Below are 114413 nucleotides of genomic sequence, written 5' to 3'. Positions count from 1 at the left end.
ATCAGCCATCGGATCACGTCGGGTCCGTCCATCACCATCTGCGCGACCAGCTCGGGCTCGCCGCAGAAGTGCCCGGCGCGCAAGGTGTCCTCAAAATGCAATTGGGGACTGTCGTCCTCGCCGATGGCCGCCTGGATCCCGCCTTCGGCCATCACGGTGTTGCTGTCACCGAGGCGCAGCTTGGTGGCGAGAATCACCTGCGCGCCTTGCCTGGCCGCGGTCAGCGCCGCCGCGCAGCCGCCACCGCCCCCGCCGATGATCAGCACATCGGTGGACACGAGTTGCGCCCCGGCAATATCGACGTCGTCGATCAGCGCATTGGCTTGCAGATAGCGCGCGAGATCCGGCTGACAAGGCTCGCCGCGGTTGACGCCGACGGCCAGCGCGACGCGCGCATTGGGCCCGTGGTCGGGGTGATAGGCCTTTAGCAGTGCTTCGACGGAGATGTCATCGCCGCGCACCGCCGGCGCCACACCTGGACGGTAGCGCTTGCGCGCCTCTTCGTAGGGGATGCCAGCTGGCATGATGGTTCGTCCCGTCAGCGCGGCGGCTGCGCGCCGGGTGCGTCAAAGTCGATCGTCATCGCGCCGTTCTCGATCTGCTGCAGGCGCAGCATGAGATTGGCCGGCCGCAGCGTCTGCGCCGCGATCATCCGCCGCACGAACAGGCCGAGATGGTTGGGCCGGATATGCTCTGGGCAGGCCAGCGTGCAGAGGTTGCACATGACGCATTCGTCGAACACCTGGCCCGAGGCGGTCAGCTTGCCCTCCACCGCGAACCTCACGCCCTCCTGAACATCGAGTCCCTTCGGACAGGCCCGGTCGCATCCGCTGCAGTGACGGCAATGCGCGGCCTCCGGGAATACTTCAGAGATTGTTTGCAAGGCGTCCCAGCTGTCGCCGATTTCCTCGATACGATAGACGTGCCGCTCCGACGCCGTGAAGTAATCCAGGAACGCGACCTGCATGCCATCTTCGACCAGCGTTTCGCAGGCGAGCGCGGTCTTGACATCCTGCTCGCCGTTGCGCCGCACCATGACGCGGCATGAGCCGCACACCCCCTGGCCCATGCAGCCGACGCCTTCGACAAGCGTTTCCCCCGCGTGCAGGAAGGCCTGCAGGATGGAGCAGTTTGCCGGTGCTTCGACCGAGCGTCCTTCGATGCTCAAGCGTACCAGTCCCATCGCGTCGCCTTTATTGCCCGGCGTCGTTAGCGCCACACTGGCATTTCCACAGAAAAGGTCATATAAACCTTAGCACAAGGGAGGTCATTGCGAAGGGGGCGCCGCATCCAGGCTTGCTGGACACCGCTCGCTTCGCTGCTTGCGGCAACCGGGATCGCGGCGTGATCTGCATCGCCGTATTCCTTATGACCGGCGTGCCGCTCTTGCTTTGAATCGGAGCCCTGAGGACCCATGCTGCACCGCACTTCCCACCGCCGCGATCAGGCCGCATGCGTGGATCCGCCTGCGTGCCCAAACGCGACCCGCAGCCCGGGGCTGACCATTTACGCCAGATGGCGCCTTACCATGCGACCAGCGTGCCGGCAAATCATGACGCTCAGGGACCGGGCCATGGCAAGACTGCCGAGATTTTCTTGCGGGCTCCTCGCCGCGCTGAGCTGCATCTGCCTGTTTGGTGCGACGCATGCCTTCGCGCGCCAGGTTTTCGACTCGCCGGATGCAGCCATGGCGGCCTTTGGCCAAGCGGTCCTCAATGACGACGAGACGGCCATGCGAGCCATGCTGGGCACCAACTTCCGCGACATCATCCCCCCGGTCGGCGCCGAAGCGCGGAACAAGTTCAACACGGCCTGGACACAAGCGCATCGCGTGCAGCAAAGGGGCAAGCACGCGTCCATCGTCGCGGGCGACGACGGATGGACCCTGCCCGTACCGCTGGTCAGGTCAGCCAAGGGCTGGCAGTTCGACACGCTGGCCGGCGCCCGGGAAATGCGCCTGCGCCGCATCGGGCGCAACGAACTCGCGGTGATCCAGACCATGCGGGCCATCTGCGATGCGCAGACCGAATACGCCCAGACGAGCCACGATGGCGGGAAACGGCTCGTCTACGCCGGCAGGCTGTCCAGTTCGCCGGGCAAGCACGACGGACTCTACTGGCCGAGCGGACCGGATGAACCACAGAGCCCGCTCGGGCCGGCTTTCCGTGACGCCGGCACGCGCAATGCAAGCAAGGAGGGCTACCACGGCTACCATTACAAGCTCCTCACCGCGCAAGGGTCGCACGGCGATGGCGGCAGCGTGAACTATGTCGTCGACGGCGAGCTGTTCGGCGGCTTCGCGGTCATGGCCTGGCCCGTGCGCTACGGCGACACCGGCGTGATGAGCTTCATCATCAGCCACAAGGGTCAGGTCTATGAGCGCGACCTCGGAACCAACAGTGCCGCCAAGGCAGCGGCAACGACATCCTTTGATCCAGCTCCCGGCTGGCGGAAGGTGTCGCCATGAACCCGCGCGCCCTGACCACCGCTTGCTGTGTCCTGCTTGCGCTCGGCGGGTGCCAAAGCGCCGCTCCGCCCGCAGCGGGTACGGCCACGCCGGCGATGTCCCGCGAGGGCACGATGCAGGCCCAGAAGGAACCCGCGCCTTACAAGGCGGAAGAAATCGAGGCGCTGGTGGCGCCGATCGCGCTCTATCCCGATCCGCTGCTGTCACAGGTGTTGATGGCCTCCACCTACCCACTGGAAGTCGCCCTCGCCGCGCGCTGGAGCAAGGCCCATCCGAACCTCAAGGGTGACGACGCAGTCAAGGCGGTGCAGAACGAGTCCTGGGACGTCAGCGTGAAATCGCTGGTGGCGTTTCCGCAGATCCTTGCGCCAATGGGCGACAAGCTGGACTGGACCCAGAAGCTGGGGGATGCATTCCTGGCCCAGCAGAAGGAGGTTTTCAATGCCGTGCAGCGCCTGCGTGTGCGCGCCCAGCAAGCCGGACACCTCAAGTCGGGGCCGCAGCAGACCGTGACCGTGGAAACCGCAACCTCCGGTGAAGCCGCGCAGCAGACCATCGTGCGCATCGAGCCGGCGGATCCCCAGGTGATCTATGTGCCGGTGTATGACCCGGCGATCGTCTACGGCGGCTGGGGCTATGCGGGCTACCCGTACTACTACTGGCCACCCTACGCGCCCTACTACCCCGGCGATGCCTTCGTCGGAGGCATCGCATGGGGCATCGGCCTGGCCGGGGCCATTGCCATATTTGGCGACTGCGACTGGAACAATGGCGGGGTACATGTGGAGCACCACAAGGCCCGGAACATCGACCGCAATTTCGACGCCAGCAAGTTCAAGGGAGGCCGCTGGCAGCACGACGCGCGGCACCGCCAGGGTGTTGCCTATCGCGATAATGCCACACGGGAGAGATACGGCCGGAGCATGGCCGATGCGGCGGGCCGCAACAACTTTCGCGGGCGCGATGCTTCGGGGGGCCGGGACAATGGCTTCCAGGGCGTGGGCAGTGGCGGCAGCGCCGTGCAGCGTGACGTCAATCGCGGAAGCGCGAGCCTGCATTCAGGCTCCGGCCGCGCCGGCGGTTTCGGCGGTGGCTTTGGCGGCGGACGAGGTGGCGGTGGACGACGTTAGGGAAGCAATGCCCGTCTCGGGCGGTGTAGGTCGCGTTCCTCTGGTCGGCGGTTGGGCTGCCCTGTCTGCATCCGGAACTCCATCAACTCTTCTGGGAAGGATCGCAAGATGCTCACCAAACTGAAAGCGGCGTTCCTCTACTTCAATAGCGTGGTCCCGTTCCGGCTGGGCCCCGCCCTGATCACGACGGTGGTGCTGATCACCTTGCTGCTGCTGCCTGTGCCAGAGGGGCTCACGCCCAAGGCTTGGGGCCTGGTTGCCATCTTCCTGACCACAATCGTTGCGATCATCCTGAAGGTCATGCCGATCGGGGTGATGGCGATGATGGCCATCGTGGTCCTCTCGTTGTCGCAGGTGACCTCGACCTCGTCCAAGGGGGCGATCGCCGATGCGCTGACCGCCTTCGACAGTCCGTTGATCTGGCTGATCGTGGTGGCCATCCTGATCTCCCGCGGCGTGAAGAAGACCGGCCTGGGCACCCGTATCGGCCTGATGTTCATCGCCCTGATGGGGAAACGAACGATAGGCATCGGCTATGGCCTAGCCACCTGCGAGTTGGTGCTGGCGCCCTTCACACCGAGCAATACCGCGCGCGGTGGCGGCATCGTGCATCCGATCATGAAGTCGATCGCCAATGCATTCGACTCGGACCCGGCCAAGGGCACGGAGGGCAAGGTCGGCACCTACCTGGCGTTGGTCAACTATCACGCCAATCCTATCTCCTCGGCGATGTTCGTGACCGCCACCGCCCCGAACCCGCTGGTGGTGGACTACATCGCCAAGGCGACCAACCAGAGTCTGCATCTGAGCTGGACGAGCTGGGCACTTTGCATGTTGGTGCCCGGCCTGCTATGCATGCTGGTGATGCCGCTGGTTATCTTTGTGTTGTCGCCGCCGCAGCTCAAGGCCACACCTAATGCGGTGGAGTATGCGCACGCCGAAATGGCGAAGATGGGTCCAGTGTCGCCGAAGGAAATGGTCATGATATTCACCTTCGCGCTGCTGCTGCTGCTATGGGCCAACGTTCCGGCGATGGTGTTCGGTCCTTCGCTCACGCTGGACCCGACGGTGGTCGCCTTGGTCGGCTTGTTCGTGCTGATCATCACTGGCACCCTCGACTGGGACGACGTGCTGTCCGAGAAGAGCGCCTGGGACACGCTGATATGGTTCGGTGCGCTGATCATGCTGGCCGAGCAACTGAACAAGCAGGGTGTGATCGGGTGGTTCTCGAAGGGCATGAGCGACGCGATTGTGGCCAGTGGCATCGGCTGGGGTGGCACGGCTGCGATCCTGGTGGCGGTCTTCGTGTTCTCGCACTACCTGTTCGCCAGCACGACCGCGCACATCAGTGCGATGATGCTCGCCTTCCTGACAGTCGGAGTCCATCTGATGCCGCCAGAGTATGTGGTGCCGTTCATGCTGCTTATGGCGGCCGGCTCGGCGATCATGATGACGCTGACCCACTATGCGACAGGCACCTCGCCGATCATCTTCGGCAGCGGTTTTGTCATGATGGGAACCTGGTGGCGCGTCGGCTTTGTGATGTGCGTGGTGGAGCTGCTGATCTTCGCCGTGGTCGGGAGCGTCTGGTGGAAGGTGCTTGGCTTCTGGTGAACACGCAGCCGGACGACGCCCGATGAACCGCTCGTGATCCCGCCAGGTCGACGCGTTCGGCCGCTTCTTCGCCTCGCTCTGAACCCGGAGACGCAAAATGCCATCCGTAACGTCCGACGGTGTTTCGATCCACTACGAGGTCAAGGGCCAGGGTTCGCCCGTGCTTCTCCTGGCGGGGCTTGCGGGAGTGGGCGCCTCCTGGGGGCCACAGATCGACCTGTTCGCCGGGCATCACCAGGTGATCGTGCCGGATCACCGCGGCACCGGTCAGTCCGAGCGCACCGCGCGCGGCATGACGATTGCGCAACACGCGCGGGACATGGCGCGGGTCATCGAGGCAGTCGGGTGTGGGCCGGTCCATGTGGTCGGGTCCTCGACCGGAGGCGCCATCGCGCAGCTGCTGGCGATCCATCACCGCGAACGATTGCGCAGCGCGACCATTGTCTCTTCGATTGCTCGCGCGGACGCCGTCTACCGTCGCCAGTTCGACATGCGGCGACGCATGCTGACCGATTCCGGCCTGCGCGCGTCCACCGAGGCGAACGCACTATTTCTGTTCGACCCGAAATTCAGCCGCGAGCACCCGGAGCAGGTGCAGGCGTGGGTGAATGCCGCATCGGCCGGCACGTTCGACCCGGAAATCGGCTTTGCCCGGATCGACATGATCGTAGGACACGACGCCTTCGATGATCTTCCATCGATCACGACACCGACGCTGGTACTGGTGGGCGAGCGCGACTTCTGCGCCCCGCCGTACTTCTCTGCGGAGCTTGCAGCGCGGATTCCGGGAGCGGAGTTTGCCACCCTGGACGGTGGCCACTTCATCTTCCTGGAGAAGCCCGTACTCCTGCACGACACTGTGGAAGCCTTCATTGCCAAGCACGAGCGATGATCGGTGCGAGGGCACGGCGCCATCATGCCATGTCATGGCTCACCGCCGCCCGCCTCTGCCTGCGCCGGGGCCGCCCCGTCCTCGCGCAGCCAGACAATGAACTCGGCGCCCTGTCCCACCGCGCTCTCCACGGTAATGCGGCCGCCGTAGCGCTCCACCAGCGCATAGCTGATCGATAGGCCGAGGCCCGTCCCCATCTGCTTTTTGGTCGTGAAGAACGGATTGAACAGGTTGGGCAGGTCTTCTTCCCGGATGCCGTGGCCGGTGTCGCGCACGTGCAGCGTCACGCCCTGCCCTTCCCAGTCGCGCGTGCCCAGAGTGAGCGTGCCGCCCTCGGGCATGGCGTGGATGGCATTGGTCAGCAGGTTGACCACGACCTGCTGCAACTCGCTGCGGCTGATGCGCACCTGCCGTGTGGCCAGGCAGTCCAGCTCGACCCGGATCGACGCGCCCTTCAGCATGTGCCGGACCAGGTCGACGCAGCCGGCCGCCACTTCACCCACGTCCAGGCGCTCCATATTGCCGGCGTAGGCCTCTGGCCGGACAAACTGCAGCAGCCGGTTGGTCAGCTGCTGGATGCGTCGGACCTGCTCGTCGATCAGCCGCAGCTCATGGCGGACCGGCTCCGCGGCCGGGCCCAGGATCTCGCGCGCCACGTCCAGGTTGCCCTGGATCACGGCAATCGGGTTGTTGACCTCATGGGCCACGCCGGCGGTGAGCTGTCCCGCCACGGCGAGCTTTTCCGACGTGATCAGCTGCTGCCGGGCCGCCCGCAGGACGGCGTTGGATTCTTCCAGCTCGCGGGTGCGTTCGGCCACCTTGCGATCGAGCGAGTCCGCCCAGTCCTTGAGCTGGGCGTTGCGCTGCTGCAGGTCAGACAGCAACTGGTCGAACTGGCCGGCAAGCTGGCCCAGCTCGTCTTCGCTGCCCACCGGGCCGACGCGTGCCCCGGTGTTGCCGGCCTTGAGCGCGCGCATGGTGCCGACCATCCGCGCCATCGGCGCAAACACGCGCCTAGCCCACAGCAGCGAAAAGAGCGCGCCGGCCACGCCCAGCAGCAAGAACAGGCCCACCAGCACGCCCAGCGCCAGGTCCTTGGCCTGGCTGATCGGCTTGGCCAGGTAACCCACGTACAGCATGCCGATGCGCTGGCCGCGGCTGTCCGCGATCGGCTCATAGGCGCTCATGTACCAGTCGTTGACCACGAAGGCCAGGTCCAGCCATTTCTCGCCGCGCAGCAGCACCTTGTCGCGTACCTGGCGCGAGACCCGCGTGCCCAGCGCGCGCTCGCCATGGAACAGCCGCACGTTGGTGGCGATGCGCGTGTCGTCCAGGAACAGGGTCGCCGTGCCCTGGCTGCCGCGGGGCAATGACTCGGGCTGGTAGACCAGCGCGTTGATGGTGTCGATAAAGCCGAGGTTGTTGTTCAGCAGGGTGCCGCCGTGCAGGATCGCCACCAGTGTGCCGGCTTCATCGAACACCGGCGCCGCCGCGTGCACCACCATGCCGCGGGTTTCCAGGGTCTTGTCGGTGGGCACCGCATTGGCGGTGGGCCGCAGCGCCACCTGCGCGCGCCGGGCAAGCTCGGCGGACACGGATGCCAGCTGGGCCGCGGACCAGGCGTCGGTGGCGGCCGCCGCGCGGCCGGCCGCGGCGCTGCTCACGATGCGCCAGGCGGCAGGGTCAGCCCCTGTGCCAGCGGGCGCAGCGGCAAGCAGCCGCCCTTGCGGATCCAGCAGTTGCAGGAAGTCCAGCCCGTGCGTGCGCCGCGCGTCGGCCAGGATGGCGGGCATGGCGTTGCCGCGGCCAAGCCCGGCCACCAGCGCATGTGAGCGCGCCTCCTGCAGGACCCGGTCTTCCACGCCGCCCACCATATGCTCGAAGTACTCGTGGGCGACCAGCAGGTCGCTGTTGACCTTGTAGGCCAGCAAGGCCTGGAACGCGCGATTACCCCACAACCCCATGATCAGCAGCAGCACCAGCAGCGCCACCAGCAGCGGCGCGACCACGATGGACACAAGCTTGGCCCGCAGCGAGGCGCGATAGCGGCGCAGCAGCGCGGCCGGGCTCAAGGACGCAGGCCCCACTGCAGGCATTTGCGGTCCAGCGTGCGGCGCGAGATGCCAAGCCGGCGCGCCGCTTCCACCCGGTTGCCGCCCTCGGCCGCCAGTACCTGCAGGATGTGCCTCCGCTCCACCGACTCCAGCAGCGTGCCGTCGTCGGCCGGCATGGCTGCGTCCTCGTGCTCCGCTTCCGGCAGGTTCGCTTGAGGCGAATCGGCCTGGTGCGCGAGCAGCTCGACCGGGTATTCGCCAAGGATCAGCGCCCGCTCCACGAGGTTGCGCAGCTCGCGCGCATTGCCTGGCCAGTCGTAGCCCTTGAGCACCCGGATCAATGAGGGCGAGAGCGGCACCGCGGGCAGTCCGAGCTGGGCCGACAGCTGCTCCGAGAAATGCTCGGCCAGCGGCACGATGTCTTCCGGCCGCGTGCGCAACGGCGGGATGGCGATGGACACAACGTCGAGCCGGTAGTACAGGTCCTGGCGGAAGCGCCCGGCGGCGACCTCGTTGGCCAGGTTGCGGTTGCAGGCCGCGACGATGCGCACGTCCACGGCAATTTCGCGCTCGGTGCCGAGCGGCCGGATGCGCCGGTCCTCGATCACTCGCAACAGCTTGGCCTGCATCCCCAGCGGCAGCTCCGAGATCTCGTCCAGGAACAGCGTGCCGCCGTCGGCATAGAGAAACAGGCCATGGCGCCCGCCGGCCGCGCCGGTGAAGGCACCCTTGGCGTGGCCGAACAATTCGCTTTCGATGATCTCGGGCGCCATCGCGCCGCAGTTCAGCGGCACGAACTGGCCCTGCCGTCCGCTCAGGTGATGCAGTTCGCGCGCCACCACTTCCTTGCCGGTGCCGGACTCGCCCGTCACCAGTACCGTCGATGGCATCGGTGCCACCCGTGCCACCAGCGCCATGACCTTCTTCATGGCCTCGGACTCGCCGATGAAGTGCTTGTGGATGGTGTACTTGTCCAGCTCGCGGCGCAGCAGGTAGTTCTCCCGCGCGAGCCGGGTCCGGTCAAAGCAGCGCCGGATCGCATTGAGCATCTGGTCGACACGGAACGGCTTGACGATGAAGTCCGCCGCGCCCGAGCGCAGCGCGGCAATCGCCGTGTCCATGTCGGCGAAGGCGGTCATCAGGATCACATCGGCGGGGTTGCCGGCCGCGCGCAGTGCCTTGAGCCACTCCACCCCGCTGATACCGGGCAGCGCCACGTCTAGCAGGATCAGGTCGAAATGCCGTTGCTCCAGCAGCGCGGCACCCGCTTCGGCGCTGTCGGCCGTCACCACGCTGCCCACCTTGCCTTCGAGCGCGCGCGACAGGAACGAACGCATGCCGGCCTCGTCGTCCACCACCAGGATCGTGCGGCGCTGCCAGTTGTCGGCATCGGCTGCGTTGCTTTGTCTTTCGTTCATCACTTTAGTAGTTGCGGGGGCAAGGGAAGAGTCTAGCGACAGTGCGCTATCCGCCTGTATTGGGGGTAAACCGAGCCAGCCCCGCAAACCGCGGCCACGGATGGACAGTTTGGCCCGCGCGCGGGGCCGCCGCCAGGACATTTTGTCCACGGCTGCGCCTGACGGCCCGGTCCGCGCGCGGCAAGCCATTGACGGCAAACGAAATCCGCCATGGGCATGGCTTTTGCTGAACCACGCACTCCAGCCCATCGCATCACGCGCAAGAAGAGGCTGCCACTTCCAGGTAGGAGACAACTTCATGTCATACCCCGCGCAAGCGCAAACGCCCTCGCAGAAGTCCCAACACGCGTCGCCGTCCCGGCCAACGTCACGCCCGTCGGCCTTCTCCAAGGAGGCCATCATCGCCCGCCCCGGCTTCAACCGCTGGATGGTTCCGCCCGCCGCGCTGGCGGTGCATCTGTGCATCGGCCAGGCCTATGCCTTCTCGGTCTTCAACGAACCGCTGACCCGGATCCTCGGCGTCACGCAGTCGGCGCCGGGCGACTGGCAACTGACCACGCTGGGCTGGGTGTTCTCGCTGGCGATCTTCTTCCTCGGCATCTCTGCCGCATTTGCCGGCAAGTGGCTGGAGAAGGTCGGGCCGCGGCGCACCATGTTCACGGCGGCGTGCTGCTTCGGCGGCGGCTTCCTGGTGTCGGCGCTCGGCATCTGGCTGCACCAGATCTGGCTGCTGTACCTGGGCTACGGCGTGCTGGGCGGGATCGGGCTGGGGCTGGGCTACGTGTCGCCGGTGTCCACGCTGATCCGCTGGTTCCCCGACCGCCGCGGCATGGCCACCGGCATGGCGATCATGGGCTTCGGCGGCGGCGCGATGATTGGCGCGCCGCTCTCGGTCGCGCTGATGAACACCTTCAAGAGCGCGACCAGCGCGGGCGTGGCACAGACCTTCCTGGTGATGGGCGTGGTCTACTTCATCTCGATGTCGATCGGCGCGCTGGCCATCCGCATCCCGCTCCCGGGCTGGGCGCCCCCGGGCTACGTTCCCACCACCAAGGCCCGCAAGATGGTCACGCACGCCCACGTGCACATCGACCAGGCGCTGAAGACGCCGCAATTCTACCTGCTGTGGGTGATCCTGTTCCTGAACATCACCGCCGGCATCGGCGTGCTGGGCCAGGCTGCGGTGATGATCCAGGAAACCTTCAAGGGCAGCATCACTGCGGCAGCCGCCGCCGGCTTCGTCGGCCTGCTCAGCATCGGCAACATGACGGGGCGCTTCCTGTGGAGCTCCGCCAGCGACTACTTCGGCCGCAAGATCACCTATGCCATCTTCTTCGCCTTTGGCGCCGCGCTGTACATGGCGGTGCCGGCCGTCGGCGCGTCCGGCAACGTGGCCCTGTTCGTGGCCTGCTACTTCTTGATCCTGACCATGTATGGCGGCGGCTTCAGCACCATTCCCGCCTACCTGGCTGACATGTTCGGCACCGCCTACGTCGGCGGCATCCACGGCCGCCTGCTGACCGCCTGGGCCGCCGCCGGCATTGCCGGCCCGGCGCTGGTCAACTACATCCGCGAGCACAAGCTGGCCATGGGCGTTCCCAGGTCAGAGGTCTATGTCGACACCCTGCACATCATGGCCGGCCTGCTGGTGGCGGGGTTCGTCTGCAACCTGCTGATCCGGCCGGTGCATGAGCGCCACCACCTGCGCGAAGCCACCAGCGCAGCCTGAGCGCCACCCCGGATTCCGATACCAATACACAGGAGACACCACCGTGCAAGACGACCGAACTTTCGGCAAGACGCTGCTGCTGCTCGCGTTCTGGGCCTATGTGCTGATCCCGCTGGGCGCGGGCATCTGGTCGACCCTCGGGAAGGCCATGAAGCTGTTCAGCTAAGCGCTCGCCCTGGCCGTCCGCTGCATCACGATCCGTCGATGCAGCGGGGTCCATCCATGACTGTGATCCCGCGCAATGGCGCTATCTGTATTTGCTTTGCGGCGCCTGGCGAGCGCTTCTTCCGGCTCTGCAAACTGAGCTTTAGCGGTTCTGCAAGAACTGTATCCTTCGCGGGCAGGCTGTACTCCTTACGCTTGTCCGTAGTGTCGCGCGACACGCCGTCGTGCCGGCGGCAACCCCACGGAGAGCACATCGATGCACGGACTCACAGCCCTGGAGCTCGCTCGAATCCAGTTCGGATTCACGGTTTCCTTTCATATCTTATTTCCCGCCATCACGATCGGGCTGGCATGTTTCCTGGCGTTCCTGGAAGCACGCTGGCTCTACACCAAGGACACGGTGTACAGGACCCTGTACCAGTTCTGGATCAAGATCTTCGCGTTGAACTTCGGCATGGGGGTCGTTTCCGGCCTGGTCATGGCCTATGAGTTCGGCACCAACTGGTCTGGCTTCTCGCAGTTTGCGGGGAGCGTCACCGGACCGCTGCTGACCTACGAGGTGCTGACCGCCTTCTTCCTGGAAGCGGGCTTCCTGGGCGTGATGCTGTTCGGCTGGAACCGCGTCGGGCCGGGGCTGCATTTCTTCTCGACGGTGATGGTGGCTCTCGGCACCATGATTTCCTCCACCTGGATCCTGGCGTCGAACAGCTGGATGCATACGCCGGCCGGCTACGTCGTCGTTGCCGGCAAGGTGGTGCCCACCGACTGGCTCGAGGTGATCTTCAACCCGTCGTTCCCCTACCGCCTCACGCACATGGTGATCGCCGCGCTGCTGTCCACGGCACTGTTCGTGGCGGCATCCTCGGCCTGGCATCTGCTGCATGACCGCGCCGTGCCCGCCGCCCGCAAGATGCTGTCGATGGCCCTGTGGATGGTACTGATCGCGGCGCCGATCCAGGCGGTGGTGGGCGACGCCCACGGCCTGAACACGCTGGAGCACCAGCCCGCCAAGATCGCGGCGATGGAGGGGCACTGGAACACCGCCGCCAGGGATGACAAGGGCGGCTTCCCGCTGATCGTCTTCGGCATCCCCGACATGGAACGCGAGGAAACCCGCTACGCCATCGAGATTCCGCGCCTGGGCAGCCTGATCCTCACGCACAGCCTTGACGGCCAGATCCGCGGCCTGAAGGACTTCCCCAGAGAAGACCGCCCCAATGCCACGGTGCTGTTCTTCACCTTCCGCGTCATGGTTGGGCTGGGCGTGGCGATGATCCTGTTCGGCCTGCTGGGTTGGGTGCTGCGCCGCAATGGCGCCTTGTACCGGTCCAAGGCCTTCCTGCGCCTCGCGGTGGTGATGGGCCCCGCCGGCCTGGTCGCGCTGCTGGCCGGCTGGATGACCACCGAGATCGGCCGCCAGCCGTGGGTGGTCTATGGACTGCTGCGTACCCATGATGCCGTTTCCGCGCATGCCGCCGGCCCGGTGGCGCTGTCGCTGGCGTTGTTCGTGGTGATCTACTTCGTCTGCTTCGGCGTGGGCATCCGCTACATGCTCAGGCTGGCCAGCGCCGGCCCCGCCCCCGACGCGCACCCGCACGATGAGCCGTCCTACGGCCCCGGCAGCGTCGTTCCCGCCGCCATCGCCGCGGCTTCCACACCCAACCCGATGGCCCCGCACGGCCAGCGCGAATCCTGAACAGGTGATCAACATGGGTATCAACCTTCCCGTTATCTGGGCCGCCCTGATCTTCTTCGGCGTGATGATGTACGTCATCATGGACGGATTCGATCTTGGCATCGGCATTCTCTTCCCCTTCGTCGGCGACCGTCATGACCGCGACGTCATGATGAACACGGTGGCGCCGGTCTGGGACGGCAACGAAACCTGGCTGGTGCTGGGCGGCGCGGCGCTGCTGGGCGCCTTCCCGCTGGCCTACTCGGTGCTGCTCAGCGCCTTCTACCTGCCGCTGATGTTCATGCTGATGGGGCTGATCTTCCGCGGCGTGGCCTTTGAATTCCGCTTCAAGGCCAGCGACCGCAGCCGCCCTTACTGGGATGCCGCGTTCACGTGGGGATCGGTGGTCGCCGCCTTCTTCCAGGGCGTGACGCTGGGCGCCTATATCGACGGCATCACCATGGAAGGCACCACCTTCACCGGCGGCGCGCTCGACTGGCTGGCGCCGTTCCCGATCTTCTGCGGCGTGGGCGTGGTGATTACCTATGCCTTCCTCGGGGTCACCTGGCTCATCATGAAGACCGAGGGCCGCCTGCAATGGACCATGCTGCGCGTGACCAACGTGCTGACCGGCGTGATGCTGGCAATGGTCGCCGCGGTGAGCGTGTGGACGCCGCTGACCCATCCGGAGATCGCGCAACGCTGGTTCGCGCTGCCCAACCTGTTCTTCTTCCTGCCGGTGCCGCTGCTGGTGTTGTTCTCCGCCTTCGGCATCTACCGGTCCCTGCGCAACCACCCGAACGTGTCGCCGTTCCTGTACGCGCTGCTGATGATCTTCATGGGTTATACGGGGCTTGCCATCAGCATCTGGCCCAATATCATCCCGCCGTCGATCTCGATCTTCGACGCGTCGTCGCCTCCGCAAAGCCAGGGCTTCGCGCTGGTCGGCACCCTGTTTATCGTGCCGATCATCCTGGCCTACACCTCCTGGTCCTATTACGTGTTTCGCGGCAAGGTCAAGCGCGGGGAGGGGTACCACTGATGGCCGGGATCCTGCATTCGCGGCTGGCGGCGCGCCTGGGCTGGCTGCTGGCCCTGTGGCTGGCAGGGGTCGGCACGGTCTTCGTCTGCGCCAGCCTGATGAAGCTGCTGATGCGCGCGGCTGGGCTTGCCAACTGAAGCCATGCCGTCCTCAAGTCCGCTCTCACGCCCCGCGCTGCCCGCGCGCACCGCCGGCGTGCTCGACACGCTCGCGGCAGCCTGGGCGCGACGCGCCGACCTTGCACCCTGGCTGCATTCGCTGAAGGTGTTCGGCGCGGCAATGCTGGCGCTCTACGTGGCGCTGGCGCTCGGGCTGCCGCGGCCCTACTGGGCCATGGCCACCGTCTACCTGGTGTCCAGCCCGCTGGCCGGCGCCACCTATGCCAAGGGCACCTACCGCGTCTTCGGCACGCTGCTGGGCGCCGTGTGCGCGGTGGCGCTGGTGCCCTGGCTGGTCGACGAGCCCATGCTGCTGATGGCCGCGATCGCGTGCTGGACCGGCACCATGCTCTACCTGTCCTTGCTGGAACCGGCGCCGCGCAACTACATCTGCCTGCTGGCCGCCTATACACTGCCGATCGTGGCGCTGCCGACGGTCACCAACCCGGCCACCGTCTTTGACGTGGCCCTCACCCGCATCGAGGAAATCATCATCGGCATCGTCTGCGCCAGCGTGGTCAGCGCTGTGGTCTTTCCCTCGCGCACCACGCCGGCGCTGGCCGCACGCGCGTCGGCGTGGCTGGACCATGCCTCGCGCTGGATCACCGACGTGCTGGCCGCCGGTGCCAGCGCAGGCCAGCGCCATGACAGCTTCAGCCTGCTGGCCGCCGATATCCTCGCAATGGAAACCCAGCTGGCCCAGCTGACCTATGAAGCCGACGGCGCCCTGACCCTGCGGCGCGCACGTGCCCTGCACCAGCGCATGACGGCCCTGCTGCCGCTGGTGCTCGCGCTGGCCTATGCCGCCAGCGCCTTGCGCCGGCATCCGGCGGGCATGCCTGACGCCGTCGCGCAGCGCATGCGCGCCACGCTGGCCTGGATCGCCGGCGACGCCGGTGCGTCCCGGCCCCCGCCTTCCTGGTACCCGGCAGGCAGCACGCCGGCCGCACCCGCGGACTGGCATGCACGGCTGGTCGCGGCGACCTGCACTTACCTGGATGAACTGGGCGATCTCTGGCAGGACTGCCGCCTGCTGCAGGCCAGCCTGCGCCAGGGCGGGAGCGAGCCCACCGCGCTGCGCTACCGCGTGGAACCCGCCGGGCAGGCCCGGCACCATGATCACGCGCAGCTGTTGTTCCGCGGCGCTACCGCCGGCTCGGCCACCTTCGTCGCGGGCCTGCTGTGGATGGTGTCGGGGTGGGTCGATGGTGCCGGCCCGGTCGGCCTGGCCGCGCTCGCCAGCTGCTTTATCGCCACCACCGCGGAGCCGCGGCTGATGGCCGGCCGGGTGATCGCGTGGAGCATCGGCTGTGCCTTGCTGTCCTGGTACTACCAGTTCGTGGTGCTGCAACTGGCCCATGACTTTGGCTCGCTTGCCGCCCTGCTGTGCGGCCCCTACCTGGTCATCGGCGCCATGACCACGCAGCCGCGCAACGCGCTGTTCGGCGTGTTGCTGGCGGTCACGGCGGCGTCGTTCCCGGGCCCGCAGCACCTGACCGCCGCCAGTTTCGCCGGCATCTTCAACAGCAGCCTGGCGAGCCTGGCGGCGCAGGTGTTCGCGGCCTTGTGGGCAGTCCTGATGCAGCCCTTCGGCCAGCAACTGGTGGCCTACCGGCTGGCCAGGGCCAACTGGAACGAGATCGCGCTGGCGGCGCACCCGCGCGCGCCGGTCAACAGCGCGCGGCTGCGCGGCCGCATGCTGGACCGGCTGCTGCGCCAGTGGCCGCCATTGACCCGCCGCAACAATGCCAGCGGCAGGCAGGCCGGCAGCGCCGTTGCCGACTTCCTGGTCGAATCAGCCGCGCTCGCGCTGCGGCGCGTCCCGGCTGGCGTGCCCGCGCCGCGCCGCCGGGCCGTGGAGCGCGTGCTGGCAGGGGTCGCACGCCACTACCGCCAATGCGCGCGCACCGGCCATGCTAGCCCGCCCGCGCCGGCGCTGGCCGCGCACATCGACGCGGCCTTCGCGGCGCTGACCACGACGGCCCATGGCAGCCCGCGCACCGCGCTGGCGGCACTGGCCACCCTGCGGCTTGCCCTGCATCCGCATGAAGGAGATCACCATGCACGCCACTGAGTTCGACCTGTACGGCGTGTTCGTGCCAGCCACCGTGGTGTGGATGCTGGCCGCCTTCGCCGTGACCGCCGGCGTGCGCGTCGTGCTCGCCCGGATCGGCTTCTACCGCATCATCTGGCACCGGTCCTTGTTCAATTTCTCGCTCTATATCCTCGTACTGGGCGCGATCGTCGCGCTCGTCTGGCAGGCCCCATCATGATTCGCAAACTTTCACTGCTCGGCCCCGTTGCGGTGACCTTGGCGGCCGTGGTCGCCGCGGCGCTGACCGCCTGGCATTTGTGGCAGTACTACACCGAGGCGCCCTGGACCCGCGACGGCCATGTGCGCGCAGAAGTGATCCAGGTCGCGCCGGATGTCTCCGGCCTGGTCACGGCCGTGCTCGTCGGCGACAACGCCCGGGTGCAACGCGGCCAGGTCCTGTTCGTGGTGGACCAGGACCGCTTCAGCCTGGCCCTGAAACAGGCGCAGGCCGAGGCCGCTTCGGCGCGCGCCGCGCTGGCACTGGGCCGGCGCCAGGCGTCGAACGCGGCCGGCGTTGCCGCCCTGGCCGCCGCGCAGGCGCGCATCGACGAAGCCGATGCCGCGGTGGACGTGGCCAGGCTGAACCTGGCCCGCTGCCGCGTGACCAGCCCGGTCGACGGCTATGTCAGCGACCGCCTGCCGCGCGCCGGCGACTTTGCCACCCGCGGCAAGCCAGCCCTGTCGGTGGTGGCCAGCGGCTCGCAGTACGTGGAGGGCTATTTCGAGGAAACCAAGCTGCCCGCGATCCGCGTCGGCAGCGCCGCCGAAGTGCACATCATGGGCCAGCGCACCCCCTTGCGCGGACATGTGCAGAGCATTGCGCCCGGCATCGAGGACCAGGACCGCGCCATCGGGCCGAACATGCTCCCCAGCGTCAACCCGACCTTCAACTGGGTGCGCCTGGCGCAGCGCATACCGGTGCGCATCGCGCTGGACCAGGTGCCGGCCGGGGCCCACCTGATCGCCGGCCAGACCGCGACGGTGCGCATCCGGGCGCCGCGCGAATGAGGCGCCCAATTCAGCCGCACCGGTCCCGCCGGAACTGTTCTGCTTCCGCTCCTGCCGATTTGTGCGCCTGCCGGGCGGCCATCGGTTCGTACCATGGATGGCATGGCATGCGCCATGCCCTACCCCATTGCCCCCGGGAGATTCGCCATGCAAGCAGCGCTTGTGCAAAAAATGCCCGCCGCCCGCAGTTTTGAGGCGCCCGAGCCGGACCACGCATCACCCGCCTGCCGGGACCAGCTGGGCCGTCCGCTGCGCGACCTGCGCCTCTCGGTGATCGACCAGTGCAACTTCCGCTGCACCTACTGCATGCCCAAGGAGCGCTTCGGGCGCGACTATCCGTTCCTGTCGCCTGAGCAGCGCCTGTCCGATGCCGAATTGCTGTGCATCGTGCGCGCCTTTGTCAGCCTGGGCGTTGAGAAGGTGCGCCTGACCGGCGGCGAGCCGCTGCTGCGCAAAGGCATCGAGTCTCTGGTCGAACGCATTGCGGCCATGCGTACCCTGGAGGGCCGGCAGGTGGAAGTGGCCATGACCACCAACGGCAGCCTGCTGGCCCGCAAGGCGCGTTCGCTGCGCGACGCGGGCCTGGGCCGGGTCACGGTCAGCCTGGACAGCCTCGACGACCAGATCTTCCGCGCCATAAACGATGTGGATTTCCCGGTCGGCCGCGTGCTGGAGGGCATCGACGCGGCCATCGCGGCGGGCTTGGCGCCAGTCAAGGTCAACTGCGTGGTCGAGCGCGGCACCAACGACGCGCAGGTGCTGCCGCTGGTCGAACACTTCCGCGGCAGCGACGTCACGCTGCGCTTTATCGAATATATGGATGTGGAAGGCCCGAGCGGCTGGTCACAGTCGCGCGTCGTCCCGTCCGACGAGATCCGCGGCATGGTCGAACGCGCGCATGCGCTGCTGCCGGTCACTCGGCGCGACGGCGAAACCGCCAGCAACTACCTGCTGGCCGACGGCAGCCTGAAGGTGGGCTTTATCTCCAGCGTTTCGCACCCATTCTGCGGCGATTGCACCCGCGCACGCGTTTCGGTCGACGGCCGGCTGCACCTGTGCCTGTTCGCCACCAGTTCCGTCGACCTGCGCCAGCACCTGGGCACCGCCCACCCGGATGAAGCCGTGGCGGACGCGGTCCGGCAAGCGTGGCAGGCCCGCGGCGACCGCTACTCTGAGCTGCGCGCTGACCGGCTGGCCAGCGGCAAGCGCCAGTACCCGACGGTGCGCATGTCGCTGGTCGGGGGCTGAGCCGCGGGCGCGGCTCCCGGTCACTCAGTCAGGATTCGGGAAGGCCTGCGCGGCAAGCTCCGCGCCGGCTGGTGTCAGGCTCGCGTGACCGCGGCCTTCCTCGTCGATCGCCACGTCCGCCAGTCCGGCGGCCTGCAGCTGCGTCAACACGCGCCGCAGCACGCTCATCGGCAGTTGTGCCCGCTTCGCGATCTTGGCGAGCGACCAGGGGCTGCCGCCACCCTCGCGCCCAGCCTGCCACAGGACCTGGAGCGCCGCGACCATGGCGGGATCGATGTCAGCGTCTTGCATGCTCTTCCTCTACGCGTTCCCGGCTGCGTGCCAGCAGGTGCTGTGCGATTTTGCCCAGCGTCTGCACGGCGGACTCGATGCCGGGCGTCCATTCCGAGCTGTAGTTCAGCCGGATGCAGTTGCCGTAAGTGGCCCCGGGCGCAAACATATGCCCCGGCGCAACGGTGATGCGGTGCTCCAGCGCGGCGTGGTACATCTCCATCGCATCGATGCCCTCCGGCAACTGCACCCACAGCACATAGCCCCCCGCGGGGCGCGACGTGGTGGTGCCGTCCGGGAAGAACCTGCGCACCGCGGCGGCCATGATGCTGGCCTGCTGCGCATAGGCCTTGCGCACCCGCCGCAGGTGGAAGTCGTAGCCGTCGTTCTTCAGGAACTCGGCAATCGCCAGTTGCGGAATCGCCGGCGTGGTCAGCGTGTTGAGGAACTTGAGTCGTTCCACGGCCTCGCGGTAGCGGCCCGGCAGCGCCCAGCCGATCCGGTAGGCATTGGTCAGCGTCTTGGAGAACGACGAGCAATGCAGCACGATGCCGGCCTTGTCAAACGCCTTCAATGAACTGGGATGGGCCTCGCCGTAATAGAGCTCGCCGTAGACGTCGTTCTCGATGACGGGGATGTCCTTCTCGGTCAGCATGGCCACCAGCGCGCGCTTCTTCTCATCGGGCATCTGGAAGCCGAGCGGGTTCTGGAAATTGGGCATCACCATGCAGGCAGCCACGCCCTTTTCATCGATCAGCCGCGCCAGCTCGCCGATGTCGATGCCCTCCGCCGGATCGGTCGCCACCTCGATGGCGCGCATGCCCAGCCGTTCGATGGCATGGAGCATGGCGTAGAAGGTCGGCGACTCCACCGCGATGGTATCGCCCGGCCTGGCCACCGCCTGCAGGCAGAGGTTGATGGCCTCGGTCGCGCCGATGGTGACGATCACCTCGTTCGGATCGATGGCGTAGCCGTTCTCCAGGTAGCGGCGCGAGATCTGCCGGATCAGCTCGGGGCTGCCGGGCGGCAGGTCGTCGAGCATGGTCCACTTGGCATAGCGGCGCGCGATGTTGTTGGCGTACTGGTTGATGCGCTGCCACGGAAACAGCGAAGGGTCCGGATAGGGCGAACCGAGCGGCACGGCATCATCGGAACGGATCGAGCGCAGCGTGGAAAGCACCAGCGCGCTGACGTCCACCGCCGAGGGCTTGGCACTGGGCCTGGACGGGCGCAGCTCGAACACCGGCTCGCCCGGCCGCGCGCGCACAAAGTAGCCGGACTGCGGCCGGCTTTCGATGATGCCGCGGCTCTCCAGCAAGACGTAGGCCCGGATCACCGTGGTGATGCTCATGCGGTGGTGCTGGCTGGTCTGCCGCACCGAGGGAATCCGCTCGCCGGGCAGCAGCACGCCCTGTTGCACCAATGCCTCGATGTCCGCAGCCAGTTTTTCATATAGTTTCACGCTGCGCTCCCCTTTCCCTTGCGCCCCGTCGGTGCCCGGACCGGCCACCTTGCCGGGCCGCCGTCAGCTGAGCCAACGATGGAGATCATAGTACGGCAGGGGCACATTTTGGAGCTGTCCGGCACATTGGGGTTCGACCCGCACAAAGCCGCTGGCCTGGCCGAGCGCCGACACCGAGGCGGCGCCCTGCTGTGCATTGACCTGCACGAAACTCTCGCGGCCGCCGAGGTTGCCGATTTCGCCCACGCGCCAGAAGGCATCGCCCCGGTGCGGGCGCGTGCCGGCCAGCGCCGCCCTGACCCGGCCTACCGGTGGGAACAGCTCGGCGCGCCCCTGCAGGCGGCGCAGCAGCGGCGTCACCAGCAGCGCGAAGGTGGCATAAGCTGCCGCCGGATTTCCCGGCAGGCACACCACGGGCTTGCCGCGCAGGCGCCCCACCGTGACCGGCTTGCCGGGCTTCATGTTGACGCCACGGCAAAGCAGCTCGCCGCCCGCCGAAGCCAGCGCCGCCGCGACCAGGTCGCGCTGGCCGACCGAGGCACCGCCGGTGACCAGCACCAGGTCGGCGTCGGCGGCAAGTTCCCGCAGCATGTCGTGCAAGGCGCGCTCGTCGTCCTGCACGTGGCGGTGGCAACTGACCACGGCGCCCATCGACTGCACCAGCGACTCGAGCATCGGGCCATTGACGTCATGCACCTGATACACGTCGCGCGGCTCGTCGTGCGCCGCCACCTCGTCGCCCGAGGTCAGGATAGCCACCTCCACCAGCCGGCAGACCGTGGCCTCTGTCAGTCCCTGCGACGCCAGCGCGGCAATATGCCCCGCATGCAGCAGGGTTCCTGCCGACAGCAACAGGTCGCCCCGGCGGGCGTCCTCGCCCTTGCGCCGGATATGCTGGCCCGCCACGGGTGCGCGCGCGCAGACCACACCGCGATAGGTCTCTTCGGCATCTTCCAGCGCGACCACGGCATTGGCGCCGGGCGGGATCACGCCGCCGGTGTAGATGCGGATGGCCTGGCCGGGCAACAGCGGCTGCGGCTGCGTGCCGGCGAAGACGACCTGCTGCAGCGGCAGGCAGGCGCCCTCGCGACAGTCTTCGCAGCGCACCGCATAGCCGTCCATGGCGCTGCGGTCCGCCGCGGGCGTATCCATGACCGCGGCCACGTCGCCGGCCAGCACGCGGCCAGTCAGCAAGCCCAGCCACACGGTTTCGGTCTGCCGCACGGGCTCCGCGCACATCGCGAAGACCGCCTGCGCCTCGTCAAAGTTCAGCATGCTGCGTCTCCGCGGCTGGCGTCCAATGCGGCGCCGGTATAGTCGACATAACCATCCTGGCGGCAGAAGCTGAGCAGGCGCAGGCCGGCCTGCTCGGCGATGCGGATCGCCAGCGAGGTCGGCGCCGAGATCGTCGCCAGCATCTGGATATTCATGCGCGCCACCTTGCGCACCAGTTCATAGCTGGCGCGGCTGGACAGCAGCACGAAGCCGTCGTCCATCGCCATGCGCTGCATCGCCAGGTGGCCGATCAGCTTGTCCAGGCCGTTGTGGCGGCCCACATCCTCGAACACATGCAGGATCTCGCCGCCCGCACCGCACCAGGCCGCGGCGTGGACGCCCCCGGTAGCCTGCATCAGCCGCTGGTGCGACGGCAGCGCCGCGACGGCGCGCTCGATCATCTCGCGCGACGGCGTCAGCCGGGTGGCCGGCTCGGGCATGCGCGCGGGCTCCAGGTCGAGCAGCTCGATGCTCTCGATGCCGCAGACGCCGCAGCCGGTGCGCCCCGCCAGCGCGCGCCGGCGGGCCCGCATGGTGGCAAAGGCGTGTTCGCTGATCTCCATCTGTACCTCGGCGCCGTGCGCGTGCACGCGCACTTCCAGGTCGTGGATCTCCGCATTGCGCCCGACGATGCCCTCGGTCAGCGAGAAGCCGACCGCGAATGCCTCCAGGTCCAGCGGCGTGGCCATCATCACGGCGTGCGAGATGCCGTTGTACACCAGCGCCACCGGGAGCTCTTCCGCCACGTTGTCCGTGGCCGGCTGCACCACGCAGTTCTTGTGCCGCACGATGCTGCGCGCTTCATAGCCTGAGTGTTCAACCAGTTCGGTGCATTGCATGGGGGTCTCGCCAAGATGGATGCCGCGCCGGCACAAGGCCGGCGCTGGTCGGGAGTGATCGGGTCTGTTGGGAATGATGGTAGGCGCGGACCGCCCCGTACGAGGCGTACAGTTGCGCCGATCGCCGGCATCTACAGATGCCGTCGCGCTTCGGGCTTCACTCGCCGGCGCCGGCTTCCCTGTCGTCGTTGCTGGGGAAGCGGTATTGCCCGTAGCGCAGGATCAGCACGCCGAAGGCCAGCATGACCACGCCCGCGCACAAGGCCAGCATGTGGAACTCGGTGGACTCGTTGAAGCGCAGGATCAGGTCGCGCGCCAGCGACACCATCGCGATGTACAAGGGGAAGCGCACGGGCAGCTGGCCCAGCCTCAGGTAGCGCACCACCATCGCCAGCACCTCCAGGTACAGGAACATCAGCAGCAGGTCGGTGATCGAGAAGACCCCCATGGCCGCGACCTTCCAGCCTTCCTGTGCCATGGCAAAGGTCGTGGCCAGGCCGATCACGACCAGGCCAGCCAGTTCCACCATGCCCAGGAAGGATTCCACCCGGGCGCGCACGCGGCTCTGGCCCGGCCGGGCGCCGGGGCTTTTGTCCATGTTCATGGCTGTGCTGGCGCGGTCAGGCCGCCGCCGCGGGCTGCCGACGGGACGGGGTCAGCAACACCGGCACCGACTTCGACGTGGGCGTGCCGCAGCCATCGCCAGTGCTTTCCAGCGGCACCAGCGGATTGGTCTCGGGGTAGTACGCCCCCAGGCAGCCTTGCGGGATGTCGTATTCGACCAGCACGAAGTCCTCGACCTGGCGCTGCACGCCGTCGTCCCAGACACTGGTGATGTCCACGTGCTGGCCCGCCTTCAGGCCAAGCCGCGCCAGGTCAGCGGGGCTGATGAAGACCACCCGGCGCAGGCCGAACACGCCGCGGTAGCGGTCGTCCAGGCCATAGATCGTGGTGTTGTACTGGTCGTGCGAGCGCGTGGTCATCATCACCATCAGCTTGTCGCCATACTTCTGGCGGGCCCGGCTGATGGGGGTGTCCTTTTCGATGCGGTTGACCAGGAACTGCGCCTTGCCCGACGGCGTATGCCAGACCCGGTTGCATGCCGCCGGCGTCAGGTGGAACCCGCCCGGCACCGCCACGCGCTCGTTGTAGCTCTCGAAACCGTCGATCACCTGCTCGATGGCGTCGCGGATGCGGGCATAGTCCTGCGCATACCAGAGCCAGTCGATCTTCTGCGAGCCCAGCGTGGCGGCCGCCATGTGCGCGACGATGGCAATCTCCGACAACAGGTGCGGCGACGCCGGCGCGTTCATGCCGAAGGAGATATGGACCATGCAGACCGAGTCCTCGACCGTCACGCCCTGCGCCACGCCGTCCTGCTGGTCGATCTCGGTGCGGCCCAGCGTCGGCAGGATCAGCGACTCCTTGCCGTGCACCAGGTGGCTGCGGTTGAGCTTGGTGGCGATATTTACGGTCAGGTCGCACTGGCGCAGGGCCTCGAAGGTGCGCGGCGTATCCGGCGTGGCGGTGGAGAAATTGCCGCCCAGGCCGACAAAGACCTTGACCTTGCCCTCGAGCATCGCCGAGATGGTGTGGACCACGTCATACCCGTGCTTGCGCGGCGGCTCGAAGCCGAAGGCGGCCTGCAGGCGGTCCAGGAATTCCTGCTCAGGCTTCTCTTCGATACCCACCGTGCGGTCGCCCTGCACGTTCGAATGCCCGCGCACCGGCAGCAGCCCCGCACCGGAGCGCCCGATGTTCCCGCGCATCATCATCAGGTTGGACAGGATCTGCACCGTCGGCACGGAGTGCTTATGCTGCGTCAGGCCCATGCCCCAGCAGGCGATCACGCGCTTGCCCCTGGCGTAGACCTGGGTCAGCGCATCGATATCTTCCTGCGACACGCCCGACTCGGCGACGATGTCGGCCCAGCTTTCCGCGCGCAGGTCTTCGATGAAGTCGCGGAAGCCGATGGTGTGCTCGCGCACGAAATCCACGTCGATCAGGCGCTCGCGGCCGTGCCGGATGGCCTCTTCGTCGAGTTCGTCCAGGCGCTTGGCCATGCCCTTGATCAACGCAAAGTCGCCGCCCAGCTTGGGCTGCACGAACATCGAGGCGATCTTGGTGCTGGAGCCGGTGAGCATCTCCACCGGGTGCTGCGGGCTGGTAAAGCGCTCCACCCCGCGTTCGCGCAGCGGGTTGATCGACACAATGGCGGCGCCGCGCCGCGCGCACTCGCGCAGCTCGCCCAGCATGCGCGGATGGTTGGTGGCCGCGTTGTGGCCGAACAGCAGGATGGTGTCGGCATGCTCGAAATCATCCAGCACCACGGTGGCCTTGCCCACGCCGATGGTCGGCGGCAGGCCCCGGCTGGTGGCCTCGTGGCACATGTTCGAGCAGTCGGGGAAGTTGTTGGTGCCATAGGCTCGCACGAACAGCTGGTAGAGGAAGGCGGCCTCGTTGCTGGCGCGCCCCGACGTATAGAATGCGGCCTGGTTCGGGTCCGGCAGCGCGCGCAGGTGGCGCCCGATCAGCGCAAAGGCCTCGTCCCAGGCGATCGCACGGTACTTGTCGGTCTGCGCGTCATAGACCATGGGGTGCGTCAGCCGCCCGTGCTGCTCCAGCTCATAATCGGTCTGCGCCATCAGCGACGTCACCGTGTGCTGCGCAAAGAACTCAGGGGTCACGCGCATGCTGGTGGATTCGGCGGCCACGGCCTTGACGCCGTTCTCGCAGAATTCAAAGGTGGAGGCGTGCTGCCGGTCCGGCCAGGCACAGCCGGGGCAGTCGAAGCCATCGGCCTGGTTCTGCTTGAACAGCATCTTGTACTTGCCTCCGGCAACCTTCTCCTTGATCAGGTTGATGGCAACGTACTTCAGCGCACCCCAGCCGGCAGCGGGGTGGGTGTAGGGGGCGATGTGGCCTTTTTCAGGGGTCGGGGAGCTCATTGGCGTGGTCCTGTAACGACGGGGGCGCTGTCCGGCGGGCTGCGCTGAATCGAAGGGGGCCGGATCGTTGCGGTGTCACCAGATTAGATTTCCCGGGTGCCCACGGGTACATACAAACAGGCGCTCCCCCGGGGAGCACAGTTGCTTCAGACCAGCGGGAACGCCTTCACCAGGTGCCGCAGCAAGCTGTCAGCCACCGGCGACAGGTGCCGGCCGGTCCGGGTGATGATGTGGATGCGGCTATTGTTCAGGATGGGATTGGCCAGCGGCAATGACACCAGCTGCCTGAACTGCGGCTCCTTCAGCGCCACCGAGCGTGCCGTCATGATGTAGCCCAGCCCCATCGCTGCATATTCCCACAGCACCTTGAACGAGTTGGTCACAAGCATCGGCTTCAGGGTGACGTGCTCGTCCAGCTCCGCCGCCTGGATATGCTTGCGCACACCGAACGATTCCGTCAGCGCCGCTCCCTGGTGCGGCGCCAGGTCCGCGAGCGTCAGCGCGCGGCGCCTGCGCGCCAACGGATGGTCCTTGTGCACATGCACGCGGATCGGCGACAGCCTTGAATAGTGCGAGCGCAGGCGCACATCGTCGGGCGGCTGAAAGACAAAGCCGATATGCGCCAGGTCCTCCAGGATATGCCGCACCGTTTCATCGGTGCCGGCCACCTGGATGCTGCAGCTCACGTCGGGATGCTTGCGCAGGAAGCCCTGCAGCACGGGCTCTAGCACCAGGTCGACGAAGCCTTCGCCAAAGACCAGCTCCACGTGGCCACGCCGGGCATTCTTCAGGTTGTTGACCTCGGCAAGGAAAGTATCGTTCAGGTCCTGCTGGCGCCGGGCAAACAGCGCCAGCAGGCGCCCGGCATCGGTGGCGACAACACCCCGCCCGCGCCGCTCAAGCAAAGTCAGCCCGGTATCCTGCTCCAGTTTCGCCACGGCGCGGCTCACCACCGACGGATCCAACTCAAGCACCTCGGCCGCGCCGCGCACAGTGCCGGTCTCGATGATCTGCAACAGGCACAGCGCGCGCTTGCGGTCCAGCACATCTTCCATGTCTTCCTCCTCTGGCTCGCGGCGCCGGCCCAGGACGGCAGCGCGCGGATTCTTCTAATGTTGCAAATTATGCAACGTTTCGCTCTTACCATTGTCATGGTTTCGGCAAGCGCATGCGTGGAGAATGCGGTGGACGACCACGCTCCGATACCGCCATGAACCAGGCCCCGCTTGCCGATCTGCACCAATCCATCCAGACCCTGTCGCCGGAGTTCGTTGAGATCCGCCGAAAGATCCATGCGCACCCCGAACTGGCCTTTGAAGAGCGCCGGACCAGCGACCTGGTCGCCGGGCGGCTGGCGGCATGGGGCTACGAAGTGCATCGTGGCATGGGCACCACCGGTGTCGTGGGCAGGCTCAGGAAGGGGCAAGGCAGCAAGGCGCTGGGCATCCGCGCCGACATGGACGCGCTGCCGATCCAGGAGAAGACCGGCCTGGACTACGCCAGCACCATCGCCGGCAAGATGCACGCCTGCGGCCATGACGGGCACACGGCGATCCTGCTGTGCGCCGCCAGGTACCTGGCCGAGTCCGCCGATTTCAATGGCACGCTGAACCTGATCTTCCAGCCGGCCGAAGAGAACGAAGGCGGTGCGCTGCGCATGTTGGAAGATGGGCTGTTCGAGCAATTCCCCTGCGACGAAATCTATGCGCTGCACAATTCCCCGGGCCTGCCGGTCGGCCAGATCGGGGTCATCGCCGGCCCTGCCATGGCCTCGTTCGACCGCGCCACGGTCACGCTGCGCGGCCGCGGCGCCCATGGCGCCATGCCCCATCATGGCATCGACGCCATGCAGTGCGCCGCCAGCATCGTGCTGGGCCTGCAATCGATCGTCAGCCGCGAGATCGATGCGCTCAAGTCGGCGGTCATTACCGTCGGCTCCATCCAGGCCGGCACCACCTACAACGTCGTGCCCGATAGCGCAACGATCAAGATCGGCGTGCGCACGCTGGACCCGCAGGTGCGCACGCTGGTCGAGGCGCGCATCAGCGAATTTGTCGCCGCCCAGGCCCAGAGCTTCCGGCTGCAATCCGAGGTCGTCTACGAACGCAAGTACCCGGTGCTGGTCAACCACGACGCGCAGACCGAGCGCGCGCGCCGGGCCGCGATCCGGCTGGTGGGCGCGGACAACGTGGTCGAGCGCCCGCCGGTGATGGGCAGCGAGGACTTCGCCTACATGCTGGAGCACCGGCCCGGTGCCTACATCCGGCTTGGCAACGGCCTGGGCGAAGATGGCGGTTGCATGGTCCACAACCCCCTGTACGACTTCAATGACAAGGCTCTGCCTGTCGGTGCCGCATTCTGGGCACACCTGACGCAAAGCTATCTGGTTTGAACAACAATTCCCCGGGGACATCCGCCATGGCTTCACTGAACCGCCGCCGCTTCCTTCAATACGCCGGTCTTTCCGCCGGCACCTCCGTGCTGGCCGGCCTGCCGGCCTTTGCCGCAGACAACTTTCCCGCCAAGTCGCTGTCCCTGGTGGTCCCCTACCCGGCCGGCGGTGCCAGCGACACCTCTGCCCGCATCTTCGGGGAATCCATCGGCAAGAGCGTCAGGCAGCAGGTGATCGTCGAGAACTACGGTGGCGGTACTGGGCTGATCGGCGCCAACAAGGTGCTGGGCGCACCGGCTGATGGCTACACCTTCTTCCACGGGTCGATCAACGAGGTCTTCCTGGCCCCCATGCTCAACCCGGCGGCGCGCTACAAGCCGCAGGACTTCCAGCTGGCCGCACCCATCAGCGACGCCAACATCGTGCTGCTCGTCAGGAACGGCATTGCCGTCGATACCCTGGACAAGTTCCTGGACTATGCGAAGCAAAGCAAGGGAAAACCGCTGACCTACGCCACGGTCGGCATCGACTCCATCTATCACCTCATGGGCGATGCCCTCGCTGCCCGGCTCGGCGTGCCCTTCCTGCACGTGCCGTACAAGGGCGGCGCACCGGCGCTGCAGGGCCTTGCCGGCGGTGAGGTCGACTTTGCCATCCTGCCTTACCAGTCCAGTTTCGACAGCATGCAGCAACAGGGCCGGCTGAAGGTGCTAAGCAGCTTCGCCAGGGCTCTGCCCCCGGCACTCAAGCATATTCCGCTGATCTCGCAAAGCCGGATGGTGCCCGACTTCGAGTACTCGATCGGCGGCGGCTACTTCGTCAGGCAGGGCACGCCCGCGAGCCGGGTGGCGGTACTGCGCAAGGCGATTGGCGAAGCCCTGGCCAAGCCCGAGATCCGGGCCAAGCTGGAAGCCGAGGGACGTACGGTCGCACAGCCGATCGACAGCCAGGAGCAGGCGAATCAGGTCTTCGACCAGTACCTGGGACGTGTCACACAACTGATCCGGAACGTGGGCCGCAAGACCAACGCGTCCTGAAGGCTTGTCGCAGCAGGCGCCTGAGCTGGCCGGTCAGGCTGCCTTGGGTGACACACCTGGGGCGAGCCGTTCGGCCAGGAAGGCCTGCATTGCCGCCCAGGACCGGCGGTCCGCCGCCGCATCATAGGCAATGCCACGTTCCGGAAGATTCGCCCCTCGAACGTGAATGCGTGCCGGGCATGGCCATAGGCATGTAGCTGCCAGTCCGCGCCGGCGCCGGTCAGTTCCCCTGCAATGCCGAGAACGTCGTTCGGCGGCGCGACCGGGTCTTCCCAACCATGCAGTAGCAGGATGCTGGAGGTGATGGGTGCTTGCGGGCCGATCCGCGGCGCGTGGAGCACCCCGTGAAAGCTGACGGTAGCCAGAAGGTTTGGCGGGGCCGCGCGCGCCAGATCCGGGGCGCACAGGGCGCCGAAGCAATACCCGAGCGCGGCCATCCGGTGCGCATCGACTCCGGGAAACCTGGTGGCCGCATCGAACCCGGCCAACAGGCGCCGGCGAAACAGGCGGCGATCGGCCATCATCGGGCCCATGAGATGCGCGTTGTCTCCCAGCTCGTCACCACGGACGCCCTTGCCGTACACGTCTGCGGCAAAGCCGATGTAGCCCAGTGCCGCGAGCTGGTCGGCGCAGCGGCGCATCGCGGCGTTGAGTCCACTCCATTCATGGGCCAGCAGCACGCACGGCGTGCGTTGCGCCAGCCCGGCGGGCCGCGCTACATACCCTTCGAAGACAGTCGTGCCATCCGTGTACTCGACCAACGATCGTTCCAGCGGCAGTTTCCCGGCGTCCATAGCATGCTTCTTTCGAGCCGCCAGCATGCGGCAGGCTGGGAGCGCTGTATTGAACGTTTGGGACGCCAGGTGCTTGCGTCGTCAGAGATAGAAGGCCGGGGCATCGTCTGGCAGGCGTCCGAAGTACTCGGCAAGCGGCGATGGCCCGTTGCGCGCATAGTCGCCCGGCGTCTGGGCCAGGCGCCGTCGCCAGCTCCGGATCTTATGCGGCTGATCGCTATAGCCCGACAGCGCGTCGCCCTCGCCGCGTTGCACGGCCTGGATGCTGAACTGCAATCGCTCCAGGTCCATCAACTGCTTGGGGCCAAGGCCAAGGTGCCGCTCGAACCAGCGGTTCAGCTGGCGCCGGTTGACGGCGGTCAGGCTGGCGACTTCCTGCACCTGCCGTCCCTGGCGCAGCAGCGCATGCGCCGCCCTGATCGTCGCCAGTTCCGCAGGCGGCCGGATAGCCGTCATGCGCTGCAGCAACCACGCGTCCAGCTGGCAGGCAATCCGCGCCGGCGTCCAGGCGGCGCTCAGGTCGGCGCTGAGCGCGTGGGCCGCGCCATCCCCAAGGTATCCGGCCAGGGCATTTAATAGCACTACCGGCACTAGTTGACGGTGTGGCCGCCGCGGCGCGCCTTGTGATAAAGGCACTCACAGATGAATTTGTAGAGATCGCTACATAGTTGATCAACACTCTACAAATACTTAGTATCGGCCCATGGAACCAGCTCCGGAACTGTGGACCCTCCTCGTCATCAGCCTGCCAACCAAGGGCGCTACTGCCCGGATGCGCATCTGGCGAGCCCTCAAGGCACTAGGCTGCGCTGCATTGCGCGACGGCGCCTATCTGTTGCCGACGGCAAGCGCGCAAAGCGCTCAACTGCGCGACCTGGCCGATGAAACCATCCAGGAAGGCGGCCAGGCCTGGCTGCTGAACGTGCGCGCGCAAGATCCGGCGGAGGCTCACGCCTACCGGACACTGTTTGACCGCACGGCCGACTACGCCGGCTGGCTGGCCGCCCTCTCCGAGGACCGCAAGGGCTTGTCCGGCCAGGATGAAGCCGGGATCGCCCGCCTGCTGCGCCGGCACGGCCGTGCCTTTGATGCCATCGCCGGGACCGACTTTTTCCCCAACGACGCCTCGGCCAACGCCGCCTTGCAATGGCGGGACTTCAACAGTGCGGTCGAAACCCTGCGCTCGCCAGGCGAGCCCCAGCCTGCAAGCGGCGGCATCCCGCGCCGGGATCCTGCCCAATACCAGGGGCGCGACTGGGCAACGCGGCGCCACCTGTGGGTGGACCGGGTTGCCTGCGCGTGGCTGATCCAGCGTTTTATTGACCCGCATGCGCGCTTCCTGTGGCTGGAGCATCCCGCGGACTGCCCGCATGACGCGCTGGGTTTCGACTTCGACGGCGCCGCCTTCACGCATGTGGGCGACAAGGTTTCATTTGAGGTGCTGCTGGCCAGCTTCGGGCTGGACGCCGACCGCGGACTGGCCCGCCTGGCCAGCATGGTCCACGCCCTGGATATCGGCGGGGCCCAGGTGCCCGAAGCCAGCGGCTTCGAAGCCGTACTTGCCGGCGCGCGCGAGCACCTGGCGGATGACGACGCACTGCTGGCCGAAATCGGCCGTACCCTGGATTCCCTTTATGTGCATTTTTCCGGAAAGCGATAGCACCATGCCCCTGAGGTCCACGACATGAGCAACGTCTCGCAGGCCCCAACCCCTCCGGCCGCACTCACGGAACGGCCGCACTACACCCTCTGGCAGCTGGTCGGCTACATGCTGCGCCTGGGTACGCTCGGCTTCGGCGGTCCGGTGGCGCTGGCCGGCTATATGCATCGCGACCTGGTAGACCGGCGCCAGTGGATCACCGACGCCGACTACAAGGAGGGGCTGGCCCTGGCACAGCTGGCACCTGGCCCGCTGGCCGCGCAACTGGCCATCTACCTGGGCTATGTCCATTACCGGATCGCGGGCGCGACGCTGGTCGGGATCGCGTTCGTGCTGCCGTCATTCCTGATGGTGCTGGCGCTGGGCTGGGCCTATGTGCGCTTTGGCGGCCTGACGTGGATGCAGTCCGTGTTCTACGGCGTCGGGGCCGCGGTGATCGGCATCATTGCGATCAGCGCGTACAAGCTCACCACCAAGAGCGTGGGCAAGGACCGCCTGCTGTGGGCGATCTACCTGGTACTTGCCGCGGTCACGGTGGTCACCGAATCCGAAATCGCGTGGATGTTCCTCGCGGCCGGGCTGCTGGTGTGGTTCTGGCGCGCCCCGCCCAAATGGCTGCGCCAGGGCGGCCTGCACGCGGCCGCGGCGACACAGCTGCCCCTGGCCGGCGGCGTGGCCGGCGCCATTGACTGGCCCCTGCTGGCGCAGATTGCCGTGTTCTTTGCCAAGGCGGGCGCATTTGTGTTCGGCTCGGGGCTGGCCATTGTGCCGTTCCTGTACGGCAGCGTGGTCACCGACTTCCATTGGCTCAATGACAAGCAGTTCGTGGATGCCGTGGCGGTGGCCATGATCACGCCCGGCCCCGTGGTGATCACCGTTGGCTTTATCGGCTACCTGGTGGCCGGCTTTCCGGGCGCGTCGGTTGCGGCGCTGGCCACCTTCCTGCCGTGCTACCTGTTCACCGTCCTGCCGGCCCCCTACTTCAAGAAATACGGCAAGCTGCCCGCCATCCTAGCCTTTGTCGATGGCGTGACCGCTGCCGCGGTGGGAGCCATCACCGGCGCGGTGATCGTGCTGGCCAGGCGTTCGATCGTGGATGTGCCAACGGTGCTGCTGGCGCTTTGCACGGTGGCGCTGCTGCTCAAATTCAAGAAGCTGCCCGAACCCGTGATCGTGGCCGGCGCCGCGCTGATCGGCCTGGTGGTCTATCCGCTCATGCATCATTGAGGGGGGTGCCGCGCCGAGTCTATGAGATCGCTTTGCGGTCTCGGGCGCGCAACCGGCCCACTGCCCTGGTGGCCGAAGCCACTTGCGATGGGCGGCTTTGGGGAATCTAATCCTACGGAGGAGGCGTCCCGATGCGGATCTGAGAACTCCGTGGGCGCCAACTTTTTTGCCGAACGCCATGCCAGCCTCCCGGTCAGGAACCACCGGCTTCCCCACGATCCTGTTTGGCGCTTTCGATCGCCACAACTTCGGTGACCTGCTGCTGCCGCATGTGGTGCGAAGCCTGATCGGGCAGGCCAACCCGTTCTACGGGGGCCTGGCCGAGCGCAACCTGAGAATCCATGGCGGCCATCGGGTCCACACCCTGGCGCGGCTGGCAGCCACCGTGGGCGACAGCGCCGTCGATGTCATCCATGTGGGTGGCGAAACCCTGACCTGCTCGCTCTGGGAGGCGGCCGTGATGCTGCAGCCTCCCGAGCAGGCCCGGGCGGTGGTGGCGCTGCTCGATGCCCGGCCGCACGAGCGGACGGTCTGGGCCCAGGCGCAGTTGGGCGTACGGGACCGGGTCCCCTACCTGTTGCCGGCCGGCATCTTTGCCAATGTCCGGCGTGTCATTGTCCACGCCGCCGGCGGCATTGAACTTGGATCGGTTGAGCCTGCCATGCGGGCCGAGGTGGTGGCCAAGCTCGGGGCCGCCACCAGCGTCGGGATACGAGACCATCAGACCCGGGCCATGCTCGCGGAGAACGGCATTGACTGCCGCCTGGAGCCTGATCCGGCCGTGCTGGTGGCCGAGCTGTTCGGCGACTGCATCCGCCGGCGCGCCCGCCAGGGCGAGTGCGCCCGCATCGTGTCAGGGTTCCCTGCCGGATACCTGGCCGTGCAGTTCAGCGCGGATTTTGGCGACGACGATACCCTTTCACAGCTGGCGGCCCAGCTCGAACGTATCGCCCGGACCAGGACCCTGGGCCTGGTGCTGTTTCGCGCCGGCGCCGCGCCCTGGCACGACGACCTGGCCTGCTACCAGCGCCTGGCGGCACGGCTGCGCGGCACGCCTGTGGTCCTGTTCGACTCGCTCAAACTGTGGGATATCTGTGCGCTGATTGCGCACAGCCAGGGTTTTGTCGGCAGCAGCCTGCACGGCGGCATTGTCGCCGGCGCATTTTTCCTGCCATGGCTTGGCCTGCTCCGGGCCGCACAACTCCCTGGGACCAGCAAGCAAATCGCCTTTGCCGCGGCCTGGGGCGCGGCCGGGGCGCCGGCCGCGGTCACCGTGCGGGATCTTGCGGCCGGCCTGGACGAAGCGATGGCGTCCCGGACCGCGCAGCGTAGGGAATTGGCTAGGGAATGGGCCAAGGCCTGCAGGACCGCATTCCAGTTGGTTCAGGAGAACTAGCACGATCGAGTCCCGCGGGGCATGACGACTGCTATCGGCACATCGCCATCAGCTGTACCCACGCCAGCGCAAAAGTCGGGTCGAGCCAAGATGTCAGTGCCACCATGCACAGGCCCGCCAGGCCGAGTACCGACAGCCATATGCCGAGCGCCGGTCCGCGGCGCAGACTCATGACCGCACAGGCGCGAGGCCGGTCCTGACAATCTGCCGGTCGTCGATCGGGAAGTGCAAGGCCGCGGCCAGTACGCCCAGCGCCATGGCGCTGAACCAGACCGGGTCGTACGAGCGCGTCAGTTCGAACGCGAGCCCGCCCAGCCATACGCCGAGGAACGAGCCCAGCTGGTGGCCGAAGAACACGAAGCCGAACAGCGTGGCGAGATAGCGCACGCCGAACACCTGTGCGAGGATCCCGTTGGTCAGCGGCACGGTGCCGAGCCACAGGAAGCCCATCGCCGCGCAGAACAAGTACAACGTGGGCGTGCTCAGCGGCAGCAGCAGGAACAGCGCCATCGCCGCGGTGCGCACGAGGTAGATCCCGGCGAGCAGGTATTTCTTGCTGTGGCGCCCGCCCAGCAGGCCGAACACGTAGATGCCGGCCACATTGGCGAGCGCGATGATGGCGAGCGCGGCCATGCCGTCGGCCGGACGCATGCCACGATCCAGCAGATAGGCGGGCAGGTGGCTGGCGATGAAGGCGAGCTGGAAGCCGCAGGCAAGAAAGCCGAGGTTCAGGAGCCAGAAGCCGGAATGACCGAATGCCTCGCGCACCGCGCCGAGCAGCGACGGCTGGCCGCGGGCCGTGTTGGTCTCGTCCGCGGCCGGCGCCGGCGCGGCGGCAATCCGGTCCTGGAACGGCAGCGCAAGCGGCAGCAGCACGGCCAGTGCCAGGGCGAGCATCAGCAGCGTGGTCGCCCATCCCGATGTGACCAGCAGCCCCTGCGCGGCCGGCACCAGCGCGAACTGCGCGATGCCGCCGACGGCGCCGGCCAGGCCCAGTGCGCGGCTACGCTGCGCGGTGTCAGCCATTCTGCTCAGCGCGCCATACACTACGCCGAAGGTCGTGCCGGACAGCGCAATGCCGATGCAGACGCCTGCCGACCAGACGAAGGCCGGTGACGTGTCGGCCTGTGTCATCCCGTAAAGTCCGGCGGCATATAACGCCAATCCGCCGGCCATCACCTTCCACGAGCCGTACCTGTCGGCCAGCATGCCAGTGAAGGGCTGCACCAGCCCCCAGACCAGGTTCTGCACCGCCATCGCGAAGCCGAAGGTCTCGCGGGTCCAGCCGCGCTCGGCGATGATGGGCAGCAAGAACAAACCCTGCACATGGCGCACGCCCAACGCCAGCCCCATCAGCAGGCCGCCCGCCAGCACGAGCACCCACAACTCCCGCCACCATGGCGTGGCGGACTGCGGCGTGGCGATGGCGGCGCAAGTGTGCGGCAGGCGAGAAGTCATGACGGCCCCTTGTCGGACAATGGCGCCGGCAGGCGCGCGATGGCTCTATTGCAGCCGCCCCGGCGCCGTGCTTCAAACGATCATTTGGTCGTTTTGCCATGCGCGCCGCGCATGGCAAGAGGGCCGGGGATCGTGCTGTAATGGCGTATCGCGAATCTGCCAGGAGGCCACCGCATGTCCGTCCCGCTTGTCCGGCTGTTTCCGCTCGACCTGCTCAAAGGCTTCGTCGCTGTCGGCCGACGCATGAGCATTACGCAGGCAGCGGACGACCTGTGCCTGACGCAGTCGGCGGTAAGCCGGCAGATCCACGCGCTGGAGGAGCAGCTGAAGGTGCCGCTGTTCGTGCGCAAGCATCGCGGCGTGGCCTTCACTGCCGAGGGCGAACGGCTGTTTCGCAGCGCCGACAGCGCACTGCAGCAGCTGCAGGACGTGGTAGCCGAAGTGCGCCGCAACGAGGGCCAGCGCGCCGTCACGGTCACCGCCAGCATCGGCGTGACCGGCTTGTGGCTGCTGCCGCGGCTGGGGAACCTGCAGAAGACGCATCCGCATCTGGATGTGCGCCTGTCCGCCAGCAACCGTATCAGCGACTTGCGTGCCGAGGGCATCGACCTCGCCGTGCGCTATTGCCGCGACGCCGCGGCGCCGCCCGATGCTGTGCGCCTGTTCGGCGAAAACATCGCCCCGGTTGCCCATCCATCGCTGGTGGCCGGGGTCGCCCGGCACGACGAGGCGCTGCTTCAGTTGCCGCTGCTGGAATTCGACGATCCCCGTCCGTGGCTGCAATGGCGCAGCTGGCTCGAGCCACGCAGCTACCGCCAGGCGAGCCAGCACGGCGTGCTTCGCTTCAATCAGTACGACCAGGTCATCCACGCGGCGCTGGCGGGACAGGGCGTCGCACTGGGCCGGCTCGAGCTGGTGCGGCCCCTGATCGATGGCGGCCAGCTAGTGATCGTGCCGACGGCGCTACAAGCGCCGCCGAGCCCCAACGCATACTGGCTGGTCCATGCCTCCGCCGATCCGCGCGAGGACGTCAGGTGTGTAGCCGAGTGGATTTACCAGGAAGCCGCACACACCGTCAGGACACGTGCGAGCCCCGTAGCCACCTGAGCCAGGGGAAGCCGGCACGGCGCGGGGGTGGCGGCGCCTCGATCCCGCATAACACGGGGCCGGCGCCGTGCAGCGCCGCCAGAAACACGTCGGCGTCACCATGCAGCTGATAGCGCTCGCCGGGTGCGAGCAGGACGTCCGGGGACGGCCTGTCCCGTGTTTCGAACGTCAGCCACAGGCTGCCGCCGCGGCAGACCAGTTCCGCGCCGGCCCGCAGTCGCAAGCGCAGGCATTCCGCTTCAAGGCAAAGGGTGTATGGCATGAAAGGCTCCGGTGAGCCATTTCATTGTGCGAGCCGGCGTCGCGGCTTGCCATGAGCATTGCGTCGGCCAGCCATGCGTTATCCGATCGCATACGGCCCGGCAAAGCCACCGGGATTGCCGAGTCCCTGGTAAACGAAAAGGCGGGCTTCCGAAGATGCCCGCCCGTCTTGCCGCGAAACGCCTGCGGACCTGTCCGTCAGGCTGGCACTTGCGTCCCCGCCGCCGCCGTCTCCTTCGAGAAAAGACTCCTGGAGGTGGCAACATGGCTGGCCAGCACCGGCCGCAAGACCATGATCGCCAGGAAGGCCGCGGTCAGGTCCATGGCCGCAACCGTGTAGAGCACCGTCGACCAGGTGCCGCTCGCCTCCATCATCAGGTTGCCGACCGGCACGAACAGTGCGCCGATGCCCTTGGCCGTATAGAGCACGCCGTAGATCTTGCCGATGTGCTTGGTGCCGAAGGCATCGCCGGCAAGTGCCGAGAACAGCGAGTAGACCTCGCCCCAGGCCAGGAACACCACGCCCGACAGGATCAGGAAGGCGTACGGGTTGCTGCCGAAGTAGCCGAGCGCGATGATGCCAAGGCCTTCCAGGGTGAAGGCGATGACCATGGTCTTCTCACGGCCGATGTTGTCCGAAATCCAGCCGAACAGCGGACGCGAGATGCCGTTCATGATCCGGTCGAGCATCAGCGCGAGCGGCAGTGCGGCCATCACGAAGAAGTGCAGGTCGACCTTGAACTCCTTCACGCCTAGGTCCTTGGCGATGACGCCAAGCTGGGCCACGGCCATCATGCCGCCGGTGACGACCAGGATGAACATCACAAACATCAGCCAGAACAGCCTGGTGGACATCGCTTCCTTGAGCGTGTAGTCGCGCGTGGCCTGGACCAGCTTCTGCGATGCCCTCACCTCGCTACCCTTTGGTGCGCGCAGGAACCACGCCGCGACAAAGGCGAGCCCGCCCTGCAGCAGGCCGAAGAACAGGAAGGTGTGCTGGAAGCCCTGCGACTCGATCATGGCCGCGATGGGCAGGATCGTCGCCGCGGAGCCGGCGCCGTAACCGCCCGCGGTCAGGCCCACCGCAAGGCCACGGCGGTCAGGGAACCACTTGAGCGCGTTGTTGATGCAGGTGGCGTAGATCGAGCCCACGCCAAGGCCGCCAACGGCTGCGCCGACGTAGAAGCCCATCAGGGTAGTGGCCTGGGAATTGATGCACCATGCCGCGCCGATGAAGACCGCGCCGAAGGCAACCATCATGCGCGGGCCGAACTTGTCGATGAAATAGCCTTCGATCGGCGCCAACCAGGTCTGCACAAGGACGAAAACGGTGAAGGCGATCTGGATGCTGGCGCGCGACCAGCCGTAGGTGCCCTGGATCTCAGGGACGAACAAGGTCCAGGCGTACTGGATATTGGCGGTGGCGATCATGCAGACCACGCCGACAATCAATTGCAGCCAGCGTGTGCCTTCCGGGACCTGGCGCTTAGCGCCCAGCGCTGCCGATGGATTATTCATTTTCGCGCTCCTTGAATCTTTTGACCATTCAATTGCGGGGGTGCGGGCGGGTATGCGGACGCGCTGCGCCTCAGCATAAGGGTGGCTGCTGGCATTTCATGTCTCCTGTGTCATTGGCATTTATTTGCCTCTTATTCCGACGCCGACCTGAGGTCTCCGCCCTCACCCCTCTTCAAGTTCGGAGTGGCGATGGGATACACAGTATGTGATATATCAAGCAAGTCAAGAGAAAGGGATGGCAGGGTTTTCACTGAATTTATGACGAGGAAGGATCGGCACCGGATATTCACGCTGAATATGCATCATCGCCCCCGGAGAAAGGCGTCGCCAGGCGCCACCCGATGCCCATGAAACCCTTTGCTGGAGCCGCTTCTAGGCGAATCGCCGCCGATAGATGAGCGTTCGTTTTGAATGAATGAGGAAAAGGACTTAAATTTAATCATTACGAATTTGTAATGCCCGGAAGTCCACCCACCGGTCAGTCAGCATGATTACAAAAATGTCATGATTACAGAAATGTCATGATTTTGACTGCGTCGAATGATGAACGAAATAAATCAGATCGATTAATACCGTACAAACAGCATCCTCGCGTCCCCAAAAAAAATGCCCGCAGGCAAGCCTGGCGGGCGTAGGCATGATGCGTGACATCAGCCGCAGCATGTAGATGCAGTTATAGGCGATTATTCGAGCCAGATAAACAAATAAAAATGCCTATTGCCGGGCAGCGGCCAGAAACCCTCGAAAACCCTGACGGATTTACCGAAACACCCTGAACGCCATTTTGGCCGATTCAGAAGATGGCATTTTTGTCATGATGGGTTTCGATTTGCAGGCGACCAGAGGCACCGCTACCCGGGTCGGAAGGCAAGCCCTGTAGACATGATCATCCAGGCTACCCCCGAGAGTAGACGAAACGGTAAGTCCTGTAGAACTCCTGGGAAGCCCGGCGATCAGGTTGCCCGTCCATCGCTATAGATAGAATGGAAAGCATTTGGTAATCAAGTAGATGTTTTGGTAAGTTCTGTAGAAACTCTGGTAAGCTCCGGGCAAACCCGCACCCAAGGATTGCGACTTCATATGTCTCATGCGCCACTAGGCTACGATGCGCTTATCCGCAAGTTCGGCTTGCGCGTCCCGCCGCTGCGCTCGACGTCCGCTCTCGCCGACAAGACCGGGGTCCTCAGCACGCACACCGGACCGGACGGCACCACGCGCACCGTGTACCCAAGGAACCGCTACCGCGGCGCCGACACGACCGTGGACCACCTGACGTTCGCGCTGAAGAAGGAGCACCTGGACCTGACCGTGCTGGCGGCGCTGTTCGAGCATGCGCAAGCGGTGCAGGCTGTACGCGAGTGGCTGGCGGCCACCCCGACCTCCCGTTATGCGAGGCTGAGCGCGTTCTATGCCAAATGGCTGGCCGGGGCGCAATTCGACTACAAGCTGCCGGCCGGGGCGCCCAGGGTACTGGCGCTGGACGAGACCCACTACCTGACCGGCCCGGCAACGCCGGACCTGCAGTTCGGCATCCAGAACAACCACCTTGGCCCGGCCGCGTTTTGCCCCCTAGTGCGCCGCACCGAGAAGCTGGCGCAGTACATTGCCGCCGACCTCCCCGGCCGCGTGGCCGCGGCCATCAAGCGGCTCGAGCCAGAGTTGCTGGCGCGCGCGGTGGACTACCTCTACATCGCGGAAACTCGATCGACCTACTCCATCGAGCACGAGATCCCCGATAACCAGCGGGTCGCCAAGTTCAGGCGACTGCTGGAGTACGCCGGCAATCCCGCCCCGCTTACCGAAGAGCAGCTGTGCGAGTGGCAGAACGAAATCATCTCGGGGCTGCGCGCTGAATTCTCCTACCGCGACAAGCAGAACTGGCTGTCCCGCGGCGGGCGCATGCGCAACATCGCGGACTATATTCCCCCGCCGCCCGAGCAGCTTGGCGCGATGATGGACGGGATTGCCGCGGTGGCGGGCCTAGTCGCTGCACAGGCGGCAAACCCGATCGTGGCCGCGACGTGCGTATCGTTTGGCTTTGTCTTCGCCCACCCGTTCTACGACGGCAACGGCCGGCTCCATCGGTTCCTCATCCACCATTTGCTGCGCCAGGCCGGTGTCACGCCCGATGGCGTAGTGCTGCCGGTGTCGGCGCGGATGCTCAAGCAGATCGATACCTATGCCGCCCTGCTGAAGTCCTATTCCGCCCCGCGGACGGCCCTGCTCAACTACGCGCTGGATTCGGACAGCGACACGATCCTGATCAAGTCGCCACAGCCCGGCTGGCTTTACGCATCCTTTGATGCGACAGCGCTGTGCGAATTCGTCTTCGAATGCATTGAGCAGTGCGTCGAGCAAGACCTTGCGCAGGAGATCCAGTACCTGCGCGCTTACGATGCCAGCGTCACACGCCTGGAAAGCTGGCTCGACCTGCGCCAGTCACGCCTGTCGAACCTGATCGACCTGATCGTCCAGAACCACGGCGAGCTGTCCAGGCGCAAGCGCAAGCTGTTCGAAGACATCACGGACGACGAGCTCGCCCGCATTGAAGCCGTCGTGCGCGACGAATTCACGGAATACCTCGAGCTCCACGGCAGCCGCTGAAGCGGCGGCACCGCGTTGGCACGCCCGGTGCGGTCACCGTGCGGCGGGTGCGGCGCTACTATGTTTCGCTCTGTATCCCGGGCCGCTGCAGACATGAAAGATTGCACGGATGCCCGGAAGCGGAAACAGCCGGGATACGTGCGGACGGTGGAATGCGTCTATCGCCAACACCGGGAGTTCTCCGCCATGTCCATCCATCCGCCGCCCCGCCCCTGCCATCGTGCCTGCTACGGCACCGCGCACGCCAACGGGGGCCGCCCATGATCGACGCCTTCCTTGCCTTTGCCGCAGGCGTGCTGACCATTGCCTCGCCCTGTGTGCTGCCGGTGCTGCCCATGCTGCTCGCCGGCTCGGTGGGCGAATCCGGCCGGCTGCGCCCGCTGGCGATCGCGCTTGGCTTCGTCAGCGCCTTTTCCGCGCTGGGCATTGTCTTCGGCGCGCTGTCCAGCGCCTTCAGCGAAGCCCCGGGCGTGGTGCGCAACGCGGCCATCCTGTTCCTGCTGGGCGCCGGCCTGGCGCGGCTCTGGCCGGCGGGCTTCGAGCGCCTGGCGGCCCCGTTCGCCGGCGTGGTCGACCGCCTGGCGGGCGCCGGCGGCCGGACCGGCACCGGCGTGGCCGGCGGCTTTGTGCTGGGCATGACGCTGGGCGCGGTATGGACCCCGTGCGCCGGGCCGGTGCTGGCGTCGATCCTCGCGCTGGTGGCCAAGGCGCAAGACCTGCATCGCGCCGCCGGGCTGCTGGCGCTGTTCGCGGCTGGCGCGGCCATCCCGATGCTGGGCATTGCCTATGGCGGCCAGTTCGCCACCACTCACGTGCGCCGCCTGGCCCGTCACACGCACCGGCTGCAGCAAGCCTTCGGCGTGCTGGTGGTGGCGACCGCCATCGCCATGTACTTCCAGTACGACACGCTTGCCGTCGCCTGGCTGACCTCCCTTTTCCCTGCCTCCCAACCTGGAGCCTGAACCATGCACCGCTTCCTTCGTACCCTGCTGGCCACCACCGCCATCGTTGCCGCCCAGTATGCAGCCGCCGCCCCTGCCGACTATGGCAAGGCGCCTGAATTCACCGGCATCGACAAGTGGCTCAACGCTGAACCGCTGACCGTTGCCGGGCTGCGCGGCAAGGTCGTGCTGGTCGATTTCTGGACCTACAGCTGCATCAACTGCATCAACACGCTGCCCCATGTGCGGCAGTGGTACGACAAATACCGCGACAAGGGCCTGGTTGTGGTCGGCGTCCACACCCCGGAGTTCCCCTTCGAGAAGTCCACCGCCAACGTGCAGGCAGCGCTCAAGCGCTTCGATATCCGCTACCCGGTCGCGCAGGACAACGCCTATGCCACCTGGAACGCCTGGCGCAACCAGTACTGGCCGGCGCTCTACCTGGTCGATGCCAACGGCACCGTGGTCTACAAGCACTTTGGCGAAGGGAGTTACGCCGAGACCGAAGCGGCCATCCAGAAGGCGCTGGCCGGGCGCAAGTAAGGCTGGCATACCGCCGCCATCGAGCGCGGATGGCGAACGAGCCTGCCGCGCCCCGGGCCGTGCTCTCAGGCACGGCCCGGCCCTTGGAACCTGTCTCGGGTTCCAAGACACATCCGAGCCGGTTTCCCGGCACACCAGACGAAAATTCAGATTCCTCCACAATTTATTGTTAATGCGAATCATTACTATTACAATTCACGGAGTTCTATTACAGCACATTTCGCACATCACTACGTTGGCCTGACCATCACCATGCAAACCGCAACACGCTCAGTCACCCTGGCGGGGCCGGCCGGCCGCTGCCGGGTACGTCCGCTCGCTCTTCTTGTGGCCGCCATCGGCGCGGGCACTCCGCTGCTGTCCGAGGCGCAGGCAATGGCCGCCGCGTCCGCCGTCGCGCAAACCGGCACATCCGGTGCGAGCACAAAGCAGGACAGCCCGCCTGCCAAGGCCGACGGTGGCGAGCTGAATGCGGTGGAGGTCAGGGTCGACCGGATCAAGAGCGACCTCGTCAGCCCGACGCGCCAGGTAACGGTGCTGGAACGCGAGGAAATCGAGGAACTGAAGGTGGGTTCCAACAATCTCGCGACCATGCTGAGCAAGCTGATCCCGGGCATGGCGGACTCCAGCCGCACGGTCACAGACTTCGGCCAGACGCTGCGCGGCCGCGGCACGCTGATCCTGGTGGATGGCATTCCGCTCAACACCAACCGGGATTCGGCGCGCAACCTCGCCACCATCGATCCCAGCAATATCGAGAAGATCGAGGTCATGCGTGGCAGCAGCGCAATCTACGGCGCCGGCGCCAACGGCGGCATCATCGCGATCACCACGCGGCCTGCGGGTGGCCCGCCCAGCGCGGATACCACCGTGACGCTGGGCACCCCGCTGACGCGGCTGAGCAAGGAGGGGCTCAGCGCCAATGTCCAGCAGCACTTCTCCGGCAGCCAGGGGCCGATCGACTACGCGTTCCACCTGGGCGCGCAGCATATCGGCAGCCCCTATGACGCCCACGGACACCGCATCGCGCCGGAGCCGAGCCAGGGTGACCTGTTCGATTCCAACGTTTACAACGTGAGCGGCAAGCTGGGCTGGCGCATCGACAGCCAGCAGCGCATCGAACTGAGCGTGAGCCAGTACCAGGCCAAGCAGAACACCAACTACGCCTCCGATCCCTCGGTGGCCAAGCTGCCGCCTGGCACCGCGGCCGCGCGCGCGATCAAGGGGTTGCAGCTCGAAAACCAGAACGAGCTGCGCAACACCGTCGTCAACCTGGGCTACCAGAACCTGGACCTGCTCGGCAGCACCGTGTCCACCCAGATCTACTACCGCGACTACTTCACCCGCTTCCCGCCGTTCGATGCGCGCGCGGTGGCCACGCGTGGCGGCAACGTGGACCAGGTCAGCCAGAACAGCGATGTATTTGGCGGGCGCCTGACCATCAGCACCCCGCTGGGCGCGGACAAGAAGACCAAGCTGCTGTGGGGCGCGGACTACAACCAGGAGCGCAGCGACATGCCGCTCGATGTGTTCGATCCGCGCACCTATGACCAGAGCGGCGGCCTGGTCTTCAACAAGACCGGTTCGCTGACCTACATGCCGCCGCTGGCCACCCGCAGCGGCGGCGTCTTCGGGCAGCTGCAGCACAAGTTCAACGAGCAATGGTCGATGGAGGGCGGCGTGCGCTACGAGCGCGCCAACGCCAGCTTCGACGACTTCGTGCCGCTGTCGCAATCGAAGGTCAGCAACCCGGTCGCGGTCAAGGGCGGCACGGTCAACTATGGCGCGTGGCTGTTCAATATCGGCGGTGCGTACGCGCCGGTGAAGAACCAGGAGTTCTATGCCTCGTTCGGCCAGGGCTTCCAGTTGCCCGATATCGGCCTTCAGATCCGCAATGCGCGCCCGGGCTTCGATATCAATTCGTCCAGCCTGGAGCCGGTCAAGACCAACAACTATGAAATCGGCTGGCGCGGCGCGTTCGGCAATACGATGGCGAGCCTGGCGCTGTTCTACACCACCTCGCAACTGGGCGACGTGCAGAGCTTCAACAACGGCCTGATACTGACCCGCACCAAGGAACGCATCGCGGGCGTGGAGGCTTCCGCCGACTACCTGAGCGACAGTGAGACCTGGGGCGCGGGCGGCACGTTTACCTGGATCAACGGCCGCGAGCAGCCGCAAGGCAGCAGCAGCTTCCAGAACATGACCGGCTACCGCATACCGCCGCTGAAGCTGACCGCCTACGTCCAGTACCGGCCGATCAGCACGTGGAGCAACCGCCTGCAGGTGACCTACTACGGCGGCCGCGACTACCGCCTCAACGACCAGAACAGCTTCGGGCGGCGCGAGGTCAGCAGCTACACCACCGTCGACCTGATCAGCCGCTACCAGGTCAGCAAGAAGGACACGATCACGGTGGGGATTGAGAACCTGTTCAACCGCTACTACTACCCGTTGTACAGCCAGCTGATGCGCAACAGCAACAACACCAGCCGCCTGCCGGCTGCGGGCATCACGCTGACCGCGATGTACCAGCACCGCTGGTAAAGCAGCCGCCGGACGGCGATGGCCTTGTCGGGACCATCCTCGGCCGGCATTTTTTTAAGCTCATATGTAAATAATTATCATTTACAAAGCGATACAAATTGCCCAGGCACGGTGCCGGGCAACATCGAATGAGGGGTAAGCCATGGTTTGCAACAGCATCATCGAGAGTATCGGCGGGACACCCGTGGTCCATCTGCGCCGCCTGTTCGGGGACACCGGGGCCGAGGTCTTTGCCAAGCTGGAGCTATTCAATCCCGCCGGCAGCGTCAAGGACCGCCCTGCCCGCTACATCATCGAAAAGGGCCTCGCCGAAGGCACCTTCGGCGCCAACGCCCACATCGTCGAAAGCTCGTCGGGCAACCTGGCGATCGCGCTGGCCATGGTATGCCGGCTGAAGGGACTGCGCTTCACCGCCGTGGTCGACCCCAAGATCTCGCAGACCAATCTGACGATCCTGCGCTGTTATGGCGCCGGGATTGAGCTGGTGACCGAGAAGGACAGCCAGGGCGGCTACCTGGAAACGCGTATCGCGCGCGTGCGGCAGATGCTGCGCGACCTGCCGGATGCGGTCTGGATCAACCAGTACGGCAATCCGCGCAACTGGGAAAGCCATTACCACGGCGAAGGCGAGGAAATCCTGCGCCAGTTCGACCGGCCGGTCGACGTGCTGGTGCTCGGCGTGAGTACCTCGGGCACGGTGCATGGCATCGCGCGCCGCCTGCGCGAGGCGTGGCCCGCGTTGAAGGTGGTGGGCGTGGACGCCGCCGGCTCGGTGCTGTTCGGCCACCCGCCGGCCAGCCGCGAGCTGCCGGGCATCGGCGCGAGCCGCGTGCCGGAGCTGCTGTGCCGCGAAGAAATCGACCAGGTCATCCATGTGGACGACCACGCGGCGGCCCTCGGCTGCCGGCGCCTGCTGGCGCAGGAAGGCATCTTTGCCGGCGGGTCGTCCGGCGCGGTGGTCGCCGCGATCGGCCGCCTGTTGCAGGACCTGCCACGCAGCGCACGCCCGCCCCGCATCCTCACCCTGTTTCCTGACCGCGGCGAACGCTATCTCGACACCGTCTACGACGACGCGTGGCTGGAACGCGTCGCCGCCATCCATCGCGCGCACACGGCTTCGGCTGCCGCGCAATCGTCCATCCCTGCACACGGAGTGACCGCATGAACGCCCCCATCCAGACCCCCGCTGCCGAGCTGCGCTACCTCAGCCGCGCCGACCTGATCGCCCTTGGCGCCGACCATTCCGACGCCTTTGTTCAGGCTATTGCCGAAGGCCTGGCGCTGCATGCGCGCGACGAATGCGTGCAGCCGCTCAAGCCTTACCTGCGCTGGGCCGGCGCCGACCATATCGCCGACCGCATCATTGCGATGCCCTGCTACGTCGGCGGCGACAACCCGGTCGCCGGCATCAAGTGGATCGGCAGCCGCCAGCACAACCCGCAGCGCCATGGTCTGGAACGCGCCAGCGCCGTGATCGTGCTCAACGACGCCCAGACCAATTATCCGGTCGCCATCATGGAAGGCGGCCTGATCAGCGGCATGCGCACCGCGGCCATCACCGCGGTGGCGACGCGCCACCTGGCGCGCGCGAGCTTTACCGACGTGGCCTGTATCGGCTGCGGCCCGATCGCGCGCATGCAGCTGCAGACGCTGCTGGAGCAGTTCCCGGGCATCCGCTGCATCCACCTGTTCGATCTGTCGCGCGACGCAATGCAGGCGATGCGCAGCCAGCTGGGCGCGCGCTTCCCGGCGGTTGGCTGGGAGCTGTCGGCCAGCGCCGAGGCGGCGGTGCGTGCCGCCGACGTGACCGTCACCTGCACGGTTGCGGATGCGCCGTACCTGGAGCATGCCTGGCTCAAGCCCGGAGCCTTTGTCGCCAACGTCTCGATCATGGACGTGCACAAGGACGTCTATGAGAAGGTCGACAAGGTGGTGGTGGACGACTGGGACCAGTCCAACCGCGAGAAGAAGATCATCAACCAACTGGTGCTGGAAGGCCGCTTCAGCCGCGAGCAGCTGCATGCCGAGCTGGGCGAGATCGTGATCGGCGCGAAGCCGGGGCGCGAGCGCGACGACGAGATCATCCTGCTTAACCCGATGGGCATGGCGCTGGACGATATGGTGTGCGCGCGCCATTTCTACCAGCTTGCGCTGCAGCGCGGCGTCGGCGTGCGCCTGCCCCTGCTATGACGGTGCTGCCACACCACCCCGTACGCGAGCGGATGCTGGCGCAGGACCTGCTGGACGCATTATGGCAGGAGAACCTGTACGGCATGCGCGAGCACTGCCGGCTGGTAGCCGCTGACGACACGCCGCTGGCCGCGCTCGCCGTCGACCTGGGTACGGCCGGCACGCTGCTTTGGCTTGGCCGCCGCCTCGACGGCCCCCGGCCGCTGCAGCTTGGCGCCGGCGATGACAGGCCGCCCGTCGTCCTGCAACGCGACGGCAGCGCCATGCCGCTCGGCGCCGCCGCGGCGTTGGAAGCCTTGCAGTCGGCGGACTGGTGGCCCGGCCGCAGCGGGCGCCTGCAGACGCTGTTCGCGCTGGCCGAGGCGCAAGCCGCGCGCACGCTTGCGCACGAGCCGGCCATCCTGGATCGCCTTGCGGCGGCGCCGCGCTCGCTACTGTCGTGGGAGGCGGTTTGCTGCCTGCGCGACCGCCCTTTCCATCCGCTCGCTCGCGCCAAGGCCTGGGGCGATGCGGCCGGGCCGCACGCCGGCTTCGACGCGGAATCCGGCCAGCCCATATGGCTGCACTGGATTGCCGTGCCGTTACACCGGCTCCGGACCGGTTCGGCGATGGAAGCGTCAGCGCAACCGCTGGCCCGCTCGCTGCTGCCGCCCGACGAACTCGACCGCCTGGTGGCACGCGCGGAAGCCGCCGGCGCGCAGCGCGGCTACCTGTGGATGCCGGTGCACCCGTGGCAATGGCAGCAGCAGGCCCACGCCGCCGCCAGCGGGCAAGCGCCATGCATCGACCTCGGTAGCGGCATCGGTGCGGCCTACCCGACCGCCTCACTGCGCTCGCTCGTCATGCATGGCCGGCCCGAGCTCCACCTCAAGCTGTCGCTGGGCGTGCAGGCACTGGGGGCCAGGCGCACCCTGCCCGCGCGCTACCTGCACAACGGTGCGCTCGCGCAACAATGCCTGGCGCAGCTGCGGGCGCGCGATCCCTGGCTCGGCCAGCACCTGCTGCTTTGCGACGAGCGCGACTGGTGGGCACTGCGCCAGCACGACTCGCTGATCGCTGAGCCGGGCGAGCTCGCCTGCGTGCTCAGGCGCTACCCCGGCGACCTGGCGGCTGGCACGTGGCTGTTGCCCATGGCGGCGTGCGCGGCGCTGACCGCCAGCAACGACCTGCCGGCGCTGCGCCGGCTGTCCTGCACCGATGCCGACGAGGCCTGGGCGGCATTCCGGTGCATCGCGGCCCTGCTGCTCGAAACCGGCCTGCGTTGCTTTGCCAACGGCGTCATGCCCGAGCTGCATGGGCAGAACGTCGTGCTGGTGGTCGGCGAGCCAGGCCCGCGGGCGCTGCTGCTGCGCGATCACGACACGCTGCGCATCTGCCCGTCCCTGCTCGCAGAGGCCGGCGCGGACGTGCCCGCGTACGCCGTGGACACCGCCACGCCGAATACGCTGATGCTCGATGCGCCGGCGCAACTGCTCGCGTACTTCCAAACGCTGGCGATCGAGGTCAACCTGTACGCCATCGCCGCCGCGATCGCCGTGGCCTTCGACAGCGACGAGCGCACGGGCTGGCGCATCCTGCGCGAGGAGATCGCCCGATTGCTGGCCGCCGGTACCGGCAACCGGACCGCAGAGATTGCGCGGACCGCGCTGCTGGATGCGCCGGAATGGCCATTCAAGCAATTGCTTGCGCCGCTGCTGGCGCGCGACACCGCCAGTACCGGCATGCCCAGCGCGCTCGGCAGCCTGCGCAATCCGCTGCGCGAGAGCGGAGTCCCGTCATGACGCCGGCGCCGCAAGCCGGCCCGTCGCGCGACATCGCCCTGCTGCTGGCCGGCCAGGCGGTGGTGACGACGGGCCTGATGACGCTGGTGCCGATCATGCCGCTCTACCTGCGCGACCTCGCCGGCCCCGCTGCCGCGCACTGGAGCAGCCTGGCGCTGGCCGCGCCGGGCGTCGGCGCGCTGCTGCTGGCGCCGTTCGCCGGCAGCTGGTGCGAACGATGGGGCTACCGCCGGCCCTTGCTGCTGTCGTTGTCGGCCTTCACCGCCAGCCTGCTGCTGATGGGGCTGTCCACGCACGTGGCCGGCTTCATGGCCGGCCGCCTGTTGCAGGGCGCGAGCGCCGTCGGCGTCTTGCTGACCATCTGCATCGGCCGCGTCAGCACGCCCGGCATGCGCGGCCGTGCCTTCGGCATGCAGGAATCGGCCGTGGCCACCGGCGCGCTGCTGGGTCCCGTGCTCGGCGGCGTGCTGCAGGACTGGTGGACGGTGCGGCCGATGCTGCTTGCAGTGGCCGCGGCCAATGCCGTGCTGACGCTGCTGCTCGCATGGCGGCTGCGCGAGCCGGCGCCACAGGCGTTGCCTGGCGCCGGCTCGTCGCGCGGATTCGCCGCCATGCTGGCGGACGCGTCGCTGCGCCGCTGGCTGCTGGCCGGCTGCCTGACGCAGGCCGGCGCGTTCGCGCTGGTGAACGTGTTCGCGCTCTACCTGCAGCAGCGCTACCCGTACGATGCCCTGCTCGGCAGCAAGACCGGCTTCCTGCACGCGCTGGGCTGGCTGGCCGCGATGCTCGCCAGCCCGCTGTGGGGCGCGCTCAGCGACCGCGGCACGACCGTGCGCGTATTCATGTTGGCCGCCGGCGGCTGCGCCGTCGCGCTCGCGTTGCTGCCGCTTGCCGATGCGCTCTGGCAGATCGGCGCGCTCCGGGTCGTGCAGGGCGCGCTGTTCGCCGCGCTCGCGCAATCCATGCTGTCCTATTGCTGCGCCCGCCTGCCCGCGAGTTTGCACGGCAGCGCCACCGGCATCGCCAAGAGCGCCATGACCGCCGGGCAACTGGTCGGGCCGCTGGCGGTGATGGCGTGGCTGCCACGCTCCGACCCGGCGGGCACGTTATGGCTGATCGCCGCCATGTTCGCGCTGGCCGCCGCACTCGTCGTCCCTGATCGCTCATCGTTGTTTGCCACCGTCCCTGATGCGAGGTAACTGCATGCTTTCCACTCTCCTGCCATCGACCACCGTGGCGCCGCAAGGGCGCCTGCGCGCCCATCGCCCGGACCGGGATGCCGCCGCTCCCGACGCCGTCGAGCGCCGCCTGATCGAGCAATTCTTCAACACCTACTGCCGCGAGACCGGCATCGTCGATCCCCGCCTTGACGCGCACCTTCCGGCCCCGGTGCCGGCTGCGCTGAGAAGTACCCTTGCGCGCTGGCGTGCCGAGGGGCTGGTACCGGCGGTGCTGGCACTGGCGGATCGCGACGGCCGCCACCGCTGGCTGGCTGCTGCGCTCTCCTACGTATCCCCGATCGGCTACCACCGGCTCGCGGATGCGGTGCTGTCCGACGGCAGCGCCTTCGCCCCGCTGCGCCGCGCCGAGAATCTGGCCGATGCCATCACCCAGGCGCTCGCGCATGCCTACCCACAGAGCGCCGCCACCGACTGGCCGGAGCGCTTTGCCACGCTGATGAAGAACGGCGTCCAGAAGGTGCGCCTGTACCACCGCGAAGCGCCCGCACGGCAAGCGCCCTCTCGCTTTATCGCTGCCGAGCAGGGGCTGCGCTTCGGGCACATATTCCACGCCACGTCGAAGGCGTCGGAAGGGTTCAGCCACGATGCGCTGCAACGCTATGCGCCGGAGCTCGGCGCCGCCTTCCAGCTGCACTACTTCGCCGTCGCCAGCGACCAGTTGGAGAGCAGCGCCATCGACGGCCAGCCGCTGCCTATCGACCCCGCGGCAATGGAGGCCGCCGCGGACCTGCTCAAGGAGGGCGACTACCGCCTGCTGCCCTGCCATCCCTGGCAAGCCACGCAGCTGCTCGCGCACAGCGAGATCCAGCCACTGCTGGCCAGCCGCGCGATGATTTCCCTCGGGCCGCTGGGAGAGCTGGCCTGGCCGACCTCGTCGGTACGCACGGTGTGGCTGCCGCAGCAGCAACGCTTCCTCAAGCTGGCGCTCGATATCCGCATCACCAACTTTGTCCGCAACAATCCGCCCGAGCACGTGCGGCGCGCGCTGGATGCCAGCCGCGCCATCGCCATGCTGCCCGAGGCGGCGCGTTCGTCCGCACACTTCACGGTGCTGGCCGAAACCGGCTACGCCGTGCTGGCCCTGCCCGACAACGCGCTGCGCGCGAGCACCGCGGTGATCTTCCGGCAAGGCATGACCGGCCCGCATGGCGACGCCGCGCAAGTGCTCGCCACGGTGCTGGAGGAGCCCGCGCATGGCGCCGGCATCCTGGACGGCCTGCTGCGCGAAGCGCTGGGCCATCAACCCGGCGCGGCGGATATCCGCCGCTGGTGGGCGCGCTATCTCGATGTCACGCTGCTGCCGCTGGCGCGCCTGTTCGCCGAGCACGGCGTCAGCCTGGAGGCACACCTGCAGAACAGCATGGTCGCGTTCGCGGGCGGCTGGCCGGTGCACGGCTATGTCCGCGACATGGAAGGCGCCAGCATCAGCCGCGCCCGCTTTGCCTGGGCGGCGCAGTTCGATGCCGACAGTCCCGCCCTGTACACCGAGGAAGCCGCGCTGCATCGCTTTGCCTATTACGTGCTGGTCAACCATATCGGCCACTTCATCGCCTGCCTGGCGCGCACGGGCGGCTGCGACGAAGCCACGCTGTGGCAGGACACCGCAGCCGCGCTCGACGCAAGCGGCCCATCGCTGCGCCAGCTGCTGGCGTCGCTGCAGGGCCTGCCCACCCTTCCCGCCAAGGCCAACATGCTGAGCTGCTTCGGCCGCCACGGCGAAACGCCTGCGTGGGCAGGCGTCCCGAACTTCCTCGTATCCGCACCGCTAGCCTGAGCCCCCGATGAACACCACCGATTACCAACGACTGATCCAGAGCCCGCAATACCAGCAAGCCGCCCGCCGTGTGCTGCGCCAGCTGCTGGAAGCCCTGTTGTTCGAAGACTGCCTGCGCGACGTGATTGTCAGCGACGCCGGCGTCGAACTGCCCGGCGTGACGGCTGACGGCCAGCCCGTCAGCTATCGCTGCGCCGCGCAGCGCACCGCCAGCTTCGGCCGCATCCGCATCCGTGGGCCGGTGCTCCGTTGCGAAGGCGAGAGCCAGGCTGAAGCCGACGACGTCGCGCAACTGCTGTCCGAGCTTGCCGGCCAGCTCGATGCCGACCCGGTGCGCCTGCAGCAGTTCGGGCTGGAGCTGCTGTCCACGCAGGTCAAGGACGCGCAGTCCCACCATGCCAACGGGCACGCCGGACAACCGTTGCGCGATGCCGGCTACGATGCCATCGAAGCGCGGCTGACGGGTGCCCATCCTTACCACCCGGGATATAAATCGCGCATGGGTTTCACGCTGGCGGACAACGGACGCTACGCGCCGGAATGCGCCGCGCCCCTGCAGCCCGTGCTGCTGGCAGCGCGCCGCTCGCATTGCCGCTGGAATCTCGGCAACGCCGAGGCATCGCCCGAGAGCCTGCTGCCACCGCCGGCGCGCGCCGCATTTGAGGCCGCTTTGCGCGAGCATGGTGCCAATCCCGCCGTCTACCTGCCGCTGCCCGTCCACCCGTGGCAATGGGACGAGGTCATCGCGCCGGGCTACCACGGCGCGTTCGCGCGCGGCGAGCTGATCGCCGTCGGCGAGATGCCGGGCCGCTACCTGCCCCAGCAGTCGATCCGCACCCTCACCAATGCCGATCAGGCCGATGCGTTGTCGCTGAAGCTGGCCATGAATCTCGTCAACACCTCCACTTCGCGCGTGCTGGCGCCGCACACGGTATGCAATGCCGCCGTCTTGAGTGACTGGCTGGCGAGCCTGGTGGCGCGCACGGAATGGACCAAGCCGATGGCCGCGCCGGTGTTGCTGCGCGAAGTCGCCGGCGTCAGCCATGTGCCCGCCGCGCCGGTGCAGGGCCAGTACGGCGCGCTTTCCTGCATCTGGCGCGAAAGCATCCACCGCTATCTGGCACCCGGCGAGGCCGCCATTCCCATGACCGCGCTTACCCATATCGATGTCGACGGCCTGCCGCTGATCGAGCCGTGGGTCCGCCGTCATGGCGTGCGCGTCTGGCTGCAGCGGCTGGTGGAGCGTGCATGGCTGCCGGTGCTGCACCTGCTCTGGGAGCACGGCACCGCGCTCGAGTCGCACGCGCAGAACATGCTGCTGCTGCACGTCGACGGCCTGCCGCAGCGCGTGGCGCTCAAGGACTTTCACGACGGCGTGCGCTTCTCGCGCCAGTGGCTGTCCGGCGCCGCGCCGCAACTCACGCCGCCGCCGGCCGAGCATGCGCGCGTCAACCCGAACTCGTTTATTGAAACGGACGAAGCCGATGAACTGCGGGACTTCACCTGCGACGCACTGTTCTTCGTCAACCTGGCCGAACTGGCCCCACTGCTTGCCGGCCACTACCAGCTCGAGGAAACAGCGTTCTGGTCCATCGTGGCAGGCGTGATCCGCAGCTACCAGCGCGCACACCCGCGCCTGGCTGAAAGCTTCCGGCGCTTCGACTGCTTCGCGCCCACCATGTCGATCGAACTGTTGGCCAGCCGCCGCTTCATGCCCGAGATCCGGCTGCGCACGCGGCAGGCGCCCAATCCGCTGGCGCTGGCGGAGGCAGAGGCGGCATGAGATCGCTGAAGGCGCGTTTGTCGGATCCGGGCGGCGGCCAGCTGCACGGCCTGTTCTGCTCGACGCCTGCGGCACTGACCGTCGAGCTGATCGCTGCCGCCGGCTATAATTTCGTGGTGATCGACCTGGAACACACGCTGATCGATGGCGCGCAGCTTGGCGCCATGCTGCTGGCGGCGCGCGCCAGCGGCATCGCGCCACTGGTGCGCGTGGCGGCCCCGCACCAGGTGGCGCCGGCGCTGGACGCCGGCGCCCAGGGCATCGTCTTCCCGCGCATCAGTGCTGTAGCGCAGGCAAGGCAGGCGGCCAGGCTCTGCCACTACGCACAGCATCAGCCCATGCCCGGCGAGCGGGGGCTGAACGCCACCTGGCATAGCGCGTTCGGCCGCGACGATCTTGCCGCCGCCACTGCCGCAGCGGGCGCCGATACGCTGGTCGTGGCGATGATCGAAGACAGCGCCGCGCTCGATGCGCTCGATGACATCGCCGCTATACCCGGCATCGATGTGCTGCTCGAAGGCGCCGCGGATCTCTCGCAATCACTGGGCGTGCCATGGCAGACGCGTCATCCGCTGGTGTGGGACGCCGTGGCGCGCATTGCCGATGCGGCGCGCGCGCATGGCAAGCATTTCTGCGCGCTGCCGCGCACCCCGGAAGACGCCGCGCTCTGGCGCCGGCAAGGCACGCGCATGCTGCTGCTCGGCGACGACCGCGGCATCGCGCGCCGGGCCATGGCCGCACACCTGCAATCCCATTCCCTGTCATCAACATAAAGCCGCCCCTTCCCGCCACCACATGAACCCGCAAAACATCACCCGTTACCTGGATGAACTTGATCCCCGCAAGGGGCCTGCGTGCGCCTATCTCTATGACCTGGACCACCTGCGCACGCGCGCGGCTGGCCTCGCTGCCGCCTTGCCCGAGGACTGCGATCTCTACTACGCAATCAAGGCCAACAGCGATGCGCCAGTGCTGCGCGCGCTGCTGGGCGCAACGGCCGGCTTCGAAGTCGCGTCGCTGGGTGAAATCGAACGCGTGCGCGCCGTCGAAGCCGACGTGCCGGTCGTATTCGGGGGCCCGGGCAAGACCGATGCCGAGCTGGAGGGCGCGCTGCGCCTCGGCGTCAGGCTGATCCACGTCGAAAGCGCGCTGCAACTGCGCCGGCTGGACCGCATCGCGCAACGCATGGGCCGCCGCGCCGACGTGCTGCTGCGCGTGAATCCGGCCTACGGCCTGCCCGGCGCCACGCTGCAGATGGGCGGGCGTCCGACGCAGTTCGGCATCGACCAGGCGGAACTCCCCGCCGTGATCGCGTTGGCATGCGACCTGCCCGGCGTGCGCCTGGTCGGGCTGCACCTGCACGCGGGCTCCAACAGCCTGGACGCCGACCAGCATCTCGAACTGATTTCACGCCATATCGCGCTGGCGCAGCAATGCCGTGACGAACACGGACTGGCGCTGAAATGGCTGAATGTCGGCGGCGGCATCGGCATCGACTACACCGATCCCAATCGCACCTTTGACTGGCCGCGCTTCTGCGCCGGGCTGGCGCAACTGCTGCAGCAGCGGCGGCCCGGCTGCCGCATCGTGCTGGAATGCGGCCGTTTCATCAGCGCCGACTGCGGCTGCTACGTGGCTGAAGTCATCGACCTCAAGCACAATCACGGCAAGCACTTCGCCATCGTGCGCGGCGGTACGCACCATCTCCGGCTGCCGGTGTCGTGGCAGCACAATCATCCGTTTTTCGTCGCACCGAACGACGCGTGGCCTTACCCGTTTGCGCGCCCGGAGCTGACTGACGCAAGGCTCACGATCTGCGGCGAGCTTTGCACGCCGAAGGACGTCTTCGCGCAGGAGGTAACGGTGCCGCGCGTGCGCGTGGGCGACCGCATCGTCTTTATGCTGGCCGGGGCCTACGGCTGGCACATCTCGCACCACGACTTCCTCAGCCATCCGCATCCGGAAAGGGTGTTTTTCGGCGAGTAGCCGGCCCCGGACCTGTTCCGCGCGCCGGCGCGCGGCGCTGTTCCACTGTTCTTATCCTCCCATGCAAGGGAGCTGATACAAATTGTATGCAATTTTTGTATCACGGAGTGCTTATCCCTGCTATTCTTGCTCCCCGGTTGCGGCCTGGAACCTGATCCCGGCCATGCTCGCTGCAGGCGGTCTTCTCCGCCTGTCCGGCAGCGCGCAACGACAGGGCCGGGGGCTGCCCCTCCCCCGGCGCCAGAAGAACAAGACAGTCCGGAAACATATCCGGCCAGACAACAGGAGACATGAATGGCGCCCTTGCTGTTCAAGGTGGAAGACCGCCCCCCGCGGCTGACGACGTTTTTGCTTGCGCTCCAGCATCTGCTGGCCGCCCTGGGCGGCATCATTGCGGTGCCGCTGGTCATTGGCGGTGCCCTGAAACTGCCGCCGGACCAGGTCATTGCGCTGGTGAATGCCGCCCTGCTTGGCTCGGGCATCGTCACCATCATCCAGTGCAAGGGCATTGGCCCGGTGGGTATCCGCATGCCATGCGTGATGGGCACCAGTTTCGCCTTTGTCGGCGCGGCCATCAGCGTGGGCGTCGAACACGGCGTGGCCGGCATCCTGGGCTCGGCGCTGGCGGGCTCGCTGGTGATGATCCTGGGCAGCTTCTTCATGCCGGCGATCCGCAAGCTGTTTCCGCATACCGTCACCAGCGTGGTGGTCACCATGATCGGCCTGTCGCTGATTCCGGTGGCCATCGACTGGGCCGCAGGCGGCCAGGGCAGCAGCCGCTATGGCGCGCCCGGCAATCTGGCGATTGCCGTCGCGGTGCTGGCGCTGGTGGTGGCGGTGGTGCAGTGGGGCAAGGGCATGCTGTCGGCCTCGGCCATTGTCGTCGGCATTGCCGGCGGCTACCTGCTCTGCCTGGCACTGGGCCTGGTCGATTTCACCCAGTTTCACCAGGCACCCATCATCGCGGTGCCGCAGCCGCTGCACTTCGGCATGTCGTTCTCCATCTCGGGCATTGTCGCCATGTCGATCGCTTTCCTGGTGACCATTGTCGAGTCCACGGGCACGTTCATGGCACTGGGCGCGGCCACGCAGCGGCCGATTTCCGGCAAATGCCTGTCGCGCGGCATCCTGTGCGATGGCTTTGGCTCGGCCTTTGCGGCACTGATGTCGAGCCCGCCGTTGTCGACCTTCGCGCAGAATGTCGGCGTGGTCTCGCTGACCGGCGTGGCCAGCCGCCATGTGGTCGCGCTGACCGGTGTCATGCTGCTGCTGGCGGGGCTGTTCCCGGTGCTGGGCGCGTTGGTGGTGACGATCCCGCAGCCGGTACTGGGTGGCGCCGGCCTGATGATGTTCGCGATGATCGTGTCGGGCGGGATCCAGATGCTCAGCACCGTCAAGTTCACGCAGCGCAATACCCTGATCGTGGCCGTGTCGATCGGCTGCGGCCTGGCGGTGACGTTCCGCCCGGAACTGCTGTCGAAGCTGCCGGCCTTTGTCCACGAAGTGTTTGGCTCCGGCATCACGGTGGGCTCGCTGTCGGCGGTGATCCTCAACTTGCTGCTGCCCGGCGGCAAGGACGAGCCGGCTGAAGACGCCGGCCACGGCACCGTCGGCGAGGCTGCCTGAGCGCCTGCCAGGGCCTGCGCACCACATCAAACGCCCTCGGCACCACTTCTGCAAGTATCCTCCGGTCGAACCATATGGGCTGGCGCCGGTCATATCCTGACGTTTTCACTTCAATGAGGAGAAGCAATGGATTGTCCGGTGTGCCCGCAAACGCAACTCGTGATGTCCGAACGCCAGGGCATCGAGATCGATTACTGCCCGAAATGCCGCGGTGTCTGGCTGGACCGGGGCGAACTCGACAAGATCCTCGAGCGCTCCGTGGCAGCCGCCCCGGTGCAGCAGGTGCCCATGCAGCAAATGCCGCAGCAAACTCCGCCCCCGCGACAGGAATACCAGCGCGGCCATGGCGACCGCGACCGGCACTATGAGCGCGAGCAGAAGCACTATAAGAAGAAGAGCATCTGGCACGAGCTGTTCGACTGACTCTGGCTTGCCAGTGAGCAAGGGCGACGCAAGGTCGCCCTTTTTTGTTGCCGGCCGCTATTGCGCTGTCCCGCGCAAACCGGACCGGCACAACCGGGGCTTAGCGCGCTGCCCTCACGCCGCCTTGCGCCTGCGCCTAGAAGCTTCTGCGGCAGCATCGCGCAACTCTGGCGGCAAGGCACGCAGTTCCGCGGTGAAGAACGCACGCTCGGCCGGCCGCAGCGCAGGCAGCTGGGCGGCCAGCCGCTCCACTGCTGCGCACGCCATTGCGGTCGCGCCTTGCTCGTGGGTGAGATACCAGGCCGATTCGAGCAGCAGGTTGGCCAGCTGCAACGGCCCCAGCCTGATGTGGCCGGCGTCATGGTCTTCCAGTGCGAACGCAGCCACGGCCGACCAGCGCACGAAGCCCTTGGCCGGCGCGAACGGCGCGTGGAACGGCCGCAGGGCGTCGACAGCGTCCGCAACGGACAACGGGCGCTGGCGGCGGAACGCGGCCATGCTGTCGTTGGCCCTGGCTGGCCGGTCGGACGGCGGGGTATCGGGCCCGCAGCTGCCGCGTGCGATGCGCAGCAGGAAGATCGCGTTCCACGCCGTGCCGCCGCCTACGCCGAACCGGTCGCAGATCCACTCCGACAAGCCCAGCCAGCGCATCGCCTGCCGCTGCACCGCGCTGGCGGACAAGACCCGCGCGGCATCGACCAGGCCGTGCTGCCAGAACAGCCACAGGCACAGGCCGATATTGGCCGCGGCATGCTGCACGGCGTCGACGGAATCGGCCTCGTAGGCTGCCTGCAGCGCGCCGGCGAAGGTATCCAGCGCCAGCTGCGCGGCCTGCGCCGTGCAGGCATGCCCGGCGCGCATGGCATCGGCCTTGTGCAGCAGCGCTTCCAGGTTCAGCACTTCAAAACGCACGCGCGGGTTGTACCGCACCACCAGGCGCAGTTCCGGATCGGAGTGCAGTCCTTCCAGGCCGGCACGCGCGCCGTCGCTGTCGCCGCGGGTATACCGTTCCCAGGCCCGCACGATATGCGCCATGGCGCAGAACGCGGGCGTCGCCGCGCCTGCCTCGGCCGCCTGCACCAGGCGGTCGACACGCCTGAGCGCCGCCCGGCTCTGATCGAGGCGGCCGCAGCGGCGCCAGGCCAGGCTTTCCTTGAGCAGCGACAGGGCTTGCTGGAAACCGTCGCCGGCACTGCGGCCAGCCGCGCGGAAGGATTCGGCCACGGCTGAGCCATGCATGCCCGCGTGGCCGTCCTGGGCGCCGCGCATGGCCTGGGTCAGCTCGCGCCAGAAGGCCATGTCGCGCATCACGTAGCCAACGCCGTCCGGCTGGCCGGCCGGCGCCGCTTGCGGCGCCGTGGCAAAGGCAAGATGGCCGGCCAGCGCGGCCGGGCCCAGCGTGCGCCCGTCCGCCACAAAGCGCAGGCGCCGCGCGCTCGCTGCCGTGATCCAGAACGGCCCGCGGCTGCGGTGCGCGGGATTGGCCGCAGCGGGATCGCGCTGGCGGTCGGCGCCCCATCCAACCGCCACCTGCCAGCGCGCAAAGTCCGCAAACGCGCGCGACGCCAGCATGCGCAGGTTGGCCGCCGTCGGGAAGGCGCTGCGCACCACTGCCGCGGTGACTCCTCCCTCCCCGGTGCGATGCGCATGCCAGATGCGCGCCAGCAGCCAGACCGACTGGTAGCGCGCGGGTTGGCCGTCGACCCGGTACGGGGCCGACACGTCGATACGGATCGGGGCAGGCGTGGCTGGCATCAGGCAGTCTGGGAACGGGGAAATCGCGGGGAAAGCCAGGCGGCGCCCGTCATGTTACGCAAGTTACAGCCGGTGCGGTTGGCGTTATCCGGGCGCTCTCCTATGCTGCGCACCACGGTCCGGGCCCGGATTGCCATCCCCTCAACTCCTCTGCACAGCCATGAACAATCATCTTGCTCGTTTGCTGACACCGATGGCGATCGGCCTCGGCCTGCTTGCCGCCACCGTGCCCGCCCTGGCGGCACCGAAAGAAGTCCCGCTGGATGCCGCGGCGCTGTTCCGCCAGGCCGATGCCACCGGCACCATGGTGATCTACGACCTGCGGCGCGACCGCATGCTGACCTACAACAAGCCGCGTGCGTCCACGCAGTACTCGCCGGCGTCGACCTTCAAGATCCTGAACTCGATGATCGGCCTGGAGAGCGGCGCCGTGGCCGACGTCGACCATGACAAGCTGCCGTGGGACGGCAAGGTCTGGCTGGTCGGCGGCAAGGCCATCCTGCCCGAGGCCTGCAACGCTGACGTGCCGCTGCGCGTGGCCTTCCCCAACTCCTGCGTGCCGGCCTACCAGGCGCTGGCGCGGCGGGTTGGCAGCGCGGCCTACCAGCGCTACCTGACTGCGTCGCACTATGGCAATGCCAACAGTTCAGGCCAGGTCGACCGCTTCTGGCTGAACGGCACGCTGCAGATTTCCGCCTACCAGCAGATCGACTTCCTGAAGGGCGTGGTGCAGCGCACGCTGCCCTTCTCGCCAACCACCTTCAAGGCCGTGGACGACATTACGGTGATGGAGCGCACCGCCGCCTACACCCTGCACGCCAAGACCGGCTGGGCCGATTCGGCCAGGCCGGCGGTGGGCTGGCTGGTGGGCTGGGTTGAGCGTGGCGATGATGACTACCTGTTTGCGCTCAATCTCGACATGCTGCGGCCCGAGCACGCCAAGGCGCGCATGGAGATCGCACGCGCGGCGCTGCGGCAGGCGGGCGCGTTGCCGGATTGACGCTTCCGAAGGCGGCCGCCGGATGCGCGGCCGCCTGTAGCCACTACCCTAGACACTTCATTCAGGCATTTTCTCCCCCGTATTTCAGATCCGTCTGATTTACCTGCCAACCCCGGATCGATAGCTTGGCTGGTCGGCATTTCCCACCGCGTCGCCCGACGCAACCAATCCGTAATGGGATCCGCCGGCGCCTGTATGCAACGGGAAAGCAAGACCGTTCCCACAATCCGGAGGTGAAATCCAATGAGAAAATAGCCATGCCGGCAGCCCTGCTGTCGGCCATCGCGTTGCTGGCCGCCTGTGGCGGCGGCGGGGACAATGCGACGCCCACACCGGCGCCACAAACGCCACCGTCTGAAAATAGTCCGGCACCGGCACCCGGGCCAAAGCCGGATCCAGCACCGCAACCTGAACCCACTGGCGAGCTACGGCCGAGCCTGAGCGCACCGCAACCGGGCTCGACGGCAGCCGTCGGCAATGACAGCGAAGGTCTCTGGGTCGGCGTCATGAACGCCACGCTGGTCGACAACAGCGGGAAGTTCGTGCACGCGAGACTGACGGGCGTGCTGGGAGGCGCGTTCCAGTTCTCTGGTTCGACCTGGACACTGGGCCCCGGCACGCTGTACGAAACCGGCTTTGCCTACCCGGCCACCGGGGCCGGCACCATTACCCCGGGCCAGCGCTTTGACGGCAATTTCGTCGCCACGCCAGGCAACCCTACCAATGTGCTATCCGGTACCTACGATCCGTCCAGCGCGCTAGCCGTGGACCACGGCTGCCATCGCCGGCAACGTCACCGGTACCTATACCAGCGGCACCCGCATTTGCGACCTGCAGGGCACGGCAACGCTTGCCACCCCGGGATCGGCCAAGAACCTGTATGCGGTCAGGACCGTTGCCGAAAACTCCACGCAGCCGGGCAGCACCGGCTGCGCGCTGTCGACTGGCGTGCCGCACAAGGGCTTTGCCGCGCTCCGCCTGATGCCGGCCGACGGCAGCATCATCGTGAACAGCAGCACGCGCTATGCGCGCACGCTGGTGATGGCCGGCAGCACCGGGACCGGCGGGTATTTCACCATGCAGATGACCAAACAATAAGCCCGCTCCCGGGCAGCACCCCGGCGGTCCCCCTGCGCACGGACCGCCGCTTTCTTCCGCATCCGAGCCACGACAGTGGCTTCCCCATCACCTGGCGCCCAGGCGCCGCATCCGCCCTCCGGGTTTCCCCGCGGTTGAGTTCTGCGCTCTCATATCATTTAATTCAAGGTGAATTAATTAATAGCGGACGGAGACAAGATGACCGCATCCAAAGCGGGCCGTGGCGTGAATTCCGCCAGCCTGCGCCTGTACAACGAACGCGCGCTGCTGCTGGCGCTGCGCCGTGCCGGCGAGGCCTCCAAGGCTGATCTGGCGCGGATGGCGCAGCTGACCAATACGGCGGTGGGCAGCATCGTGCAGACCCTGTCCGAGGAAGGCCTGGTCGAGCAGTCCGGGCGCCGCACGGAAGGCCAGCGCGGCCAGCCCGCCAGCCTGATCCGGCTGCAGCCCAAGGGCGCCTTCGGCATTGGCGTACGGCTGGACCGCGGGAGCATCGAGGTGGTGATGGTGGACTTTGCCGGCCATATCCTGGCCAGCCGCGCCCACCAGCTGGTCCTGCCCCACCCTGACCAGGCGCTGGACATGGTGCGGCACGATATTGCCGAGCTGCGCGCCCTGCTCACCCCCGCCGAACAGAAGCGGCTGCTGGGCATCGGCGTGGCGCAGCCCTATAACCTGGGTGCCTGGCTGCGCGAGCTGGACGTACAGGGCGAGGCCTTCCAGGCAAGCTTCCGCGCCTGGGACCAGGCTGACTTCCCGGCAATGCTCAACGCCGCCACCGGCTTGCCGGTCTTCGGCGAGAACGACGGCACCGCCGCCGCGGTGGCCGAGCTGTTCTACGGGCGCCACCATGCCCAGCATTTCCTCTACGTCTTCCTTGGCCCCGCCATCGGCGGCGGCGTGGTGCTCAATGGCGACTGCGTGCGCGGTGTCTCCGGCAATGCCGGCGATATCGCGATGATGCCGGTGCCGCCCAGCACCCTGCCCTCCGCGCCGGGTGCCGCCGGCAACGGCAAGCGGCGTGACATCCTGATCTCGCGCGCGTCGCTCAACGCGTTGACCCGCCACCTGCGCCACCACGGCGTGGTGGTCAACGGCCATGCCGACCTTCAGCGCCAGGTCGAGCTGGGCCACCCCGCGGTCGAGGAATGGATTGCCGACTGCGTCGATGCGCTGGCGCCTGCGCTGCAGTCCGCCCTCGCCGTGCTCGACGTGCCGCTGGTGATCTTCGATGCCGATATCGACGGCGGCCTGGTCGCCACGCTGATCGCGCGCCTGCAGCAGGCGCTGGATGAAGGCGCCCCCGAAGCCCGCGCGCCCGCCACCGTGGTGCGCGGCTGCTTTGGCGCCAACGCCGGCGCGGTGGGTGCCGCGTCGCTGCCGATGTTCATGAACTTCTCGCCGCGCGCCGAGCTGCTACGGGGTGCGTCTGCCATCGTTCCGGAGGCCAGCCATGCCATTGTCTGAAGCACCGCGTACCTCGCCCATGCCAGCGCACCTGCATGGCGGCCATGCGGGCCCCGCCCCGCTGCTCGAGCTGCGCAATATCTCCAAGACCTTCCCCGGGGTGAAGGCGCTCAGCAACATGGAGCTGACCGTCTACGCCGGCGAAGTCCATGCCCTGATGGGCGAAAACGGCGCGGGCAAATCCACGCTGATGAAGATCCTGTCCGGCGCCTATATCGCCGACCCGGGCGGCGAGTGCCGCATCAGCGGCGAGCCGGTGGCCATCGACGGCCCGGCCACGGCGCGTGCCCACGGCGTGGCCGTGATCTACCAGGAGCTGAGCCTGGCGCCCAACCTGAGCGTGGCCGAGAACATCTACCTGGGCCGCCACCTGCACCACCGCGGCATGGTCGACCGCGCCGCCATGGCGCGCGCCTGCGAGGCCACGCTGGCCCGGCTGGGCGCGGACTTCACGCCGCAGACGCCGGTGCATACGCTGTCGATCGCGCAGCGCCAGCTGGTGGAGATTGCGCGCGCGGTGCATTTCGAGACCCGCATCCTGGTGATGGACGAGCCCACCACGCCGCTGTCCACCCGCGAGACCGACCGCCTGTTCGCGCTGATCCGTCAGCTGCGCGCCGAAGGCATGGCCATCATCTACATCAGCCACCGCATGGCGGAGATCGATGAGCTGGCCGACCGCGTCACCGTGCTGCGCGACGGCTGCTTTGTCGGCACGCTCACGCGTGAGGCGCTGACGCAGGCGGCGCTGGTCAAGATGATGGTCGGGCGCGACCTGTCCGGCTTCTACACCAAGACCCATGGCGAGGCCGCGCCGGGCGAGATCATGCTGTCGGTGCGCAATATGTCCGATGGCCGGCGCGTGCGCGGCTGCAGCTTCGACCTGCGCGCCGGCGAGGTGCTGGGCCTGGCCGGGCTGGTGGGCGCCGGGCGCACCGAGCTGGCGCGGCTGGTCTTCGGCGCCGATGCCCGCACCGATGGCGCCGTGTTCGTGGCCGGCACGCCGCTGGCCGTCACCGGCCCGCGCCAGTCAATCGATGCCGGCATTGCCTACCTGACCGAAGACCGCAAGCTGCAGGGCCTGTTCCTGGACCAGAGCGTGCACGAGAACATCAACCTGATCGTGGCCGCGCGCGATGCGCTGCGGGGCGGGCGCCTGAACCGCGCCAGCGCGCGCCAGCGCACCGCCGCGGCGATCCGCTCGCTCGGCATCCGCGTGGCGCACCCGCAGGTCAACGTGGGATCGCTGTCCGGCGGCAACCAGCAGAAGGTGATGCTGTCGCGCCTGCTGGAAACCCGGCCGCGCGTGCTGATCCTGGACGAGCCCACGCGCGGCGTGGATATCGGCGCCAAGGCCGAGATCTACCGGCTCATCAATGAGCTGGCGCGCTCCGGCGTGGCGGTGCTGATGATTTCCAGCGAACTGCCCGAGGTGGTCGGCCTGTGCGACCGCGTGCTGGTGATGCGCGAAGGCGAGCTGGCCGGCGAAGTGCCGGGCTGCGCCGATGCCGCCGCCATGCAGGAACAGATCATTGCGCTGGCAACCGGCGCCGGCGAGCAACAGCCCCCGGTCTTGCATTGAACCGCTGAATTCCCGTACAGGCCGGCAAAGAACGGCCGCACCGGGGCGGCATCCCGCCTCGCAGCATCAGGAGACACTTATGCGCAATCCCCTCTCATCCACGTCCCATGCGGCCCATGGCGTCACCGCCCAGGCTTCCACACCGCTGGCGCGCGCCACCGGGCGCGCCACCACGCAGGAACGCCTGCGCGCACTAGGCATGCTGCCGGTGCTGGTGCTGCTCTGCCTGGGCTTCACGCTGCTGACCGAGAACTTCGCCAGCCTGCAGAACCTGTCGATCATCGCCCAGCAGGCGTCGATCAACCTGGTGTTGGCCGCGGGCATGACCTTCGTGATCCTGACCGGCGGCATCGACCTGTCGGTGGGATCGATCCTGTCGGTGTCGGCGGTGGTGGCGATGCTGGTCTCGCTGATGCCGCAACTGGCGGCGCTGAGCGTGCCGGCAGCGCTGCTGTGCGGGCTGCTGTTCGGACTGGTCAATGGCGCGCTGATCGCCTTCATGAAGCTGCCGCCGTTCATCGTGACGCTGGGCAGCCTGACCGCGGTACGCGGGCTGGCGCGGCTGGTCGGCAACGACAGCACGGTCTACAACCCGGATATCTCGTTCGCCTTTATCGGCAACGGCGATCTGCTGGGTATCCCCTGGCTGGTGGTGATTGCCATTGCGGTGGTCGCGGTGTCGTGGCTGGTGCTGCGCCGCACGGTGCTGGGGCTGCAGATCTACGCGGTCGGCGGCAATGCCGAGGCGGCGCGCCTGTCGGGCATCAAGGTATGGGTGGTGCTGCTGTTCGTCTATGCGGTGTCGGGCCTGCTGTCGGGGCTGGGCGGCGTGATGTCGGCGTCGCGGCTTTATGCGGCCAACGGGCTGCAGCTGGGGCAGTCCTATGAGCTGGATGCGATCGCCGCGGTGATCCTGGGCGGCACCAGCTTTGTCGGCGGGGTCGGATCGATTGCCGGCACGCTGGTGGGCGCGCTGATCATTGCGGTGCTGTCCAACGGGCTGATCCTGCTGGGCGTGTCGGATATCTGGCAATACATCATCAAGGGCCTGGTGATCATCGGCGCGGTCGCGCTCGACCGCTATCGCCAGAAGGGCTCCGCCCGTACCTGACACGCTGCCGGACAGGAGAAACATTGTGATCCAACCCATCCTCAAAGCCCTGGCGGCCGGCGTGCTGGCCGCTCTGTGCGCTGCACCGGCCATGGCTCAGGCGCCCGCGCAAGACGCACACGCTTCGGATGCCCAGGCCCCGCAACGTCCGCTCAGGAAGGTAGGCGTGACGCTGGGCTCGCTGGGCAATCCATATTTCGTCGCACTGGGCCGCGGTGCCGAGGCCGCGGCCCGGCAGGTCAACCCGAAGGTAAAGGTCACCGTGCTGTCGGCGGACTACGACCTGAACAAGCAGTTCATGCACATCGACAGCTTTATCGTCGCCGGCGTCGACCTGATCCTGATCAACGCCGCCGACGCCCGCGCCATCGAGCCGGCGGTACGCAAGGCGCGCAAGGCCGGGATCGTGGTGGTGGCGGTCGATGTGGCCGCCGCCGGCGCCGATGCCACCGTGCAGACCGACAACACCCAGGCCGGCGAACTCGCCTGCGGCTTTATCGCCGACCGGCTCAAGGGCCGCGGCAACGTCATCATCCAGAACGGCCCGCCGGTATCGGCAGTGTTGGATCGGGTCAAGGGCTGCAAGACTGTGCTGGCGCGCCATCCCGATATCCGCATCCTGTCCGACGACCAGGATGCCAAGGGCTCCCGCGAAGGCGGGCTGAACGTGATGCAGCTGTACCTGACGCGCTTTCCCAAGGTGGACGCGGTCTTCACCATCAACGACCCGCAGGCCGTGGGCGCGGACCTGGCCGCGCGCCAGCTTAACCGCCGCGGCATCGTGATTGCCTCGGTCGACGGCGCGCCTGACATCGAAGCGGCGCTCAAGGCCGACACCCTGGTGCAGGCCTCGGCCAGCCAGGACCCGTGGGCCATTGCCCGCACGGCGGTGCAACTGGGCGTGGGCATGATGAATGGCCAGCGCCCGCCCAACCCGACCGTGCTGCTGCCGTCCACGCTGGTGACGCGCGCCAATGTCGGCCAGTACAAGGGCTGGGCCGCGCCGCGGTAAGCGGCATGGCCGGTCCCTCCACCCCTTCCACTATTTTCTGATCCATGATGGCTAGCCACCCTGCCGGCGCTCCGGCACCTGAACCTGCCCCGGAGTTCGATTTCGTATTGTTCGGCGCCACCGGCGACCTGGCGCGGCGCAAGCTGCTGCCGGCGCTGTTCGATGCCCACGCCGCCGGTTCGCTGCATCCGCGCGGACGCATCCTGGCCCTGGGCAGCCAGCCGCTGTCGCATGATGCCTACCTGGCGATGCTCGACGACGAAGTACTGCCCGCGCTGGCGGGCAACGCCGCGGCCGCAGCCTGGCAGGGTTTTCTCGACCGCATCCTGTACCTGCAGGTGGATGCCAACGCCGATGCCGGCTCCGATGCGCTGGCCGAGCTGGTCAATGCGCGCGCGGCGCCGGTGGTGGTGTTCTACCTGGCCACGGCCCCGCACCTGTTCGTCACCATCTGCGAGCAACTGGCGCGCGTGGGCCTGACCGGCCAGCGCAGCCGCATCGTGCTGGAAAAGCCGCTCGGGCACGATCTGGCCTCGTCCGAGGCCATCAATGCCGAAGTGGCGCGGCACTTTGCCGAGGACCAGATCTACCGGATCGACCACTACCTGGGCAAGGAGTCGGTGCAGAACCTGATGGCGGTGCGCTTTGGCAACGTACTGTTCGAGCCGCTGTGGCGGCGCGAATGGGTGCGGCAGGTGCAGATCACCATCGCCGAAGAACTGGGCGTGGAGCGCCGCGGCAACTTCTACGACGGCATCGGCGCGCTGCGCGACATGGTGCAGAACCACCTGCTGCAGCTGCTGTGCATGGTCGCGATGGAGCCGCCCACGAGCCTGTCGGAAGACGCCATCCGCGACGAGAAGCTCAAGATCCTGAAGGCGCTGCGGCCGATCCGGCCGGAAGACGTCGCCGAGAAGGTGGTGCGCGGGCAATACGCCCGTGGCGCCGCCGGCGGCGACCCCGTGCCCGGCTATGCCAGTGAGCCCGGGATCGCGCCCGACAGCCGCACCGAGACCTTCGTCGCCATCCGCGCCGAGATCGCCAACTGGCGCTGGGCCGGGGTGCCGTTCTACCTGCGCACCGGCAAGCGCATGCAGTCGCGCGTGGCGGAGATCGTGATCCATTTCCACGACGTGCCCTACCCGCTGTTCCCGCATCCGCTGGGGGTCATGTCCGGCAACCGGCTGGTGATCACGCTGCAGCCCGAGGAAAGCATCCGGCTGTATTTCCTGACCAAGCAGCCGGGCGACACGCAGGCACTGATTCCCGCGTCCCTCGACCTGCAACTGAACACTGCCGCCCCACGTGTGCGGCGCGTGGGCGCGTACGAGCGCCTGCTGCTCGACGTGATCCGCGGCCGGCTGGGCCTGTTCGTGCGGCGCGATGAGCAGGTGCAGGCATGGCGCTGGGTCGCGCCCATCCTGAAGACGTGGGAGAACTCGCCCACGCCACCCAAGCCTTACACCGCCGGCACCTGGGGCCCGGCGGCCTCCAGTGCCCTGCTGTCGCGAGACAGCATGGCCTGGCATGAAGAGATGTAGCCCACGTATTGCGGAGTATCCAAGATGACCACTTCCCTACCCGCCTGGCAAGCCCTGCGCGCGCACGCCGACACCCTGCGCGGCACCCATATGCGCGACTGGTTCGACGGCCCGCGCGGCCCGCTGCGCGCCGAGCGCTTCACCGCCGAAGCCTGCGGCCTGACGCTGGACTACGCCAAGAACCGCATCACCGACGAAACGCTGGCGTTGCTGTTCACCCTGGCTGGCCAGGCGCGCGTGGCCGAGCGGCGCGACGCCATGTTCGGCGGCGAACCGGTCAACACCACCGAGCACCGCGCCGCACTGCATATCGCGCTGCGCGCCTATCCGGAGGATGGCTATCGCGCGCTCGGCGTACCCGTGGGCGCAGACGTCGCCACGGTGCTGGCGCAGATCGAGCGCTTTGCCAATGCGGTGCGCAGTGGCGCCTGGACCGGGTTCGATGGCCGAGCGATCACCGACGTCGTCAATATCGGCATCGGCGGTTCGGACCTGGGCCCGCGCATGGTCTGCCGCGCGCTGGGCGATGCACAAACCACCGGCCCGCGCATGCACTTTGTCGCCAATGTCGACGGCAGCGATCTGGCACGCACGCTGTCCGGGCTGGATGCCGCCACCACGCTGGTGATCGTCTGCTCCAAGACCTTCACCACGCTGGAAACCATGGCCAACGCCTGCACTGCGCGCGACTGGTTCCTGCAGCAAGGCGTGACCCGTGCCGGGCTGGCGCGGCATTTCGTGGCGGTGTCGACCAACCGCGATGCGGTGGCCGAATTCGGCATCGACCCGGCCAATATGTTCCCGTTCTGGGACTGGGTGGGCGGACGCTTCTCGCTGTGGTCGGCGGTAGGCTTGTCGATCGCCGTCGCCATCGGCTTCGAGCGCTTCCGGCAATTGCTGGACGGCGCGCGCGCGATGGACCTGCATTTCGCCAGCGCATCGCCCGAGCGCAACCTGCCGATGATCCTAGGCCTGCTCGATGTCTGGTACCGCAGCTTCCTCGGTGCCGGCAGCCGCTGCGTGGCGCCCTACTGCGAGCCGCTGGAACTGCTGCCGGCCTTCCTGCAGCAACTGGAAATGGAAAGCAACGGCAAATCCGTGCGGCTCGACGGCGGCGCGCTCGATGCGGGCTCGGCTGCGGTGGTGTGGGGCACGACCGGCACCAACGGCCAGCACGCCTACTTCCAGATGATGCATCAGGGTTCCCAACTGGTTCCGGTAGACTTCATCGCCACGCTGGAACCCGTGAGCGACTTGCCCGGCCACCATACCAAGCTGCTGGCCAACTGCTTTGCACAGGGCGAAGCGCTGCTGCGCGGGCGCACCGCCGACGAAGTGCGCGCCGAGGGCGTGCGCGACGAAGTGCTGGTGCCGCACCTGGTATTCGAGGGCAACCGGCCCAGCAACACGCTGCTGCTGCAGCGGCTGGACCCGTACCACCTGGGCGCGCTGCTGGCGCTGTCGGAACACCGCACCTTCGTGCAGGGTGCGCTGTGGCAGATCAATTCGTTTGACCAGTGGGGCGTGGAACTCGGCAAGAAGCTGGCCGCGCCGATCCAGCGCGAACTGGAAGGCACCGCCGGAGCCGCCGCGCATGATGCCTCGACCGCCGCACTGATCCGCCGCGCCCAGGCAGTGCGGGCAACGGCCGCAAGCTAACCCGCGGCAGACAACACAGGAGACTCCGATGTCCACGCCCCTTCCCCGCTATGTCGTGTTCGGCGAAGCCCTGACCGACATGGTCCGCCAGGCCGACGGCAGCTGGCTGGGTCTGCCCGGCGGCTCATGCTGGAACGTGGCGCGCGTTGGCGCCCGGCTGGGCATTGCGACCGCCTTTGCGGGCGCCGTCAGCCAGGACCTGTTCGGCGATGACCTGGCCCAGGCCAGTGCTGACGCCGGCCTGGACGGCCGCTTCCTGCAGCGGGTGGCGCGCTCGCCGTTCCTGGCCTTTGTCGCGTCACGCCATCCGCCGCAGTACTTCTTTGTCGGGGACGACAGCGCGGACCTGCATTTCGACCCGGCCCGCTTGCCAGAGGGCTGGCGCCAGGCGGCAGAGGTGATCCACTTCGGCTCCATCAGCCTGGTGCGCCAGCCGCTGGCGGCACGGCTGTGTGAAGAAGCCACGCTGGCCGCAACGGCGGGCAAGCGCATTGCCTTCGACCCCAACTTCCGGGACCTGATGCGCGCACCGGGCTACGCCAACGTCCTCGCACACATGCTGCGACTGGCCAGCTACGTCAAGATCTCCGACGAAGACCTGGCCGGGCTCTTTCCCGCGCTCGATACCGACGCGGCACTGGCACAGGTACGCGCCATGGCGCCCGATGCAACCGTCATGCTGACGCGCGGCGCGCATGGCATGACGTTGCTCAAGGGCAGTATTGTCGTCGAGCAGCCCGCGCTCGCAGTTGATGTGGCCGATACCGTCGGCTGTGGCGATGCGGCGATGGGCGGCTGGATGGCCGGCGTGCTGTCCGGCGCGGCGGGCGACCTTGCCGCACAGGCGCGGCTGGCTGCCGCCGCGGCGGCCATTGCTGCGACCCGGGCCGGCGCGTATCCGCCGCGACGCGAGGAAGTGGAAGAATTACTGGCTGCCTGAAGGGCCGGCGACAGGAGCCGCAAGCGATCAGCAATGGGAAAGCCGGTGCCAGCAAGGAAAGCCCTTTGGGAAAGCTCTGAATATGCGCCAGATTTCCAGAAAATAACCTCCTCGTTACATTGTCGGTGGCAAAGTGATGTGCTAGCCAGACGAGCCTTGGCCACAGGCAAACGTTGTTCGAGCGTCCTATGGGCGTACGAAACTATGCAAGCGGTCGGGCTCGCCATACTTATCACACTATGATAGCATACCTATGCGCGACCGTAGCCTCGACACACTATTGGACCTGGATGGGCTCCGCTTCGTCATAGATGACGAAAGCTTGCATTGGGTGAAAATCGTGGTGCGCACCTGCCCTATCTCGCAGGAACGCCCTCACGGACTGAGGTATTCGCTGACACTGCATGACAGGATTGGCTGCCGTTTGCTTGGTTTTGACAATGCGCACGGCATCAATGAGGGATCCGGGCCAGGAGTGCGGACGCGCATTGAGTACGGCCACCAGCACATGGCGGCGGGCGTTCGATTCTACGACTACCAGGATGCTTCCACGTTGCTGGAAGATTTCTGGACAGAGGTCGACAAGATCCTGCAGCAAAAGGAGTGAATGATGAGCGGCAACCTCAAGATTGGCATCGCCTCACTGGAAGACTTCAAGGCCCGCACCATGGCGATCGCCCGCGGCAAACTCAAGCCCGGAAAGGATGAGCCCAAGGTCTGGTTTCAATCGCTGGACGTGCTGGCAAAGGTCCTGTCCCCCGCCAATCGCCAATTGCTTGCGCTGATCGCGGAAACGAATCCTGAATCGCTCGAAGAGCTATCGCAGAAGACCGGACGCGCCGTGTCGAACCTGTCGCGGACCCTCCGCACGATGGAGGGCTACGGCTTGATTCACTTTGAACAAGGGCCACGCCGCAGGCTTGCTCCGCGCGTTGACTACAGCGGCGTGGAGCTTGAGCTTGCTTTTCACTAGCGTCCGCTGACATGGTTGGCGGCATGGCCGGCGCGCTTGCCACTACGGCAGGAACGCCGGCGACAGCAGCCGCAGCCCGATCGTAAAGAAGCGCGCGCCGGTACCGCCGCCGAACACGTTGCCGTAGGTGGTATCGACCTGCACGCGGTCCTGCACCACCCAGAAACGGAATCCCGCCTGGAATAACGGCTTGCCGCGGTTCTCGCCGAAGGTTTCGGCAACCAGGAACACGCGCGGGTGCAGTGCCGTCTCCGTGCCGAAACCCCATGTCATGCGCGTCTGGTTGTTCTCGGTGTCGCGGTTGGCGCCGACGTTCAGGTGCGCGACGAAGCGGTCGTCGGCAAACGAGACCGACACCGGCACATTGAGATACAGGTTGCCGAACAGCTTGCGTTGCTCGGCATTGGGATGATGAATAAGGCCAGCGGACAGCGCAATGCCATAGCCGTTGGTCTCCAGCGGCTTCAGCAGCGTCTTGGCCTGGAACTGCACATTGGTGGCATCCAGCCCGCCATCGATCCGCTGCAGCGATCCGCCCAGCGTCAGTTCCAGGTTGCCGGTGGGATTGCACCCCGGCAGCGCCCAGAGTTCATTGCCGCCGGACTGGAACTGCATCCACGATTCCAGCTGGCAGGACTTGGGATCGACGATGCGGGCATCGTCGGTGATCAGCGGCCGGGCCGCGAGCGCTGGCCGGCAGGCCGCGGCCACGATGGCCACTGTGGCCAGACGCACGAAGAACTGGTGCCACACCATGGCAACCCTCCTGACAAATACCGCCACATGGCCGCGAACGTTACGCGCAGGCCATGACAAGACATTGAAGGACAGGAAGGGAGGAACGGCACCGGCGGGCGCAGGCTTGCACCTGGCCAACGGGGGACACTGCGGGGCGCGATGGCGGCACCGCAGCGAAAGACGACTGCAGTGGCTCAGCGCACCCCGGCGGCCCGGGAAACTCCCCTTCCGCGAGAATGACTGGGACAACTGTCCACGGATAACTCCGCTGATAAGAACGGGGCGCAGTGTAATGGCAGGCCAGCGGCGCGGTCAACCCGAGCCATGCGCCACGCGCATGCATTCATGCGGAGATATCGCTACCGTCTGCGCCCCGCCTTCTCCTAACATCGGCTGCACCATCTGCCAGGCCGGCTGAGACGACACCGGCCCTCGCCCCCGGCAGCTGCCACAGAGGAGGAACCCATGCAAAACAGTGCTGCGCCCACGAGCGCACCCTACACACCAGCAGCGCCAGCGGCGCCCGCCATCCAGCCCAGCCAGCGCCGCCGCGCCATCATCGCCACGGTGATCGGCAATGGCCTGGAATGGTTCGATTTCACCGTCTACAGCTTCTTCGCGGTCATCATCGCGAAGCTGTTCTTTCCCACCGGCGACGACCTCAGTTCGCTGCTGCTGGCCGTGGCCACCTTCGGCGTGGGCTTCTTCATGCGCCCGGTGGGCGGCATCGTGCTGGGCATCTACGCCGACCGCGTGGGTCGCAAGGCAGCACTGTCGCTGACCATCCTGCTGATGGCGCTGGGCACCACGCTGATCGGCATTGCGCCGACCTATGACCAGGTCGGCATCTTGGCCCCGCTGCTGATCGTGATCGCGCGCCTGATGCAGGGCTTCTCCGCCGGCGGCGAGATGGGCGGCGCCACCGCCTTCCTGACCGAGTACGCCCCGGCGCGCCAGCGTGCCTACTACTCCAGCTGGATCCAGGCCAGCATCGGCGTGGCCGTGCTGCTGGGCGCGGCGGTGGGCACCTTTGTCACCAGTTCACTGAGCACCGAGGCGCTCAACAGCTGGGGCTGGCGCCTGCCGTTCCTGCTGGGCATCGTGATCGGCCCGGTGGGCTACTACATCCGCCACCACCTCGATGAAACCCCGACCTTCCGCGACAACGCCGAGCGCGCCGATTCACCGCTGAAGGAAATCGTGCAGGCCTACCCGCGCGAGACCCTGGCCAGCTTCTCGATGGTGATCCTGTGGACGGTGTGCACCTATGTGCTGCTGTTCTACATGCCGACCTACGCGGTCAAGGTGCTGAAGGTGCCGCAGGCCGACGGCTTTATCGCCGGCATGGCTGGCGGCAGCGCCATCATGGTGTTCGCGCCGCTGGTTGGCCTGCTGGCAGACCGTATCGGCCGGCGCGTGCTGCTGAGCGGCTCGGCGCTGCTAATCCTGGTGCTGGCGTGGCCGATGTTCACCTTCATCAACCATGTACCCGGACTGTCGTCGCTGCTGGTGTTCCAGCTGGTGTTCGGCGTGCTGATCGCCACCTACACCGGCCCGATCCTGGCGGCCTTCTCCGAGCTGTTCCCGGCGCGCGTGCTGTCGACCGGCCTGTCGGTCGCCTACAACTTCGCGGTGACGATCTTCGGCGGCTTTGCCTCGTTCATCATCACCTGGCTGATCGCCACCACCGGCAGCAGCATGGCCCCGGCCATCTACGTGATGATCGCCGCCGCCATCAGCCTGGTCGGCACCCGTTTCGTGCGCGAACCTTCCTACCTGCAACAACGCTGATATGTCCCAGAGTCCCCAGATCCTTTTCCACGGCGGCGATGTGCTCGAACCCGGCACGGGCGAGCTGCTGCGCAGCCACGACGTGCTGGTTGAAGGCGAGCGCATTGCCGCGGTCGGCCCGGCCATCGATGCCCCCAGCGCACAGCGCATCGACACGCGCGGCAAGACCGTGATGCCCGGCCTGATCGACTGCCACGTGCACGTGCTGGCCTCGCTGGCCAACCTCGGCCTGAACGCGGTGCAGCCCAACGTGCTGGTGGCTATCCGCGCGCTGCCGATCATGCAGCGCATGCTGGAGCGCGGCTTCACCACCGTGCGCGATGCCGGCGGCGCCGACTGGGGCCTGTCGCAGGCGGTTGCCACGGGGCTGGTGCCGGGGCCGCGCATCTTTGCGTCGGGCAAGGCGCTGTCGCAGACCGGCGGCCATGGTGATTTCCGTCCGCGCTCAGATGTGCTCGAGCCCTGTTCGTGCGCCTTCCGCGCCGGTGCCATCGCGCGCGTGGTGGATGGCGTCGATGCCGTGCGCCTGGCCGTGCGCGAAGAAATCCAGAAAGGGGCCAGCCAGATCAAGATCATGGCCTCGGGCGGCGTGGCCTCGCCCACCGACCCGATCGGCAACACCCAGTACAGCGAAGACGAGATCCGCGCGATCGTGGCCGAAGCCGAAGCCGCACAGACCTATGTGATGGCCCACGCCTACACCGGCCGCGCCATCACGCGCGCGGTGCGCTGCGGCGTGCGCACCATCGAGCACGGCAACCTGGTCGACCGCGCTGCCGCCGACGAGATGCGCAAGCACGGCGCCTTCGCGGTGCCGACGCTGGTCACCTACGACGCGCTTGCGCGCGACGGCGCCCGCCTGGGCCTGCCGGCCGATTCGGTAGCCAAGATCGAGACCGTGCGCCAGGCCGGCCGCGACTCGCTGCGCATCTATGCCGATGCCGGCGTGCCGATGGGCTATGGCTCGGACTTGCTGGGCGAGATGCACGACCACCAGGCCGAAGAGTTCCGCATCCGCGCCGAGCTGCTCGGCAATCTGGAAGCGATCCGCTCGGCCACCTCGATCGCCGCCGCCATCCTGCAGCGCGAAGGCGAGCTTGGCACCGTGCGCGCCGGCGCGCTGGCCGACCTGCTGCTGGTCGACGGCAACCCGCTGGCCGATATCGGCCTGATCGCCGGCCAGGGCGAGCGCCTGAGCGTGGTGATGCAGGCCGGCCGCATCCACCGCCGCGAAGGCTGACCCAGGCGGCGCGCCCCTCCCGCTGGCCTACACCGGCGGTCTATCATGGGGGCCTCTCTGACCGGAAGCCCCCATGCGCATTTCCCCGCTCCCGCCCCTGCCCAACCTGGTCGCGTTTGAAGCCGCGATGCGCCACGGCAGCTTCACCCGCGCCGCGGCCGAACTGCACCTGACCCAAAGTGCGATCAGCCGCCAGGTGGCCCAGCTGGAACACTTTCTCGGGCGCAAGCTCTTTATCCGCGAACCGCGCGCGCTGCGCCTGACCGTCAGCGGCCAGCGCTATGCCGAGGTGGTGCAGCGCCTGCTGGTGGGCTGCGCCGAAGCAACCGAAGACGTGATGAAGGTGCGCAGCCATACCGCCTTGACAGTGGCGTGCTCCAGCGGCGTTGCGGTGCTGTGGCTGACGCCGCGGCTGACCTCGTTCCGCGAGGCGCACCCCGAGATCCAGCTGCGCCTGACCGTCAACGACAGCCTGGCGTCACTGTCGCCGGCGGAGTTCGATATCGGCATGTACTACCTGCGCGAGGGTCCTCCGCCCGGACTGGCGGCGCGACGGCTGTATGGCGAGGAAGTGTTCCCGGTGTGTGCGCCGGGCTACCTGAACGGCCGCACGCTGGCCCCGGCCGCGCTGGCCAATGAAACGCTGCTGATGCTCGACGACGGCCAGCGCCAGTGGATGTCCTGGCAGACCTGGCTGGCCAGCCAGGGCCTGCCCGATGCCACGCTGCGCAACGTGCTGACCTCCAACCAGTACCCGATCCTGCTGCAGCTGGCCATGGAAGGCCAGGGCATCGTGCTGGGTTGGCGCCATATGATCGACGCCTGCCTGCGCGAAGGCCTGCTGGTGCGCGCCAGCGACGCCAGCGCCAGCCTGGGCGGCGGCTACTACGCGGTGTGGCCGCGCGACCGGATGGAACCGGCCGCGGCACGCGCGTTCCGCAGCTGGCTGGTGCGGCAGGCGACGCCTGCACCAGCCTGAGCCCTCACGATCCAGCCTTGTAGTTCGTATCCTTGACGATCTTGACCCACCGCGCCGCATCCTCGGCAATGGTCGCGGCGAACTGCTCCGGCGTGCCACCCACCACCTCATAGTCGATCGCTGCCAGGCGCTGCTTGATCTCGGGCTGCGCCAGGATGCGGTTCACTTCCTGGTTCAGCCGCGTGACAATCTCCTTGGGCGTGCCGGCCGGCGCCAACAGGCCCGCCCAGGAATTGAAGGCCATGCCGTCATAGCCGGCCTCATGCATGGTCGGCACATCCGGCAGCGCGGGCGAGCGCTTGGACGCGAACACCGCCAGCGGGCGCAGCTTGCCGGCCTTGATCATCGCCATGCCGTTGAACGGGTCGATGGTCATGTCGACCTCCCCCGCCACCACCGCCTGCATCTGCGGCCCGGTGCCGCGGTAAGACACGCTGACAACGTCCGGCGTGCCCGCCGCGGACTTGAAGGTGGCGCCGATCAGCTCGATCATGCTGCTGCCGGCCGACAGGCTCAGCGGCTTGGTCTTCGACTTGGCCAGCGCCACGAACTCCTGCACGGTCTTGGCCGGCACCGACGGGTGGACCACCATCACGAAGCCGATATTGCTGATCTGCGAGATCGGCGCAAAGCTCTTCAGCGGCTCATAGCCCGCCTTGTACAGCACCGGGCTGAGGGTCTGCGCGCCGGCGCTGTTCAGCAGCAGCGTGTAGCCGTCCGGCGCCGCGCGCGCCACGATGTCCGTGCCGATGATACCGTTGGCGCCGGGGCGGTTTTCCACCACCACCGACTGCTTGAGCGCTTCGCCCAGCTTCTGCGAAATCAGCCGCGCCACCACATCGGTGGCCCCGCCTGGCGCAAACGGCACCACCATACGGATCGGCTTGCTGGGATAGGTGTCACTCCAGGCCAGCGCGGGCATCGCGCCCAGCACGGCGGCGCACAGCATCAGGCGGCGGCGCGAGTTCGGTCTCATCGGGTTGTCTCCTGGACGGCGGTTGTCGGAAGCCGTTGCCGGCAAGGCCAGCCTAGGGCCGGGACCTGCCATTATTCATATTTATGAATTGAATTTTACGCACATAAATTATCCCGTCAACCAAGGGTATGTGCGGACAGGCGCTGACCGGCGAGTGCTGCGTGGACGGACGCGCGCCCCGATGGCAAGCCCTTATGCCTCGCTCTATTTGCGAAACGGGGTAGCGGCTTCGATACGGGTGAGGTCTGCCCCGACTTCGGGCTCCGGGATTCTGACCGCAACCTGGACGCGCCCGGTCCGGTAGATGCCGATCGCCGCGACCACTGCCGGAATCGCCAGCAGGAGGTAGAGCGCCGCATTGCTCCATCCCGCCGATAGCAGCAATGCGCCGCCGAGCGAGCCTGCGATGGCCCCTACCCGGCCAATACCGAGTGCCCAGGCCACGCCAGTCGCGCGGCTCGACGTCGGATAGAACGCCGACGCCAGCACATTGGCGCAGACCTGCGATCCGCTCACGCAGAAGCCGGTGACGAAGATCGCGGCCGCCACTGCCGTGGGCGCGCTCACCGAAGCCAGGCATACCACGGCGATGGCACCCAGCGTGTAGGCGCCGGCCACCACGGCATAGGGATTGAACCTGTCGAGCAGCACGCCCAGTACGATGGCACCCAGCACGCCGCCGCCCTGCAGCAACCCCGCGAGCATCGATGCTTCTTTCAGCGAGAGGCCGCTGCGCTGTACCAGGATCGGCAGCCAGTTGATCATCAGGTACAGCAACAGCAGGCTGCAGAAGAATGCCAGCCACAGCCACAACGTCCCCTGCCGGTAGCGCGGCGCGAAGAGCTGGCTGACCGGAGAGCTGGGGCCCTCAGGCTCGTCGGTGACGTAGCGCTGGCCGCCCGTGACCCGGCTTGCATCGATGCGTGCCAAGGTGGCGGCGATCCGTGCCTGCATGCCTTCACGCGTGGCCAGGTAGCGCACCGATTCCGGCAAGGCCAGCGCCAGTACCGGGACCAGCGCCAGCGGTAGCACACCGCCCAGCGCCAGCACGCCGCGCCAGCCGGCCTGCTCGATCAGATACGCGGTCACCACGCCACCCAGCGCGGAGCCAAGGGAGAATCCGCAGAACATGATCGTCAGCAACATGCCACGGCGACGCGACGGGCTGAACTCGGCGGTCAACGTGATCGCATTGGGCATGGCGCCGCCCAGGCCCATCCCGGTCAGGAACCGCAGCGCGATCAGCCAGCCGATGCCTGGCGCCGCGGCAGATGCCGCACAGGCAGCACCGAACCACGCCACCGACATGACCAGCACGCGACGCCGGCCAATGCGATCAGCCAGCGGACCGCAGAGAAAAGCGCCGGTCATCAGCCCGAGCAGGCCGGCAGAGAAGAGCGGCCCCAGGGCCACCACCGACAGCGACCATTCGCTGCGGATATGGGGAGCAAGAAAGCCAATGATGGCGATGTCGAAGCCGTCCAGTGCCACGATCGCGAAGCACAACGCGATGGTGCGCAACTGCAGCGATGAGAGGCGTGCCGCGTCGATGAATTCGCGTACGTTGACGGTGGCGCGCACAGGCGCGCCGGCCGCCGCGCCTTGGGGGGCGGATGGGGCTGTCATGTTGTCTCCCGGGATGGTCGGCGCACTACCGCTATGCTGCGGCTTGTGCGGGTACAGCGGGGTTTTGCGAGAATTTCGCGCAGGCGTGCGGCTATGCCGCGGTCGGTGCATCAACGGGATGGTTGTAACCAGCCGCTTCCACGCGGGCGATAAACTCCGGGTCGCGCTGGCGCAGGTCTTCATGCGTGACCCTGCCAGTGCGCTGCATGTAGTTGTAGGCGAACGCCACCGGATCGAGGTGCATCTTGCTATCGACCGACTCATACCAGTCGAGGCTGCGGCGGGCCGCGTCCTGGAATTTCGCCGATTCATCGCGCCGGCTGTCCTCGAACGCCCGGAACGCCGCCGGCACATCATCGCGATGCGAGCAGACGGCATCGCACAGCGCGATCGCATCCTGCATCGCCATGCGGGTGCCGGAGCCCAGCGAGAAATGCACACTGCGCAGCGCGTCGCCGAGCAAGACCACCTTGCCATGCGACCAGTGTTCATTGCGCACCACGCTCGCCTGGAACCAGTTGGAGCGATTTCCCAGCAACGCGTGACCGCCCAGGTCTTCCGCGAAGACCTGTTCGCAGAAGGCGCGACTCTCTTCTTCCGTGGCGGTGTCAAGTCCCGCGCGCTGCCAGGTCTCGGGGTCGACTTCCACCAGGAAGGTCGACAGTGTCTCGCTGTACTGGTAAGCGTGAGCCATGAACACCCCGTGGCCGGTCTCGCGGAAGATCAGCGAGACCGGGTGAAACAGTTGATGGGTGCCGTACCAGGCGAACTTGTTGCGGCGCACATCGAAGCTCGGCCGGAAATGCTCCGCCAGCCGGGTCCGGACCTCGCTGTTGATGCCGTCTGCGGCGAGGATGATGTCGGCGTCTGGCAGTTCCGCCGGGTCGCTCACGCGGCTGCCGTAGTGAATGTCGACGCCGGCGTCGGCGCACGCCTGCTGCAGCACGCGCAGGAGGTCGATGCGCGAGGTGCGCGAAAAGTGGTTGTTGTGCAGTGGCACCCGCACCCCTTTGTGGGTGACCTCCATAAAATCGCAACGCTGGTGATGCGCGGTGAATTTGTGGAAGAACGCCGGATCCGCGACCTCCAGGAACGACAGGGCGACGTCGGAAAACACCACGCCCCAGCCGTAGGTGGCGCCCGCCTCGTTGCGCTCGTGCACGACGATATGATCTTCAGGATGCCGCTGCTTGAGCAACAGCGAGAAATACAGGCCGGCCGGCCCGCCTCCGATAACGGCGACATTCATGGTAATCCTCTTACTTGCTGGCCGGCGCAAGGAACGCGCCGGCGTTGGGGACGACGGGTGCCAGGTCAAGGTGCTCCAGCATCTGGCGAACCGTGCAAACTGCCGTGGACGTGACCGGCAGGCCGATCGCGTCCTGCGCCGCCTGGATCGCCGGCAGCGACGGCATCTGCACGCAGGCCGACAGCACCGCGACGTCGGCATTGGCGGTGTTCAGGCGCCTGACGTCCTGCAGCAACTGCATGGGATCGCGACGCCCGACCTCCAGGTTGTCGGGGATCTCGAATGACAGCGCGTCCAGGACTTCGATGCCTTCATGTTCGATGTACTGCACCACTGCTTCAGTCAGTGGCTTCATGTACGGCGCCATCAGGGCAATCCGGCGCGCGCCCATCGACTTCAGGCCCGCCACCAGCGCACCTGCGGATGTCATTACAGGCGCGCCACAGTGGTTCTCGCGTGCGACGCGCAACAGGTCCTGCTCCACCTGACGGTGGTAGCCGGGGCCCATTGCCATGATCGCAACCAGGCAGGCCGTGCTCATCACGTCGACGCGCGCGTCGGCCAGCTCGGCGGCACAGCGCAGTCCCTCGCGGTTCATGGCCTCCAGTTCTTCGCGCACCACGCGATGCATGCGCATGCGGCTCGAATGGAAGGTGAAACGCTCCGGCAGGATCTGCTCCCGCGCGTGCAGCATCGCCGGGATCTCAGTCTCCATCGTCGTGTTGGAGCTGGGCACGATCTGCCCGATACGGTAGGTACGACGGTTCATGCTGTCTGGCCTTGGTGGGTTGGGTTGGCAAGCTGGTGCGTCTCGCAAGCGCGCCGATACTGCTCCAGTGCATTGCGCAGCGAGGCGGGCACATTGATGGCATCACGGGTCCCGCGGCGCACGCAGATCGGGGTGAGGCGGGCGACGAACGCGGTGTCGCGGCCTTCGCTCATTCGCGCCGTCAGCGCCAGGGTGTAGGTCCGCGTGCCGATGGCCTCGACCTGCACCTCGATATCGAACGATTCATCCGGCCAGAGCGAACGGCGGAAGTCGAACGCCAGTGCACGTGTTGGCGTGCCGAATCCAAGCTCGTCCTTGGTGTTTTGAGGGCGACCGTCGAACAGGCGCTCGTAGAACAGTTCCGCGGTGGAAATGACGTATTCCGAGAAGGACGGCGTGTAGACCACGCCGGCCGGATCGCATTCGCCCCACTTGACGCGCCGGCGTACGACGAACGGTGTGTCAGCCAGTACGGCTTCGGTACAGATCATGCTGGCACCCTCCCCGTTCCATCGGTTCCGGCTATGCCTGCCTCCACTTCCAGCCGGCGTGCCACCATGGCCCGCAGCGCAGCCTTGTCGACTTTCCCAACCCGTGTCACCGGAAACTCCCCGACCACTTCGATGCGCTCCGGGCATTTGAACTTCGCGAGTCCCTGGCCAACCAGGAACGCCGCAAGCTCCGCAACATCCGGCGCCGCGTGCCCGGCGCGCAGGATCAGGTAAATGCAACCCTTCTCGCCGTACAGCGGGTCCGGCATCGCCACCAGCTTGGCGTCCGCCACCGCCGGATGGCGACTGACATACGCTTCCACCTCCTCCGATCCGATCTTCTCGCCGCCGCGATTCACGTTGTCGCGCAGGCGGCCTTCAAAAGCGAAGCAGCGGTAGCCGTCGATCACATGCTCGGTCATGAGGTCGCCGGAGCGCACGAAGCCATCTTGCGTCAGCGTTTGCGCGGTAGCCTCGGGCGCCTTGTAGTAGCCGCGCAGGCTTGACGGGCCGCGGAAGCAGAGTTCGCCCGGCGTGCCCTGCGGCACCGGCTCGTCGGTGCCCGGCGCCAGCAGGCGGAGCTCGTCATCCGGGCAACCGGAGAAGCCCTGCGTGCCATGGCGGACCCCTGCGGGAAAGCGAGCGCCGGCACCCAGCAGCAGCCCTTCGGTGGTGCCGAACAGGTTGAAGCAAGGCACGCCGAGGTGCGCTTCCAGCGCGTCGGCGCGCGTCATCGTGCCGAACAGTTCGAGCGACGAAAGATCGTGCCGCGCGATATCCTGGTAGGCGATCATCTGCGGCGCAACTGGTCCGATCGACATGCCATGCGTGACGCGATGCAGCTCGATCAGTTCGAGCATGCGCGCGATGTCGACGCGCGGCATCAGTACCGATGTCATACCACCAGCCACAGTCGGTACCAGCACGTAGAGCTGGCCAGCGTTATGCATCAACGGCAGTGACCAGATCAGGCGGCTGTGTTCGGTCTGGCCAAGCTGGCGCATGCAGGCGAGCGCATGGCCGATGTACTCGGCATGGAAGCGGGGAATGATCTTTGGCACGCCGGTGGTGCCCCCGGACAACTGGAAACTCAGCACATCCTGGCTGCCGATCGACACCCGGGCCAGCACGGCCACTGCCTGCTCATAGGATATGCCGTCGATCAGCGCGTCCAGGCCGTGCTCGCCGTGCGCGCCGAGTCCCGGAACGGGCTCGCCCCGGGCCACGATCAGGTGCCGCAGCGACGGATGACGCTGCGCCATGCCGCGCGCAAAGCCGGCAAGGTCGAAGGCACTGAAGTCGGCCTGCACGAAATAGGCGCGCGGCTCCGACAGCGCGGACAACTGGCCGATCTCCACTTCACGGTATTGCGGCACGGCACACACCGGCACCACGCCTGCCTTGTAGCAGCCCATCAACGCAATGGCCGTATCGATCGCGGTCCCCATCTGGAAGATCGCGCGATCCCCGGGACTGAGACCAAGCTGATGCAGCGCGGCGCCCAGGCGCTCGCTGCGCTGGTCGATTTCGGTGAAGGTGATCGCGCGCTCGTCGCTGATAAATGCCAGGCGGTCCGGATCACGCCGCGCGGTCTTGCGCAGCGCCCCGCCGAGGGTGTCGTCTACCCACGCCCCGGTCTCGAAGTACCTTGCCGCGGCCGCTCGCGGGCAATACGCCACGCCTTCGATCGGAAACTGAATACCGGTCATGATTGCCTCCCGCTCTCAGGCCGACTCATAATCGCGCGGCACGATGCGCACGGTATCGCGGCCGAACGACTCGATCCTGCCGTCGAGGCCGCCGGTGAACAGGCCATACCAGACTGCGGGCTTCAGCCCCAGTTCGCGACGCCCGAACTCGATCGGCTCGCTCGCGGCAATCACGGTATAGTCGCCGAGGTCGCTGACACGGCAAGCCGGCAAGCGGCGCGCTGCTTCCGTCAGCGAGGCGAACTCGGGCACGTTCAGCACGAAGATGCGCAGGGAAGACCGGCTCATGCGTGACACTCCTGCTCCAGGTCCAGGCGGCAGCCCAGGATCTCTGCCTTGCGCAGCCAGATCTCGTCGATCGAGGTCACGTGTGCGTGATCGGCGCGGGCCTCGTCCTCCAGCTCGATCGCGGCGGCCAGCGTAGCATCGGCGTCGCGCGCGTCCAGCGCAGCAAGCGGGCGAAGCTTGCGCGTGATCTCGATGAAGTAGCCATTGGGGTCGCGGAAGTAGATCGACTCGATCACCTCGTGCGCGGTCTCGGTGGACACCACGACGCCACGCGCTTCCAGTCGTTCCTTCCATGCCAGCAGCGCTTCCTGCGACTCGACCAGCCACGCCGTGTGGGTGGCGTCGAAGACGTGGTCGTCCGGGAACGGGGGACGGGCGTCGCGGCCAGCAATGCCATCCGGCTCAACACTGCCAAGGTAGTAGAAGAAGGCGATGGTGCTGCCCTTGCCGCTGTCGAAGAAGAAGTGCAGGAAATCGGGATGCGTCGCGGGGCCCCAGCCGCGTGCCGAGATCGTGTGAATGAGCGGCAGGCCCAGGATGTCGCGATAGAACGTGACGGTTTCCTTCAGGCGCCAGGTCGGCCTGGCGGTATGGTCGACGCCGTGCAGGCACAGCGGCGCGCCAGCATCTGGTGAAGCGGTACTTGCAAACATCGTTGCGTCTCCGGATCGGATTGGTCGGGTTCGTTATTGGGGAAAGGTCTCGCGCAGCCAGCTCTGCAGCAGGCGGCCCGCCGCATAGCGGCCAGGCTCCTCGCCCTTGGCCAGCGCGCGGCCGTGGTGGTCGCCGCGCACGCGGTGGTGCTGCTTGTCAGTGCTGGCTATGCTGTGGAAGATGTCCGCGATGACGCCTGGAAAGCAGGCCTGGTCAGCTGTGTATTCGATCAGCAGGGTGGGCTGGTGAATGGCCGGTGCGGTCCGGGACAGCGCCGCATTCGACGACAGCCCCGACCACGTCGACAACCAGCTCTCTGGCGAGCAGACACGTGCGAAGCCGACTGAACCGTAGTTGGAAGCAAACGGGTCCGCGCCCCAGAGCGATCCGTACTTGCGCTCAGATGGATCGAGCGACAGGTCGAAGCAGCGCAGGTCGGCATCCGTGCGCCACACGGTGAAGAGCTGCGTGTGGGCGGCGCGGCGCCGGATGGCATCGCTGACGGTACCGGGGTTGCGCTTCACTTCCGCGCGAGCATCCATGCGCTCGGCAATCATCGTCCTGGCCAGGTTGTCGAGGCGCTGCACCCGCATGGCCTGCGCAGCGCGATACCGCGCCACAAAGTCAGCGTGGTACGCGGAGGACTGAGGGGCCGGCGCAAAGCCATTGGCAGCCGAGAACGCATCGAGCGCCGGAACAACGGAAAGCGGATCAGATTCATCGCTCACGGCCGGGTCGATGCAGCCCTGCAGCAGCACGCCCTGCCCCGGGTGCGGCGCGACAAACACGACGCCATCCACCGCCGGCAGCGTCGCTGACGCGAGATTGGTGGCGCGGCCGCCAGGCGTCCTGGGGATTCGTGCCGCGGGGGCTGCGTTGGATTGCTGGACATACAAGGCGTACAAGCCGCTGCCTCCGGAATTGCCGAGCAGCACGATGCGGCGAAAACCTGCTTCACGCAGGTAGCTCACGCTTGCGGCCACGTCGTAAAGCGCGAACTCGTGCTCCAGGCGCTGGTCGTTGCCGACCGAACGCGGCGACTGCGACCACGCCGCGCAGCCCGCTTCCACGATGTCCGGAATCAGGTAGTGGCAAGCCATGAATTCACGCGGATGCATGATGCAGACCACCGTATCCGGCTGGCCTGCGGCGTAGAGCGAGCCACCCGTGGCTGCACCATCCTCCGTACGCAGCACGACGTTGCGCGTCACCGTGCCGGGTGGCACGTCGCGCGGGTTCCAGTCGGTATTGAGAAACCCGGCAATCGGGCCGGCTGCCGCGGGCGATGCGTGGGGGGGCGTCTTGGAACTTGTCATCATCTCACTCCGTTTTTTACAGCATAGTCTATTTTTCGACGTTAGCGTAAATTTATTCGCAGCCGTGTCGAATCACGGGTAGAAGTGACTTTGTGACACTATTTCAAAGGATTCAGTGCGAGCCGCCGGCCATTGGGGTGGCGCGTCCGCGTCTTATTGTTTATCGTGGTGGCGTCTCGACGCCTGCGTCGAAAAACTGAATGGCAGTCCATGGCAAAGACACAGACCAAGAGCGACGCACTGCGGGACTCGATCCTGGAAGTTGCAACCCGCCTCTTCATCGAGCGTGGCTTCGATGGCACCGGACTCAACGACATTGCCGACGCAGTGGGACTGAGCCGCCCCGCGCTGTACTACTACGTCAAGAGCAAGGAAGCCATCCTCGAGGAACTGACCACCGCGGTCACGCGCACCGCTGCGCAACTGGCGACCGAGGCCATCCCTGAAGCGATGCGCACGCCTGCCGGCATTCTGCGCCACCTGGTGCTGCGCCATGCCACGCTGATCCTGTCGCACCCGTTGCAGTTCCGCGTGGTGGAGCGCAACGAACACAACCTGCCGCTAAAGCAGCGCAAGATGGCGGAACAGTCGCGCCGCGCGGTGCTCGAGCAGTTCCGGCAAGCGATCGAATTCGGCATCGATCATGGAACGTTCCGCGTGGTGGACGCGAAAGTCGCGGCGTTCTCGATCATAGGCATGTGCAACTGGACCGCGTGGTGGTTCAATCCCGCCGGACAGGTTTCCATGGATGATGTCGCAGGACAGATCGCGGATATGGCGCTACGTTCGGTGGAATTGCCCGCCAGCCGCGCATTGGAAAAGCCGGGTCCGGCAGCCATCCTGCAATTGCTGCGGGACGACCTGACGCTGCTGGAGCGCAGCCTGCAAGTGCCGGCCGCGGTCGAGCCCGATTCCGGGGCGTAGCAGTGGCCAGTCCGGAGCGCGCGGGCTGGGGGCGCCGGATCGTGACATACGTTAGCGAGTGGGCTACGTCTCTGACGAGGTTGTGGGTGTCAAGGTATTACCGCGCGGCACTACAGCCCTCCGGGGCGCATGGCCGAGCGCGTGGCCGCCCGGTCGTTAGTGGGCCGACGCGAGGCTGAGGGAAAGCAGGGCTATCGAGAGACGATGTCCTTCCTCATTGGCCCTAGCATGCCGAGCAACTCTTTCTGTTCCTGAGACGGCACCTTGAATTTGGTAAGCGACTTCACCAGGTCTTCCACCAGCGCATCAAACTCGCCATTGGTGATTCCCATGCCGGCATGGGCGGTCCTCATGTCACGCCCAGAGTAAGTGCATGGCCCTCCTGCGCCAGCACAAATCTGTTCAACCAGTCTCGTCTTCAAACGCGGAATATTGGCCGTGGCGAACTTTGCATTGATACGCGCGTCGGCAGCAACATTTCCAACAAAATCGTCGACGACCGCTGTAATTGCCTGGATGCCACCAAGCCGTTCGTATAACGAAGGCATGGTTGGCTTCGGCTTATCCGGCATGGCGCAACCACCGAGTCCAATCAATGCGGCCAGCAGAACACCGTACAGAGAAGGTGAAATGCGCATGGTCGTCTCCTCTTGCAGGATTCAGACTCCGGACAGACTTGAAAACAGTTGCTGGCGCAATCTGCAATGATGAACTGCCGACGCCTGCTTATATGGGCGATTCCGCTGGTTCAGCATAGCAGATTGCATGGTTTTCTCATGGCCCTTCCGAGTAGGGAAATCCGCCGCTATCCGGATGCTCGAAGCCGCGTCACAGCGTTTTCGACACGGCTGCCGCGAACCCTCCGGGGCTACCACGGAATCGGCTGGCGATCGCGGAAGAACCCGCCGGTGGGGCCATCGTCGGGCAGCGTTGCCAGCCAGATCACAGTGTCGATGCCCTGCTCCGGCGAGCGCGGCGCATCGGGGCCGCCCAGGTCGGTGCGACACCAGCCGGGGCACACCGAGTTGACCTTGACACCGCTATCGGCCATCTCGGCGGCCAGGATGCGCGTGACGGCATTCAGCGCCGTTTTCGAGATTCGGTAGGCCGGCACGCCGCTGCCCATCTCCGCCAGCTGTCCCATGCCCGAAGCCAGGTTGACCACCCGGCCGGCGCGGCTGGCGCGCAGCAGTGGCGCCAACGCCTGGGTGGTCCGCAGCACGCCGAACAGATTGATTTCCAGGGTGCGGCGCAGGGTCTCGAGCGGCAGTTCGAGCAGGCTGGTGCTGTAGTGATCGAGTGAAACACCAGCGTTGTTGATCAGCACGTCCACGCGACCGAAGCGTTCGGTCAGCCAGCTGGCCAGCGCGGCCGCCGAGCCTTCCTCCGTGACGTCAAGGGGACGGCATGCAATCGGATGCCCCGCAAGCCGGAGTTCTGTCTCAAGCGCCGCGAGGTCCGTCGGCTTGCGCGCCGTGGCGACGACCAGATGACCTTCAACTGTGGCCAGACGGCGCGTGGCTGCGCGGCCCAAGCCGCGGCTCGCGCCGGTGATGACGGTAATGGGTTGGTTGACCATGCCTGAGTCCTCGCCGCTCGCGCAGATAATCATCTATACACCGTCGCCCGCAACCTTGTGCCAGCGGATCCCCCGGATCCTGGCCTGACTTCGAACCCGGATGTCGGAACAAATGAGGACCGAATTAGTTCTAATTAGCAAATACTGGTGGCGACGATGCTCAGACTAAGCAAGCTGACTGACTATGGCACGGTGATCATGACGCACTTGGCGCGAAACCCGGGCCGAATCTACAGTGCCGCAGAGGTCGCCGCCGCGATCGGCGTGGCGGTACCGACGGCAAGCAAGATTCTGAAGATGCTGGCAAGACACCACTTGCTGGAGTCCATGCGCGGTGCCAATGGCGGCTATCAGCTGGCGCGACCGCCGGAACAGATCTCGATCGCACAGGTGATTGACGCCATGGAAGGCCCGGCCGGCATGACCGAGTGCAGTGTCGCTGCCGGCCTGTGTGCGCAGGAGGGCCTGTGCGCCATCCGTGCCAACTGGCAATCGATCAATCGAGTCATTTTTAGCGCACTGGATGGCGTGACGCTGGCAGATATGGCGCAACCGGTATTGCACCCGGTGGATATTGGCGCCTTGCGCGCCCGACGCACAAACGGGCCGCAAGCCGACATTCAGTGATTCAGGTGACAGTGGCAAGCGAAGGCAGATCATGGCAACCCCGGCACGCAAGCTCGACGAACTGATCAACCAGGGCTATAAGCATGGCTTCTACACGCCCGTGGAGACGGACACGGTACCGTGCGGGCTGGATGAGGACGTGATCCGCATGATCTCGGCCATCAAGGGCGAACCGGAATTCATGCGGGAGTGGCGTCTCAAGGCCTTCCGCCACTGGCTGACAATGTCCGAGCCGCACTGGGCGACGGTCAAGCACCCGCCCATCGACTACCAGGCGATCGCCTACTATTCAGCGCCGCACTCCCAGAAGGCGGGACCGAAGACGCTGGACGAGGTCGATCCGGAGTTGTTGCGCACCTACGAAAAGCTGGGCGTGCCGCTGCACGAGCGTGAACTGCTGGCAGGCGTGGCCGTGGACGCGGTATTCGACAGCGTCTCGGTGGCCACCACCTTCAAGCAGAAACTGGGCGAACTCGGCATCATCTTCTGCTCGTTTTCCGAGGCGGTGCGGGAGCATCCGGCGCTGGTGCAGCAGTATCTCGGCTCGGTCGTGCCCTATACCGACAACTTCTTCGCCTCGCTCAACTCCGCCGTGTTCAGCGACGGCTCGTTCTGCTATATCCCGCCCGGGGTACGCTGCCCGATGGAGCTGTCGACCTACTTCCGCATCAATGCCCGCAACACCGGCCAGTTCGAACGCACTCTGATCATCGCCGACCAGGGCGCCTACGTCAGCTATCTGGAGGGTTGCACCGCGCCGATGCGCGACGAGAACCAACTGCATGCCGCGGTGGTGGAGCTGATCGCGCTGGAAGACGCACAGATCAAGTACGCGACCGTGCAGAACTGGTATCCGGGCGACAAGGACGGCAAGGGGGGCATCTACAACTTCGTCACCAAGCGCGGTGACTGCCGCGGCGCGCGCTCGAAGATTTCGTGGACCCAGGTGGAGACCGGCTCCGCCATCACCTGGAAGTATCCGAGCGTGATCCTGCAGGGCGACGACTCGGTCGGCGAGTTCTATTCAGTCGCGCTGACCAACCACTACCAGCAGGCCGACACCGGGACCAAGATGACGCACCTCGGCAGGAACACCAGGAGCACCATCCTTTCCAAGGGCATCTCGGCCGGCCACGGCCAGAACGCTTACCGCGGGCTGGTGAAGATGGCCAGGAGCGCGGTTGGCGCACGCAACTACTCGCAGTGCGATTCGCTGCTGCTGGGGGACAAATGCGCCGCCCATACCTTCCCTTATATCGAGGTTAAGAACGCCACCGGCCAGGTCGAGCACGAGGCCTCCACCTCGCGCATCGGCGAGGACCAGTTGTTCTATTGCCAGAGCCGCGGGGTCAGCGCAGAGGATGCGGTTTCTATGATCGTGAACGGTTTTTGCAAGGAAGTATTCAAGGAGCTGCCGATGGAATTCGCGGTGGAAGCGCAGAAGCTGCTGGGCGTGAGCCTGGAAGGCAGCATCGGGTAAACGTGGCGCGCACGGCGCGCGCCGCAGGGCGCACTGGATGAAAGAAGCCGGCCATGCTTGAGATCCGCAAGCTGCATGTCAGCGTAGATGACAAGCCCATCCTGCACGGCATCGACCTCGCCGTGAAGGCCGGGGAGGTGCACGCCATCATGGGCCCGAACGGTTCGGGCAAGAGCACCCTGGCCCACGTACTGGCCGGGCGCGACCGCTTTACCGTGACAGAGGGCGAGGTCCTCTATGACGGCACCAGCCTGCTTGGCATGCCGCCGGAAGAGCGCGCCCGCGCTGGCATCTTCCTCGCCTTCCAGTATCCGGTGGAAATTCCCGGCGTCTCCAATATCTACCTGCTCAAGGCGGGGCTCAACGCGATCCGCAAGCACCGCGGCCAGCCAGCGCTGGACGCCATGGATTTTCTCGCCCTGGTCAAGGACAAGCTCCAGCTCATGGAGATGGACCAGGACCTGCTTTACCGATCGGTGAACGAGGGCTTCTCCGGCGGCGAGAAGAAGCGCAACGAGATCCTGCAGATGGCGGTGCTGGAGCCGCGCCTCGCCATTCTCGACGAGACCGACTCTGGCCTCGACATCGACGCGCTCAAGATCGTCGCCAGGGGCATCGAGGCCATGCGCAGCCCGCAACGCGCGATTGTGCTGGTCACGCACTACCAGCGCCTGCTCGATTACATCGTGCCGGATCAGGTTCACGTGCTTGCGCAAGGCCGCATCGCCAGGTCTGGCGGGCCCGAGCTGGCGCGCGAGCTGGAGCGGCACGGCTATGCCGGGATGGAGTCTTCAACATGAGCGCAAGCGGACTGGAGCACTATCTCGCCGAGTTCGCCCGCGTCGAGGCCGCACTGCCCGGCCGCCGCCTGGGCTGGCTTGCGCACGCGCGCCGGCAGGCGCTGGAGTATTTCGCCCAGGCCGGGTTCCCCACGCTGCGCCAGGAGGACTGGAAATACACCAGCGTGGCCGCACTCGAGCGAAGCCGCTTTGCCGTGGCACTGCCGCAGGGCGGCGACGGCCTGGACGGCGCGGTGGCAGCGCAGATCGAGGCGCTCGCCCTGGCCGGCGCGCACCTGATGGTGTTCGTCAATGGCGTGCACCAGCCGCAATGGTCGCGCATTGGTGCCCTGCCTGCGGGCACGGAGCTGGCCAGCCTGGCCGCGACGCTGGAGCGCGCGCCGGACTGCCTGGAAGCGCTGCTCGTGCGTCGCGCAAGCGAGTACCCGTCCGGTTTTGCGTCCGGTTTCGCCGCCTTGAACATGGCGCTCATGACTGATGGAGCCTATATCCGCGTGGCGGCGGGCACCGTCCCCGAACAGCCAATCCACTTGCTGTTCCTCGCCACGGCTGGCGAGCTGGCAACCCATGCGCGCAACCTCGTGGTGGCGCAAGCCGGCAGCCAGGTCTGCATCGTGGAGCATCACGCGGGCCTGGATGGCCTGGCCTATTGCACCAATACCATCACCGACATCGTTGCCGAGCGCGATGCGCAGGTCGAACATCACAAGCTGCAGCAGGAGAGCCTCAAGGCCTTCCATATCGCCGGCGTGAACCTGGACCAGCGGCATGGCAGCCGCGTCGCCTCCAGTTCCTTTGCCCTGGGCGCCGCCCTGGCGCGGGTCGACATTGTAGTCGGGCTGAATGCCGAGCATACCGATTGCTCGCTGGACGGGCTGTATATGACCGGCGGGCGGCAGCATATTGACCACCACACCCGCATCGACCACGCCAGCCCGCACAGCAAGAGTCGCGAGTTCTATAAAGGCGTGCTGGCGGGCGCCTCGCGCGCCGTCTTCAACGGCAAGGTGGTGGTGCATGCCGATGCGCAGCACAGCGACGCGCATCAGTCCAACCGCAACCTGCTGCTGTCCGACAACGCCGAGGTCGACACCAAGCCGCAACTGGAGATCTATGCCGACGACGTCAAATGCAGCCACGGCGCCACCGTAGGCCAGCTCGATCCCGAGCAGATCTACTACCTGCGCTCGCGTGGGATGGACGATGCCGAGGCGCGTGCCCTGCTGACCTTTGCCTTCGCCGAGGAGGTCGTCAGGCGGCTCGGCCCTGCCCCATTACGCACGCGGCTGGAAACGCTTTTGCGCGGCCGGCTGCCGGAGCCCGTGAAGGAGCTGCCATGAACACGGCTGCGCATGAACTGATGGCCGTGGAGCAAGCGTTGACGGTCGCCAGCCCGGAGGTAGAGCGGCTGCGGCAGGATTTCCCTATCCTGCGCCAGACCGTCAACGGCAAGCCGCTGGTCTATCTGGACAACGCCGCCACCACCCAGAAGCCGCAAAGCGTGATCGATTCCGAAGCGCATTACTATGGCGCGCTCAACGCCAATATCCACCGCGGCGTGCATACCCTGAGCCAGCGCGCCACGGATGCCTATGAGGCCGCGCGCGACGCAGTGCGAGACTTGATCAACGCCGCCGGGCGCGAGGAAATCGTGTTCGTGCGCGGCACCACCGAGGCGATCAACCTGGTGGCGGCAACTTTCGGCCAGCGCCTGCGCCCGGGCGACGAGATCCTGATCAGCGCGATGGAGCACCACTCCAATATCGTGCCGTGGCAACTGGCGTGCCAGCGCACCGGCGCCTTGCTGCAGGTGGCACCGATCAACGATGCCGGCGAGCTGATGCTGGAGCAGTTCGCGCAATTGCTCGGCTCCCGCACCAGGCTGGTCGCGCTGACGCACCTCTCCAACGCGCTTGGCACCGTCAACCCGGTGCGACACATCATCGAGCTGGCGCATTTCCATGGCATCCCGGTGCTGATCGATGGCGCCCAGGCCGTGCCGCACCTCAAGGTCGACGTGCAGGCCCTCGATTGCGATTTCTACGCGTTCTCCGGGCACAAGCTTTACGGCCCCACCGGCGTCGGCGTGCTCTACGGCAAGGCCGCGCTGCTCGATGCCATGCCGCCTTACCAGGGCGGCGGAGACATGATTCGCGAGGTCACGTTCCGCAAGACCACCTACAACGAGCTTCCCTACAAGTTCGAGGCCGGCACCCCCAATATCGCCGGCGTCATCGCCCTTGGCGCCGCCATCAGGTACGTGCGCGCGGTCGGCCTGGAAGCCATCGCCGCCCACGAGCACGCGCTGCTCGCCTACGCCGGCGCGCAGGCAGCGAGGATCGCCGGCCTGCGCATGATCGGCACGGCTGCCGACAGGGCGAGCATCCTCTCGTTCACCCTGGACGGCATCCATCCGCACGATGTCGGCACCATCCTCGATCAGCACGGCGTGGCGGTCCGTGCCGGCCACCATTGCGCCATGCCGGTGATGGAGCGCTTCGGCGTGCCTGCCACGGTGCGGGCTTCCTTCGCGTTGTACAACACGCGTGAAGAAGTGGATGCACTGTTTGCTGCCGTGCGCGCGGCACAGGAGGTATTCGCCTGATGTCTGACCTGCGCAACCTCTACCAGGAAGTGGTTGTCGACCACAGCCGCTCGCCGCGCAATTTCGGGCGGCTGGCGGCAGCGAACCGCAGCGCCGAGGGCTTCAACCCGCTGTGCGGCGACCGGTTGACGCTGTACCTGAGAATCCGCGACGGGGTGATCGAGGACGCCAGCTTCGAGGGCTCGGGCTGCGCCATCTCCACCGCCTCGGCCTCGCTGATGACAGAAGCGCTCAAAGGCAAGACCGAGGCGCAGGCGCGGGTTTTGTTCTCCGGCTTCCACGCGCTGGTGACCGGAGCGCCGGGGCAGGCCGAGGTGCCGATGGGAAAGCTGGAGGTCCTGGCCGGCGTGCGCGAGTTCCCGGCACGCGTGAAGTGCGCCACCCTGGCGTGGCATACCATGCAAGCCGCTTTGGAGAACAGCGCCAGGCCGGTCTCAACGGAGTAAAACCATGAGCATGATCGATTGGCTGCACAAGGCCAGGGAACACGAAGACAGGTTCGAGCCTGAGCCGGACAGCCTCGAGGGGCGGGTGATAGCGGCCTTGCGCACGGTGTACGACCCCGAGATCCCGGTCAATATCTACGACCTTGGCCTGATCTACCAGCTATCGGTGGACGAAGCCAGCGGCAAGGTGGGCATCCGCATGACGCTGACCGCACCGGGCTGCCCGGTGGCGCAGACATTCCCTGGCGTGGTGGAGGGCGCCGTGATGGAAGCCAGCGGGGTGGAAGAAGTCGAGGTGGAACTGGTGTGGGACCCGCCCTGGTCGAGAGAACGGATGAGCGAGGCGGCACGCCTGGAACTGGGGCTGCTCTGAAATGAGTGATTGGATCGATGTCGCCCAAGCCCAGGACTTCGCGCCCGGCACTTGCCGCAGCGTCGATGTCGATGGCGTCCAGGTCGCGGTATTCAATGTGGATGGCAATTACTACGCCATCGAGGACCTCTGCTCGCATGAGGCCGAGCCGCTCTGCGGCGGCGACGTGGAAGGCCAGGAAGTCGTCTGCCCGCGCCACGGCTCGCGCTTTTCCCTGCTGACGGGCGAGGCGCTGTCCCCGCCCGCCTACGAACCGGTGGCGACGTTCCCGGTCCGGGTGGCGGACGGCAAGGTGCAGGTCAGGGACGAGCGCGGGGAATAAGCGTACATCCCGAGTCGGTGCAAGATCAGTCACTTGGCCTGGAGCAGTCTGGACGCACTGTCATCAGGCAGCACCGCCTTGCCATCCCCGTCGATCCCACCTCTAATAGTGTTGAGTGCCGTCCAGGCGACCAACGACGGCCAGGAGGCGAAATGCGCTGCACCAGTTGCGGTTTCGCGAACCTTGCGGGAGCCAACTTCTGTGAGGCATGCGGGGCAAGGCTTGGCCGAGCCTGCCCACAGTGTGGCGAAGAGGCCACTGCAGCCGCGAAATTCTGCCGCGCTTGCGGCTTTGCGCTGTCCGACGCCCCTGCCAGCACTGCTTCCACGCCAGTGCCGCCTGCGGCCACGGCCCCGGTCCTCTACACGCCGCCCCACCTTGCCGGGCGCATCTTGGCCGAGCAGGCTGCAATGGAGGCCAGGGGCGAGACTGCCGGCGAGCGCAAGACCATCACCGCGCTGTTTGCCGACATGGCGGGCTCGACCGCGCTGACGCAGGACCTGGACCCCGAAGACGCGCGCCGGCTGATCGACCCCGTGGTGACGCTGATGATGGAAGCCGTCCACCACTATGAGGGCTATGTGGCCAAGTTCCTCGGCGACGGCATCCTGGCGCTGTTCGGCGCGCCGATTGCCCACGAGGACCATGCCTTGCGCGCGCTCTACGCGGCGCTGCGCATGCAGGATGCGATGCATCGCCACAGCGACCGGGTGCGGCTGGAGCAAGGCATTCCGCTGCAGATCCGGATCGGCGTCCATACCGGCGAAGTCGTGGTGCGCTCGATCCGCAAGGATGACCTGCATACCGACTACGATCCGGTCGGGCACACCATCCATATCGCTTCGCGCATGGAGGGGATTGCCACGCCGGCGTCGATCCTGGTCAGCGAATCGACTCACAGGCTCACCGAAGGCTATTTCGAGTTCACGGCGCTGGGGACCACCCATGTCAAGGGCGTGCGCGACCCGCTCGCGGTGTATGAGGTGGTTGGCCTGGGTGCCTTGCGCACGCGCCTGCAGGTGGCAGCGCACCGCGGACTGGCCAGGTTTGTCGGGCGACAGGATGAGCTGGCGCACTTGCACGCGGCGCTGGAGCAGGCCAAGGCGGGGCACGGGCGCATTGTTGCAGTGGTCGGCGAAGCGGGGGTCGGCAAGTCCCGGCTGTTCCATGAATTCAAGGTCAGGTCGCAGCAGGGCTGCCTGGCGCTGGAGACCTTTTCGGTCTCGCACGGCAAGGCTTTTGCCTACCTGCCGCTGATCGAGATGCTGAAGAGCTATTTCCAGATCACGGCGCAGGACGGCGACCGCAGCTGCCGCGAAAAGGTCACCGGCAGGCTGCTGACGCTGGACCGTTCGCTGGAAGAGCACCTGCCCTACCTGCTCTACCTGCTCGGCACCATTGAGCCTGACTCGCCGTTGCCGACCATGGACCCGACCATCCGGCGCCAGCGCACCTTCGACGCCATTGCGCGGCTGCTGGTCCGGGAAAGCCTCAACCAGCCACTGGAAGTCATTTTCGAAGACCTGCAATGGCTGGACGGTGAGACCGAGGCGTTCCTCAACATGCTGATCGACCATGTACCCGGCGCGCGGATCCTGCTGCTGGTGAACTACCGGCCGGAGTACAGCCATCACTGGAATGCGGACGGGCATTATTCGCAGCTGCAGCTGCAGCCGCTGGGGCAGGCGGAGGCGCAGGAACTGCTGACCGCGCTGCTCGGGGACGACCGCAGCCTGGTGCCGCTGAAGCGGCTGGTCCTCGACAAGACCGAAGGCAACCCCTTCTTCATGGAGGAAGTGGTCCAGACCCTGGCCGAGGAAGGCGCGCTGCTCGGCCAGCCCGGCTGCTACCGCATCGAGACCGCGCCGGCCCTGCTCCATATCCCCACCACCGTGCAAGGCGTGCTGGCCGCCCGTATCGATCGGCTGCCGCTGGCCCAGAAGGAGCTGTTGCAGACGCTGGCCGTGATCGGCAAGGAGTTCCCGCTGAGCCTGGTCCTGCGCGTGACCGGCTTGCCGGAAGACCACTTGCATCCGCTGCTGGCCGACCTGCAGGCTGCGGATTTCGTCTACGAACGTCCAGCGTTCCCCGAGGTCGAGTACGCCTTCAAGCACGCGCTGACCCAGGAGGTGGCCGGCAGCTCGCTGCTCACCGAGCGGCGCAGCGCGTTGCATGAAAGCTCCGCCCAGGCCATCGAGGCGCTCTTCCATGGCCGGCTCAAGGACTACTGCAGCGAACTGGCGCACCACTACAGCCTCAGCGGCAACATCCCGAAGGCGGTCGAGTACCTGCACTGCGCCGGCCAGCAGGCACTGCTGCGCTCCGCGCAGGCCGAAGCGATCCGGCACCTGAGCACCGCCATCGACCTGATCAAGCGGCAACCCGACAGTGCCGAGCGCGCGCGCCAGGAACTGACGCTGCTGCTTGCGCTCGGGCCCGCGCTGATTGCGGCCCGGGGCCAGGCATCACCCGAAGTGGAGGGCAATTACCGGCGGGCGCTGGCCTTGTGCGAGCAAGGCCAGCAGACGCCCTACCTGTTCTCGGCACAACTGGGGCTGTGGGCGTTCTATCAGCTGCGTGCGCAATACCAGGTCTCGCTGCCTTTGGGCAAGCGGCTGCTTGCGCTGGCCATGAAGTCGCAGAAGCCCAAGCAACTGGCGGAGGGCCATCGCGCGATTGGCGCCACGCTGTTCCGCCTCGGCATGCTGGACGCCGCGCGCAAGCATGTTGAGGCGGTGCTCGCGGTGCCGCATCCTGAACAACCAGCGTACGACTTCCTGACGGGCTACGGGCGCGACCCGGCCGTCCACGCTACCAGTACGCTGGGCTGGATCCTGTGGTACCAGGGGTTGGCGGACCAGGCACTGGCGCGCTGCCAGGAGGCGCTGGCCATGGCCCGGGCCCGGCCGGATGCATACAACCTTGCGCTGTGCCTGGTATTTGCCGCGGAACAGCATCGATGCCGGCACGAAGTCCGGCTGACACAGGAGTATGCCGAAGCCGCCATCGCCATATCGGGCGAACAGGGTTTTCCGATCTACCTGTCGTGGGGCACCGTCCTGCAGGGCTGGGCGATGGCGGAGCTGGGCAGTCACCAGGAAGGCGTTGCGCTGACGCGCCAGGGCGTAGCCGCCTATGAGGCCACCGGCGGCAGACTGGGCATGCCGAACCTCCTGGCCCTGGTTGCCGAGGCCTGCGGCAGGGCAGGCCAGACCACCGCCGCGCTGGACGTGCTCACGCAGGCACAGGCGCTGGTGGAAGAGACCGGAGAGCGGCTCGATGAGTCAACCGTGTACCGGCTGCGCGCCGAGATGCTGCTGCAGCTGTCGGCAGAGCACCCCGCGCCGCCAGCCGCGCAGGTGGAAGCCGAGGCCTGCTTGCACCGGGCCATCACGGTCGCCCACGAACAACGTGCAAAGCCGCTGGAACTGCAGGCCACCCTGAGCCTGGCCCGGCTGTGGCGTCAACAAGGCAAGGGCGACGCGGCGCGTGAAGCGCTGGCCCGGATCCATGGCAGCTTCAGCGAGGGCACCGATACCGCGGACTGGCGGGAGGCCCAGGCGCTGCTCGAAGCGCTGACCGCCGACCACGCCAATACCACGGAGCGCCCGCACGCATGACTCCGACGCCAGCCCTCCCCCTGCAAGACCGCTTTGTCGCCCTGTGGACACGTGCGGGCGGCACGCGCGCGGCCGACGCCTATACCGATCTCGCCTGTTACTACGGTGAACCGACGCGGCACTACCACACCCTCGACCATGTACGCCGCTGCCTGCACGACCTGGACTGGGCGCGCAGCGCGATACCGGATACCGACGAGGTGGAGCTGGCGCTCTGGTGCCACGACGTCATCTACGTGCCCGGCGCCACGGACAACGAGCAACGCAGCGCCGAATGGTTGCGCCATTGGGCAGGCGGCACCATCGCCGCCGCCGCGCGCGTGGCCGCCCTTATCCTGGAAACCACCCACGCCGAAGTGCCGGCAAGCCTGGCTGGCCGCTTCACCGCCGATATCGACCTGGCGGCGCTGGGCTGCAGCCGCGCGCGCTTCCAGGAAAATGGCGCCAACCTGCGGGCCGAACGCACCGACCTGGACGACGCCGCCTATGACGTCGCCGAGCGCGCCTTCCTGGGTGCGCTGCTGGCCAGCCCACGCATCTACACCACCGATCTGTTCCGGGCGCGCTACGAGGCGCAGGCACGCGCCAACCTGACGTGGCGGCTGGCACAGCCGGTCTGGCCTACAGGAACTCTCCGCTGATATCGATGCTGGAGCACCGGCCCACGCTGTCGTAGTGCTGCTCCAGCCACCGGCTCGCTTCTGCCCGGCCCTTGTCGCGCAGCGAGCACAGGAAGTCCCAGTCGGCGTTGTACTTGGTGGAGACCCCCAGCGCGGCCATGGTCTGGTCCGAGCGGATCGAGTGGATCCACATCTCCTTCATCTCCGTGCGGTCGACCTTGCCCTGCTGGATCAGCGACGTGACGAAGGCAATGGCGCGCATCTCGCGCATCAGCGACGAGTTGAAGCTGACCTCATTGACGCGGTTCAGGATATCCGCGGCCGTGGTCGGCACACCGTGGCGCACGATCGGGTTGATATGGACGATCACGACATCGTGGGTCTGGCAGTGATAGATCAGCGGAAAGATCGCCGGGTTGCCGACATAGCCGCCATCCCAGTAGTGCTGGCCGTCGATGCTGACCGCCTGGAACAGCGTAGGCACGCAGGCCGAGGCCAGCACGGCGTCGATGCTGAGTTCCTCGGGCGGGAAGATGCGTATCCGGCTGGTCTCAATATTGGTCGCACACAGGTACAGCTGGATCGGGCAATGCTCGCGCAGTGCCGCAAAGTCGACCTGGCTGCCAAGCACTTCGCGCAGCGGATTCAGGTTATTGGGATTGAACTGGTATGGCGACAGCAGGCGCAGCGCGATGTCGGCCATCGCATACATCGGGGAATGGTTCAGGCCCAGCGTATGGCTGCTCTTGAACCAGGGCAGCCACCGGAACGGGTTGTAGCGCTGCGCCGAGTGCGCGATCGCCTCCCAGAAATCATGCAAGGCCAGGCGTGCGCCGTCACTGCCGCCCTGCAGCAGCCCGTAGGCCAGCACCGTGGCGTTCATGGCCCCGGCGCTGGTGGCGCTGACGCCTTCGATCGCCAGCCTGCCGTCCTCCAGCAGCCGGTCGAGCACGCCCCAGGTAAAGGCGCCATGCATGCCGCCGCCCTGCAGGGCGAGCGCCACAGGCTTGGGTTGTGCAGGCTCTGGCTGCATGCGTTCTTCCCTTCAGCGGCGGCAATCCGCCATGATCAAGTGTAGGGAAGAACTGTGCGTGCAGCGTAGTGCCGGACGCGCGCAGTGGCACACACCACGCATGCCCTGGCCAGGGGACGAAACGCTGGCGCACAAGGCAACTGAGCCAGGCAGCGGCCAGGTACTACAATGGCCGCATAAAAAGCAGAACAGCTCTCCTTCGTGCGTCAAATACCTCACTTTCCAGCCCGAAAAGCCATTTCCCGCCCGGCCTCACTAATCGTGGCCGCCAGCCTTGTCCTGGTCTGCATGATCGCGGCCCTTGGCGCGCTCGCGCTGGTGCAGATGCGCAGGGATGCACTGGACAATGCCGGCGAGGCCGCGGCCAACCTGGCGCTGACGCTGGAACGCAGCATCACGCGCAACCTGCAGATCCACGAACTGGCGATCGGGGGCGTGGTGGAAGCCATGCACGATCCCGCACTGCTGGCGCAACCGCCGGCGCTGCGCCAGCGGCTGCTGTTCGACCGTTCGATCAATGCCGAAGACATGGGCTCGCTGCTGGTCACCGACGCCAACGGCATGCTGGTATTCGACTCGCACCAGTGGCCGCCGCGCCCGGTCAACGTCTCTGACCGCGACTACTTCCAGGCGCACCGCAGCGGCGATCACAGCGGCCTGTTCCTGAGCCGGCCGTTCCAGCCGCGCCTGACGCCGGAGAACAAGTCCATCGGCATCAGCCGGCGGCTCTCCGGGCCGGACGGCAGCTTTGCCGGCATCGTGGTCGGCACCTTGCGCCTGAACTACTTCCGCAAGCTGTTCGATGGCGTAAGCCTTGGCGCGGGCGGCACCCTGACGCTGCTGCGTACGGACGGCACCATCATCATGCGGCGGCCCTATGAAGCCGAATCGATCGGGCGCGACATCTCCGGCAGCCCGTCATTTGCACCACTGCTGCAAGGCACGCAAGGCACGTTTATCGGCGTCGCGGCAGTCGACGGAATTCAGCGGCTTTACAGCTTCAGGCGCATTCCGGGGTTTCCGCTGCTGGTCGTGGTGGGACGCGCCACCCACGACGTGCTGGCACCGTGGTACAAGCGCGCCTGGGTGTTCGGCGCGCTGATCATCGCGCTGGACGCGATCATCATCGCGCTCTCGGTATTGCTGTCGCGCCAATGGCGGCGCCGCGCCGAGCACCTTCGCTGGATGGTCAACACCGATGGCCTGACCGGCCTGGGCAGCCGCCGCGCGCTGGACGATGCCGCCGACGTGGAATGGCGGCGCGCGCGGCGGCACGGCGAGCCTTTGTCGCTGCTGATGCTCGACGTCGACCATTTCAAGGAGTTCAATGACCGCTACGGACACCAGGCCGGTGACGATGCGCTGGCCGCGGTGGGCGCCTGCATCCAGCGCCATGTGCGGCGGCCGGGCGACTATGCGGGGCGCTATGGCGGCGAAGAGTTTGCCATCCTGTTGCCCCACACCAACGCAGCCGGCGCGGCCGCCATGGCCGAGACCATCCGCGCCGCCGTCCAGGCCTTGCGGATTCCGAATGCGGCCGGCGCCGACGGGCACTTGACGGTCAGCATCGGTGCGGTGACCGATGCCAACAGCGCTGGCAACGAAAAGGATTTCGCGGAGCTGCGCGCCTTTCTCCGTGCCGGCGACGAAGCGCTCTACCTGGCCAAGCGCTCCGGGCGCAATTGCGTCGCAACCTTCGGCGCGACGACGGCGGTGGCAATAGCGCCCTGAACGCGTGCCGCTGCGTGCTCGCTACACAAAGTGCCTATGCCCGCCAGACCTGCAGCAGATCCCACGCCGGCTCTTCCCCTTCCGGCTGTGGCAACGCTTGCGCCTCCGCCAGCATCGCACCGGCCTGCGCCTGCAGCTTGTCCAGGCAGCGCGACAGCACGCGCGCCTCTTCCGCCGTCAGGCAGCCAGCCAGCCGCGTATTGAAGTCCCGCGCCTGCACGAACGCTGCACGGTAGACGGCTTCGCCTTGCTCGGTCAGCGTGAAGGCTGCTGCGCGCCGGTCCTGGGTACGCGTTTCGCGGCGGACCAAGCCGCGTTCCACCAGGACGTGGACGGCGCGGCTGGCCAGCACCTTGTCCAGGCCGGCGCTTTCGGCCAGTTCGGTCAGCCGGGTGCCGGGCTGCTCGCCAAGGAAAGAAATCATGCGCCATTCGCGCCGCGTGACGCCCGCCCTGGCGCGCAGGTGCAGCGCCGCGGCGCCCAGCGCGACGCGGTTCAGGTGGTAGACCCGGTAGTTGATGAAATCTACCAGCCGCTGCGGCCGCTGCAGGCGGTTGCCGCTGTTGTCGTGTGCCATGCCACACCTGCCAATTAGTTGACTTTGTCAATTATATCGACGGGTGTTAGCTTGCATCGACGCCGCTTGCCGGCGGACAACAAACTGGAGACATCGTGAGCCCTCGCACCTTCCTTCCCCGATTCGCCGCGTGCCTGCTGGCCGTTGCCGCGGCATGGTCCGCACCCGCCAGCGCCCAATCGGACCGTCCGCTGCGCATCCTGGTGGGCTACCCGGCCGGCGGCACTGCCGACCTCGCCGCACGCCTGGTCGGCGACAAGCTGCGCGAGACCCTGAACCAGACCGTGGTCATCGAGAACAAGCCCGGGGCCGGCGGGCGGCTGGTGATGGACTACGCGCGCACGCAGCCGGCCGATGGCAATACCCTAGTGGTGGCCAACTCGGCGGTCATGACGATTGCGCCGCTGGTCTACCGCAAGCTCAACTACGATATCCAGCGCGATTTCACGCCGGTGGCGCAGGCCGCCAACTTCCAGCTGGCGCTCGCCACCGGGCCGGCCAGCCCGGCGCGCACGCTGAAGGACTATGTGGCATGGCTCAAGGCCGGCCCGCAGAACAACTCCTACGCCTCGCCGGCGCTGGGCAGCATCCCGCATTTCTTCGGGCTGATGATCGGCAAGCAGGTTGGCATCGACATGCTGCACGTCCCCTTCAACGGCTCGGCGCCGCTGATGAGCGCGCTGGTCGGCGGGCAGGTGCCGGCTTCGGTCGACACCCTTGCTGACCTGACCGAAATGCACCGCGCCGGCAAGATCCGCGTGCTGGCGACTTCCGGCACCCACCGCTCGGTGGCGCTGCCCGATGTGCCGACTTTCACCGAGCTTGGCTACAAGGGCATCGAAGGTGAAGGCCGTTACGGCCTGCTGGCACCCGCGGGCACGCCGCGCCCGGTGCTCGACAAGCTCAACGCCGCCATCGTCAAGGCCGTGCAGTCGCCGGACGTGCGCGAGAAGTTCCTCAAGCTGGGGCTGGAACCCGCAACCGGCCCGGCCGACGCCTTTGCCGGCGTGCTCAAGGCTGACGCCGGCAAGTGGGCACCGGTGGTAAAGGCATCCGGCTATACCGGCGACTGAAGCGCGGCAAACCGATCATGACCATCCGCAATACCCTCTTCATCATGTGCGACCAGCTCCGGCGCGACCACCTGGGTTGCTACGGGCATCCGGCGCTGCGCACGCGCAATATCGATGCGCTGGCCGCGCGCGGCGTTCGATTCGACCGTGCCTTCGTCACTTCCGGGGTCTGCGGCCCGAGCCGCATGAGCTTCTATACCGGCCGCCATGTCAGCAGCCACGGCGCAACCTGGAACCGCGTGCCGCTGTCGGTCGGCGAAGTCACGCTGGGCGAATACCTGAAGCACAGCGGCCGCGCGCTGGCGCTGGCGGGCAAGACCCATATGATGCCGGACAACGCCAACCTGAAGCGGCTGCACCTGGATGGCGGCACCGAGCTGGAAACGCTGCTGCGCAGCGGCCACTTCACCGAAGTCGACCGCCATGACGGCCACCACGCCGAGCCGCACAGCGCCTACGCCGACTGGCTGCGCCAGCAAGGCTACGATAGCGCGGATCCGTGGACCGACTACGTGATCAGCGCCGAGAACGAACGCGGCGAGATCGTCTCCGGCTGGCACATGCGCAACGCCGGCCTGCCCGCGCGCGTGGCCGAGCCGCATTCCGAGACCGCGTACACGGTGGACCAGGCGATGCAGTACATCGCCACGCGCGGCGATGATCCATGGGTGCTGCACCTGTCGCTGGTGAAGCCACACTGGCCCTACCTGGCGCCCGCGCCCTACCACGCCGCGTATTCGCTCGACGACTGCCTGCCGCTGCAGCGCCACGAGGCCGAGCTGGAAGACCCGCACCCGGTGCTGTCGGCCTACCGCACTCAGGAAGAATGCGCCAACTTCATGCGCCAGGAAGTGTCGGACACGGTGCGCCCCGCCTACCAGGGCCTGATCCAGCAGATCGACGACCGGCTCGGCCAGCTATGGGAGCAACTCGAACGCCTGGGCCGCTGGCAGGACACGCTGATCGTCTTCACCGCCGACCATGGCGATTTCCTGGGCGACCACTGGCTGGGCGAGAAGGAGCAGTTCTATGACACCGTGCAGAACATCCCGCTGATCGTCTACGATCCCTCGCCGCAGGCGGATGCCGCGCGCGGCACCGCGCAGGCCAGCATGGTCAGCGCGGTCGACGTGGTGCCTACGGTGCTGGAGGCACTAGGCCTGCCGCCGGCCGACCACCGCATCGAGGGCCGCTCGTTGCTGGACCTGACGCGCGCGGGCGAGCGTGCCGATGCCGGTAGCTGGCGCGATTTCGTCGTATCCGAACTGGACTACGCCTATCGCGGCGCTCGCGTGGCGCTGGGCCGCCATCCTGGCGAGTGCCGCGCCTGGATGGTGCGCGACGCGCGCTGGAAATATGTGCACTGGCAAGGGTTCCGGCCACAGCTGTTCGACCTGCAGAACGATCCGCAGGAATATTTCGACCTGGGCAGCGACCCCGGCCACGAAGCCGTGCGCAGCGCCATGCGCTTGCGGCTGCTGGAGTGGTTCTGCACGCTCAAGCCGCGCGTGACGGTGACCAACGAAGAGGTGGCGGCCAAGACCAATGTGTACAAGCAGGCGGGCGTGTTCTTTGGCGTGTGGTGACTACGCGCCGCGCCACCTGCGGTCCGGCGACGTGCCCCTGCCCGGATGGCGTATCCTTTGAAGCGAGGGATGGGGGGGCCGTTGTTCGGACCGGCAACCGGAGCGATCATGAAAATCACCTGGATCCTTGTGGCGGACGAATCCCTCGCCCGCATCTTTGCCTCGCACGCCTCAACCGCGCCAATGGCACTGGTTGAGGAAATCACTGACGCTGCAGCACATGGCGACCGCGCGGACCTGCGCCGCGACGCCTACGGCCGGCGCGGCCACGCCGCGGTACAGGGCGACGCCGGGCATCCCGGTGCCCACCAGGCCGGGCCGTCCACCGTCACATCCTCGGCCGGCGAGGATGAACTGCACCAGGAAGCACAGCTGTTTGCCCGTCGCGTGGCGGACTATCTTGCCGATGCGCGCAACAAGCAGCGCTTTGACTCCCTGGCGCTGATCGCGGCGCCGCGCTTCCTGGGCCTGCTGCGCAAAGCCCTTCCCGCCGGCGTCACGGACGTCGTCACGAAGGAAATTGGCAAGGACTTCACCCACGTGCCCAACAACGACCTGCAACAACGGCTGGCCGACGAAAACATCATTCCCGCGCGCCGCGATGCGCGCGTCATTACCGGCCGGGACCGGTCGTGAAGCCTCGCAGCCGCCGGTGCCAGGCCACTGGCGGCTGCGTCGGCGTCGGCGTCAGCGGGCCGTGCCCGAACCGCTGGCTGCACCGCTGCTGCCGCTGGATGTGCCGCTCGGGCTGGTCGTACTGGTCGCGCCGGACGTGCCGGTAGAAGTGCTGGAGCCAGGCGTGCCGTAGCCGCTGCGGCTGCGGTTCTGTTCCGTGACCGAGCCCGAGCCGGACAGCGAGCCGGAACCGGTGGTGCTGCCGGTGGCGGTGCAACCCGCCAGGATGCCAAGTGCGAGCAGGGCAGTGCCGATGCCTAGGGTTGTTTTCATGTCTTCCTCCATCTAGCAGGTTGGCGGCAAGCCTTGCTGCACGGCGCAGGCTGCCGGCGAGCGCGCCGGAACGCAGCTCTGCAGCGGAAGACGCAACTGACGTACCAGTGGGGCTATGCGGCCATCGGCGCCGACTGTGTTAGCAACGCAGCGCCCGGCAATGCAGGAAAGTGACATGACTGCGACCCGGCCGCAGTAATAAGTGCGCGCCGCGGGTAAAAGTTACCGCGCCGGCGCAATTCAGTATCGCCTAAGATGCCAGGCATCTGCCCTATCGCGTCAGTGTCCACTTGTAGGCATAGCGGTCCGGACGGAACATCAGTTCGCCGCAGAACAACGGTGTGTCGTCGATGTCACGCGGCGTGCTGCGCAGGCGCAGCAGCGGTTCGCCCTCGGCAACACCGAGCCGGCGCGCCACGTCCGCGGGCGCGGCAACGGCGGTGGCTTCCATCGCCACTTCCTTGAACCGGTATCCCAGCCGGCTTTCAAACAGCGACATGGCGTCGTTGGTTTCCAGGTCCTCCTGCACCAGGCGGCGCATCAGCGGCTCAGGACCCATCAGGGTGAAATGCGCGACGGCCGCGTCGTCCCAGTACCGCACAGTGGCCACGCTCAGCACCTTCTCGCCCGGCTGCAGACGCAGCGCCGCGGCCACATGGGCCGGCGCGCGCACCAGCCGTACCGACACCAGCTTGCCGTAGGCAAGCTGGCCACGGGCGCGTCCGGTTTCATAGAAGCCGGTCAGCGCGCCAAGGCTGGGCGTGTCTGAGGGACGGGTCACGAAACTGCCCTTGCCGTTGACCTTCTCGATCAGGCCGGCGTTGTGCAGCCCGGACAAGGCCTGGCGCACGGTGATCCGGCTGACCGCGAATTCCGTCACCAGCTCCGCCTCGGAAGGCAGCTTGGCACCGGGCGCCCATGTGTTGCTGGCAATCCGCTGGCGAATCTCGTTTTCGATCTCTTTGAACCTGGGCAGCGCCACATGTGTTCCGCCCTGGGCGGCTCCAAATTCTGGGTGGAACGGATTATACCTATCATGACAGGCCGCGGCGCGACCCTATTGACCTGTCATAACAGGTAATGGCAGTATCACCCATCGGCAATTGCGTGCGTCCCCAGGAAAGCACCGCCACAAGGCCGCTCAGGAGACACAGAAATTGAAACCCAACGCATTGCAAAGCACCGCCAGCCCCGCGGCCGAATTCGACGACATCGTGATCGGCGCCGGGTCTGCCGGGTGCGCCGTTGCTGGGCTCCTGGCCGAGGACACGGACGCAACGGTGGCGCTGCTCGAGGCCGGGCCGCAACTACGCCTACTAACCGTACCGCAACCGGGCCTGAACGGCCGCCGCTCCTACCAGCCGCGCGGTCGCGGCCTGGCGGAAGAGAAGTCCTGACCGACGCTTTCGGCCCCGACAGCAGCAATGAAGCCGCCATCCGCGACTTCGTGCGCGCGCATGCGGACACGGTCTACCACCCGGTCGGCACCTGCAAGATGGGCGTCGACAGCATGGCGGTGGTCGACCCGGATCTGCGCGTGCATGGCGTGGAGGGCCTGCGCGTCGCAGACGCATCGATCATGCCGACGCTGATCGGCGGCAACACCAACGCCCCCGCCGTCATGATCGGCGAAAAGGCGGCGGACCTGATCAAGGCCTCGCTCCGCTGAGCCGGCTATCCCCCTGCATTGGCAACCACAACACCGAGGAGACACCCCATGCAAGCCACTGCCGCAACCACCATCAGCCCGGAAGCCTACCGGGCGCTGGACAACGAAGCCTTTCCCTTTACCGTGCGCCGCTGCACGCCGACGATCGGCGCCGATGTCGAGGGCATCGATTTCCGCGAGCCGCTGGACGAGAAGAACTACCTCTCGCTGCGCCGCGCGCTGCTGAAGTACAAGGTGCTGTTCTTCCGCAAGCAAGCCATTACGCCCGCCCAGCACGTAGCCGTGGCGCGCCGATTCGGCGAGCTGGAAGTGCATCCCATGCTTACCAACCACCCGGAACATCCCGAACTGGTTGTATTCGGGCGCGATGGCAAGACGCGTGGCCGCGAGAACCTTTACCACTCGGACGTTACCTGGCGCGAGGTCCCGTCGATGGGTTCGATGCTGCGCTGCCTGGAATGCCCGGAAGTCGGCGGCGACACCATCTGGATAAACATGGCCGCCGCCTACGAGAACCTGCCTGAAGACATGAAAGCGCGCATCGCCAACCTGAAGGCCGTGCACGACGCGATGCCGACCTTCGGCTCGGCGCTGAACGAAGCGAAATATGCGGAGATGCGCGCCAAGTTTCCGCCGATGGTGCACCCGGTGGTACGCACGCACCCGGAAACCGGCGAGAAGATCCTGTTCGTCAACGAAGCCTTCACCACGCATTTCGCCAACTTCGCCAAGGAACAGCCGTATCGCATCGGTTCTGACTACCGGCCCGCGGAGCTGGACATGATGCAGTACCTGTACCGCCAGGCCGCCGCGCCGGAGTACCAGGTGCGCCTGCGCTGGCAACCCGACACCATCGCGCTCTGGGACAACCGCTCGACGCAACATTACGCGGTGCAGGACTACTTCCCGGCCGTGCGCCATATGAACCGCGCCACCATCATTGGCGACCGTCCGGTCTGACCGTATCCACCCACAAACATCCGAGGCAACCGGCATGAACGTCATCGACAAGTTCTATATCAACGGCAAGTGGGTGCAGCCCGCAGCGGGCGCGACCCAGGCCGACATCATCGACCCGACCACCGAAGCGGTCGCCGGCAAGCTCGCCATGGGCACCGCGGCAGACGTGGACCACGCCGTGGCCGCAGCGCGCGCGGCCTTCCCGGCGTGGTCGGTGTCCACGCGTGAAACGCGCATCGCCCTGCTCGAACGCATCATCGCCGCCTACCAGGCGCGCACGGGCGACCTGGCGCAGGCGGTGCGCCAGGAGATCGGCGCACCGATCACGCTGGCCACCAACCTGCAGGCCGCGATCGGCCTGGCACAGTTGCAGGCAACGCTGCAGGCGCTGCGCGACTTCGAGTTCGAAACCACGCGCGGCATGAGCTGCATCCGGCGCGAGGCCATCGGCGTGGCGGCGCTGATCACGCCGTGGAACTGGCCGCTGAACCAGATCGCGGCCAAGGTGGCGCCGGCGCTGGCGGCGGGCTGCACCGTGGTGCTCAAGCCATCCGAGATTGCGCCGCTGGACGCCCGGATCTTCGCTGAGATCATGGATGCCGCGGATACGCCGCCGGGCGTCTTCAACATGATCTATGGCGAGGGCCGCGCGGTGGGCACCGCGCTGTCGTCGCATCGCGATGTCGACATGGTCTCCATCACCGGCTCGACCCGCGCCGGCGTGGAAGTGGCCATCAGCGCCGCGGCCACGGTCAAGCGCGTGGCGCAAGAACTGGGCGGCAAGTCGCCGATGATCATCCTGGACGATGCCGACCTGCAGGCAGCGGTGACCAGCGGCGTGGCGCAGTGCATGGCCAACACCGGACAGACCTGCATCGCGCCGACGCGCATGCTGGTGCCGCGCTCGCGCTATGAACAGTCCGTGCAGATCGCCGCCGCCCTGGCCAACGCGGTCAAGGTAGGTGACCCGTCCGACCCCGAAACCAAGATGGGCCCGATCTCCAACCGCGGCCAGTACGACAAGGTGCAGCGCCTGATCGGAGTGGGCATCGAGGAAGGCGCGCGCGTGGCCGCAGGCGGCCCCGGCCGCCCCGACGGGCTGGAACGCGGCTTCTATGCGCGCCCGACCATCTTTGCCGACGTGCGCAATGACATGACCATCGCACGCGAAGAGATCTTCGGGCCGGTGATGTGCCTGCTGCCGTACGACACCGAAGACGAGGCCGTGGCCATCGCCAATGACACCGAGTTCGGCCTGGCCGCCTACATCGCGTCGTCCGACCCGGCGCGCGCGCGCAGGCTGGCCGCCCGCCTGCGCGCCGGCAGCGTGCGCATCAACGGCGCGACGATGGACCTCACCGCACCGTTCGGCGGCTACAAGACGTCCGGCAACGGGCGTGAATACGGCCCCGAAGGCATTGCCGAGTTCCTTGAAACCAAGACGGTGACTGGCTGAGCCTGCACGCTCCCAGCCTACAGTCTCCGGACCGCCCGGTCGTGCGGCGACACGCTGCCGGCCGGCGGTGTCGCTTGTAAGGCACCTCACTACCGCGCTTGTCTGACATGCGCAGGCGGCGGCGTCCGACAGCCGCCGCTTGCCGGCCAGCTATCTTCATAGCAGCGCCAGGCCTTTTGCCGGGGCGCCCGGCCATGTCGACCATCCCCGATTCCGCGGCTCCTTCGCTGCCCCCTGCCCCGCCCGTTCCGTTGCCCGCCGACGGTACCCCGCGTGCTGGCGCCGACGCGCCTGGCACCGTGGCTGCAATGCCTGACACTGTCGTGCCAGGTGACGCCGTCACCGCCTCGCTGCAGCGCGCCAGCATCGCGCTGGTGGTGCTGGCCACGCTCTTTTCGCTGTACGCCGTGCATATCGCACGCGACTTTCTCATTCCGGTCGTGCTGGCGATCGTTCTGGCCTACCTGCTGGACCCGCTGGTGTGCGCGTTGCAGCGGCTGGGCCTGCCGCGCGCGCTGGCAGGCACCGTGGTGCTGCTGGCCGTGCTGGGCGTCCTGCTAAGCGGCGCCTACCTGTTGCAGGGGCAAGTGGAATCGATCGTCAACAGCCTGCCCGATACGGCCAGAAAGCTGTCGCGCTCGGTGGGCGCGCTGATGAGCGGCGACGATTCCATGTGGCAGAAGGTACGCCGCGCCGCCACCATCCTCAGCGGTACCGGCCAGCCCCCGCCCGCGCGCGGCACGCAGGTGGTGGTGGAGCAAACGCCCGCCCAGGTCCACAACATGCTGCTGGCCGGCTCGGTCAGCATCTTCACCATGGCCGGACAGGCGGTGGTGGTGGTCTTCCTGCTGTACTTCCTGCTGCTAGCCGGCGATACCTTCAAGCGCAAGTTCATCAAAATGGCCGGGACCACCATTTCCGAGAAGAAGATCAGCGTGCATATGCTGGACGAGGTCAACCTCGCCATCCGCCGCTATATGGGCATGTTGCTGGTGACCAATGCGGCTCTGGGCGCCTGTACCTGGCTGCTATTGAAGTGGCTCGGCGTGCACAACGCCGGCAGTTGGGCGATTGCGGCTGCGGCGCTGCACTTGGTGCCCTACTTCGGCGCCATGGCGATCGCGATCTGCCTGGGAGTGGTGACGCTCATGCAGTTCGGCACGCTCGGCATGGCGGCCGCGGCGGCGGTCGGATCGCTGCTGATCGCCACGCTGATCGGGTCGGTCGTCACCACCTGGATGACCGGCCGCATGGCGCGGATGAACGCGGTGGCCGTATTTGTTGCACTGCTCCTGTTCACCTGGCTCTGGGGCGCGTGGGGCATGTTGCTCGCCATCCCGCTGATCACAATCGCCAAGGTGGTTGCCGATCACATTGAAGGACTAGAAGTGGTGGCAGAGTTCCTTGGTGAATAGCCGTTACGCCGCCGCCCAACGGCACTATCGTTCCGCCGCTATACTGGAAAAGCGAATGCTGCACCACAGCATTCTTGCTACGCCGGGGATAGTGCGGAGGAAAACAATGATGTCTTTATGCGACCTGTGCGAGTCGCAGCTGGACCGGCCTGGCCACGTGCCACCGCATCCCAGGCTGGTGAAGTCGGCGACCTTGCGCACCGCCAGTGGCCAGAATGCGTTTGTGTACCGTTGCGAGCACTGCGGCCAGACCCTGCTGCTGGCCTCGCCCGATGGCGAGGCGCCCGACCGCTGGACCCGGCTGGATGCCGACGGATGGAACTGAGCGGGATAGCCCCCGGCCTGACTTGCGCTCGCGCAAGTCAACGGCTTGCGTATGTGGACATAATTCCCCCAGCAGTTTCCCAACCTCAAGCCATGGCCAAGAAATTTCCCCTGCATCCCCGCCACCCCGAGCGCATCTGCTGGGGCTGCGACAAGTACTGCTCCGTAGACGACATGGGCTGCGGCAACGGCTCCAGCCGCACGCAGCACCCCATTGAACTGCTCGGCGACGACTGGCTTGAATGCGGCGACTGGGGTATCGAGGCACCGTCCGCGGCCTCACCTGCCGGCCCGCCCAAGACTTCCACCTAGTCAGCCGGACTACAATCGTTGTCTCAGGCATCCACAAGACGCCCGGCATCGCCGGCATCCAACGAGACAACCATGCTGAACCTCCAGGACTCCTCTCTGCTGCGGCAGCAGTGCTATATCGACGGCCGCTGGGTCGACGGCGAGCGCCGCATCGACGTCACCAACCCAGCCACCGGCGAGCGCGTGGGACAGGTCCCGCAACTGGGCGCCGAGGAAACCCGCCAGGCCATCGAGGCTGCCAACCGCGCGCTGCCGGCCTGGCGCGCCCGCACCGCCAAGGAGCGCTCGGCGCTGCTGCGCAAATGGTTCGAACTGATCATGGCCAGCCAGGAAGACCTGGCGCGCATCATGACCGCCGAACAGGGCAAGCCGATCGCCGAAGCGCGTGGCGAAATCGCCTACGCGGCCTCGTTTATCGAATGGTTTGCCGAGGAAGGCAAGCGCGTCTATGGCGACACCATTCCGGCGCCGGTCAGCAACCAGCGCATTGTCGTGACCAAGGAACCGGTGGGGGTATGCGCGGCCATCACGCCGTGGAATTTTCCCGCTGCCATGATCACGCGCAAGGCCGGCCCGGCCCTGGCGGTGGGTTGCACCATGGTGCTCAAGCCGGCATCGCAAACCCCGCTGACAGCGCTGGCGCTGGTGGCCCTGGCCGAGCGCGCGGGCATCCCGGCCGGGGTGCTGTCGGTGGTGACCGGCTCGGCCGGCGCCATCGGCGGCGAGATGAGCAGCAACCCGCTGGTGCGCAAGCTCACCTTCACCGGGTCGACCGAGGTTGGCCGCATGCTGATGGCCCAGACCGCGTCGACGATCAAGAAGGTGTCGATGGAACTGGGCGGCAATGCGCCCTTTATCGTGTTCGACGATGCCGACCTGGACGCGGCGGTGGAAGGCGCGATCGTGTCCAAGTACCGCAATGCCGGCCAGACCTGCGTCTGCGCCAACCGCATCTACGTGCAGGCGGGCGTGTATGAGGCGTTTGCGCAGAAGCTGGTGGCGGCAGTGGCGGCCCTGAAGGTCGGCAACGGCATGGACGATGGCGTGCGCATCGGCCCGCTGATCGACGACAAGGCCGTGGCCAAGGTGGAAGAGCATATCGCCGACGCGCTCGGCAAGGGCGCGCGCCTGCTGCAGGGCGGCCAGCGCCATGCGCTGGGGCATTCTTTCTTCCAGCCGACCGTACTGGCCGACGTCGGCCCCGGCATGCTGGTCGCGCGCGAGGAAACCTTCGGCCCGCTGGCGCCGCTGTTCCGCTTCGAAACCGAGGATGATGTCGTCGCCATGGCCAACGACACCGAGTTCGGCCTGGCCAGCTACTTCTATGCCCGCGACCTGGGCCGCGTCTGGCGCGTCTCCGAACGCCTGGAATACGGCATGGTGGGCGTCAATACCGGCCTGATCTCCAACGAGGTGGCACCGTTCGGCGGCGTCAAGCAGTCTGGCGTGGGCCGCGAGGGCTCGCACTACGGCATCGAGGATTATCTGGTCATCAAGTACACCTGCATGGCCGGTATCTGACCTGGCCGCGCCTTAGAACCTCTTAGCACGCCGTGTCCGCGCACACGGCGCGCCGGGGCTCGGGGCACCTCCGGCAGGTGTCGCGAAAGCACGCGATCCGGTCATGGACACGCTGCATCTGCTCCAGCTGGTAGCTGGCGCGCAGCGCTGTAGCAGGTGCCGAACTCATACAGGGCGCCATCCGCCGTGCGAGACAGTCCTTCCAATGCCTGCGCCAGCTCCCGCCCTTCCACGCTGCGGTGGCGGCGCAGGCGCCAGGACAGAGGCTCCTGGCCCTGCGCAAGCAGGCTCTGCTCAAGATAGCCAAGCTGCTCGGCAACGGCCTGCGCGCCATGCAGCGCCGACAGGTAGGCACACACCACCGCGAGCCGCTGGTTCATCTCACCGCCCCGGCCCAGCAGTTCGCGCGCACAGGTACGCAGGGTATCCGCGTCGAACGATTTGCCTTCGTCGGCGGCCTCCTGCGCATAGTCGGCCAGCGGCAGCACCGTGACTGCCAGCCCTGGCGGCAGCACGCTGGTGAAACGGCTGGCGATGGCGTGCTGCAACGTGCTGTCCAGTTCGCAGCAGGTCGGCACAGCGGCATCGACATAGAATTCCAGCGCCGGCAGCCGCCCGTGGCCCATCGACACCACGGCACGCGCAGGCGGGTGCCCGGCCATCGCAAGCA

At 66.8% G+C, this 114413-nt stretch carries 103 protein-coding genes and 1 pseudogene (2 of these 104 cut by a window edge); 70 read left to right on the top strand and 34 right to left on the bottom strand.

Annotated elements, in window-relative coordinates:
• On the bottom strand, positions 1-524 hold the 5' portion of the coding sequence (locus AC3WL8_RS07150; protein ID WP_211981542.1) for an FAD-binding protein. The gene continues 1126 nt to the left of window position 1, outside the view; 524 of the gene's 1650 nt are visible here — the first part of the coding sequence; it begins with the start codon at positions 522-524; its stop codon lies off the left edge, out of view.
• 14 nt (positions 525-538) lie between these two features.
• Positions 539-1177, bottom strand: a complete 639-nt coding sequence (locus tag AC3WL8_RS07145) for a 2Fe-2S iron-sulfur cluster-binding protein (protein ID WP_211982190.1) — start codon at positions 1175-1177, stop codon at positions 539-541.
• Positions 1178-1573: 396 nt separating this feature from the next.
• Here AC3WL8_RS07145 and AC3WL8_RS07140 point away from each other — a divergent pair, with 396 nt between their 5' ends.
• The 4 genes from AC3WL8_RS07140 (at position 1574) to AC3WL8_RS07125 (ending at position 6103) form a co-directional block, all read left to right on the top strand.
• Positions 1574-2467 carry a DUF2950 domain-containing protein gene (locus AC3WL8_RS07140; protein WP_211981543.1) on the top strand — a complete coding sequence of 298 codons (894 nt, stop codon included), beginning with the start codon at positions 1574-1576 and terminating at the stop codon, positions 2465-2467.
• Positions 2464-3597, top strand: a complete 1134-nt coding sequence (locus AC3WL8_RS07135) for a DUF3300 domain-containing protein (RefSeq protein WP_211981544.1) — start codon at positions 2464-2466, stop codon at positions 3595-3597. Before AC3WL8_RS07140 ends, AC3WL8_RS07135 begins: the two co-directional genes overlap by 4 nt.
• 108 nt (positions 3598-3705) lie before the next feature.
• Positions 3706-5211 (top strand): DASS family sodium-coupled anion symporter, encoded by a 1506-nt coding sequence (locus AC3WL8_RS07130; protein ID WP_492378060.1) that lies wholly within the window; start codon positions 3706-3708, stop codon positions 5209-5211.
• Positions 5212-5308: 97 nt separating this feature from the next.
• Complete coding sequence (locus AC3WL8_RS07125; protein WP_211981546.1) at positions 5309-6103, top strand: alpha/beta fold hydrolase; 795 nt, start codon at positions 5309-5311, stop codon at positions 6101-6103.
• Positions 6104-6135: 32 nt separating this feature from the next.
• Here the strand turns inward: AC3WL8_RS07125 and AC3WL8_RS07120 are convergent, their stop codons facing one another.
• Both AC3WL8_RS07120 and AC3WL8_RS07115 read right to left on the bottom strand, forming a co-directional pair.
• A complete protein-coding gene (locus AC3WL8_RS07120) occupies positions 6136-8199 on the bottom strand; it encodes a sensor histidine kinase (protein WP_492378059.1) in 2064 nt (687 codons plus the stop codon).
• Positions 8172-9575 (bottom strand): sigma-54-dependent transcriptional regulator, encoded by a 1404-nt coding sequence (locus tag AC3WL8_RS07115; RefSeq protein ID WP_049800646.1) that lies wholly within the window; start codon positions 9573-9575, stop codon positions 8172-8174. The genes AC3WL8_RS07120 and AC3WL8_RS07115 overlap by 28 nt, the downstream gene beginning before the upstream one ends.
• Before the next feature lie 298 nt (positions 9576-9873).
• Between AC3WL8_RS07115 and AC3WL8_RS07110 the strand changes: the two genes are divergently transcribed.
• The 9 genes from AC3WL8_RS07110 (at position 9874) to moaA (ending at position 18695) form a co-directional block, all read left to right on the top strand.
• Entirely contained in the window at positions 9874-11304 is a 1431-nt protein-coding gene (locus tag AC3WL8_RS07110; protein ID WP_013953106.1) for an L-lactate MFS transporter, read from the top strand.
• A gap of 43 nt (positions 11305-11347) precedes the next feature.
• Complete coding sequence (locus AC3WL8_RS07105; protein ID WP_010809255.1) at positions 11348-11470, top strand: MFS transporter small subunit; 123 nt, start codon at positions 11348-11350, stop codon at positions 11468-11470.
• Positions 11471-11725: 255 nt separating this feature from the next.
• Complete coding sequence (locus tag AC3WL8_RS07100; protein WP_492378058.1) at positions 11726-13165, top strand: cytochrome ubiquinol oxidase subunit I; 1440 nt, start codon at positions 11726-11728, stop codon at positions 13163-13165.
• A 13-nt stretch (positions 13166-13178) separates the two neighbouring features.
• Entirely contained in the window at positions 13179-14186 is a 1008-nt protein-coding gene (gene cydB, locus AC3WL8_RS07095; RefSeq protein ID WP_013953109.1) for a cytochrome d ubiquinol oxidase subunit II, read from the top strand.
• A complete protein-coding gene (locus AC3WL8_RS07090) occupies positions 14186-14323 on the top strand; it encodes a DUF2474 family protein (RefSeq protein ID WP_153953539.1) in 138 nt (45 codons plus the stop codon). The genes cydB and AC3WL8_RS07090 overlap by 1 nt, the downstream gene beginning before the upstream one ends.
• Positions 14324-14327: 4 nt before the next feature.
• The gene (locus AC3WL8_RS07085; protein WP_492378057.1) at positions 14328-16418 is read left to right on the top strand and encodes an FUSC family protein; all 2091 of its coding nucleotides are present in this window, start codon (positions 14328-14330) and stop codon (positions 16416-16418) included.
• A complete protein-coding gene (locus AC3WL8_RS07080) occupies positions 16405-16617 on the top strand; it encodes a DUF1656 domain-containing protein (protein ID WP_013953112.1) in 213 nt (70 codons plus the stop codon). Before AC3WL8_RS07085 ends, AC3WL8_RS07080 begins: the two co-directional genes overlap by 14 nt.
• Complete coding sequence (locus tag AC3WL8_RS07075; protein WP_153953536.1) at positions 16614-17447, top strand: HlyD family secretion protein; 834 nt, start codon at positions 16614-16616, stop codon at positions 17445-17447. The genes AC3WL8_RS07080 and AC3WL8_RS07075 overlap by 4 nt, the downstream gene beginning before the upstream one ends.
• Positions 17448-17594: 147 nt before the next feature.
• Positions 17595-18695: a GTP 3',8-cyclase MoaA gene (gene moaA / locus AC3WL8_RS07070; RefSeq protein WP_492378056.1), complete on the top strand. Its 1101-nt coding sequence runs from the start codon at positions 17595-17597 to the stop codon at positions 18693-18695.
• 24 nt (positions 18696-18719) lie between these two features.
• Here moaA and AC3WL8_RS07065 read toward each other — a convergent pair whose 3' ends face one another.
• The 7 genes from AC3WL8_RS07065 to AC3WL8_RS07035 all read right to left on the bottom strand — a co-directional run bounded on the left by AC3WL8_RS07065 (position 18720) and on the right by AC3WL8_RS07035 (position 26544).
• Entirely contained in the window at positions 18720-18986 is a 267-nt protein-coding gene (locus AC3WL8_RS07065) for a helix-turn-helix domain-containing protein (RefSeq protein WP_010814452.1), read from the bottom strand.
• Complete coding sequence (locus tag AC3WL8_RS07060) at positions 18973-20427, bottom strand: aminotransferase-like domain-containing protein (protein ID WP_211981556.1); 1455 nt, start codon at positions 20425-20427, stop codon at positions 18973-18975. Before AC3WL8_RS07060 ends, AC3WL8_RS07065 begins: the two co-directional genes overlap by 14 nt.
• A 63-nt stretch (positions 20428-20490) precedes the next feature.
• On the bottom strand, positions 20491-21702 hold the full coding sequence (locus AC3WL8_RS07055; protein WP_492378055.1) for a molybdopterin molybdotransferase MoeA: 1212 nt from the start codon (positions 21700-21702) through the stop codon (positions 20491-20493).
• Positions 21696-22541 carry a formate dehydrogenase accessory sulfurtransferase FdhD gene (gene fdhD / locus AC3WL8_RS07050; RefSeq protein ID WP_153953533.1) on the bottom strand — a complete coding sequence of 282 codons (846 nt, stop codon included), beginning with the start codon at positions 22539-22541 and terminating at the stop codon, positions 21696-21698. The genes AC3WL8_RS07055 and fdhD overlap by 7 nt, the downstream gene beginning before the upstream one ends.
• Positions 22542-22698: 157 nt before the next feature.
• A complete protein-coding gene (locus tag AC3WL8_RS07045; RefSeq protein ID WP_153953532.1) occupies positions 22699-23145 on the bottom strand; it encodes a phosphate-starvation-inducible protein PsiE in 447 nt (148 codons plus the stop codon).
• A 16-nt stretch (positions 23146-23161) separates the two neighbouring features.
• A complete protein-coding gene (locus tag AC3WL8_RS07040; protein ID WP_492378054.1) occupies positions 23162-25489 on the bottom strand; it encodes an FdhF/YdeP family oxidoreductase in 2328 nt (775 codons plus the stop codon).
• A gap of 146 nt (positions 25490-25635) precedes the next feature.
• Positions 25636-26544, bottom strand: coding sequence for a LysR family transcriptional regulator (locus AC3WL8_RS07035; RefSeq protein ID WP_114130786.1), 909 nt, complete (start codon positions 26542-26544; stop codon positions 25636-25638).
• A 155-nt stretch (positions 26545-26699) separates the two neighbouring features.
• On the opposite strand from AC3WL8_RS07035, the gene AC3WL8_RS07030 reads away from it, so the two are divergent.
• Complete coding sequence (locus tag AC3WL8_RS07030) at positions 26700-27881, top strand: M20 aminoacylase family protein (RefSeq protein ID WP_492378053.1); 1182 nt, start codon at positions 26700-26702, stop codon at positions 27879-27881.
• Positions 27882-27907: 26 nt separating this feature from the next.
• On the top strand, positions 27908-28918 hold the full coding sequence (locus tag AC3WL8_RS07025; protein ID WP_492378052.1) for a tripartite tricarboxylate transporter substrate binding protein: 1011 nt from the start codon (positions 27908-27910) through the stop codon (positions 28916-28918).
• Here the strand turns inward: AC3WL8_RS07025 and AC3WL8_RS07020 are convergent.
• Together AC3WL8_RS07020 and AC3WL8_RS07015 are read right to left on the bottom strand one after the other, a co-directional pair.
• Positions 28843-29712 carry a dienelactone hydrolase family protein gene (locus tag AC3WL8_RS07020; protein WP_492378051.1) on the bottom strand — a complete coding sequence of 290 codons (870 nt, stop codon included), beginning with the start codon at positions 29710-29712 and terminating at the stop codon, positions 28843-28845. The genes AC3WL8_RS07025 and AC3WL8_RS07020 overlap by 76 nt on opposite strands.
• 81 nt (positions 29713-29793) lie before the next feature.
• Positions 29794-30294, bottom strand: coding sequence for a helix-turn-helix transcriptional regulator (locus AC3WL8_RS07015; protein WP_228772340.1), 501 nt, complete (start codon positions 30292-30294; stop codon positions 29794-29796).
• 121 nt (positions 30295-30415) lie between these two features.
• On the opposite strand from AC3WL8_RS07015, the gene AC3WL8_RS07010 reads away from it, so the two are divergent.
• From AC3WL8_RS07010 to AC3WL8_RS07000, 3 genes are all read left to right on the top strand, one after another.
• Entirely contained in the window at positions 30416-31372 is a 957-nt protein-coding gene (locus tag AC3WL8_RS07010; protein ID WP_492378050.1) for a chromate resistance protein ChrB domain-containing protein, read from the top strand.
• Between the two features lie 24 nt (positions 31373-31396).
• On the top strand, positions 31397-32599 hold the full coding sequence (locus AC3WL8_RS07005) for a chromate transporter (protein ID WP_153953528.1): 1203 nt from the start codon (positions 31397-31399) through the stop codon (positions 32597-32599).
• Positions 32600-32777: 178 nt separating this feature from the next.
• The gene (locus tag AC3WL8_RS07000) at positions 32778-33995 is read left to right on the top strand and encodes a polysaccharide pyruvyl transferase family protein (RefSeq protein ID WP_492378049.1); all 1218 of its coding nucleotides are present in this window, start codon (positions 32778-32780) and stop codon (positions 33993-33995) included.
• A gap of 168 nt (positions 33996-34163) precedes the next feature.
• On the opposite strand, the gene AC3WL8_RS06995 is transcribed toward AC3WL8_RS07000, so the two are convergent.
• The gene (locus AC3WL8_RS06995; RefSeq protein ID WP_492378048.1) at positions 34164-35453 is read right to left on the bottom strand and encodes an MFS transporter; all 1290 of its coding nucleotides are present in this window, start codon (positions 35451-35453) and stop codon (positions 34164-34166) included.
• A 174-nt stretch (positions 35454-35627) separates the two neighbouring features.
• On the opposite strand from AC3WL8_RS06995, the gene AC3WL8_RS06990 reads away from it, so the two are divergent.
• On the top strand, positions 35628-36560 hold the full coding sequence (locus AC3WL8_RS06990) for a LysR substrate-binding domain-containing protein (protein WP_492378047.1): 933 nt from the start codon (positions 35628-35630) through the stop codon (positions 36558-36560).
• On the opposite strand, the gene AC3WL8_RS06985 is transcribed toward AC3WL8_RS06990, so the two are convergent.
• Both AC3WL8_RS06985 and oxlT read right to left on the bottom strand, forming a co-directional pair.
• Positions 36529-36822 (bottom strand): DUF2917 domain-containing protein, encoded by a 294-nt coding sequence (locus AC3WL8_RS06985; protein ID WP_153953526.1) that lies wholly within the window; start codon positions 36820-36822, stop codon positions 36529-36531. The two genes, AC3WL8_RS06990 and AC3WL8_RS06985, sit on opposite strands and share 32 nt — an antisense overlap.
• Positions 36823-37019: 197 nt before the next feature.
• Positions 37020-38339 (bottom strand): oxalate/formate MFS antiporter, encoded by a 1320-nt coding sequence (gene oxlT / locus AC3WL8_RS06980; protein ID WP_211981571.1) that lies wholly within the window; start codon positions 38337-38339, stop codon positions 37020-37022.
• Between the two features lie 1080 nt (positions 38340-39419).
• On the opposite strand from oxlT, the gene AC3WL8_RS06975 reads away from it, so the two are divergent.
• The 14 genes from AC3WL8_RS06975 (at position 39420) to AC3WL8_RS06910 (ending at position 57778) form a co-directional block, all read left to right on the top strand.
• The gene (locus tag AC3WL8_RS06975; protein ID WP_492378046.1) at positions 39420-40943 is read left to right on the top strand and encodes a Fic family protein; all 1524 of its coding nucleotides are present in this window, start codon (positions 39420-39422) and stop codon (positions 40941-40943) included.
• A gap of 260 nt (positions 40944-41203) precedes the next feature.
• Positions 41204-41905, top strand: coding sequence for a cytochrome c biogenesis CcdA family protein (locus tag AC3WL8_RS06970; protein WP_013953134.1), 702 nt, complete (start codon positions 41204-41206; stop codon positions 41903-41905).
• Between the two features lie 3 nt (positions 41906-41908).
• A complete protein-coding gene (locus tag AC3WL8_RS06965; protein ID WP_013953135.1) occupies positions 41909-42427 on the top strand; it encodes a thioredoxin family protein in 519 nt (172 codons plus the stop codon).
• Positions 42428-42679: 252 nt separating this feature from the next.
• Positions 42680-44974 (top strand): TonB-dependent receptor, encoded by a 2295-nt coding sequence (locus tag AC3WL8_RS06960; protein ID WP_013953136.1) that lies wholly within the window; start codon positions 42680-42682, stop codon positions 44972-44974.
• A 142-nt stretch (positions 44975-45116) separates the two neighbouring features.
• Positions 45117-46139, top strand: a complete 1023-nt coding sequence (gene sbnA / locus AC3WL8_RS06955) for a 2,3-diaminopropionate biosynthesis protein SbnA (RefSeq protein ID WP_492378045.1) — start codon at positions 45117-45119, stop codon at positions 46137-46139.
• Entirely contained in the window at positions 46136-47164 is a 1029-nt protein-coding gene (gene sbnB, locus AC3WL8_RS06950; RefSeq protein ID WP_211981573.1) for a 2,3-diaminopropionate biosynthesis protein SbnB, read from the top strand. The genes sbnA and sbnB overlap by 4 nt, the downstream gene beginning before the upstream one ends.
• Positions 47165-47460: 296 nt before the next feature.
• Entirely contained in the window at positions 47461-48945 is a 1485-nt protein-coding gene (locus tag AC3WL8_RS06945) for an IucA/IucC family protein (RefSeq protein ID WP_492378075.1), read from the top strand.
• On the top strand, positions 48942-50144 hold the full coding sequence (locus AC3WL8_RS06940) for an MFS transporter (RefSeq protein ID WP_153953521.1): 1203 nt from the start codon (positions 48942-48944) through the stop codon (positions 50142-50144). Before AC3WL8_RS06945 ends, AC3WL8_RS06940 begins: the two co-directional genes overlap by 4 nt.
• A gap of 4 nt (positions 50145-50148) precedes the next feature.
• The gene (locus AC3WL8_RS06935; protein WP_153953520.1) at positions 50149-51960 is read left to right on the top strand and encodes an IucA/IucC family protein; all 1812 of its coding nucleotides are present in this window, start codon (positions 50149-50151) and stop codon (positions 51958-51960) included.
• Between the two features lie 7 nt (positions 51961-51967).
• Positions 51968-53743, top strand: a complete 1776-nt coding sequence (locus AC3WL8_RS06930; RefSeq protein ID WP_492378044.1) for an IucA/IucC family protein — start codon at positions 51968-51970, stop codon at positions 53741-53743.
• Positions 53740-54516, top strand: coding sequence for an HpcH/HpaI aldolase family protein (locus tag AC3WL8_RS06925; RefSeq protein ID WP_492378043.1), 777 nt, complete (start codon positions 53740-53742; stop codon positions 54514-54516). The genes AC3WL8_RS06930 and AC3WL8_RS06925 overlap by 4 nt, the downstream gene beginning before the upstream one ends.
• A 22-nt stretch (positions 54517-54538) precedes the next feature.
• Complete coding sequence (locus AC3WL8_RS06920; protein WP_492378042.1) at positions 54539-55729, top strand: type III PLP-dependent enzyme; 1191 nt, start codon at positions 54539-54541, stop codon at positions 55727-55729.
• Positions 55730-56023: 294 nt separating this feature from the next.
• Positions 56024-57355 (top strand): nucleobase:cation symporter-2 family protein, encoded by a 1332-nt coding sequence (locus AC3WL8_RS06915; protein WP_492378041.1) that lies wholly within the window; start codon positions 56024-56026, stop codon positions 57353-57355.
• A 126-nt stretch (positions 57356-57481) separates the two neighbouring features.
• Complete coding sequence (locus AC3WL8_RS06910) at positions 57482-57778, top strand: TFIIB-type zinc ribbon-containing protein (RefSeq protein WP_013953146.1); 297 nt, start codon at positions 57482-57484, stop codon at positions 57776-57778.
• A 114-nt stretch (positions 57779-57892) separates the two neighbouring features.
• On the opposite strand, the gene AC3WL8_RS06905 is transcribed toward AC3WL8_RS06910, so the two are convergent.
• Positions 57893-59533: a hypothetical protein gene (locus AC3WL8_RS06905; protein WP_153953515.1), complete on the bottom strand. Its 1641-nt coding sequence runs from the start codon at positions 59531-59533 to the stop codon at positions 57893-57895.
• A 160-nt stretch (positions 59534-59693) separates the two neighbouring features.
• On the opposite strand from AC3WL8_RS06905, the gene blaOXA reads away from it, so the two are divergent.
• The 11 genes from blaOXA (at position 59694) to AC3WL8_RS06850 (ending at position 71916) form a co-directional block, all read left to right on the top strand.
• Entirely contained in the window at positions 59694-60533 is an 840-nt protein-coding gene (blaOXA, locus tag AC3WL8_RS06900) for an OXA-1206 family carbapenem-hydrolyzing class D beta-lactamase (protein WP_492378040.1), read from the top strand.
• A gap of 948 nt (positions 60534-61481) precedes the next feature.
• Entirely contained in the window at positions 61482-61631 is a 150-nt protein-coding gene (locus AC3WL8_RS06895; protein WP_492378039.1) for a hypothetical protein, read from the top strand.
• 198 nt (positions 61632-61829) lie between these two features.
• A complete protein-coding gene (locus AC3WL8_RS06890) occupies positions 61830-63098 on the top strand; it encodes an ROK family protein (RefSeq protein WP_013953150.1) in 1269 nt (422 codons plus the stop codon).
• A 19-nt stretch (positions 63099-63117) separates the two neighbouring features.
• Entirely contained in the window at positions 63118-64680 is a 1563-nt protein-coding gene (locus AC3WL8_RS06885) for a sugar ABC transporter ATP-binding protein (RefSeq protein ID WP_153953575.1), read from the top strand.
• Positions 64681-64759: 79 nt separating this feature from the next.
• On the top strand, positions 64760-65791 hold the full coding sequence (locus AC3WL8_RS06880) for an ABC transporter permease subunit (protein ID WP_013953152.1): 1032 nt from the start codon (positions 64760-64762) through the stop codon (positions 65789-65791).
• Positions 65792-65882: 91 nt separating this feature from the next.
• A complete protein-coding gene (locus AC3WL8_RS06875; protein ID WP_228772350.1) occupies positions 65883-66803 on the top strand; it encodes an ABC transporter substrate-binding protein in 921 nt (306 codons plus the stop codon).
• A 44-nt stretch (positions 66804-66847) separates the two neighbouring features.
• Entirely contained in the window at positions 66848-68344 is a 1497-nt protein-coding gene (gene zwf, locus AC3WL8_RS06870) for a glucose-6-phosphate dehydrogenase (RefSeq protein WP_492378038.1), read from the top strand.
• A gap of 24 nt (positions 68345-68368) precedes the next feature.
• The gene (gene pgi, locus AC3WL8_RS06865) at positions 68369-70003 is read left to right on the top strand and encodes a glucose-6-phosphate isomerase (protein ID WP_492378037.1); all 1635 of its coding nucleotides are present in this window, start codon (positions 68369-68371) and stop codon (positions 70001-70003) included.
• Positions 70004-70031: 28 nt separating this feature from the next.
• Entirely contained in the window at positions 70032-70943 is a 912-nt protein-coding gene (locus AC3WL8_RS06860) for a carbohydrate kinase family protein (RefSeq protein WP_153953510.1), read from the top strand.
• Positions 70944-71196: 253 nt separating this feature from the next.
• A complete protein-coding gene (locus AC3WL8_RS06855) occupies positions 71197-71550 on the top strand; it encodes a toxin-antitoxin system TumE family protein (protein WP_153953509.1) in 354 nt (117 codons plus the stop codon).
• Positions 71551-71916: an HVO_A0114 family putative DNA-binding protein gene (locus tag AC3WL8_RS06850; protein WP_112776617.1), complete on the top strand. Its 366-nt coding sequence runs from the start codon at positions 71551-71553 to the stop codon at positions 71914-71916.
• A 42-nt stretch (positions 71917-71958) separates the two neighbouring features.
• Here AC3WL8_RS06850 and AC3WL8_RS06845 read toward each other — a convergent pair whose 3' ends face one another.
• Positions 71959-72672 carry a PA4824 family protein gene (locus AC3WL8_RS06845; protein ID WP_153953508.1) on the bottom strand — a complete coding sequence of 238 codons (714 nt, stop codon included), beginning with the start codon at positions 72670-72672 and terminating at the stop codon, positions 71959-71961.
• 447 nt (positions 72673-73119) lie between these two features.
• Between AC3WL8_RS06845 and AC3WL8_RS06840 the strand changes: the two genes are divergently transcribed.
• The 3 genes from AC3WL8_RS06840 to AC3WL8_RS06830 all read left to right on the top strand — a co-directional run bounded on the left by AC3WL8_RS06840 (position 73120) and on the right by AC3WL8_RS06830 (position 76664).
• A complete protein-coding gene (locus AC3WL8_RS06840) occupies positions 73120-74445 on the top strand; it encodes an MFS transporter (RefSeq protein WP_013953160.1) in 1326 nt (441 codons plus the stop codon).
• 1 nt (position 74446) lies between these two features.
• A complete protein-coding gene (locus AC3WL8_RS06835; RefSeq protein ID WP_153953507.1) occupies positions 74447-75685 on the top strand; it encodes a metal-dependent hydrolase family protein in 1239 nt (412 codons plus the stop codon).
• 73 nt (positions 75686-75758) lie between these two features.
• On the top strand, positions 75759-76664 hold the full coding sequence (locus tag AC3WL8_RS06830) for a LysR substrate-binding domain-containing protein (RefSeq protein ID WP_013953162.1): 906 nt from the start codon (positions 75759-75761) through the stop codon (positions 76662-76664).
• 4 nt (positions 76665-76668) lie between these two features.
• Here AC3WL8_RS06830 and AC3WL8_RS06825 read toward each other — a convergent pair whose 3' ends face one another.
• The 9 genes from AC3WL8_RS06825 to AC3WL8_RS06785 form a co-directional block, all read right to left on the bottom strand.
• Positions 76669-77640 carry a Bug family tripartite tricarboxylate transporter substrate binding protein gene (locus tag AC3WL8_RS06825; RefSeq protein ID WP_153953505.1) on the bottom strand — a complete coding sequence of 324 codons (972 nt, stop codon included), beginning with the start codon at positions 77638-77640 and terminating at the stop codon, positions 76669-76671.
• Between the two features lie 204 nt (positions 77641-77844).
• Positions 77845-79266: an MFS transporter gene (locus AC3WL8_RS06820; RefSeq protein WP_228772337.1), complete on the bottom strand. Its 1422-nt coding sequence runs from the start codon at positions 79264-79266 to the stop codon at positions 77845-77847.
• A 91-nt stretch (positions 79267-79357) separates the two neighbouring features.
• Positions 79358-80515 carry an FAD-dependent monooxygenase gene (locus AC3WL8_RS06815; RefSeq protein ID WP_153953504.1) on the bottom strand — a complete coding sequence of 386 codons (1158 nt, stop codon included), beginning with the start codon at positions 80513-80515 and terminating at the stop codon, positions 79358-79360.
• 10 nt (positions 80516-80525) lie between these two features.
• Complete coding sequence (locus AC3WL8_RS06810; protein WP_153953503.1) at positions 80526-81284, bottom strand: maleate cis-trans isomerase family protein; 759 nt, start codon at positions 81282-81284, stop codon at positions 80526-80528.
• Positions 81281-81775 (bottom strand): acyl-CoA thioesterase, encoded by a 495-nt coding sequence (locus AC3WL8_RS06805; protein WP_153953502.1) that lies wholly within the window; start codon positions 81773-81775, stop codon positions 81281-81283. Before AC3WL8_RS06805 ends, AC3WL8_RS06810 begins: the two co-directional genes overlap by 4 nt.
• The gene (locus tag AC3WL8_RS06800; protein ID WP_492378036.1) at positions 81772-83484 is read right to left on the bottom strand and encodes an AMP-binding protein; all 1713 of its coding nucleotides are present in this window, start codon (positions 83482-83484) and stop codon (positions 81772-81774) included. The genes AC3WL8_RS06805 and AC3WL8_RS06800 overlap by 4 nt, the downstream gene beginning before the upstream one ends.
• 15 nt (positions 83485-83499) lie before the next feature.
• The gene (locus AC3WL8_RS06795) at positions 83500-83772 is read right to left on the bottom strand and encodes a hypothetical protein (protein ID WP_194946780.1); all 273 of its coding nucleotides are present in this window, start codon (positions 83770-83772) and stop codon (positions 83500-83502) included.
• The gene (locus AC3WL8_RS06790; RefSeq protein ID WP_194946779.1) at positions 83769-84425 is read right to left on the bottom strand and encodes a VOC family protein; all 657 of its coding nucleotides are present in this window, start codon (positions 84423-84425) and stop codon (positions 83769-83771) included. Before AC3WL8_RS06790 ends, AC3WL8_RS06795 begins: the two co-directional genes overlap by 4 nt.
• A 33-nt stretch (positions 84426-84458) precedes the next feature.
• Entirely contained in the window at positions 84459-85745 is a 1287-nt protein-coding gene (locus AC3WL8_RS06785; RefSeq protein WP_492378035.1) for an alpha/beta fold hydrolase, read from the bottom strand.
• Positions 85746-85952: 207 nt separating this feature from the next.
• On the opposite strand from AC3WL8_RS06785, the gene AC3WL8_RS06780 reads away from it, so the two are divergent.
• On the top strand, positions 85953-86666 hold the full coding sequence (locus AC3WL8_RS06780) for a TetR/AcrR family transcriptional regulator (protein ID WP_153953499.1): 714 nt from the start codon (positions 85953-85955) through the stop codon (positions 86664-86666).
• A gap of 191 nt (positions 86667-86857) precedes the next feature.
• Here the strand turns inward: AC3WL8_RS06780 and AC3WL8_RS06775 are convergent, their stop codons facing one another.
• Positions 86858-87304: a group I truncated hemoglobin gene (locus AC3WL8_RS06775; RefSeq protein WP_153953498.1), complete on the bottom strand. Its 447-nt coding sequence runs from the start codon at positions 87302-87304 to the stop codon at positions 86858-86860.
• A 230-nt stretch (positions 87305-87534) separates the two neighbouring features.
• Positions 87535-88245 carry an SDR family oxidoreductase gene (locus AC3WL8_RS06770; RefSeq protein WP_492378034.1) on the bottom strand — a complete coding sequence of 237 codons (711 nt, stop codon included), beginning with the start codon at positions 88243-88245 and terminating at the stop codon, positions 87535-87537.
• Positions 88246-88401: 156 nt separating this feature from the next.
• On the opposite strand from AC3WL8_RS06770, the gene AC3WL8_RS06765 reads away from it, so the two are divergent.
• The 10 genes from AC3WL8_RS06765 to AC3WL8_RS06720 all read left to right on the top strand — a co-directional run bounded on the left by AC3WL8_RS06765 (position 88402) and on the right by AC3WL8_RS06720 (position 99159).
• Positions 88402-88872: an SUF system Fe-S cluster assembly regulator gene (locus AC3WL8_RS06765; protein WP_153953574.1), complete on the top strand. Its 471-nt coding sequence runs from the start codon at positions 88402-88404 to the stop codon at positions 88870-88872.
• A 31-nt stretch (positions 88873-88903) separates the two neighbouring features.
• Positions 88904-90352 (top strand): Fe-S cluster assembly protein SufB, encoded by a 1449-nt coding sequence (gene sufB, locus AC3WL8_RS06760; protein ID WP_153953496.1) that lies wholly within the window; start codon positions 88904-88906, stop codon positions 90350-90352.
• A gap of 53 nt (positions 90353-90405) precedes the next feature.
• Complete coding sequence (gene sufC, locus AC3WL8_RS06755) at positions 90406-91152, top strand: Fe-S cluster assembly ATPase SufC (RefSeq protein ID WP_013953169.1); 747 nt, start codon at positions 90406-90408, stop codon at positions 91150-91152.
• The gene (gene sufD, locus AC3WL8_RS06750) at positions 91149-92492 is read left to right on the top strand and encodes a Fe-S cluster assembly protein SufD (RefSeq protein ID WP_153953494.1); all 1344 of its coding nucleotides are present in this window, start codon (positions 91149-91151) and stop codon (positions 92490-92492) included. Before sufC ends, sufD begins: the two co-directional genes overlap by 4 nt.
• Complete coding sequence (locus tag AC3WL8_RS06745; RefSeq protein WP_153953493.1) at positions 92489-93757, top strand: cysteine desulfurase; 1269 nt, start codon at positions 92489-92491, stop codon at positions 93755-93757. Before sufD ends, AC3WL8_RS06745 begins: the two co-directional genes overlap by 4 nt.
• Positions 93757-94203, top strand: a complete 447-nt coding sequence (gene sufU, locus AC3WL8_RS06740; RefSeq protein WP_013953172.1) for a Fe-S cluster assembly sulfur transfer protein SufU — start codon at positions 93757-93759, stop codon at positions 94201-94203. Before AC3WL8_RS06745 ends, sufU begins: the two co-directional genes overlap by 1 nt.
• Before the next feature lie 4 nt (positions 94204-94207).
• On the top strand, positions 94208-94576 hold the full coding sequence (locus AC3WL8_RS06735) for an SUF system Fe-S cluster assembly protein (RefSeq protein WP_013953173.1): 369 nt from the start codon (positions 94208-94210) through the stop codon (positions 94574-94576).
• 1 nt (position 94577) lies between these two features.
• A complete protein-coding gene (locus AC3WL8_RS06730) occupies positions 94578-94898 on the top strand; it encodes a non-heme iron oxygenase ferredoxin subunit (RefSeq protein ID WP_013953174.1) in 321 nt (106 codons plus the stop codon).
• A gap of 152 nt (positions 94899-95050) precedes the next feature.
• A complete protein-coding gene (locus AC3WL8_RS06725; protein WP_013953175.1) occupies positions 95051-98518 on the top strand; it encodes an adenylate/guanylate cyclase domain-containing protein in 3468 nt (1155 codons plus the stop codon).
• Positions 98515-99159, top strand: coding sequence for an HD domain-containing protein (locus AC3WL8_RS06720; RefSeq protein WP_492378033.1), 645 nt, complete (start codon positions 98515-98517; stop codon positions 99157-99159). The genes AC3WL8_RS06725 and AC3WL8_RS06720 overlap by 4 nt, the downstream gene beginning before the upstream one ends.
• Here AC3WL8_RS06720 and AC3WL8_RS06715 read toward each other — a convergent pair.
• Positions 99140-100171 carry a patatin-like phospholipase family protein gene (locus tag AC3WL8_RS06715; RefSeq protein ID WP_013953177.1) on the bottom strand — a complete coding sequence of 344 codons (1032 nt, stop codon included), beginning with the start codon at positions 100169-100171 and terminating at the stop codon, positions 99140-99142. The two genes, AC3WL8_RS06720 and AC3WL8_RS06715, sit on opposite strands and share 20 nt — an antisense overlap.
• A gap of 261 nt (positions 100172-100432) precedes the next feature.
• Here AC3WL8_RS06715 and AC3WL8_RS06710 point away from each other — a divergent pair, with 261 nt between their 5' ends.
• Positions 100433-101902, top strand: coding sequence for a sensor domain-containing diguanylate cyclase (locus AC3WL8_RS06710; protein WP_492378032.1), 1470 nt, complete (start codon positions 100433-100435; stop codon positions 101900-101902).
• A 34-nt stretch (positions 101903-101936) separates the two neighbouring features.
• Here AC3WL8_RS06710 and AC3WL8_RS06705 read toward each other — a convergent pair whose 3' ends face one another.
• Positions 101937-102479 (bottom strand): MarR family winged helix-turn-helix transcriptional regulator, encoded by a 543-nt coding sequence (locus AC3WL8_RS06705; protein ID WP_153953490.1) that lies wholly within the window; start codon positions 102477-102479, stop codon positions 101937-101939.
• Positions 102480-102574: 95 nt separating this feature from the next.
• Between AC3WL8_RS06705 and AC3WL8_RS06700 the strand changes: the two genes are divergently transcribed.
• The 3 genes from AC3WL8_RS06700 (at position 102575) to AC3WL8_RS06690 (ending at position 105774) form a co-directional block, all read left to right on the top strand.
• Positions 102575-103552 (top strand): Bug family tripartite tricarboxylate transporter substrate binding protein, encoded by a 978-nt coding sequence (locus AC3WL8_RS06700; RefSeq protein ID WP_211981600.1) that lies wholly within the window; start codon positions 102575-102577, stop codon positions 103550-103552.
• 17 nt (positions 103553-103569) lie between these two features.
• Entirely contained in the window at positions 103570-105138 is a 1569-nt protein-coding gene (locus AC3WL8_RS06695; protein ID WP_153953489.1) for a sulfatase-like hydrolase/transferase, read from the top strand.
• Positions 105139-105246: 108 nt separating this feature from the next.
• Positions 105247-105774: a host attachment protein gene (locus AC3WL8_RS06690; RefSeq protein ID WP_013953182.1), complete on the top strand. Its 528-nt coding sequence runs from the start codon at positions 105247-105249 to the stop codon at positions 105772-105774.
• 51 nt (positions 105775-105825) lie between these two features.
• Here the strand turns inward: AC3WL8_RS06690 and AC3WL8_RS06685 are convergent, their stop codons facing one another.
• Both AC3WL8_RS06685 and AC3WL8_RS06680 read right to left on the bottom strand, forming a co-directional pair.
• Positions 105826-106086 (bottom strand): hypothetical protein, encoded by a 261-nt coding sequence (locus AC3WL8_RS06685; protein WP_013953183.1) that lies wholly within the window; start codon positions 106084-106086, stop codon positions 105826-105828.
• A gap of 271 nt (positions 106087-106357) precedes the next feature.
• The gene (locus AC3WL8_RS06680) at positions 106358-107068 is read right to left on the bottom strand and encodes a GntR family transcriptional regulator (protein ID WP_013953184.1); all 711 of its coding nucleotides are present in this window, start codon (positions 107066-107068) and stop codon (positions 106358-106360) included.
• A 175-nt stretch (positions 107069-107243) separates the two neighbouring features.
• Between AC3WL8_RS06680 and AC3WL8_RS06675 the strand changes: the two genes are divergently transcribed.
• From AC3WL8_RS06675 to gabD, 8 genes and pseudogenes are all read left to right on the top strand, one after another.
• The gene (locus AC3WL8_RS06675; protein ID WP_148271665.1) at positions 107244-107483 is read left to right on the top strand and encodes an NAD(P)-binding protein; all 240 of its coding nucleotides are present in this window, start codon (positions 107244-107246) and stop codon (positions 107481-107483) included.
• Positions 107465-107755: pseudogene (locus tag AC3WL8_RS06670) on the top strand (GMC oxidoreductase); the annotation flags it as partial. The gene AC3WL8_RS06675 and the pseudogene AC3WL8_RS06670, both read left to right, overlap by 19 nt.
• A 48-nt stretch (positions 107756-107803) precedes the next feature.
• Positions 107804-108715 (top strand): TauD/TfdA dioxygenase family protein, encoded by a 912-nt coding sequence (locus AC3WL8_RS06665; protein WP_492378031.1) that lies wholly within the window; start codon positions 107804-107806, stop codon positions 108713-108715.
• 34 nt (positions 108716-108749) lie between these two features.
• Complete coding sequence (locus AC3WL8_RS06660) at positions 108750-110171, top strand: aldehyde dehydrogenase family protein (RefSeq protein WP_492378030.1); 1422 nt, start codon at positions 108750-108752, stop codon at positions 110169-110171.
• Between the two features lie 308 nt (positions 110172-110479).
• A complete protein-coding gene (locus AC3WL8_RS06655; protein ID WP_228772336.1) occupies positions 110480-111586 on the top strand; it encodes an AI-2E family transporter in 1107 nt (368 codons plus the stop codon).
• A 109-nt stretch (positions 111587-111695) separates the two neighbouring features.
• On the top strand, positions 111696-111911 hold the full coding sequence (locus tag AC3WL8_RS06650) for a hypothetical protein (protein ID WP_041228903.1): 216 nt from the start codon (positions 111696-111698) through the stop codon (positions 111909-111911).
• A gap of 92 nt (positions 111912-112003) precedes the next feature.
• On the top strand, positions 112004-112222 hold the full coding sequence (locus AC3WL8_RS06645; protein ID WP_013953188.1) for a DUF3079 domain-containing protein: 219 nt from the start codon (positions 112004-112006) through the stop codon (positions 112220-112222).
• Positions 112223-112294: 72 nt separating this feature from the next.
• Positions 112295-113743: an NADP-dependent succinate-semialdehyde dehydrogenase gene (gabD, locus tag AC3WL8_RS06640; RefSeq protein WP_153953486.1), complete on the top strand. Its 1449-nt coding sequence runs from the start codon at positions 112295-112297 to the stop codon at positions 113741-113743.
• A 101-nt stretch (positions 113744-113844) separates the two neighbouring features.
• Here gabD and AC3WL8_RS06635 read toward each other — a convergent pair whose 3' ends face one another.
• Positions 113845-114413, bottom strand: partial view of a hypothetical protein gene (locus tag AC3WL8_RS06635; protein ID WP_492378029.1) — the 3' portion only. 94 nt of this gene lie beyond the right edge of the window; the window shows 569 of its 663 coding nt (coding positions 95-663); the start codon falls outside the window, past its right edge; its stop codon occupies positions 113845-113847.

This window comes from Cupriavidus sp. FW305-F7 (assembly GCF_058782875.1).
This window is presented reverse-complemented; position numbering and strand designations above follow the sequence as displayed.

Bases quoted from the DNA above. Each gene is read 5' to 3' on its own strand.
- AC3WL8_RS07140 (WP_211981543.1), top strand. From the start codon at position 1,574: ATGGCAAGACTGCCGAGATTTTCTTGCGGGCTCCTCGCCGCGCTGAGC.
- AC3WL8_RS07135 (WP_211981544.1), top strand. From the start codon at position 2,464: ATGAACCCGCGCGCCCTGACCACCGCTTGCTGTGTCCTGCTTGCGCTC.
- AC3WL8_RS07130 (WP_492378060.1), top strand. From the start codon at position 3,706: ATGCTCACCAAACTGAAAGCGGCGTTCCTCTACTTCAATAGCGTGGTC.
- AC3WL8_RS07125 (WP_211981546.1), top strand. From the start codon at position 5,309: ATGCCATCCGTAACGTCCGACGGTGTTTCGATCCACTACGAGGTCAAG.
- AC3WL8_RS07120 (WP_492378059.1), bottom strand. From the start codon at position 8,199: ATGCCTGCAGTGGGGCCTGCGTCCTTGAGCCCGGCCGCGCTGCTGCGC.
- AC3WL8_RS07115 (WP_049800646.1), bottom strand. From the start codon at position 9,575: ATGAACGAAAGACAAAGCAACGCAGCCGATGCCGACAACTGGCAGCGC.
- AC3WL8_RS07110 (WP_013953106.1), top strand. From the start codon at position 9,874: ATGTCATACCCCGCGCAAGCGCAAACGCCCTCGCAGAAGTCCCAACAC.
- AC3WL8_RS07100 (WP_492378058.1), top strand. From the start codon at position 11,726: ATGCACGGACTCACAGCCCTGGAGCTCGCTCGAATCCAGTTCGGATTC.
- cydB (WP_013953109.1), top strand. From the start codon at position 13,179: ATGGGTATCAACCTTCCCGTTATCTGGGCCGCCCTGATCTTCTTCGGC.
- AC3WL8_RS07090 (WP_153953539.1), top strand. From the start codon at position 14,186: ATGGCCGGGATCCTGCATTCGCGGCTGGCGGCGCGCCTGGGCTGGCTG.
- AC3WL8_RS07085 (WP_492378057.1), top strand. From the start codon at position 14,328: ATGCCGTCCTCAAGTCCGCTCTCACGCCCCGCGCTGCCCGCGCGCACC.
- AC3WL8_RS07080 (WP_013953112.1), top strand. From the start codon at position 16,405: ATGCACGCCACTGAGTTCGACCTGTACGGCGTGTTCGTGCCAGCCACC.
- AC3WL8_RS07075 (WP_153953536.1), top strand. From the start codon at position 16,614: ATGATTCGCAAACTTTCACTGCTCGGCCCCGTTGCGGTGACCTTGGCG.
- moaA (WP_492378056.1), top strand. From the start codon at position 17,595: ATGCAAGCAGCGCTTGTGCAAAAAATGCCCGCCGCCCGCAGTTTTGAG.
- AC3WL8_RS07065 (WP_010814452.1), bottom strand. From the start codon at position 18,986: ATGCAAGACGCTGACATCGATCCCGCCATGGTCGCGGCGCTCCAGGTC.
- AC3WL8_RS07055 (WP_492378055.1), bottom strand. From the start codon at position 21,702: ATGCTGAACTTTGACGAGGCGCAGGCGGTCTTCGCGATGTGCGCGGAG.
- fdhD (WP_153953533.1), bottom strand. From the start codon at position 22,541: ATGCAATGCACCGAACTGGTTGAACACTCAGGCTATGAAGCGCGCAGC.
- AC3WL8_RS07045 (WP_153953532.1), bottom strand. From the start codon at position 23,145: ATGAACATGGACAAAAGCCCCGGCGCCCGGCCGGGCCAGAGCCGCGTG.
- AC3WL8_RS07040 (WP_492378054.1), bottom strand. From the start codon at position 25,489: ATGAGCTCCCCGACCCCTGAAAAAGGCCACATCGCCCCCTACACCCAC.
- AC3WL8_RS07035 (WP_114130786.1), bottom strand. From the start codon at position 26,544: ATGGAAGATGTGCTGGACCGCAAGCGCGCGCTGTGCCTGTTGCAGATC.
- AC3WL8_RS07030 (WP_492378053.1), top strand. From the start codon at position 26,700: ATGAACCAGGCCCCGCTTGCCGATCTGCACCAATCCATCCAGACCCTG.
- AC3WL8_RS07025 (WP_492378052.1), top strand. From the start codon at position 27,908: ATGGCTTCACTGAACCGCCGCCGCTTCCTTCAATACGCCGGTCTTTCC.
- AC3WL8_RS07020 (WP_492378051.1), bottom strand. From the start codon at position 29,712: ATGGACGCCGGGAAACTGCCGCTGGAACGATCGTTGGTCGAGTACACG.
- AC3WL8_RS07010 (WP_492378050.1), top strand. From the start codon at position 30,416: ATGGAACCAGCTCCGGAACTGTGGACCCTCCTCGTCATCAGCCTGCCA.
- AC3WL8_RS07005 (WP_153953528.1), top strand. From the start codon at position 31,397: ATGAGCAACGTCTCGCAGGCCCCAACCCCTCCGGCCGCACTCACGGAA.
- AC3WL8_RS07000 (WP_492378049.1), top strand. From the start codon at position 32,778: ATGCCAGCCTCCCGGTCAGGAACCACCGGCTTCCCCACGATCCTGTTT.
- AC3WL8_RS06995 (WP_492378048.1), bottom strand. From the start codon at position 35,453: ATGACTTCTCGCCTGCCGCACACTTGCGCCGCCATCGCCACGCCGCAG.
- AC3WL8_RS06990 (WP_492378047.1), top strand. From the start codon at position 35,628: ATGTCCGTCCCGCTTGTCCGGCTGTTTCCGCTCGACCTGCTCAAAGGC.
- AC3WL8_RS06985 (WP_153953526.1), bottom strand. From the start codon at position 36,822: ATGCCATACACCCTTTGCCTTGAAGCGGAATGCCTGCGCTTGCGACTG.
- oxlT (WP_211981571.1), bottom strand. From the start codon at position 38,339: ATGAATAATCCATCGGCAGCGCTGGGCGCTAAGCGCCAGGTCCCGGAA.
- AC3WL8_RS06975 (WP_492378046.1), top strand. From the start codon at position 39,420: ATGTCTCATGCGCCACTAGGCTACGATGCGCTTATCCGCAAGTTCGGC.
- AC3WL8_RS06970 (WP_013953134.1), top strand. From the start codon at position 41,204: ATGATCGACGCCTTCCTTGCCTTTGCCGCAGGCGTGCTGACCATTGCC.
- AC3WL8_RS06965 (WP_013953135.1), top strand. From the start codon at position 41,909: ATGCACCGCTTCCTTCGTACCCTGCTGGCCACCACCGCCATCGTTGCC.
- AC3WL8_RS06960 (WP_013953136.1), top strand. From the start codon at position 42,680: ATGCAAACCGCAACACGCTCAGTCACCCTGGCGGGGCCGGCCGGCCGC.
- sbnA (WP_492378045.1), top strand. From the start codon at position 45,117: ATGGTTTGCAACAGCATCATCGAGAGTATCGGCGGGACACCCGTGGTC.
- sbnB (WP_211981573.1), top strand. From the start codon at position 46,136: ATGAACGCCCCCATCCAGACCCCCGCTGCCGAGCTGCGCTACCTCAGC.
- AC3WL8_RS06940 (WP_153953521.1), top strand. From the start codon at position 48,942: ATGACGCCGGCGCCGCAAGCCGGCCCGTCGCGCGACATCGCCCTGCTG.
- AC3WL8_RS06935 (WP_153953520.1), top strand. From the start codon at position 50,149: ATGCTTTCCACTCTCCTGCCATCGACCACCGTGGCGCCGCAAGGGCGC.
- AC3WL8_RS06930 (WP_492378044.1), top strand. From the start codon at position 51,968: ATGAACACCACCGATTACCAACGACTGATCCAGAGCCCGCAATACCAG.
- AC3WL8_RS06925 (WP_492378043.1), top strand. From the start codon at position 53,740: ATGAGATCGCTGAAGGCGCGTTTGTCGGATCCGGGCGGCGGCCAGCTG.
- AC3WL8_RS06920 (WP_492378042.1), top strand. From the start codon at position 54,539: ATGAACCCGCAAAACATCACCCGTTACCTGGATGAACTTGATCCCCGC.
- AC3WL8_RS06915 (WP_492378041.1), top strand. From the start codon at position 56,024: ATGGCGCCCTTGCTGTTCAAGGTGGAAGACCGCCCCCCGCGGCTGACG.
- AC3WL8_RS06910 (WP_013953146.1), top strand. From the start codon at position 57,482: ATGGATTGTCCGGTGTGCCCGCAAACGCAACTCGTGATGTCCGAACGC.
- AC3WL8_RS06905 (WP_153953515.1), bottom strand. From the start codon at position 59,533: ATGCCAGCCACGCCTGCCCCGATCCGTATCGACGTGTCGGCCCCGTAC.
- blaOXA (WP_492378040.1), top strand. From the start codon at position 59,694: ATGAACAATCATCTTGCTCGTTTGCTGACACCGATGGCGATCGGCCTC.
- AC3WL8_RS06890 (WP_013953150.1), top strand. From the start codon at position 61,830: ATGACCGCATCCAAAGCGGGCCGTGGCGTGAATTCCGCCAGCCTGCGC.
- AC3WL8_RS06885 (WP_153953575.1), top strand. From the start codon at position 63,118: ATGCCAGCGCACCTGCATGGCGGCCATGCGGGCCCCGCCCCGCTGCTC.
- AC3WL8_RS06880 (WP_013953152.1), top strand. From the start codon at position 64,760: ATGCGCAATCCCCTCTCATCCACGTCCCATGCGGCCCATGGCGTCACC.
- AC3WL8_RS06875 (WP_228772350.1), top strand. From the start codon at position 65,883: ATGGCTCAGGCGCCCGCGCAAGACGCACACGCTTCGGATGCCCAGGCC.
- zwf (WP_492378038.1), top strand. From the start codon at position 66,848: ATGATGGCTAGCCACCCTGCCGGCGCTCCGGCACCTGAACCTGCCCCG.
- pgi (WP_492378037.1), top strand. From the start codon at position 68,369: ATGACCACTTCCCTACCCGCCTGGCAAGCCCTGCGCGCGCACGCCGAC.
- AC3WL8_RS06860 (WP_153953510.1), top strand. From the start codon at position 70,032: ATGTCCACGCCCCTTCCCCGCTATGTCGTGTTCGGCGAAGCCCTGACC.
- AC3WL8_RS06855 (WP_153953509.1), top strand. From the start codon at position 71,197: ATGCGCGACCGTAGCCTCGACACACTATTGGACCTGGATGGGCTCCGC.
- AC3WL8_RS06850 (WP_112776617.1), top strand. From the start codon at position 71,551: ATGATGAGCGGCAACCTCAAGATTGGCATCGCCTCACTGGAAGACTTC.
- AC3WL8_RS06845 (WP_153953508.1), bottom strand. From the start codon at position 72,672: ATGGTGTGGCACCAGTTCTTCGTGCGTCTGGCCACAGTGGCCATCGTG.
- AC3WL8_RS06840 (WP_013953160.1), top strand. From the start codon at position 73,120: ATGCAAAACAGTGCTGCGCCCACGAGCGCACCCTACACACCAGCAGCG.
- AC3WL8_RS06835 (WP_153953507.1), top strand. From the start codon at position 74,447: ATGTCCCAGAGTCCCCAGATCCTTTTCCACGGCGGCGATGTGCTCGAA.
- AC3WL8_RS06830 (WP_013953162.1), top strand. From the start codon at position 75,759: ATGCGCATTTCCCCGCTCCCGCCCCTGCCCAACCTGGTCGCGTTTGAA.
- AC3WL8_RS06825 (WP_153953505.1), bottom strand. From the start codon at position 77,640: ATGAGACCGAACTCGCGCCGCCGCCTGATGCTGTGCGCCGCCGTGCTG.
- AC3WL8_RS06820 (WP_228772337.1), bottom strand. From the start codon at position 79,266: ATGACAGCCCCATCCGCCCCCCAAGGCGCGGCGGCCGGCGCGCCTGTG.
- AC3WL8_RS06815 (WP_153953504.1), bottom strand. From the start codon at position 80,515: ATGAATGTCGCCGTTATCGGAGGCGGGCCGGCCGGCCTGTATTTCTCG.
- AC3WL8_RS06810 (WP_153953503.1), bottom strand. From the start codon at position 81,284: ATGAACCGTCGTACCTACCGTATCGGGCAGATCGTGCCCAGCTCCAAC.
- AC3WL8_RS06805 (WP_153953502.1), bottom strand. From the start codon at position 81,775: ATGATCTGTACCGAAGCCGTACTGGCTGACACACCGTTCGTCGTACGC.
- AC3WL8_RS06800 (WP_492378036.1), bottom strand. From the start codon at position 83,484: ATGACCGGTATTCAGTTTCCGATCGAAGGCGTGGCGTATTGCCCGCGA.
- AC3WL8_RS06795 (WP_194946780.1), bottom strand. From the start codon at position 83,772: ATGAGCCGGTCTTCCCTGCGCATCTTCGTGCTGAACGTGCCCGAGTTC.
- AC3WL8_RS06790 (WP_194946779.1), bottom strand. From the start codon at position 84,425: ATGTTTGCAAGTACCGCTTCACCAGATGCTGGCGCGCCGCTGTGCCTG.
- AC3WL8_RS06785 (WP_492378035.1), bottom strand. From the start codon at position 85,745: ATGATGACAAGTTCCAAGACGCCCCCCCACGCATCGCCCGCGGCAGCC.
- AC3WL8_RS06780 (WP_153953499.1), top strand. From the start codon at position 85,953: ATGGCAAAGACACAGACCAAGAGCGACGCACTGCGGGACTCGATCCTG.
- AC3WL8_RS06775 (WP_153953498.1), bottom strand. From the start codon at position 87,304: ATGCGCATTTCACCTTCTCTGTACGGTGTTCTGCTGGCCGCATTGATT.
- AC3WL8_RS06770 (WP_492378034.1), bottom strand. From the start codon at position 88,245: ATGGTCAACCAACCCATTACCGTCATCACCGGCGCGAGCCGCGGCTTG.
- AC3WL8_RS06765 (WP_153953574.1), top strand. From the start codon at position 88,402: ATGCTCAGACTAAGCAAGCTGACTGACTATGGCACGGTGATCATGACG.
- sufB (WP_153953496.1), top strand. From the start codon at position 88,904: ATGGCAACCCCGGCACGCAAGCTCGACGAACTGATCAACCAGGGCTAT.
- sufC (WP_013953169.1), top strand. From the start codon at position 90,406: ATGCTTGAGATCCGCAAGCTGCATGTCAGCGTAGATGACAAGCCCATC.
- sufD (WP_153953494.1), top strand. From the start codon at position 91,149: ATGAGCGCAAGCGGACTGGAGCACTATCTCGCCGAGTTCGCCCGCGTC.
- AC3WL8_RS06745 (WP_153953493.1), top strand. From the start codon at position 92,489: ATGAACACGGCTGCGCATGAACTGATGGCCGTGGAGCAAGCGTTGACG.
- sufU (WP_013953172.1), top strand. From the start codon at position 93,757: ATGTCTGACCTGCGCAACCTCTACCAGGAAGTGGTTGTCGACCACAGC.
- AC3WL8_RS06735 (WP_013953173.1), top strand. From the start codon at position 94,208: ATGAGCATGATCGATTGGCTGCACAAGGCCAGGGAACACGAAGACAGG.
- AC3WL8_RS06730 (WP_013953174.1), top strand. From the start codon at position 94,578: ATGAGTGATTGGATCGATGTCGCCCAAGCCCAGGACTTCGCGCCCGGC.
- AC3WL8_RS06725 (WP_013953175.1), top strand. From the start codon at position 95,051: ATGCGCTGCACCAGTTGCGGTTTCGCGAACCTTGCGGGAGCCAACTTC.
- AC3WL8_RS06720 (WP_492378033.1), top strand. From the start codon at position 98,515: ATGACTCCGACGCCAGCCCTCCCCCTGCAAGACCGCTTTGTCGCCCTG.
- AC3WL8_RS06715 (WP_013953177.1), bottom strand. From the start codon at position 100,171: ATGCAGCCAGAGCCTGCACAACCCAAGCCTGTGGCGCTCGCCCTGCAG.
- AC3WL8_RS06705 (WP_153953490.1), bottom strand. From the start codon at position 102,479: ATGGCACACGACAACAGCGGCAACCGCCTGCAGCGGCCGCAGCGGCTG.
- AC3WL8_RS06695 (WP_153953489.1), top strand. From the start codon at position 103,570: ATGACCATCCGCAATACCCTCTTCATCATGTGCGACCAGCTCCGGCGC.
- AC3WL8_RS06690 (WP_013953182.1), top strand. From the start codon at position 105,247: ATGAAAATCACCTGGATCCTTGTGGCGGACGAATCCCTCGCCCGCATC.
- AC3WL8_RS06685 (WP_013953183.1), bottom strand. From the start codon at position 106,086: ATGAAAACAACCCTAGGCATCGGCACTGCCCTGCTCGCACTTGGCATC.
- AC3WL8_RS06665 (WP_492378031.1), top strand. From the start codon at position 107,804: ATGCAAGCCACTGCCGCAACCACCATCAGCCCGGAAGCCTACCGGGCG.
- AC3WL8_RS06660 (WP_492378030.1), top strand. From the start codon at position 108,750: ATGAACGTCATCGACAAGTTCTATATCAACGGCAAGTGGGTGCAGCCC.
- AC3WL8_RS06655 (WP_228772336.1), top strand. From the start codon at position 110,480: ATGCCTGACACTGTCGTGCCAGGTGACGCCGTCACCGCCTCGCTGCAG.
- AC3WL8_RS06650 (WP_041228903.1), top strand. From the start codon at position 111,696: ATGTCTTTATGCGACCTGTGCGAGTCGCAGCTGGACCGGCCTGGCCAC.
- AC3WL8_RS06645 (WP_013953188.1), top strand. From the start codon at position 112,004: ATGGCCAAGAAATTTCCCCTGCATCCCCGCCACCCCGAGCGCATCTGC.
- gabD (WP_153953486.1), top strand. From the start codon at position 112,295: ATGCTGAACCTCCAGGACTCCTCTCTGCTGCGGCAGCAGTGCTATATC.